This window comes from Agromyces solani (assembly GCF_058349925.1).
Genome location: NZ_JBYRER010000001.1, coordinates 624833 through 738565, shown reverse-complemented (window position 1 = coordinate 738565; position 113733 = coordinate 624833). Strand labels below are relative to the sequence as shown.

The following is a 113733-nucleotide window of genomic DNA, read 5'->3' as shown; positions in this document are numbered from 1 at the left end:
ACCGCCTGGGCGACGCGCGCCGACAGCCGGATGTACGCCGCGATGAGGAAGGCCCCCACGAGGCCGGTCACGAGGTACGCGAGGCCGGCGAACGCCGCCGGCATCCAGTCCTGCGCCATGAGCGCCGGGATGCCCTGGTCGATGCCGTAGGCGATGATCGCGGGGCCCGCGACCTGCGCCGCCGACGAGACGACGACCGCCGCGGCGGTCAGCCAGAGCTTGCCCGTGAGCGGTCGCAGGAGCGACCCGAGCAGGCGCCGTGAACGGATGCGGATATGACGCGACTCGGCCTTCGAGTACTGGTCGCGCTCTTCACCCTGTACGCCGGTGACGCTCATGATGCGGCCTCCTCTCGTTCGAATTCGGATGCCTCGTCGGCATCGCCCCCGTCGGCCGGCCGGGATGCGGGCGAGGGGTGCGGACGCGATTCGAGGTCCCGCCGCTCCTCGTCCTCGAGGCTCGAGATGACGAAGCGGTAGTGCTCGCTCTCGCGGAGGAGTTCGGAGTGGGTGCCCACCGCCGTCACGCGGCCCGCCTCGAGCAGCGCGACCCGATCGGCGAGCATGACCGTCGACGGGCGGTGCGCGACGATGAGGGCCGTGGTGTCGGCGAGCACCGTGCGGAGCTCGGCCTCGACCCTCGCCTCGGTCGCGACGTCGAGCGCCGACAGCGGGTCGTCGAGCACGAGCACGGCGGGCTTGGCCGCGACCGCGCGCGCGAGCGCGAGCCGCTGGCGCTGGCCGCCCGAGAGGCTCATGCCCTCCTCGCCGACCTTCGTGTCGACGCCCTCGGGCAGGTCGTGGGCGAAGCCGGCCTGGGCGATGCGCAGCGCCTCGTCGAGCACGCGCTCGGCCTCGGCCCGGGTCTCGGGATCGTCGCCCGCGAGCTCGGGCCGGCCGAGGAGCACGTTCTCGCGCACCGAGGCGCTGAACAGCGTCGCGTCCTCGAACGCCATCGCGATGTGCGTGCGCAGCTCCTCGCGCGAGAACGCTCGCACGTCGACGCCGTCGAGCGTCACGGCGCCTGCGGTCACGTCGTAGAGCCGCGTCGTGAGCGCCGTCATCGTCGTCTTGCCGCAACCCGTGAGTCCCACGAGCGCCATCGTCTCGCCGGGCTCGACCACGAGGTCGACGCCGTCGAGCAGGTCGCCGAAGCGCTCGGGCGAGTCCTGGTACCGGAAGTGCACGTCTGCGAAGGCGAGTTCACCGCGCGGCCGTTCGAGGTGCTTCGGGTCGGCCGGGTCGACGATCGTGTTCTCGCTGTCGATGATGTCGAAGAACCGGTCGGTCGCGGTGCGCGCGTCGAGCGCGAACGCGAGCATGAAGCCGATCGACTCGATCGGCCACGCGAGCACCGTCGCGGTCGCGAAGAACGCGACGAGTTCGCCGACCGAGAGCTGGCCGTTCGCGGCGAGCCAGATGCCGATCACGAGGCAGAGCGCGAGGGCCACGGTCGGCACGACCATGATCCACACCCAGATGTTCGCGTCGAGGCGGGCCTTCTCGATCTCGGTCGAGCGCAGCGACTCGGCCTGCGCGCGGAAGCTCGACAGCGCGTACTTGCCGCGGCCGAACGCCTTGAGCACGCGGATGCCGTGCACCGACTCCTCGACGGCCGTCGCGAGGTCGCCCTGCTGGTCCTGGCTGAGGCGCGACTTCTCGGAATAGCGGCCCTCGAACCGCCAGCCGGCCCACCAGAGCGGCAGCATGCAGACGAAGAAGACGAGTCCCAGCATCCAGTTCATCGACATGAGGATGCCGACGCCGACGACGATGATGACGATGTTGGCCCCGGTGAGCACGAGCCCGAAGCTCAGCCAGCGCCGGATGAGGCCGAGGTCGCTCACGGCGCGCGAGAGCAGCTGGCCGCTCGGCCAGCGGTCGTGGAAGCTGACCGGCAGGTCCTGCAGCTTCGCGTAGAGCGCGTTGCGCATGCGAGCCTCGACCTTGGTGCCCGGCCCGACCACGAGCCAGCGGCGCAGGGCGTAGAGCAGCGACTCGGCGGCGCCGAGCCCGAAGACGAGCAGCGCGAGCGGCACGATCGCATCCGCATCGCCGTCGGCGAGCGGGCCGTCGACGATCTGCTCGAGCACCTGCGGGATGCTCAACGCGATGAGCTGCGCGACGAGGGCGGTCGCCATGCTCGCCAGGAAGGCGGGCATCGCGGGCCCGGCGTACTCGCGCAGGCGCCAGAGCGCGCGGACGGTGCCCATTCGGTTCTGGTCAGCGCCGTCGGGTGTGGGCTGTTCGGACAAAGCCGGGTCCTCTCGAGAGGGGTGGCCGCGGGCTCGGTCGACCGAGCCTCGGCGGCGGAGATCTGAAGGTCTGCGACGCACTCGGCGTCGATGCGCGGACGTGCCGCGGGGTTGCGCAGGCGATGCCTGCGGGCGTGTGGAGCGCGCTACCCGGCGTACTCGCCGCCGGGCGTGCGCCCAGCGGCGGCCTCGACGAGCGGGGATCGGGTGCGGGCAGCACCACCGGCCGCGGTGCGGGCGTGGATGTCTGTCTGCATGGTGTCCTCCTGCGTCGTCGTCTTCGAAACCCTCGTGGCCGCGCAGTAGGGCGGCGTCGGCCAGCCTTACAGACTAGGGGCATTTCGCGGTGGCACGCAAGACCACCTGCGGGAGTAGGCTGTGCGGATTCGTCGTCACGCGGGTTCGCGTGCAACCGCTCTCCCGTTCGGTCGCGCGCCCGGCCCTGCACCGCCCGCGTGCTCGGACCCGATTCGATGAGGAGCACGCGTGGGAGCAGCACGGACGGCGTTCGCCCGCGCGAACGCCCGACGCGGCGTGCTGGCCGGCGTCGCCGCCGTGGTGCTGCTCCTCGCGGGACTCGGCACGACCGTCGTCGACGCGCTGACGGGCTCCGCGACGAGCGGGCTTCGAGCCGGCCTCGCCGCGGCCGACGGCGCGAGCGGCGCGATGCGCTGGCAGATCAGGGTCGCGAGCGACGCCGAGGCGCAGGCGAACGAGGCCGCCCACGTGCTCGACCGTCTGATCGTGCCCCACGGCGCCGCCTGGGAGCGCAGCGTGCAGACGACGCCGGTCGCCGCCGACGCCGACGGCACGACGTTCGGGGCGGTGCTGACCGCCGACCCCGGTCTCGCCGAGCGGGCGGAGCTCGTCGCGGGCGAATGGCCCGACGACGCCTCGCCCGACGGCGACGCCGTGCCGACGGCCGTCAACGCCGCGGCCGCCGACGCACTCGGACTCGAGACGGGCTCGGTCGTGGAGCTCGACGGCGGGATCGAGCTCGTCGTGGTCGGCGTGTGGCGCCCCGACGACACCCGCGATCCGCGCTGGTTCGGCGAGCCCGTCGTGTCGACCGGCTCCGTCGCCGACGGCGCCGGGCCGTTCCTCGTCGCCGAGGCGACGACCGCCGACGTTCCGGCCGCGGCGTTCGTCCGGTGGACGGCCACCGTCGACCCGGCGGCGATGACGATCGAGGATGCGTCGGCGCTCCGCGCCGAGATCCCCGACGTCGAGCCGGCCCTCCGCGACCAGCCCGACATGGGAGAGAGCGGGCTCGGTGCCGCCGGCGGCCTCTCCGAGACGCTCACCCGCCTGCTCGCCGGCATCGGCGCCGTGCGGGCCCTCGCCCCCGTGCCCGTGCTGCTGCTGGCCATCACCGGCTTCGCGACGCTCTGGCGCCTCGCCGCCCTCCTCGGCGCCGCCCGGCGTTCGGAGACGCTGCTGCTCCGGGCCCGCGGCGCCTCGGCGACGCGGCTCGCCCGCGACAGCGCGATCGAGGTGCTCGCGGTCGGCGTGCCGGCCGCCGCGGTCGGCGCCCTGGCGGCCGAGACGGCCCTGGCGCTGGTGCGCCCCGACGACGCCCGCGACCCGCTGACGGCACTGCTCATCGCCGCGACGGCCGTCGCCGCCGCGGTCGTCCTCGTGTCCGGCCGCGCGTTCGTCGATGCGACGCGACCCGTGCAGCGAGGCTCCGGCGACGAGGTCGGTCGCGTGCCGCGCACCGCGGTCGCGGGCGGGGTGCTCCTCGTCATCGTGATCGCCGCGCTCTCGCTCTGGCAGTTCACCCTCTACGGTTCACCGCTCGTCACGAGCGCTTCGGGCACCGTCGAGGTCGATCCGCTCGCCGTGCTCGCCCCCGTGCTCGTGCTGTTCGCCCTCGCTCTCGTCGGGCTCGGGCTCGCGCGGCCCATCGGCGCCCTGCTCGAGCGCATCGCCGCCGCCCGTCCGGCCCTCGTACCGGCCCTCCCCATGCGGCAGCTCGCCCGTCGCAGCTCCCTGTTCGCATCGGCCTCGCTCGTCACGATGCTCGCGATCGGCGGCCTCACCCTGGCCGCGGCCTTCGAGGGCGCCTGGCAGGCGGTCGATGCGAAGGCCGCGGCCCTCTCGAACGGCGCCGAGCTGCGCGTCGCCCTGCCGGGGCGCGACATCGTGACCGAACCCGATCCCCTCGCCTTCGACGACACGTTCGCCGCCGTTCCCGGCGTCACCGTCGATGCGCCCGTGTTCCGCGGCGAGGTGCGGCTCGGGTCGGACCCGGCGACGCTCGTGGCGGCACCGGCGGACGGGCTCGGGGAGATCGCCCCGGGAACCGGTCTCTCGAGCGCCGGCGCAGCCCTCGCCGCCTCGGGCGAGGACGCGGGCGTCGCGCTGCCCGACGGCGCCGCGACGCTCCACGTCGAGGTCGGCGTCCGCGCGCCCGGCGGCACGCCCGGCGAGATCGCCGTCACCGCCTGGCTCCTGTCCGCGGGCGGTGCGGCGTCACCGCTGCCCGCCGCCGGGATCGCGATCGCCGACGGCGGCGGCACGGTCTCGCTCGACCTCCCCGATGCCCCGAACCTGCGCCTGCTCGGCCTGCAGGCCGGCCTCGTCGACGCACCGGGTGCTCGCGGCGTGCAGGTCTCGTTCGGCGGCATCGGCATCGACGACGAGACGCCGACCGACGAGCTCGCCGGTCGGTTCGACGCCGTCGAGCTCTCGTCGACGGCGCCGACGGCCCGGGCCTCGCTGCCCGGCGACGACGAGCGGCTTCCCGTCGTCATCGGCTCGGCCCTCGCCGCACAGGTCGACGCCGAGGTCGGCGACCCCCTGGACTTCCGCACGATCGTCGCCGGCGTCGAGGTCGAGGCCGTCGTCGCCGGCATCGTGCCCGCCGTGCCGACGGCGGGCTCGACCTCGCTGCTCGCCGACCTCGGCGCGCTCGAGCGCGTCGCCTTCGACTCGGGCAGCGACGTTCCGCAGTTCGACGAGCGATGGCTCGCGGCATCCGACCCCGATGCGGCCGCCGCCGAGATCGAGCGCGACCAGAGCGTCGCGAACGTCTCGACGACGCGAGGCGACTGGTCGACGGCGCCGCTCATCTCACCGGCCGTCGCGGCGCTGTGGGCCGGCGCCGCCGGCGCCGTCCTCTTCGCCCTCATCGCGCTCGTCGCGCTCACGAGCGCGCTCTCGACGAGCCGGTTCGGCGAGATCGTCGTGCTGCGCGTGCTCGGCGTCGGCCCGCGCGTCCAGGCCCGTGCGCGCTTCGCCGAGCTCGCGGCGACGATCGCCGGGGCCGTCGTCGTCGGCGCGGCCGTCGGCGCCGTCACGGCGTGGTTCACCGCGCGCGAGCTCGCGCGGGCCACGATCGCCGACGCCCCGTCGTCGCTGCACGCCCCGCTCGCGCTCGACTGGTGGCCCTGGCTCATCGGCGTGGTCGGCTTCATGACGGCCGCCGCCCTCGTCGCCGGCCTCGCCGCCCGGGCGGTGCGCCGCACGGCCTCGCGACCCGGACTCCGTGAGGAGGAACGATGAGCGCCCGCCGCCACCACTCGCGCCTGTCGACGACGGGGCTGCTCCGGCGCCAGTTCTTCGCCGCGCCCGTCGCCTCGATCATGCTGGCCCTGCTCGTCGCCGGCGGCGCGTTCCTCGCGACGGCGGTGCCGCGCGCCGTCGCCGCCCAGCACACCGCGGCGCTCGACGAGCATCTCGCCCAGTTCCCGGCGCGCGAGCTCGACGTGTCGTCGCCGAACCGGTCCACCCTCCCGATGCTCGGGCCGTCGACCGGCGGCACGACGCTGCCCGACGACATCGACGCGATGTGGGGCGCCCAGGAGGAGGCACTGCTCGACATCCGCGAGCAGATGCCCGACGAACTGCACCGGGTGACCGACGGCCCGCTCGCGACCGTGGTCGCCGGGCCGAACTCCGCGCTGCCCGAGGGCGCCGCGCCGGGCTCGACCGACTACGTGCTGTACGCGGCGTTCGATCCGCGCCTCGCCGAGCACATCGAACTCACGAGCGGCGAATGGCCGACCGCGCTCGAACCCGCCCCCGAGTCGCCGCCCGACCCCGACCAGCCCGAGGGCATCATCGTGCCGACCTCGGTCGTGACCGACGAGCCGCTCGAGTTCGTCGGCTCGGAGGCGTTCGCCGAGAAGATGGACTGGGACCTCGGTGAGGTGCGCACGATCGCGGTCGGCACCGAGGAGCAACCCGTCGAGCTCGTCGGCACCTTCGACGCGATCGATCCCGACGACGGCTTCTGGACCCACGTGCCGGTGCCGCTCGAGCCGTCGGTCGGCTTCACGCCCGACGGCACGCTGCGCATCACCGGCCTGGGCCTGACCCACCCGAACTCCTGGAAGGCGCTCGAACGCGCCCAGCTGCCGTCGACGCTCGAGCTCTGGTACCCCGTCGACACCGACCGCATCCGGGCCGACCGCTCGGCGGAGCTGCGCACCGACCTCGACGAGTTCATGAGCATCGCCTACCCCGTCGGATCGGGCGAGTTCAGCTACTACTTCGCGACGATCGGCGTCGCCGGGTTCTCGAGCGGCCTCGGCGACGCGCTGGCCGATGCGGCGATCGCCGCCGGCGCGAGCGACGCCGTGCTCGCGACCGTGGCCTCGGGACCGATCGGGGTCATGGTCGCGGTGCTCGTGCTCGGCGCCCGGGTGGTGTTCGAACGGCGCCGCACGGGCCTCGAGCTCGCCGCCGCTCGCGGCGCCTCGAACGGGCAGCTCCAGGGCGCCCTCGCGATCGAGGGCGTGTTGATCGGGCTGCCGGCGGCGATCGTCGGCGCCGTCGCCGGCACGATCGCCGTCCCCGCGGAGGGCGGCACGTTCGGATGGCTCATCGCCGCGCTCTTCGCCGTCACCCCCGCCGTGCTGCTCATCGCGTCGGCGCCCTCGCTCAGCCCGCTGCGGCGCGCGCGAGCAGATTTCGCGCCGAGCGGCGGCGGCCGGTTCCGGTGGATCCTCGAGGCGCTCGTCGCGCTCGTCGCCGTCGCCGCCGTCGTGCTGCTGCTGCGACGCGGGCTCGCGACGCAGGCGGCCGAGGTCGGGGTCGACCCGTTGCTGGCGGCCGTCCCGCTGCTGCTCGCCCTGCTCGTGTGCCTGATCGTGCTGCGGCTCTACCCGTTCCCGCTCGCGGCCATCGTGCGCAGCGCGGCGAAGGGCCGGGGCCTCGTCGCCTTCCTCGGCTCGGCGCGGGCGCTCCGCGACCCGTCGGCCGGCGTCGTCCCGGTGCTGACCGTCGTCGTGGGCGTCTCGATCGCGATGTTCTCGGCGGTCCTCCTCGGCACCGTGCAGACCGGCGTCGAACGCGCCGCCGACGCGAGGGTCGGCGCCGACGCCGCGATCGTCGGCGGCCCGTTCACGGGCGAGCAGCAGGAGGCGTTCGCCGAGGTCGACGGTGTCGAGGCGACCGCGCCGGTGTACTCGACCTCGTCGATCCAGGTCGACATCGACGGACGGCTCAGGACGACGACGCTCATCGTCGTCGACTCCGGCGAGATGCGCGAGGTCCAGGCCGGCGTGACCGGAGCGACCCCGCTGCCCGACGGCCTGGCCGAGACGGGCGGCGACGCCGTGCCCGTCGTCGTCTCCCAGGTCATCGCGGACTCGATCGAGGGCGCCGAGGAGGTCGAGCTCGACCACCATCCGTGGGAGGTGCTCGGTGTCGTCGACGGCCGAACGGCGTATCTCCCGCGCGCGAGCTGGGTGCTCATGGACAAGGCGAACGCCGAGAGCTATACGAGCACGTTCGTCCCCGAACGCGTGCTCGTGCGCTTCGAGCCCGGCGCCGACGTCGACGCGGTCACCGGCGAGCTCGCCGACATCGCCGGCGACGACTCGATCGTGACGACGCCCGAGATGGTCCGCGCCGAGCTGGGCGCGACGGCCGCGACCCGAGGGCTCGTCGTCTCGCTCGTGGGCGCGATCGTGCTGTCGTCGCTGCTCACGGCGCTCGCGATCGTGCTCACGCTCGTGGTCGGGCGTCCGGCGCGCGAACGGCTGCTGCCGCTCATGACGACGCTCGGCCTGCGCCGCCGCAGCGAGCGCGCGCTCGTCGCCTGGGAGATCGGACCGGTCGTGGTCGCGGCCCTCGTGGCCGGCGCCGCGCTCGGCGCCGCGCTGCCGTTCGTCGTGCTGCAGGGCATCGACCTGAGACCGTTCACGGGCGAGGACCAGCAGCCCGTCGTCGTGTTCGACCCCTGGCTGGTCTCCGCCGTGCTCGTCGGCGCGGTGGTGGTCGCGGGAATCGCCGTGCTGCTGGCCGCCCGGGTCGGCGGCGAGGCGAGCGCGGCGCGCGCGATGCGCAAAGAGGAGGAGGGCTGAATCATGGCCGAGACGACGAATGCCGAGAGCGGGGTCGTCGATCGCACGACCGCGACGACGGCGCACGGCTCCCCTCCGGGCGAACCGCACATCCTGTGCACCGACCTCGTGCGCATCTTCACCGCCGACGGCGTGGAGGTGCAGGCCCTGCAAGGGCTCAACCTCCGCGTGGACGCGGGCGAGATGGTCGCCGTGGTCGGCGCATCGGGCTCCGGCAAGTCGACGTTGCTCACCATCCTCTCCGGACTCGACACCGCCACGGCGGGCGTCGCCAGGGTCGCCGGGCACGACCTGCTCACGATGGGTGCCCGCGAGCGCGTCGCCTACCGCCGCCGGACGGTCGGATTCGTCTGGCAGCAGACCTCGCGCAACCTCCTCCCCTACCTCACGGCGGCCGAGAACGTGGCCCTCGCGATGAACGTCGCGCGCACGCGCCGCGGGGCCGAGCGGGCACGGCGCGTCGACGAGCTGCTCGACCTGCTCGAGGTCGGCGGCGAGCGCGACCGCCGTCCGGGCGAGCTCTCCGGAGGGCAGCAGCAGCGAGTCGCGATCGCCGTCGCCCTCGCGAACGATCCGCTCGTGCTCCTCGCCGACGAACCGACCGGCGAGCTCGACGAGGCCATGTCGTCGGCGGTGCTCGACGCGATGCGGGGCGTCAACGACGAGCTCGGCGTCACGACGCTCATCGTCACCCACGACCCGGCGGTGTCGGGTCACGTCCGTCGCACCGTTCAGATCCGCGACGGCCGCACGTCGACCGAGGTGCTGCGCTCGACCAGGGTCGACGAGCACGGCGAGGAGCAGCACGTCGCGGAGGAGTTCGCGGTACTCGACCGGGTCGGTCGCCTGCAGCTCCCGCACGACTTCATGCAGAGCCTCGAACTGCGCGACCGCGTGCGGCTCGCCCTCGAGAGCGACCACGTCGGCGTCTGGCCCGGCCACGAACCCCGGGCGGATGCCTCGGCGACGGCACCGACCGACGGCCGCGCCGATGCGGCCGACGCCGACGGCGCGGAACCGGCCGACGCCGACGCCGGGCCTCGCCCGGCGCCCCCGCGCCACGGGCGCCATGCCGCCGGAGGGCACGACGCCGAAGCATCCGAGGAGGAACGATGACCACGCTGCGCGCCGATTCGGTCAGCCGCGTCTTCGAGGGCCGCGGCGGTGCCGTGCACGCCGTCGACGGCGTCTCGCTCGAGGTCTCCCCTGGCGAGCTCGTCGTCGTCACCGGGCGTTCGGGCGCCGGCAAGACGACGCTGCTCAACCTGCTGGGCGGGCTCGACCGGCCGACGTCGGGGCGGGTGCTGCTCGGCGACGACGACCTCTCCGCGCTGGGCGAGGAGGCCCTCGCCGCGGTGCGCCGCGATCGGGTCGGCTACGTCTTCCAGTCCTTCGGGCTCGTCCCGGTGCTGTCGGCCGCCGAGAACGTCGAGGTGCCGCTGCGACTCCAGCTCACCGACCCGCGCGAGCGCGCCGTCCGCGTGGCCGAGGCGCTCGAGCTCGTGGGGCTCGGCGCTCACGCCGCGCAGCGGCCCTACGAGCTCTCGGGCGGGCAGCAGCAGCGCGTCGGCATCGCACGCGCGCTCGCGGCGCGTCCGCAGGTGCTCCTCGCCGACGAGCCGACCGGCCAGCTCGACAGCGGCACGGCGGCGACCGTCATGGACCTCATCGGCGATCTCGTCCACGCACGCGGCGTCGCCGCCGTCGTGACCACCCATGATGCGGCGCTCGTGAGCCGTGCCGACCGGGTGATCGAGCTGCACGACGGGCGCGCGCGCGAGCCGCTCGAGGCGTCGCACGCCGGCTGAGCCGCCGAGCGCGCCCGGGCCGCGGTGCCCGGCGCCGCGCGCGCGTCAGCGCACGCGCACCGACAGGCAGGTCACGCAGCCCTCGAGCTTCTCGAACTCGGAGATGTCGACGGTGACCACGCGATAGCCGAGGCCCGCGAGCATCTCCGCGGTGCGCGGGGCCGCCGCCGACATGAGCAGCGACGTCTCGGACACCTCGACGACGGCGACGCCCTCGGGCTCGGGCACCGGCAGGAATCGGTCGAACACCGTCGCGGCGTCGAGCAGCCCGGGATCGCCGATGACCGTGCCGTCGGGCAGCGCGGTCGCGGCGCTCTTCAGGTGGAGCGCCTTCGTCATCGGCACGCCGACGACCCGGTACCCGTGCGGCGCGAGCAGTTCGCGCAACTGCCGGATGCCCTCGCCGTTCGTGCGCGTGGACGCCCCGACGTACACCACGTCGCCGACCTTCAGCACGTCGCCGCCGTCGAGGGTGCCCGGCTCCGCGATGCGCTCGACGGTCAGCCCCGAGATCGAGCGGACCGCCCGCTCGACGCCGTCGACCTCGCCGCGCCGCGACTCCGCCCCGGGGCGGGTCAGGACGGCCAGGTCGCCGAACATGACGACCGCGTCCTCGACGAAGACCGAGTCGGCCATCTCGGGGGCGGCGTCGACCTCGACGGTCTCCCAGCCCTCGGCGACGAGCGCGGCGCAGTAGTTGTCCCATTGCTCGTCGGCGCGGGCCTGGTCGACCGGGCGACGTTCGAGGTGGGTGAGCTCGGCCTCGTCGAGGTTCGAGGCGGGAATGCGCACGAGCGCGAGCCGTCGGGGCGCGCGCTCGGCGCGGTGGTTGAGGATGCCGTGCATCACGCGCGGGGCGAGGAACACCTCGGCGAGCACGACCGCGACGACGAAGATGAGGTTGAGGCTCACGAGCGAGCCGATCACGAACAGGAGCGCGGGGCCGAACGGCGAGCGGGCGGCGGCCACGACCATCACGGTGGTCGCGATGAGCGCGGCGAGGCAGGCCGAGGTCAGCCCGGTGATGAGCGCGAGGAACCAGGCCCGCGTGGCGCCGAGCGCGTTCGCGATCGAGAGGAGCGCCCACGCGAAGAACGCGGCGAGCGCGAAGTGGCCGAACACCTGCGTGAAGACGGCGGGCGACTGCCCGTTGCCGATGAAGAACGCGAGGGTCGAGGCGCACATCGCGACGACGGCGACGACCGCCGCGGAGACGAGGACCGCCGCCACGCGCCGCCCCCGGCTCGCGGCGGGCGTGAACCTCGCCGTCGGTCGTGCGGGCGCGGTCGAAGACGGTGAGGCGGGGGACGTCATGGAGACGAGCCTACTGGCCGGTCGGAGGCCCGGCGGTCGGGCCTGCGACCGCCGCACGGCAGCCCTCTCCCGCGCTCCTCATCGATCGAGTGGGCGATGGTGGTCCAGTTCCGGGCCGGTATCGGACAACCACCGCCCACTCGATACGCGTGGGGTCGATCCCCGCAGATCGAGCGGGGCGACGCCGGGACTAGCGCCCGGCGTCGAGGCGGGCGCGGGCGAGGCGCTCGGCGGCGTCGAGCGTCGTCGTGCCCGTCGCCTCGGCGTCCTGCAGCACGGCGGCGACCACGTCGCCGATGCCGGCGATGCGCGCGTCGAGCGCGGCCTGGTCGGCGCCGGGCTGACCGGCCACGTCGAGGTAGATCACGCCGCCCGCGTTGACCACGAAGTCGGGCGCCCAGACGATGCCGCGGTCGCGCAGCAGCTCGGCGACGTCGCGCGAGGCCAGCTGGTTGTTCGCAGCGCCGACGACGGCGGCGACCCGCAGCTCGGCGACGACCTCGGGCGTGAGCACGCCGCCGAGCCCGCACGGCACGAAGACGTCGGCCTCGACGCGGTGGGCGTCGGCCGGCTCCACCCAGGCGGCGCCGAGCTCGTCGGCGAGCGCGCGCTTCGACTCGGCGACGTCCGTCACGGTGAGTCGGGCGCCCGCGGCGGCGAGGCTGCGCGCGAGGCGACCGCCCACCTGGCCGAGGCCCGAGATGACCAAGTGGCGACCCGCGGCGTCGCGCGAGCCGAAGACCTGGCCGAGCGTGGCGAGGATCGAGGCGTGCACGCCGGCGGCGGTCGCATCGGCGGGCTCGCCGACGCCGCCCTGCTCGGGCGGCAGGCCGCAGACGTGCTCGGTGCGTTCGTGGACGACGGCCATGAGCTCGGCGCTCGTGCCCACGTCTTCGGCCGTCATGTAGGCGCCGCCGAGCGACTCGACGGCGTCGCCGAGGTCGAGCATCGCGTCGCGCTTCTGCGCCTCGTCGAGCACGACGCCCGACGGCACGACGACGACCGACTTGCCGCCGCCGCGCATGAGGCCGGCGGCCGCGTTCTTCATGGTCATCGCCTGCGAGAGGCGCAGCGCGTCGGCGAGGCCGTCGGTCCAGTGCCCGTAGTTCCAGACGCGGGCACCGCCGAGCGCCTGGCCGAGCCGCGTGGAATGCACGGCGACGATGACGGTGAGGCCGGAGCGGGGACCGCGGGTGATGAGCACCCGCTCGTGGTCGGGGGCGTCGCTCGGCAGGGTGGCGCTGACCTCGGCGGCGCGCGCCGGGGCGTGGGTGATCGACATCGATCGTTCTCCTCGAATCATCCGCTTCGTGGGCGGAACCTGGCCCGCGCGTGGTGTGCGCAGGGTCGATTCAAGGGTACCGCCGAGCGGATGCTCCGGGGCGCATGCGGCCAGCCGTGACACCCGCCGTCGCCCCGGTCGGGAGGAGTTCGCACGATCGGGAGGAGCGTTCGCGAGATCGGGCCCTCCCGATCGTGCGATCTCCTCCCGATCGAGCGAGTGGACCGGGCGGCCTCGTGCAGACGGCCTAGTGGAAGAAGTGGCGCTCGCCCGTGAAGTACATGGTCACCCCGGCCGCCTTCGCCGCCTCGATCACCTCTTCGTCGCGCACCGAACCGCCGGGCTGCACGACGGCCTTCACACCGCCGTCGAGGAGGATCTGCAGGCCGTCGGCGAAGGGGAAGAACGCGTCGGATGCCGCGACCGAACCGGTCGCGCGGTCGCCGGCCCGCTCGACGGCGAGCTTGCACGAGTCGACGCGGTTGACCTGGCCCATGCCGACGCCGACCGAAGCGCCGCCCGAGGCGAGCAGGATCGCGTTCGACTTCACGGCGCGGCACGCGCGCCACGCGAACTCGAGGTCGGCGAGGGTCGCCTCGTCGGCGGGCTCGCCCGCGGCGAGCGTCCACTCGGCGGCGGGCGCGAAGTGGCGGTCGGCCTGCTGCAGGAGCATGCCGCCCGAGACCTGCTTGAGCTCGACTGCGGTCGGCGCGAACCCCTCGGGCAGGGTGAGCAGGCGGATGTTCTTCTTCTGCGTGAGCAGCTCGACCGCCTCGGCCTCGAACGCGGGCGCGACGAGAACCTCGGTGAAGATGCCCGAGACCGTCTCGGCCATCTCGCGCGTGACGATGCGGTTCGCGGCGATGACGCCGCCGAACGCCGACACCGGGTCGCACTCGTGCGCCCGGCGATGCGCGTCGGCGATGGGGTCGGCAGCGCCGGGCGCGGCGACGGCGATGCCGCACGGGTTCGCGTGCTTGATGATCGCCACGGCGGGCTCGTCGAAGTCGAACGCGGCCCGCACCGCGGCATCCACGTCGACGTAGTTGTTGTAGCTCATCTCCTTGCCGTGCAGCTGCACGGCCTGGGCGATGCCCGGGCGACCGCCCTGCGAGGCGTAGATCGCCGCCCGCTGGTGCGAGTTCTCGCCGTAGCGCAGGTCGGCGTCCTTCAGCCAGGTGCCGCCCACCCAGGCCGGGAACGGCGACACGTCGACCGGCTGGTCGGGGGCGACGACGCTGCCGATCCAGCTCGCGACCGCGACGTCGTAGGAGGCGGTGTGCCGGAACGCCTCGCGCGCGAGCTCGCGTCGCTGCGCGAGCGTCGTGCCGCCCGCGGCGACCGCCGCGACGAGCTCGTCGTAGCGGTCGGGCGAGACGACCACGGCGACGTTCGCGTGGTTCTTCGCCGAGGCGCGCACCATCGCGGGTCCGCCGATGTCGATCTGCTCGACGACCGCGTCGGGCTCGGCGCCCGAGGCGACCGTCTCGACGAAGGGGTAGAGGTTCACGACGACGAGCTCGTACGGCGCGATGCCGAGGCCGGCGAGCTCCTGCTCGTGCGACTCGAGACGCAGGTCGGCGAGGAGCCCCGAGTGCACGGCGGGGTGCAGCGTGCGCACGCGGCCGTCGAGGTGCTCGGGGTAGCCCGTGACCTCGGCGATCTGGGTCACCGGCAGGCCGGCGTCGGCGATCGCCTTCGAGGTGCCGCCCGTCGAGACGATCTCGACGCCCGCGCCCACGAGCGCGGTCGCGAGTTCGACGAGGCCGCGCTTGTCGCTCACGGCGATGAGCGCCCGCCGCACGGGTACGACGTCGCGTTCGCGGTAGAGGCTGGGGTCGATGGCGTGGCCGCTCATGATCGTGCGAGGTCCTTCAGGTCGAGGTGCGAATTGGCGATGTCGAGCACGGCCTGGATGAGCAGGCGACGCTCGACGGGCTTGATGCGGTCGTGGAGGCTCGACTCGGTGTCGCCCGGCAGCACCGGGATGCGCTCCTGCGCGATGATCGGGCCGCCGTCGACCGAGTTGTCGACGACGATGAGGCTCGCCCCCGTCTGCGCGACGCCCGCGGCGAGCGCGTCGCGCACGCCGTGCGCGCCCGGGAACTCGGGCAGGTACGCCGGGTGCGTGTTGATGAGCTGCGGCGAGAACGCGTCGACGACCGCGGGCGGCACGAGGCGCATGAGCCCGGAGAGCACGACGAGGTCGGGCTCCCAGGCGCGCACCTGCTCGATGAGCGCGTCGCCCCAGGCGTCGCGGTCGTCGTACGCGGTGAACGGCACCGTGAAGGTCGGCACGCCGAACTCCTCGCCGAGCACGAGACCGGATGCCTCGCGGTCGGCGCCGATCGCCACGACGCGCGCGGGGAACTCGGCGTCTTCGGCGGCTTCGAGCAGGGCCCGGAGGTTGGAGCCTCCACCTGAGATCAGGACGACGAGCTTGAGCACCCCTCGAGCCTACCGGCCGGGATCGGGCCGTGACGTCGCGGGCTCGACCCCGATGCCGGTCCGTTGCTGCAGGCGTGCGGCGATGCCGCCCGCGATCGCGCCCACGCCGACGGTCGCGCCGGCGACGAGGGCGACGGCGAAGCCGTCGGGACCGACGACCGCGAGCCGTCCCGGCCCGACCGCGCCGCCCGACCACCACGCGAGCAGCCCGAGCACCGTCGCCGCGACGACGGCGGCTCCCGCCCCCACCGCGAGCGGCCGCCACCACGCGTCGTCGCGGTCGTCCGCCGGGATGCGGTCGCGACCCACGAGCCACGCGCCGGCGAATCCGAGCACCACGGGCACCAGGAGCCACAGCGCGGCGAGCGCGGGCGCCTCGCCCGGCAGCGCGCCGAGCAGCGGGATGCCGGGGATCTGGCCCAGCACGGTGCCGCCCGGGGCGACCGTGGTGCCCGCGCCGATCGCGAAGCCGGGGCCGAGCAGCCAGGCGGCGACCCAGACGACGAAGTTCGGCAGGAAGGCGAGCTCGGCGACGAAGAGCAGCAGTCCACCGTCGACGCCGGTGCCGAGCGCCTGCGAGAGACCCGCGATCGTGGCGTAGTCGAGCGCGATGAGCACGGCGACGAGGACGCCCGCGACGGCGAGCACGCCGAACGCGGCGCCGGCACCGATGCGCACCGCCTGCCGAACCGCACCCACGAGGTCGCTCGGCAGCGCCGCGACGCGGTCGCGCAGCCACCCGCCGCCGAGGTCGTCGGTGTTCGCCGCTCGCATCGTCTCGAGCACTGCGCCGATCACCACGCCGATCGCCATCACGAACGGGGGCAGCAGGAGCGCCTGCCAGAACGACACGCGCGCGGCGTCGGTGGTCGCGGCCAGGCCGAGCACCGCCCCGACGAGCGCGGCGACGGCGACCGCCGCGATCGATCCCGTGATCGAATGCCCGCCGATGGCCGAACGACGACCGATGCGGCGCCCGGCGACGACCGTGAGGAGCGCGAACCCGAGCAAGGCGATCGTGATGGGGAACGGGTCGCCCGCCCCGGGCACGCCCGTGCGGGCCGCGGTCACCTCGTCGAGGCGCACGACGACGTCGACGCCGTGACCGAGCAGCCAGGCGTCGGCCGCCGCGCGGAAGAACGCCGAAGCGTCGACGGCGAGCCCGAAGTGCACCGCCCACACGACGAGCAGCGGGACGAGCGCGATACCGAGCCCGATGAGGGCGGCGACAGCGGCTTCGAGGGCGGCGAGCAGGGCGATCGTCGTGCGACTCATGACGCCGTCGAGCCTACCGCCGCGGGCGGGGTTCGCCCGCCGCCGCGGCGGCGCGGTCGATCACGCGCGCGGCGACGTGTCCAGCGGCTCCGTCTCCTGTCGGTCCACGTCGAGCACGGCCGTGTCGGCGTCGCCGTCGGGCTCGTCGCCCTCGACGTCGCCGTCGAGAGCGACCCGGTCGGCGTCGGCGGCCGGCGCCGAGGCATCCGCCTCGATCTCGTCGGCCGGGCGGCGCAGGAGCTCGACGAGCAGCACGGCGATGAGCGCGACGATGACGGTGCCCCAGATGGCGCCCGTCGTGACCGGCCGGTTGAACATGAGCACGGCCGCGGCGATGAGCGCGATCGCGCCGTAGACGAATCCGCGCGCGCGGTCGAGCGCGATGCCGAAGCCGCCGGTCGTGATGCCGTGAGCGGCCGCCGTGCGGCGGAGCGATGCGAAGCCGGAGCCGGCGAACCCGCGGACCGCGCGAGCGGGGCGCCACGGCCCGGCGAACCAGGCGATGATCGTGACGAGGAGGCCGAGCACCACGACCGCCGCGGTCGTCGACGCCATCGCCTCGGTGACGTAGCCGTAGATCGCGGTCGCCGCCCCCGCGGGGATGATCGTCGGGCTGACCGCCCCGAGGAAGACGAGCCTGCCGACGTCGAACCCCGCGGCGAGGAGCGCCATGATGAGGGTCAGCCCGCCCGCCGTCCAGAAGAGCGCGACCGGCCGCCGCTTGGCGACGAAGATCCCCGCGACGAGGAAGAGGACGGCGATCCAGGGCAGCCACGTGCCGACGGCCACCGCGAGCGCGTAGACGGTGCTCACGAAGACGAACGCGTCGTCCTGCGCGATCACGATGCTCTTCTCGATGACCGGGATCTGCTCGGCGAAGCCGACCCCGTTCTCGACCAGGCGCTGCTTCACCGCCTCGATGATCGGCCCGAGCTGCACCGACAGCGAGCCGTCGTCACCGATCTCGAGGGCGGCGTTCGGGTCGTTCTGCATCGCCGCGACGAACTGCTTGTGCGTGACCCGCAGCGCGTTCGCCCAGATGTCGGCGAACGCCTCGCTCGTCACGATGCGGTCGACGACCCCCGCGACGAGCGATTGCAGGCCCTGGACGGCCGGCGCCTCGAGGAGGCCGAGCGCCTGTTCGGCCCGCGGCGGCAGGTCGAGCGAGCGGATTCCGTCGAACACGTCGGAGGTCAGCTGCGGAATGTCGACCTCATTCTCGATGGCCGTCGTGACCTGGTCGGCGACGTAGCTCTGCACCGCGGGATCCTCGGCGAGCGGTGCGACCGTCGCGACGAACTGGTCGGTGTCGACGAGTTCTGCGCGCGCCCAGCTCGTGACCACCGCAACCGGCGCGAGCAGGAGGCCGATCACGACGAGGACGACCGCGGCCGCGGTGCGGCCGCGACCGCGACCCCGCTTCGCCCGCGGAGCGCCCGACTCATCGGCACGCGCCGCCGATTCGGCCGCCACCGCGGCCTCAGTGGCCGCGGCCGATGCAGCGTCGGCCAGCTCGCGCAGTCGCTCGTTCTCGCCCTCGAGTTGTGCGATCCGAGCCTGCAGCTCGGCATTGGTCATCTTCGGCATCATGCCCCCTTTGGCATGACGATAGCGGTTCGGGGGCCGCGGTTCATCACGCAGATCAGTGGATGATCGCCTTGAGCAGGATCATGACGATGCCGAACGCGGCGGTGCCGAGGGCCCCGAGGAGCTGCAGGTGGAGCGGCGCCCCCCGGCGCCGGTAGGCGACGAACCCGAGCACGGCGAGCACGACCACGCCGGCCCACAGCGCGATCCAGATCGTGAGCAGGTCGGGCACGACCTTCAGCGCGCCCAGCAGCAGGATCGCCGAGGGGATGAGCGCCGAGAAGAGGAGGCCCAGCGAACGCCGGAACGACTCGGCGAACGCGTCGCGCAGACCCATCACGTGCCCGACCGCGAGGCCGTGCCGCGCGACCGTGCCCGCGTAGACGTGCGCCGCCCAGAAGACGAGCACCGTGATCACGACGGTCCAGAAGACCTGCCACGAGCTCGACCCGTGCGAGCCGGCCACGACGATCATGCCCGAGACGAGCAGCACGCCGTATATCGACTCCTCGGTGACGAACGCCGTGCGCACGAGGCTCTCGCGCGGCTCGGTCGGCACTTTCCGGCGGGAGCCCCCGCGCGAGGCATCCCCCTCATCGATGTCCATGTCCGCAACTCTCTCACAGCGACCGGGGTACCCCCTGTTCCGGGACATGAGGCCCACCCGATCGCGTGATCGTCGCGGTTCGGGGTCTCGAGCCTTCCGGGTACCCCCCGTTCTGGGTTATTGAGGATTGCTCAAATGCTCTTCTCCCGCCGTCGAAGTCGGAGTACCGTCGCTCCTGAGCCCTGAGACTCCCCCTCGGTCCGATGACTCCCGCCGTCGATTACCCGCGACGACGGGCCCGACGACTCTCACCCGCACGCCCTGCCACGCCCGCGCCTGCCGCCTCGCAACCCATCGCCTCCGCGGAGGACCGTCCGGTCCGCCCGGATCGGATGACGATGCGCAACTCCGGAGGCGACGATGCCACTGCGCAACCAACCCGAGAACTGTCCCACTCCCCTCGAGCGCAGGCGACGCCGGCGCTCCCCGATCCTGGCCGTGGCCGCCGCCGCCGGACTCGTCCTGTCCGGCCTCGCGATGGCACCGGCCTTCGCGAGCCACCCCGAGGTGAGCCTCTCCGGCTCGAACTTCGAGATCGACACCGACGCGAACCTCAAGGTCGATGACGCCGCCCCCTCGCTCGACTGGGCGAACGTCGCGGACAACCGCAAGGCCGACAACCCCAGCGGCCAGAACGACAACTCGTTCGGTCAGGGCACGAAGGAAGACGACGCCGTGCCCTCGGTCGTCTCGGGCAGCATCCCTCCCCAGAAGAGCGATCTGCTGAACTTCGGCGTGTACCTCGAGGAGAACGTCGACACCGATCCCACCCCGACCGTGAAGTCGGACGACCTGCTCCACCTGTTCTGGCATCGGGTGCAGGAGCCGAACGGCACCACCAACATGGACTTCGAGTTCAACCAGAGCAAGACCCTCTCGAGCAACGGCGTGACACCCGTTCGAACCGCGGGCGACGTGCTGATCCAGTACGACCTCTCGCAGGGCGGCGTCAACCCCGTGCTGTGGGTCTCCCGCTGGGTCACCACCGGCTCGAGCAGCCAGTGCGAGGCGTCGAACAGCGTGCCGTGCTGGAGCGACAAGAGCAGCCTGACGGCTGCGGGCTTCGCGACGGGGTCGATCAACACGAGTGCGATCCCGGCGGCGCAGTCCGACGGTCTGGCCACCGGTCAGAACTCGGTCTCGCCACGCACCTTCGGTGAAGCCACGGTCAACTTCTCGGCGATCCTCGGTGACACGTGCATCTCGTTCGGCAGCGCATACCTGAAGAGCCGGTCCTCCGACTCGTTCACGTCGGCGCTGAAGGACTTCATCGCACCCCTCCCGACGCCGGAGCTGTCGAACTGCGCGAAGGTCATCATCCGCAAGGTCACGGTCCCCGCGGGCGAACCCGATGAGTTCGCCTACACGTCGGTCCTCAACCGCGTCGGAACAGCGAACGACAACCCGTCGTTCTCGCTGAGCCACGGCGAGGACCAGACCTACTCGGACGTCCTCCTGGGGAACGACCAGAGCGTGACCGAGACGCAGCCGCTGGCCACCGGGTGGGCGCTGACCTCCATCGACTGCACGGCGAGTACGGGGGTCACGGTCGCGGCCGGCGACATCAACCTCGCGACCGGGACGGTGACGTTCGATCTCGACAGTTCGAACGACGTCCTCGACTGCACGTACACGAACACGCTGCAGACGGGCTCGCTGCTCATCGTGAAGGACCGCAAACACGCGGCCTCGAACGATGACGACCCACTCACGACCGGTGAGACCCACCCGCATGCGGGTGTGGACTTCACGGTCTCGGGTGGTGACCTGTCGGCCGACATCGAGGTGACGACCGGGGCGGACGGCACGGTGTGCATTCCGGACCTGATCATCTCGTCGATCGCGGGAGCCTACACGGTGACCGAGGACGTGCCGGCTGGCTACGTGTCCGACGACGCGTCGAAGGACGTCAACGTGCTGCTGGGCGACGGCTGCGACGGCACGGACGACTCGACCACGGTCAACTTCGTGAACACGCCGCTGACCGATCTCACCGTGAGCGTCGACTCGCTGGTGCCGGGCGGCACGTTCTCGAGTATCGTCTGCACGGACTCGGCGGCCCCGCCCAATGAGATCGGCTCGAAGGACGGGATCACCGACAAGGTCGACGACCCGAGCGTCACCGTCGAGGACCTCGAGCCTGGCACCTACGTGTGCACGGTCGTCATCGATCCGTGATCGGAGGCGCTGAACCCGAGATGAGGTAAGGACCCGGCGGGCACCCCCGATTTCGCCCGCCGTACGCAGAACCCCGCAGACCATGGTCTGCGGGGTTCTGTCGATTCAGCCGAGGATGCCTCGGCGCGCGGCTTACTCGCCGAGCGCGGCGTACACCTCGCGGAGGAGCTTCGCCGTCTCGCTCGGGGTCTTGCCGACCTTGACGCCGGCGGCCTCGAGCGCCTCCTTCTTGGCCTGCGCGGTGCCCGCCGAGCCCGACACGATCGCGCCGGCGTGGCCCATCGTCTTGCCCTCGGGGGCGGTGAAGCCCGCGACGTAGCCGACGACCGGCTTCGTGACGTTGGCCTTGATGAAGTCGGCCGCACGCTCTTCGGCGTCGCCGCCGATCTCGCCGATCATGACGATCGCCTTGGTCTCGGGGTCGGCCTCGAACGCGGCGAGCGCGTCGATGTGCGTCGTGCCGATGATCGGGTCGCCGCCGATGCCGATCGCCGTCGAGAAGCCGAGGTCGCGCAGCTCGTACATCATCTGGTACGTCAGCGTGCCCGACTTCGAGACGAGGCCGATCGGGCCCTTGCCCGTGATGTTCGCCGGGGTGATGCCGACGAGCGACTCACCGGGGCTGATGATGCCGGGGCAGTTCGGCCCGATGATGCGGGTCTTGCCGCCCTTCTCCTTGGCGTAGGCCCAGAACTCGGCCGAGTCCTGCACGGGCACGCCCTCGGTGATGATGACGAGGAGCGGGATCTCGGCGTCGATGGCCTCGACGACGGCGTCCTTCGTGAAGGCCGGGGGCACGAACGCGATCGAGACGTCGGCGCCGGTCTGCGCCATGGCCTCGGCCACGGACGCGAAGACGGGGAGCTCGACGGGGTTGCCCGAGGCATCCGTGTGCAGCACCGTGGTGCCGGCCTTGCGGGCGTTCACGCCGCCGACCACCTGCGTGCCGGCCGCGAGCATGCGCGCGGTGTGCTTCGAGCCCTCGCCGCCGGTGATGCCCTGGACGATGACCTTGCTGTCCTTGTCAAGAAAGATCGTCATGATTACTTCTACGCCCCTTACGCGTTCGCCAGCTCGGCGGCCTTGTCGGCGCCCTGGTCCATGTTCTCGGCGAGCGTCACCAGCGGGTGCGCGGCCTCTTCGAGGATGCGGCGGCCCTCGACGACGTTGTTGCCGTCGAGGCGCACGACGAGCGGCTTGTTCGCGGCCGAGCCGAGCTCGGCGAGCGCGCCCACGATGCCCTTGGCGACCTGGTCGCACGCGGTGATGCCGCCGAAGACGTTGACGAACACGCTCTTGACCTGCGGGTCGCCGAGGATGATGCCGAGGCCGTTGGCCATGACCTCGGCCGAGGCGCCGCCGCCGATGTCGAGGAAGTTCGCGGGCTTCACGTTGCCGTGGTTCTCACCCGCGTAGGCGACGACGTCGAGCGTCGACATGACGAGGCCCGCGCCGTTGCCGATGATGCCGACCTCGCCGTCGAGCTTGACGTAGTTGAGGTCGAGGGCCTTCGCAGCGGCCTCGAGCGGGTCGGCCGCCGCCTTGTCCTCGAGCAGAGCGTGGTTCTGGTGACGGAACTCGGCGTTCTCGTCGAGCGAGACCTTGCCGTCGAGGGCGATGATGTTGCCGTCCTCGTCGAGGATGAGCGGGTTGACCTCGACGAGCGTCGCGTCCTCGCCCTTGTAGACCTCGTAGAGCTTCACGAAGACGTCGGCGACCTTGTCGACGAGCTTGGCCGGGAAGTTCGCGGCGACCGCGATCTCGCGGGCCTTGGCCGCGTCGACCCCGGCGATCGGGTCGACCTCGATGCGCGCGAGCGCCTCGGGCTTCTCGACGGCGAGCTGCTCGATCTCCATGCCGCCCTCGACGCTCGTGAGCGAGAGGTACGAGCGGTTGGCGCGGTCGAGCAGCACCGAGAAGTAGAACTCCTGCGCGATGCGGGCGCCGCCGGCGACCATGACGCGCTTGACGACGTGGCCCTTGATGTCGAGGCCGAGGATCGCCTTCGCGGCCTCGTACGCCTCGTCGGGGGTCTTCGCGACCTTGACGCCGCCGGCCTTGCCGCGGCCGCCCGTCTTCACCTGGGCCTTGACCACGACGACGCCGCCGAGCTTCTCGGCCGCCGCGCGCACCTCGTCGGGGGTGTCGGCGACGATGCCCGGAAGGACCGGGACCCCGTACTGCTCGAACAGGTCTCTGGCCTGGTACTCGTAAAGATCCACGCTCTACTTCCAATCGGTCCGCACGCGCGATCGCGTACAGGGGCTGGTGGGTTTCGGCCCGGAGGGCGACGAAAAACATCTCGACGTCAAGACAAGTGGGCCGTCTACTATGCTACTCCCCGCCTCGACGGGCCGAGAATCGGGCGGGATGCCTCGGTGTCTCGCCGACCGGACGGCAACCCCCTTGGCGCCCCGGGTCCTGTTCGGAAGACTTGCCGGATGGCACAGGCGGCCGCGCGAACGCGTCGCCCGGAGGTTCGGATCGGCATCTCGGGGTGGGTGTACCCGCGCTGGCGCCGCGAGTTCTACCCGGCGGGGCTCCGACAGGCCGACGAGCTCGCGTACGCGGCGGACCGGATGACGGCGATCGAGCTCAACGGCTCCTTCTACGCGCTGCAGCGGCCGGCCAGCTGGGCGCGGTGGCGCGACACCGTCTCCGACGGTTTCATCTTCGCCGTGAAGGCGCCGCGATTCATCACGCACATCAAGCGGCTTCGCGAGGCCGACGCGCCGCTCGCGAACTTCTTCGCCTCGGGCGTGCTCGACCTCGAGGCGAAACTCGGGCCGATCCTCTGGCAGCTGCCGCCCACGCTCCCCTACGAGCGGGGGCTGCTCGACCGCTTCCTCGGCAAGCTGCCGCACACTCGCGCCGAGGCGGCGCGCCTCGCCGCCCGGCACGACGACCGGATGAGCGGACGAAGCTCGTACCGGGTCGGCGAGGACGCACCGATCCGGCACGCGGTCGAGGTGCGGCATCCCTCGTTCGAAGCCGCAGCCGACGAGTGGGCCGCCCTGCTCGACCGGCATCGCGTCGCGAGCGTCGTCGCCGACACCGCCGGACGGTACCCCCGGATCGACCGGGTGACCGCCGACTTCGCCTACGCCCGCCTGCACGGCGAGGAGGAGCTCTACGCCTCCGGGTACGACGACGAGGCACTCGACCGCTGGGCCCGCTGGGCGGGCGAGCAGCTCGCCGCCGGCCGCGACGCCTACCTCTTCTTCGACAACGACGTGAAGGTGCGCGCGCCGTTCGACGCGATGGCGTTCATCGGGCGATTCCCCCGCCCCGGCTGAGGCGAGCCTCGCCATGCTGGCGGTGAGCGACGCCCGCTGCAAGACTTCGCGCATGACGGATGCCTCGACCGAACCGCAGCACGGCGCCGACCCGCACGACGCGAAGGTGCACGAGAAGCTGAACTGGCTGCGCGCGGGCGTGCTCGGCGCGAACGACGGCATCATCTCGGTGGCCGCGCTCGTCGTCGGCGTCGCGGCCGCCACGACGGACGTGGGCGCGATCCTCGTGGCCGGTGTCGCCTCGGTCGTCGCGGGGGCGATCTCGATGGGTCTCGGCGAGTACGTGTCGGTGTCGACGCAGCGCGACACCGAGCACGCGCTCATCGCGAAGGAGACGCGCGAGCTCGCGGAGATGCCCGACCAGGAGCTCGCCGAGCTCGCCGGCATCTACCGCGCGAAGGGCCTCTCGGCCGAGACCGCCGACCGGGTCGCACGCGAGCTCACCGAGCACGACGCGCTCGCCGCCCATCTCGAGGCGGAGCTCCACATCGCTGCGGACGATGTCGTGAACCCGTGGCACGCGGCCGGGGCATCCGCGCTGTCGTTCCTCGTCGGCGCCGTGCTGCCGATGCTCGCGATCCTGCTGCCGCCCCCCGAATGGCGGATCGCCACGACCTTCGTCGCGGTCGTCGTCGCGCTCGCGATCACCGGGTGGCTCTCGGCCTGGATCGGCGGGGCGCCGCGCGGACGTGCCGTGCTGCGCGTCGTCATCGGCGGAGCGCTCGCGCTCGTCGTGACGTGGGTCATCGGCGGGCTGCTCGGCGGGGTCGTCTGACGGGCGTCGCCCTCCGAACTGGGGCCGTGTGGGCGCACCGGGCCGCGCGTAGAGTGCGCCTCGACGGCCCGCGGGGACGGGCGGACGGCGAGGTGCACGATGTCCGGAGTCGGCCAGGCCTTCTCGAGGCGCACGTTCCTGCAGGGGTCGGCGGCCGTCGCCGGAATCAGTCTCCTCGGGCTGCCCGAGCTGCTGCAGGCGCCGCCCGGCGCGATCGCCGCACCGACCTCGACGGCGCTGCCCTCGGGGTACGCCGCGCCGACGACGCCGACCGGGGTCGCCCTCCCGATGCTGAGCGACGCACTGAACTTCAGCCGGCCCGAATGCTACGAGACGATCCAGGCCGGCCGACGGCCGAACAACCGCATGCACCAGACGGCCGACATCGACGGCGACGGGCAGGACGAGCTCATCGCCCGGGGCTCCGGCGGCATCCTCGCCTACCGCTTCGACCCGGGCACCGGCCAGTGGTGGAGCCTGCGCAACGGACCGGCATGGAGCGACAACCGAGGTTGGGCGCGCAACAACCACTTCGCGACGATCCAGACGGCCGACCTCGACGGCGACGGTCGCGCCGAGCTCATCGGGTGGGGGCCTGCGGGCATCGAGGTCTACCGGTACGTCTCCGATGCGGAGGGCTGGAGCGACCTCGATGTGGCGAACCCGATCACCCAGAAGAACTTCGAGGCCCCCTTCTACTCCGGCACGATGCAGTGCGCCGACATCGACGGCGACGGTCGCGACGAGCTCCTCGTCCGCTTCAGCGATGGCCTCCACGTGTGGAAGCTGGACGGCACGGCCTGGACGAAGATGCCGACGCTCACCGTCATGTCGGATACGAACGGCTGGGACCTGATGAGCCGGTTCCCGACGATCCAGTGCGCCGATCTCGACCTCACGGGCGTGGCGTGGGTGCTCGGCCGCGACGCCGCGGGCCTCCATGCCTGGAAGTACGCGAACGGCGGCTGGACGGAACCTCATCCGGTGCTCGCCGATCTGAAGGAGGACGACACCTCCCTCGGCGACGTGCTCTACGACGACTGCATCCAGTGCGCCGACCTCACGGGTTTCGGCAGCCTGAACCTCCTCGCGCGCGTCGGCCAGCAGCTCAGGGTGTGGCAGCACCGGCTCTCCGGGTGGGAGGAACTGGCGCCGGGCGCCGGCCCGATGCTCACCGACGCGAACGGGTGGAGCGAACCGCAGTACACGATGACGATCCAGACCGCGCGACTGGCGGGCGGACACGCCATGGTCTTCGCCCGGGCATGGGCCGGCATCGTCGTCTGGGAGTTCACCGGAGCGGAATGGATCGAGTTCGAGGCCGGTCACCCCGCCTGGTCGGACGACAACGGCTGGGACCGCGTCCAGTACTACAGCACGATCCAGACCGCCCGAGTGCGCACGAGCGACAACGAGTCGAACCCGCATGTGCCCGCCAACCAGTCGGGCACGGTCGACGTGCTGATCGGTCGCTCGGCGCTCGCGATCGAGACCTACTGCCTGCAGAGCGACGGCGACTGGGCGGAGACGAGCGCGCCGTGGCCCACGCTCGACGCCGGCGCCTACGCGGCGGCGGCGATCGCGCTCGGTCTCACCGACGGACGGCAGGTGCGCGACCTCTACGAGCTCGACCGCGATCTCGACAAGGACGCGTCGAAGCTCGACAGTCCGGTGCCGCCGCCGCCCGCCGAGTACACGGGTTCGCTCGGCACCTGGACGGCCACGTGCACCCAGCTCGCCGTCGAGCTGCGACGGGCCGGTGGCGTCAACGGCTGGTACACGAACGTGAACCATCTGATCACGCAGACCTCCATCGGCGACGACCTCTCGCTCCAGGCGGTCGCCGCAAGCCTCCAGCTCAAGGACACCTCGAAGACCTCGCTGGCCCTGTCGATCATCTCGACCCTCGCGAACGCCGCCGCGTCGGCACTCACCCTCGGCGACTTCGACGTGGCGTCGTGCGCCGCCGGGTTCGTCAGCTCCGCCTTCGGCGCCGGTGCCGCGGCGACGGGCGGCGCGAGCGACGCCGCGCAGAACACGATCGCCAACCTCGACGAAGAGCTCAGCACCCGATACCGAGCCGCACTCGACGAGAGCGCCGACCAGTCGGCCCGCGCGACGAAGGACTACGGGCTCATGACGGCGATCGCCGAGCAGATCGCGAGCGCGAACCTCGCCTGGTCGTGGAGCGGGCCCGCGCAGAACGCTATGTCCGACGCGAGCCAGCGATCGTTCAACGTCTCGGCCTGCCAGGCCCTGGTGATCCCGGTCGGCTGGAAGTGGTCGGTGTGGGGTCTCGACGTCGATGTCCCCCGCACGCCGTACGAGAAGTACCTGACGAACGGCTGGCTCTGGGCGACCGTGCCCGACGACGACCCCGAATCGTACTACTGCGGCCTCTACATGCTCGTGCAGGGCACCTACACGCTGATCGACGACAACCCGCTCTCCCTTGTGGTCGGGCCGTCGAACGCCACGATCACGTCGTACTCCGTTCCCGTCGAGGACATCATCGCCGCGCGTCACGGGTGGCCACGCCTCGGCAGCGCGGCGACCGAGCGCATCTACACGGGGTGCTCCGACGTCGCCGCCCCATGGACGTTCGGCCCCGATGCCGACACCACCGGCACCGCCGTGAGCGCCCTCGGCGCAGGCACCCTCGCGGCGGGCACCGCCGGAGCCGTCTCGCCGACCGTCGGCAGCACGTTCGCCACGACCGCAGCCGCATCGGGCAAGGCCACCGCCCGCGGCAGCAAGGGAACCCCGCAGAAGCCCGACAAGCCGAACCCGCCACGGCCGCTCGGCGTCGACCTCGCCCTGCGGGTGCGCCTCGAGCGCGACGCGATCGGCGAGATCGTCGCACGCATCGACGTCGCCAACTACGGGCTCAGCCCGGCCGAGGAGGCCGAGATCAACGTCGCGACCCTCGGCGGGCGGGCGCCGCGCGCGCACTCCCTGCCCACTCGCCCACGGGTCATCGACGACGGCGAGGAGCTGCGGGCGCACCTGCGCTATTCGGGCGTGCGCGGCAAGCCGGGCAAGCAGGTGCCCCTCAAGGTGACCGTGCGGTATCGCGGGGGCGAGTTCAGCGACACGCTGCTGCTGCAACTGCCCTGACGCCGGCGCCTCGCCCGCGCGCTCAGCCCACCCGACCGAGCGCGAGCGCCGCGTACATGAGCGCCGCGACCGTCTCGCCGTCGGAGATCTCGCCCTCGCGCACCATGCGCATGACGTCGGCCCACGGCACGGCGCGCACGGCCGATATCCCCTCTTCGAGCCGGGTCTCGCGCGAGGCATCCGCGTCACTCGCCCGCCTGAGGCCCGTCGCGAGATAGACGTGCTCGACCGCCCGGGCGATGCCGTTGAGCGCGGTCATACGGCCGATCTCACGCCATTCGGATGCCTCGTACCCGGTCTCCTCCGCGAGTTCGCGCTGAGCGGCGACGAGCGGGTCTTCTCCGTCGGTTCCGCCGGCCGGCACCTCGACGCTCGCCCCGACGGTGTGCCGGTCGACCGTGACGAGGAGCACCTCATCGTCGTCGGTGAGCGCGACCACGAAGGCGGCCGGGTGCGCCATCTCGACGACGCCGTAGATGCCGGCGTCGCCGTCGGGTCGCTCGACCTCGTCTTCGATCACCCGGATCCACCGGTTCTCGTAGACGGTGCGTGATGAGCGCGTCGGCCAGGCCATTCGACCCGGACTCAGATCTTCTCGATCGGGGCGATCTTGATGAGCAGCTTCTTCTGGCCGGCGCGATCGAACGAGACGTGCGCGATCTTCTTCGTGCCCTCGCCCGTGACCTGGGTGACCTTGCCCTCGCCGAAGTCGGTGTGTCGGATGCGGTCGCCGGCCTCGAGCGTGAGGTCGCCGTTGTCGCGCACCGTGCCCGTGACCTTGTTCGCCCACTCGGTCTTCGGCTTCGCGCTGCGGGTGACGCTGAACCGCTCGAGATCGCGGTCGCGGGTGCCCCACGCGCCGCCGTCGCGGCGGGCGTTGAGCGCGCGGGGTTGCGTGCCGCCGCGACTCGTCGCCATGCCGGGCGACTGCCGCCAGTCGATGAGCCCCTCGGGGATCTCCTGGAGGTAGCGGCTCGGCATCGCGACCGCGACCTCGCCGAACTGGGCCCGGCTCATCGCGAGCGAGAGGTAGAGGCGCTTGCGGGCGCGCGTGATGCCGACGTAGAAGAGGCGTCGCTCTTCGGCCGGTCCGCCGGGCTCGGACGCCGACATCTGGTGCGGCAGCAGCCCCTCTTCGATGCCCGTGAGGAACACGGCGTGGTACTCGAGCCCCTTCGCGGTGTGCAGCGTCATGAGCGAGACCGTGCCCGACGCGTCGTCGAGCTCGTCGGCCGCGGCGACGAGCGAGACCTGGGTGAGGAAGTCGACGAGCGTCGCACCCGGGTTCTCACGGTCGAAGTCGCGGGTCTGCGCGACGAGCTCTTCGACGTTCTCGGCACGCGTCTCATCTTGCGGGTCGCGGCTGTTGCGGAGCGCGTCGAGCAGGCCCGACCGCTCGAGCAGGAAGACGAGCACGTCGGAGACCTTCGTGCCCGAGACGCCCGTCGCCGCGCCCGCCGAGGCGCCGGCGGTCGGGTTGCCCTCGGCGTCGGTCGAGCCGCCCGCCGTCGCCAGCATCGCCGCCGCCTCGTCGAGCACGTCGGCGAGTGCGAGGATCGCACCGGTCACCTTCGGGCCGAGCCCGAGCCCACCCGCTGCGCGCATCGCCTCGCGGAAGCTCACCTCGTTCTGCTCGGCGAACGTCGCGATCGCCGTCTCGGTCGCCGGGCCGATGCCACGCTTCGGCGTGTTGAGGATGCGCCGCAGCGCGAGCTCGTCGAGCGGGTTCGCGACCGAGATGAGGTACGCCATCGCGTCCTTGATCTCGGCGCGCTCGTAGAACTTCGTGCCGCCGACGACGCGGTACGGCAGTGCCGAGCGCACGAAGATCTCCTCCAGCGCACGGGTCTGCGCGTTCGTGCGGTAGAACACGGCGACGTCGCGGTAGGCGATGCCGTCGCGGTGCAGTGCCTCGATCTCGTCGGCGATGAACTGCGCCTCGTCGTGCGCCGTGTAGCCGGTGTAGCCGACGATCTGATCGCCGTCTCCGTCGGCCGTCCAGAGTTTCTTGTCCTTGCGGTCGAAGTTGTTCGAGATGACCGCGTTCGCCGCGGACAGGATGTTCTGCGTCGACCGGTAGTTCTGCTCGAGCAGCACGACCCGCGCACCGGGGAAGTCGCGCTCGAACTCGACGATGTTGCGGATGTCGGCGCCGCGGAACGCGTAGATCGACTGGTCGGAGTCGCCGACCACCGTCAGCGAGGCGCCCGGGATCGACCCCGAGGCATCCACGAGCCCGCGCACGAGGATGCCGTGCTCGTCGAGCTCGCGCACGACGGCCGGCTCGATCGGCCGGGTGAGCTCTCGGATGAGCGCGTACTGCGCGTGGTTCGTGTCCTGGTATTCGTCGACGAGGATGTGCCGGAACCGGCGCTGATACAGCGCCGCCACCTTCGGGAAGGCGCGGAACAGGTAGACCGTCTCGGCGATCAGGTCGTCGAAGTCGAGGGCGGATGCCTCGCGCAGGCGCCGCGTGTACTGCCGGAAGATCTCCAGGAACATGACCTCTTGCGGGTCGTTCGTGTTCGCGTTGCGCGCGTACGTCTCGACGTCGGCGAGCTCGTTCTTGAGCTTCGAGATCTTCGCCTGGGCGCTCGCGGGCGTGAAGCCCATCGTGTCGGCGTCGAGCTCTTTGATGATGCGCTTGAGGATCGTGCGCTGGTCGGCGGAGTCGTAGATCGTGAACGTCGACGAGAGCCCGAGCGACTCGGCCTCGCGGCGCAGGATGCGCACGCACGCCGAGTGGAACGTCGAGATCCACATGCCGGACGCGCTGTCGCCGAGGAGCGCCTGCACGCGCTCGCGCATCTCGGCGGCGGCCTTGTTCGTGAAGGTGATCGCGAGGATCTGGCTCGGCCAGGCCTCGCGCGTCTCGATGAGATGGGCGATGCGGTGCGTGAGCACCCGGGTCTTGCCCGAGCCCGCGCCCGCGACGATGAGCAGCGCCGGGCCGCGGTACTCGACGGCCTCTTTCTGCTGCGGGTTGAGGCCGTCGGTGAGGCGGGAACCGGGGCCGGATGCGTCGGCGGAACGTGCGGGCGGCGCCTCGCGCCAGCCGGCCGGGTCGTCGGGGTCGAGGATCAGCGTCATGTCGCCTTCAAGTCTAGGCGCGGCCGCCGACACCACGTCCGCCGCCACCCGTCGGTCGAGCAGGCGCGCAGCGCCGTGTCGAGACCACGCCGCGGAGGCGGACCCGATACGCTCCTCGTCGCTACTCGGCCGACCTCGCGAAGTCCGCCCGCGCCTCGACGCCGAGATCGGGATGGTCGACGAAGACCCCGTCGACCCCCGTCGCGAGCACCTCCGCGAACTCCGTCGCCCAGTCACCGTAACCGGCCCGGGCGGAACCCCTCCGGTTCGCGGCGACGAGGAACCGGTTCTCGGGCCGCAGCGTCCACGTGTAGACCTCGAGACCGACCGCGTGCGCCGCGGCGACGAGCGCCGCTCCGCGCAGGGGCGGCGCCGAGGCATCCCTCACCGGCTTCGGGGGCGGCCCGACGAGGCGGCCCTTGCCGACGCTCACGCCGTCGAAGCGGCCGGCCAGGTCGCGCAGGCCGTCGGCGGTGACGAACGAGTCGTACCGCGGCGCCCGCCGCCCGTGTTCGAGCACGAGGTCCCACGGCGCGCCGTGCTCCTCGACGAGGGCGATGCGCTTGCCACGGATGCCTCGTGCCGCGAGCCGATCGAGCAGCGTCGGTTCGAACGCCTCCATGATCAGCCGCTCGTCGCCCGCGCCCCAGCCGGCGGCGTCGAGCTCGGCGGCGAACAGCTCGTCGAGCGGCAGGCCGAGGGCGTCGAAATGGGCGGCGTGCTTGAACTCGGCGACCATGCGGATCATACGGCGCTGCTCGTCGGCGGCCGTTTCGATGAGGTCGAACAGGTCGCGCAGCCGGATGATCGGGTAGCGGCCGTCGAAGCTCGCGCTCGCCGGCCGCAGCGACCCGAGCCGTTCGCGGGCGCGCAGCGTCGAGAGCTCGGCCCACGTGAAGTCCTCGGTGAACCAGCCGGTGAGCGGGGCGCCGTCGATCTCCCGCGTGGTGCGCCGACCCGCGAACTCGGGTCTCGCCGCGACATCCGTGGTGCCCGAGATCTCATTCTCGTGCCGCAGCACGAGCACCCCGTCGCGCGTCGAGACGATGTCGGGCTCGACCGCGTCGGCGCCGAGCGCGAAGGCGAGCTCGTAGGCCGACCGGGTGTGCTCGGGGCGGTAGCCCGGCGCGCCGCGGTGTCCGATGACGAGCGGACTCGAGGCCAGGTCGGGCTGCATCTGCCCAGCGTAGCCAGCGGCCCAGGGGCCGGTCGTCGGCCGCCCCGGAATTCCGCGAGAACTCACGGCGTTGTCACGAAGAAGTCGGGTAGGTTTGTTACCTGGCACGGATGCCGCATCCGGTCGCCGATCCCCCGCATCCGACGACAGCCGAAAGCAGAGGAATCCATGGCTCTCGACAACCCCGCATTCTCGCGGAACTCCGCCTTCTCTTCGCAGGGAGCCGTGGCCGCAGCGCAAGACCTCTCGGCCCAGCAGCTGCAGGAGATGTACAACCAGCCGTCGACGCCGCCCGCCGGCGAGACGATGACGGTCGAGACGACGCTCGCCAAGTCGGTCGCCGGCTTCGGCCTGCTGCTCGTCGGTGCCGCGATCGGCTGGATGACGGTCGAGAGCGTGCCGTTCCTCTGGATCAGCGCCGGCATCGTCGGCTTCGTGCTCGCACTCGTCAACACCTTCAAGCGCGAGCCGTCGGCCGGCCTCATCCTCGCCTACGCGGGCGTGCAGGGCCTCTTCGTCGGCGGCATCTCGGCCTGGTACGAGATGGCCTTCGGCGGCGGCATCGTCGCACAGGCCGTGATCGCGACGCTCGTCGTCTTCGGCGTGACGCTCGCCCTCTTCGCCTCGGGCAAGATCCGCGCCTCGAAGCGCGCGACCAAGGTCTTCCTCATCGCGATGGTCGGCTACCTCGTGTTCTCGCTCGTCACCTGGGGCCTGCAGCTCTTCGGCGTGATCGGCGACGTGCGCTCGCAGCCGAGCCCGTTCTTCGGCATCGAGTGGGGCCTCATCATCGGCGTGCTCGTCGTGCTCATGGCGGCGTACTCGCTCGTGCTCGACTTCGACTTCATCCAGCAGGGCGTGCGCAACCGCGCCCCGAAGAAGTACGAGTGGACCGGTGTCTTCGGCATCATGGTCACCGTCATCTGGCTCTACCTCGAGATCCTGCGCATGCTCGCGATCGCGCGCGACTAGTCGCTCCGCCGGTCGAGTAGGCGCGCAGCGCCGTATCGAGACCCGAACGGCCGCCCCTTCGCTTGTCGAGGAGGCGGCCGTTCGGCGTTTTTCGGGCGCACCCGGCGCTGAGCGAATCAGGAGTCTTCCCAGTGGGTCGCGAGTGTGATGGAATCGCTCGAGGCATCCCGCGGCATTGCGCAGGCGGTACGCCCGTCCCCTGCGACCCGAACGCCCCGGAGACCCGATTGATCCGCCCCGCTTCACCTCACTTACGTGCCCGTCGAACGGGTCGATCGTTCTCGCTCGCTGTCGTCGCGCTTCTTGCCATTGCCTCGGCGGCACCGGTAGCAACGGCCGCCTCCGCGGCGCCCGCCGTCCTTTCCCGTGCCGACGGAATCAGCGCCACCTCGATCGGAACCGCCTCGATCTCGGGCAAGGTCACGCTGAGCGACGGCAGTCCACTGGCAGAGGGCTCGGTCAGTGCAACCGGCCCAGGAGACGGATCCGCGCGGACCGCCGCTGACGGGACCTACCGCATCGATGGGTTACCGCCGGGCAAGTACACCTTGCTGTTCAACCCCCGGCGCGAAGACCTGGCGGACTACGTTCCCGAATACTGGAACAACAAGTACGTCTTCCAAGACCCGACGTACTTCGACCTCACGGCCGGCCAGAGTCGCACCGGCATGAATGCGACGCTCGGGCGCGGTGCAACGATCTCAGGAAGGGTCGACCTCGCCGGGGGCGTTCCGTTCGGAGTCGGTTTGGTCAACGTGGTGAATGCCGACGGGTTCTCCGCGGTGCGGGGCAACTCGGGCGAGCTGTCGGCGGACGGCACGTTCTCGATCCGTGCGGTCCCTCCCGGCACATGGACACTCGAGTACTGGTGCCACGATACTTACGGCAGGCACTACATGCCCGAGTACTGGGGCAACAAGCCCTACCGTTCGCAGGCAACATACTTCACTGTTGCCGCGGGCGGTGTTCGCACGAACATGAACGCCGAACTCATTCGCGGCGGGTCGATCTCGGGCCGGCTGACCGGCCCCGCGGGCGAGCCGCTCGCCGACGTTTCGGTCATGCTCGACAGTGCCCACAGCTGGGCCACCGGGGTCGACCGGCAGGAGCTGACGCTCGGTGCGACGACCGATGCGAACGGCTCATACACCGTGCACGGTGTCGCGCCCGGCCTATGGACGCTGTACACCTATCCGCCGGAGGGTTCCGGGCTCCGCCATGAATGGTGGAGCGACCGACGCATCGGAAACGGCGACCCGATCCGCCTGCTCGCGAACCAAGACCTGTACGGCAGGAACCTACAACTCACGTACGAATCGAAGACACACCCGTGGGGCGCGGTCTCCCGCATCGCCGGGAGTGATCGCTACGCCACCGCAGCCCGAGTCTCAGCCGCGCAATTCTCACCAGGCGTACCAGTGGCGTACCTCGCCAGCGGGGTGACGTTTCCCGACGCGCTCTCTGCCGCACCGGTCGCCGCTGCAAATCGTGGACCAGTGCTACTGACGGCGCCGACGAGGCTTCCCGGTGTCGTCTCCGACGAACTCCGACGGCTACAGCCGAAGCGCATCGTCGTTCTTGGCGGCGTCGGATCGGTGAACGCTTCGATCGAACGCGAGCTCGCTTCGTTGACGTCGGGAAGTGTGACGCGGATCGGCGGCGTTGATCGGTATGCCACTTCGGCCGCGCTCTCGAAAGCTCAATTCGTGCCGGGTGTGCCGGTCGCCTACATCACGAGCGGATCGAAGTTCCCGGACGCGCTTTCGGCTGCCCCACAGGCGGCCCTGAGCGACGGACCGATCCTCCTGACTGATGGTCGTGGCCAACTCCCGGCCGCCATCGTCGCCGAATTGAAGCGCCTGAAGCCCGAGGAAGTCAGGATCATCGGGGGTGGCACCGTCGGCCCGTACTCCTATACACAACTCGACTCGCTCTCGGCGGCGGACGGCTCGGAGATCATCAGCGGCCGCGATCGATATGAAACGTCGGCACTTCTGTCGACGCGGTTCGATTACGGCGTCTCGGTCGCATATGTAGCAAACGGCATGGAGTTCCCCGATGCCTTGGCCGGCGGCCCGGTCGCCGGCATCAGGAGTGGATCCGTCCTCTTGACCTCACGAGACAGCCTGCCCAAGTCCGTCGCAGATGAGCTCAAGCGCCTGCGCCCCGACAAGATCGTCATCCTCGGCGGCACCGGCGCGGTGTCATCCAAGGTCGAAGCCCAGCTCAATGCCATCTCCGGCTGATCGGGTTGCTCCGTCTCAGTACCCGAATGCCGCGGCGGCGGCCCTGATCGCCTCGGCGGATGCCGCGAGCTGCGCCCGCTCGCGATCGGAGAACGGGGTGCCGACGATCGGTCGCGCACCCTCGCCGTCGACAACGCTCGGCAGCGACAGCGCGACGCCCTCGAGTTCGGGGAACCCGAGGCCGTGCACCGTGCTCACCGGCAGCACGGCGTGCTCGTCTCGGAGCACCGCCTCCACGATGCGGGCGCCCGTGAGCCCGATGGCGTAGTTCGTCGCGCCCTTGCCGCGGATTACGGTGTATGCCGCCTCCCGCACCTCGCGGGCGATACCATCGAGTTCCTCGACCGTGAACCGCTCACCGCCCGCCCAGTCGAGGATCGGCACCGGACCGATGCGCGCCTCCGACCACAGCGGGAACTCGGTGTCGCCGTGCTCGCCGACGATGTTCGCGTGCACGCTCGACGTCGCCACCCCCGCCCGTTCGGCGAGCCGCCACCGCAGGCGTGACGTGTCGAGCACCGTGCCCGAACCGAAGACGCGCTCGGGCGGCAGCCCCGTGATGCGCTGGGCGACGAGCGTCAGCACGTCGACGGGATTGGTGACGAGGACGAACACGGCACCCGGCGCCCGCTCGAGGAGCAAGGGCAGCAACCGTTCGAGAATGCCGACGTTCGTGCCGGCGAGGTCCATGCGCGTCTGGCCGGGAGCCTGCTTCGCCCCGGCTGTGACGACGATCGCGTGCGAGCCCTCGACGACGCCGAGATCCGAACCGCCGGTGACCCGCGCACGAGTGAATTGGGTCCCGTGCGCGAGGTCGAGCACCTCGGCCTCGACCTTCTCGGCGGCGATGTCGTAGAGCACGATCTCCGCGGCAGAATCCCTGATAAGCGCGGCATAGGCCAGGCTCGATCCCACCGCTCCGGCCCCGACGACGGTCAGCTTGCTGTTCTCGACGACTCCCATGCGGCCAGTCTGCCGCACTCGAATCTTCCCAACGGGGTCTCCCGTGTGCTGAAATCTCTGGAGGCATCCCGCGGCCTCGCGCATGGCGGCAGCCCGTCCCCTGCGACCCGAACACACTGGAGACCGATTGCCCCGCCTGACCGCCAACCACGGCGCACGATCCACACGCCTGTTGTCCGCCTTGTCGCTTGCGGCGACGGTCGCGGTCCTGATGACCATTTCGGTCGCGCAGCCGGCGATCGCGGGACCGACGGCGTCAACCGATGCCACCACCGCGAGCGTTGCTGCTTCGACCGACGGAACTGCCTCGATCTCCGGGCGGGTGACGCTCGAGGGGGGAACGCCCGCCAACGGAGCGTGGATCTCGGCCACCACAGACGACGACCAAACCTTCACCACCCGTTCGTCTTCGACCGGCGACTATCGCCTCGTCGATCTTCCACGCGGCCGCTACCTCCTGACCTTCAGCGCCGGACTCGACTACGTCGAAGAGTTCTGGGGGGACACTCCATTCGAGTACAAGGCGGTCCCGATCGAGCTGGCGGAAGGCCAGCAACTCAGCGGGCGCAATGCCAGCCTTCAGAAGAGCGGAGCGATCTCGGGCGTCGTCACGTCGTACGACGGCAAACCGCTTCCGAACATCAGCGTCAATCTCAGGCTCGGCCCCTACTTCGATTCACGGGGATACGCCCAGACGGCGGATTGGGCTTGGGCGACGACCGACGCCGATGGAAGGTACCTCGTACGAGGCCTCGCTCCGGGGAACTGGCTTGTCGAGTTTCAGCCTTTGACAGACAGCCCCTACCGAGCCGAATCCTGGAGCGACAAGGAAACCTTTTGGTCTGCGGACGGGGTCCAAGTGCTGAGCGGCCATCACGTCGCCGGGAGGAACGCCCGACTCACACTCGAGTCGCTCAAGGCCCCATGGGGCGCAGTCGGTCGAATCTCCGGTGCTGACCGCTTCTCCACGGCCGCGGCCGTCTCGAAGTCGCAGTTCGCTCCAGGGGTGTCAGTCGCCTACGTCGCGAGTGGCCGAGCCTTCCCGGACGCGCTCGCCGCGGGGCCCGTCGCGACCAAGAATGCGGGTCCGGTTCTGCTCACGGAGCCCGGCCAGCTTCCCTCAGCGGTACGGGAGGAGTTGAGACGACTTCGCCCCGCACGGATCGTGGTGCTCGGCGGGACCGGCTCAGTCTCCGCCGGAGTCGCCCGAGAACTCTCGTCGCTGACGAGCGGCGGCGTGACGCGCCTCGCGGGCGCCGATCGATACCTGACTTCCGTCGCGATCTCGAAAGCGAACTACTCGCCGGGCGTACCCGCGGTGTATCTAGCCAGCGGGGCCGACTTCCCCGACGCCCTCGCCGGAGCGCCCGCCTCGGGAGTCGCTGGCGGGCCGATTCTCCTCACCGGGAGAACCTCGCTCCCGGCGTCGGTGCTCGCTGAGCTCAACCGGCTTCGCCCGGAACGCATCGAAATACTCGGCGGAGCTGGTGCGATCGATTGGCCAATCGAGAACACGTTGCGCGCGAAATTCGACGACATGGTCTTCCGAACCGACGGCGCCGATCGATACGAGACCGCGGTTGGAGTGTCCGCAGAGCTCCTACCGGGTGTCGAAGTGGCGTACATCGCGAACAGCGCTTCGTATCCCGACGCACTCGCCGCTGCTCCCATCGCCGGACTCCGCAGCGGATCGATTCTCCTCTCTCCCAGAGACCGGCTGCCGAGCTCCGTCGTCGCCGAGTTGAAGCGACTTCGCCCACAGCGGATCGTCGTCCTTGGCGGCATCGGCGCCGTTTCGACCAAGGTCGAGGGGCAGCTCAAGGCGCTCACAGGCTGACCTCCGAGTGCGCAGACCCCCTGCCGCAACGCCGAAGGGCGCCGGCCTCACGGCCGGCGCCCTTCGCGCACTCCCCTTCACACAACGCGAGGGGGCGGGGAGCGGTCACTCCCACTCGATGGTCCCCGGCGGCTTCGACGTGACATCGAGCACGACCCGATTGACCTCGCGCACCTCGTTCGTGATGCGGTTCGAGATCTTCGCGAGCACGTCGTACGGCAGGCGGGTCCAGTCGGCGGTCATCGCGTCCTCCGACGAGACGGGGCGCAGCACGATCGGGTGACCGTAGGTCCGGCCGTCGCCCTGCACGCCCACCGAGCGCACGTCGGCCAGCAGCACGACCGGGCACTGCCAGATCTCGCCATCGAGGCCGGCCTTGCTCAGCTCCTCGCGGGCGATCGCGTCGGCGTCGCGAAGCAGTTCGAGCCGGTCGTGGGTGACCTCGCCGACGATGCGGATGCCGAGGCCGGGGCCGGGGAACGGCTGGCGGCCGACGATCGCCTCGGGCAGGCCCAGCTCGCGGCCGATCGCGCGCACCTCGTCCTTGAAGAGGGTGCGCAGCGGCTCGACGAGCTCGAACTGCAGGTCTTCGGGGAGGCCGCCGACGTTGTGGTGGCTCTTGATGTTCGCGGTGCCCGAACCACCGCCCGACTCGACGACATCGGGATACAGCGTGCCCTGTACGAGGAACTTGATCGGCTTGCCGTCGGCGGCGGCCTCGGCGATGAGGTCGCGCTCCGCGGCCTCGAACGCGCGGATGAACTCGCGGCCGATGATCTTGCGCTTCTCCTCGGGGTCGGTGACCCCGGCGAGGGCGTTCAGGAACGTCTCCTCGGCGTCGATCGTGACGAGGCGAACGCCCGTCGCGGCGACGTAGTCGTTCTGCACCTGCTCGCGCTCGCCCTTGCGCAGCAGCCCGTGGTCGACGAAGACCGCGGTCAGCTGGTCGCCGACGGCGCGCTGCACGAGTGCGGTGGAGACGGCCGAGTCGACGCCGCCCGAGAGCGCCGAGATGACGCGGGCGTCGCCGACCTGCTCGCGGATGCGAGCGACCTGCTCGGCGATGACGTTGCCCGAGTTCCACTCGGCGGGGATGCCGGCGGCGCGGTGCAGGAAGTTCTCGATGATGCCCTGGCCGAACGGCGAGTGCTTCACCTCGGGGTGCCACTGCACGCCGTAGAGCTTGCGCTCGTCGTTCGCGAACGCGGCGACCGGGGTCGACTCGGTCGACGCGAGCACCTCGAAGCCCTCGGGCGCCCGGGCGACCGAGTCGCCGTGGCTCATCCAGACGGTCTGCGAAGCGGGCTGGTCGACGAGGAGCGCGTTGCCCGAGGCATCCGTGACCGTGGCGTCGGTCGCGCCGTACTCGCGCGCGCCGGTCTCGGCGACCTCGCCGCCGAAGTGGCGCGCCATCACCTGGAAGCCGTAGCAGATGCCGAGCGTCGGAACGCCGAGCTCGAGGATCTCCTCGTCGAGCTGCGGGGCGCCCTGCTCGTACACCGAGCTCGGCCCGCCCGACAGCACGATGCCGATCGGGTTCTTCGCGCGCACCTCGTCGGCCGAGATCGTGTGCGGCACGATCTCGGAGTAGACGGATGCCTCGCGCACGCGCCGCGCGATCAGCTGCGCGTACTGCGCGCCGAAGTCGACGACGAGGACCGGGCGCTGCTCGGTCTGCTGATCGGTCACTGCTGTGCCTCCACGGAGTCGGGGGTTGGGTCGGATGCCTCGGGCGCGGCGGCACCCGCGACGGCGACGTCATCGCCGGCGGTCGCCGCATCGGCTTCGCGCCGGTCGAGGTACGCACGCACCTCGCGCCCGATGCGCGCCTCGAGGAAGAACGAGAGGAACGGGATGATGCCGCCGAGGGCGATGACGATGAACCGCGTGAACGGCCAGCGCATGAGGCTCCACAGGCGGAAGTCGCTGAACAGGTAGACGACGTAGAACCAGCCGTGGGCGATGAGGATGCCGGTCGAGAGGTTCACGCCCTGACCCGTCGACTCGAGGCCCGAGGCCGTCTCGAGCACGGGCTCGAGGCTCACGAGCCCGTTCGGGCCGAACGCGAAGAGCTCGTAGTGCCAGACGTACTTCAGGAGCATCTCGGCGCAGAGCAGGAGCAGCATCACGCCCGTGATGACCGAGGCCACCTGGTAGAACTTCAGCGCCCCGCGAATGCGCGGCAGATCGGCGAGTTTGGGCTCGAGGGGCATGCGTACAGTCTACGTGGCGTCGCTGGGCGTTCGATCAGCGGAGCCCGCGGCCGCCGCCGCCTCGGCCGCGTCGCGCTCGCGCTCGACCGCGTCGCGCACCAGCCGGTACCAGAGGTAGATCGCGAAGCCCGCGAACACGACCCACTCGACCGCGTAGAAGACGTTGAGCCAGTTCAGCTCGGTGGCCTGCTCGGGCGGCGGCGACGAGATCGCGTCGAGCCCCGCGACCGGGTCGGCCGCCGTGACGTACCCGAAGTAGACAGGGCGGTCGTCGTAGTCCGCCCACAGGTTGATGAGCTGCGCGACGGCGACGGTGTTCATCGTGAACGGGTCGGCATCGGTGTCGGGCGGCACCGGCGCCTCGGTCGGCAGGAACCGGCCGACGATGCTGACCTGCTCGGTGCCGTCGAGCCCCGCCTCGAACTCGTCGATCGCCGCCTGCACAGACGCCCCGTCGGGCGCCCAGCCCAGGGCGATGGGGATGCCTCCGGCCGGGGCATCCGCGACCTCGAGGTGGGCGACCGCCCAGTAGCCCTCGACGCCGTCGTTCACGCGCCCCTCGATCACGACCGTGTCGCCCGGCACGTAGGTGCCCGTGACCTCGACGCGCTGTGCGGTGACGACCTGGCGGGTCGGTGCGTCGGGCTCGGCGATGCCGTCGAAGGGCAGCACCTCCTCGGTCGGGCGCTCGATCACGACCGCCTGCTCGACGGCGCGCTCGATCTGCCACTGGCCGAGGAGCGCGAAGCCCGCGGCGACGGCGAGCGCGAGCACGAGCGCCGCGATCCAGCGGGGGCGCAGCATCATGCGCACGACGGCGCGGCGTGAGTCGGCGGACACGATGGACAAGCCTACCCGCGCACGGCTGGGAGGTCGGCCGAGTAGGCGCGCAGCGCCGCCGGTCGGTCGAGTAGGCGCGCAGCGCCGCCGCCGGCCGGTCGAGTAGGCGCGCAGCGCCGCCGCCGGCCGGTCGAGTAGGCGCGCAGCGCCGTATCGAGACCACCGGCCCCCGCCGGATCAGTCGACCTTCACGATGTCGGGTGCCTCGAGGCGCACGCGGTCGGCGGACTCGTCGTCGGGCTGCTCCTGCGACGCCCGCTCGGCGGCGACGCGCTGCAGGTAGCGTTCGACCTCGAGGGTCTCGCGGGCCTCGTCCCAGCCGAGTACGCGCCCCATGAGCCTCGCCGCGACGGGTGCGGCCGAGACGCCGCGGTCCCACGCCTCGATCGAGATGCGGGTTCGGCGCGCGAGCACGTCGTCGAGATGCAGCGCGCCCTCGTGCGAGGCCGCGTAGACGACCTCTGCGGCGAGGTAGTCGTCGGCGCCCGGCAGCGGCTCGCCGAGCTCGGGGTCGGCGCGGATGAGGTCGAGCAGTTCGTCGGTCAGGGTGCCGTAGCGGTTCAGCAGGTGCTCGATGCGCACCTTGTGCACGCCGAACGCGCGCGCGATCTTCCCGCGCTTGTTCCACGCCGCCTGGTAACCCTCGGCGCCGAGGAGCGGGATGTCCTGCGTGGTGGATGCCGGAACCTTGCCGTCGAGCGCGTCGACGGCGGCGTCGATCGCGTCCTTCGCCATGACCCGGTACGTCGTCCACTTGCCGCCCGCGATGACGACGAGCCCGGGCACGGTGTGCGCGACGAGGTGCTCGCGCGAGAGCTTCGACGTCTGGTCGCTCTCGCCCGCGAGCAGCGGCCGCAGGCCGGCGTAGACGCCCTCGACGTCTTCACGGGTCAGCGGGATCGAGAGCACCCGGTTCACGTGCTCGAGCAGGTAGTCGATGTCGGCCGCGGTCGCGGCGGGGTGCGCCTTGTCGAGGTTCCAGTCGGTGTCGGTCGTGCCGATGAGCCAGTGCCGGCCCCACGGGATCACGAACAGCACGCTCTTCTCGGTGCGGAAGATCATGCCCATGGCCGACTGGATGCGGTCGCGCGGCACCACGAGGTGGATGCCCTTCGACGCCCGCACCTTGAACGTGCCGCGCTCGCCCACCATGCGCTGGGTGTCGTCGGTCCAGACGCCCGTCGCGTTCACGACCTGCTTCGCGCGGATCTCGAAGTGCTCGTCGGACTGCAGGTCGTGGGCCTTGACGCCGACGACCCGTTCGCCGACCTTGATGAAGCCCTCGACCTTCACACGGCTCGCGACGTGGGCGCCGTAGAAGCTCGCCGTGCGGGCGAGCGAGGCGACATAGCGGGCGTCGTCGACCTGGGCGTCGTAGTAGGTGAGGCCGCCGACGAGCGCGTCCTTCGAGAGCGACGGGATGGCCCGCATCACCTGGCGCTTCGACAGGTGCCGGTGGTGCGGCACCCCCGGCGGACGGCCGCCCGTGTAGCTGAAGATGTCGTAGAGCATCATGCCGGCGCCGACGTAGAAGCGCTCGAAGAATCGGCGCTTCAGCGGGTAGAGGAACCGCACGGGCTTCACGAGATGCGGGGCGATGCGCTGGAGGAGCAGGCCCCGCTCGATGAGCGCCTCGCGGACGAGCCGGAAGTCGAGCTGCTCGAGGTAGCGGATGCCGCCGTGCACGAGCTTGGACGAGCGGCTCGAGGTGCCCGAGGCCCAGTCGCGCGCCTCGAGGAGGCCCGTGGAGAGCCCTCGGGTCACGGCGTCGAGCGCCGCTCCGGTGCCGACGATGCCGCCGCCGACGACGAGGATGTCGAGCTCTTTCTCTTTGAGGCGGGCGATCGCCGCCTCGCGCTCCTCAGGTCCGAGCTTCTGCGAACGCGTCACCGACTTGAGCTTCGCCATCGTCCCACCCCGTCCCCGCGGCGTCGAGGCCCGGCCGCGTGATCGATTTCCACGCTACCCGAACACCGTCGCCGTGAGGAGGGGCTGCCGCCGGGTTACGAACCCAGGTACGGTTCGACGATGACCTCGACCCGCTGGAACTCCTTGAGGTCGGAGTACCCGGTCGTCGCCATCGACTTCTTGAGCGCGCCGACGAGGTTCGCCGTGCCGTCGGCCGCGGGGGCCGGGCCGTAGAGCACCTCTTCGAGCGGGGCGACCTGGCCGACCTGCACGCGACGGCCGCGGGGAAGCTTCGGGTGGTGCGCCTCGGCGCCCCAGTGGTAGCCGGCGCCGGGCGCGTCGGTCGCGCGCGCGAGGGCCGCGCCGAGCATGACCGCGTCGGCGCCGCACGCGATCGCCTTCACGATGTCGCCCGCGGTGCCGACGCCGCCGTCGGCGATGACGTGCACGTAGCGGCCGCCGGACTCGTCGAGGTAGTCGCGGCGTGCGCCCGCGACATCCGCCACGGCCGTCGCCATCGGGGCGTGGATGCCGAGCGTCGCGCGCGTCGTCGAGGCGGCGCCGCCGCCGAAGCCGACGAGCACGCCGGCCGCGCCGGTGCGCATGAGGTGGAGCGCCGCGGTGTACGTCGCCGCGCCGCCGACGATGACGGGAACGTCGAGCTCGTAGATGAACTTCTTGAGGTTCAGCGGCTCCTGGTTCTTGGACACGTGCTCGGCCGAGACGGTCGTGCCGCGGATCACGAAGAGGTCGACGCCCGCCGCGACGACGGTCTCGTAGAGCTCCTGCGTGCGCTGCGGCGAGAGGGCGCCGGCGACGGTCACGCCCGCGGCGCGCACCTCGGCGAGTCGCGCGGCGACGAGCTCGGGCTTGATCGGGGCGGCGTAGAGCTGCTGCATGCGCTCGGTCGCCCGGTCGGACGGCAGGTTGCGGATCTCGGCGAGCACGGGCTCGGGGTCGTCGTACCGGGTCCAGAGGCCCTCGAGGTCGAGCACGCCGAGGCCGCCGAGCTTGCCCATCGTGATCGCCGTCTGCGGCGAGACGACCGAGTCCATCGGCGCCGCGAGGAACGGGATGTCGAACTGGTAGGCGTCGATCGACCACGCGACCGAGACGTCTTCGGGGTCGCGCGTGCGCCTGCTCGGCACGATCGCGATGTCGTCGAACGCGTACACTCGGCGGCCCCGCTTGGAGCGGCCGATCTCGATCTCCTGGCTCACCGTTCCACCCTACCGGTCGGCCCGGGCGCGGGCCCGGTCCCCCGCCGGGCGGACGCCCCGACCGTCCTCAGCGGAACAGCCGCGACGCGACGGCGCGCGCGAGGTCGTCGGGCGCGGCTCCCGCGGGCGCCTCGATCGCGCCCGCGTTCCAGAGGGTGGCGAAGCCGTGCACGAGCGACCACGCGGCGAGGGTGTTCGCGCGCGCATCTCCGGCCGCCGCGCTCGCGCCGGCGCGCAGCAGGTCGCCGGCGCGATCGCGCGCCTCGACGAGCGCGGGGTCGTCCTCGCGCACCAGCTCGGGCCGGAACATGACGGCGAAGCGGCCCGGCTCGGAGGTCGCGAACCGCACGTAGGCGACGCCCGCCTCGGCGAAGTCGTCGCCGGATGCCTCGAGCTCGCGCACGAGCCGGGCGAAGCCGTCGGCGGCGATGGCGGTGAACAGGCCCGTGCGGTCGCCGAAGTGGTGGGCGGGCGCGGCGTGCGAGACGCCGACGCGGCGCGCGAGGTCGCGAAGGCTCAGCCGGTCGACGCCGTCGGCTTCGATCGCTTCGACGGCGGCTTCGATGAGGGCCGCGCGCAGGTCGCCGTGGTGGTAGGCCATGCGACGACCCTACGCGAGTGATCTAGTCATTGACAAGATCGGTCGTGAGGTGCAATCTAGACACTGACAAGTTGCTCTGGAAGGAGCCGCGCATGACCACCTCTCCCACGACCGCGGCCGACGCCTCGCGCCGACCGACCGACCGCAACCCCTGGGCGCAGACGTTCCTCTCGCCCGTGCCGATCGCCTTCGTCGTCGGCGCGGTCGGCACCGCCCTCGTCGGCGTCGTCCTCTCCGCACTCGACGTCACCGAGCTCGCCTCGACCTGGCAGGCCTGGCTCACCGGCGGGCTCGCCGCGATGTTCCTCATCGCGGCGTCCGGCCGCCTGCAGCCGAAGCTCCGCGCCGGCCTCGCCATGATGGTGCCGCCCGTGTTCCCGCGCCCCGAGCTCATCGTCGCCGCGACGGGCGTGCTCGAAGCCGCGGGGGCGATCGGGCTGCTGATTCCCGCGACCCACGATCTCGCCGCGATCTGCCTCGCACTCCTGCTCGTCGCGGTGTTCCCCGCCAACGTGCGCGCGGCCCGCCTCGGCGAGCGCGTGGGCAGCCTCGGCTCGCCCCTCGTGCCGCGCACGATCGAGCAGATCCTGTGGATCACCGCCTGCCTCGCGGTCGCGTTCGGCTGAACGTTCCGGCCGCTCAGCGCACCCGGGCGACCCGGCGCTCGTCCCACACGGGCGCGTCGGTCTCGACGACGTCGCCCGACTCGGCGAACACGACGAATCGGTCGAAGCTGCGCGTGAACCACCGGTCGTGCGTGACCGCGAGCACCGTGCCGTCGAACCGCTCGAGCGCCTGTTCGAGCGCCTCGGCCGACACGAGGTCGAGGTTGTCGGTCGGCTCGTCGAGCAGCAGCAGGGTGGCCCCCGAGAGCTCGAGCAGCAGGATCTGCAGGCGGGCCTGCTGCCCGCCCGACAGCTGCTCGAAGTTCTGCAGCGCGGCGCCCGCGAGCCCGTAGCGGTCGAGTGCCGAGCTCGCCGCCTCGCGGGCCATGCCGTCGCGGTTCGCGTCGCCGCGGTGCAGGATGTCGAGCAGCGTCCGACCGCGGAACTCCGGATGCTCGTGGTTCTGCGCGAACCAGCCCGGCACGACCCGTGCGCCGAGCACCGCGCGCCCCTCGTGCGGCACGCGCGCGAGCGTCTCGCCCACGCTCGTCACGTGCCCGAGGGTGCGGTCGGGGTCGGTGCCGCCGCCCGCGAGCAGCCGCAGGAAGTGCGACTTGCCCGAGCCGTTCGAGCCGAGGACCGCTACGCGGTCGCCGTACCAGACCTCGAGGTCGAACGGGCGCATGAGCCCCGTGAGCTCGAGACCCTCGCACACGATCGCGCGCTTGCCCGTGCGGGAGCCGCGCAGTCGCATCGAGACCGCCTGCGCGGGCGGGCGCTCCTCGGGCGGCCCGGCCTCCTCGAACTTCCGCAACCGGGTCACGGCCGCCTGGTACCGCGAGGCCATGCCGTCGTTGTACGTCGCCTTCACCTTGAGGGTGCTCACGAGCGCCTTCAACGCCGCGTGCTGCTCGTCCCAGCGACGGCGGAGCTCGTCGAGCCGCTCGAATCGCGCGTCGCGCGCCTCGTGGTAGCCCTCGAAGCTCCCGCCGTGCACCCACGCGGTGTTGCCGGCGGCGCCGAGCTCGATCGTGACGATCCGGTCGGCGGCACGCGCGAGCAGCTCGCGGTCGTGCGAGACGAGCAGTACGGTCTTCGACGTCTCCCGCAGCCGCTCCTCGAGCCATCGCTTGCCGGGCACGTCGAGCGAGTTGTCCGGCTCGTCGAGCAGCAGCACCTGCTCGGGTCCGCGCAGCAGCGCCTCGAGGGCGAGCCGCTTCTGCTCGCCGCCCGAGAGCGTCGAGAGCTCGCGCCACTTCGCACGCTCGTAGGGGATGCCGAGCGCCGCCTGCGTGCAGTGGTCCCAGACGACCTCCTGCTCGTACCCGCCCGCCTCGGCGTACTCGGCGAGCGCGGTCGCGTATCGCATCTGGGCGTCGGTGTCGTCGTGTTCGATGAGGGCGTTCTCGGATGCCTCGAGCTCGAGCGCGGCCTCCCTGATGCGGCTCGGCGCGACCGAGACGAGGAGGCCCCCGACGGAGGCATCCGCACCCTCGACCGTGCGCCCCGTGCCGACGAACTGGTCCATCACGCCCAGCCCGCCGTCGACCTGCACGCTGCCCTCGTCGGGCCTGAGGTCGCCGCGGATGATGCGCAGCAGTGTCGACTTGCCGGCGCCGTTGGCGCCGATGAGCGCGGTCGTCGCACCCTCGGTGACGCGGAAGGCGAGGTGCGCGAGCAGCGGCCGGCCGTCGGGGAGCGAGAACGAGACGCCGTTGACGTCGATGAAGCCCATGGTGCGTGTTCCGATCGGTCTGCGACCGGAATCGGGACGCCCGCGGTCGCGCCGCCAGGTGACGAGCAGAGCTGGGCAGCCGACCAGACTACAACCACGCGCGCCACCCCTGCCAGTCCCGGCCGTTCTGCGGCAAGCTGGACGCATGCACCGCATCGCCGCTGAGCCCCTCGACGTCCTCCGCACCCGAACGAGCGAGAAGTGGCGCCACTACGACGCCGACGTGCTGCCGCTGCCCGTCGCCGAGATGGACTACCCGCTCGCCGAGCCGATCGCCGCGGCCCTGCACGCCGCGATCGACCGCTCCGACACCGGGTACGCCGCCGGCAGCCGCCCCGTCGCCGAGGCCTTCGCGCCGTTCGCCGCCGAACGATTCGGCTGGGACGTCGACCCCGCGCGCGTGACGTGCACCGCCGACGTCGCGATGGGACTCGTCGAAGTCCTGCGGCAGGTGACCGAGCCGGGCGACCCGGTCGTCGTCACCCCGCCGATCTATCCCCCGTTCTTCGAAATCGTCACCGAGGCATCCGCCCGGGTCGTCGACGTGCCGATGCGCGGCGGCATCGACGAGGGCTGGTCGCTCGACCTCGACGGCATCGACGCCGCGTTCGCGGCCGGGGCGAAGGCCATGCTGCTGTGCAACCCGCACAACCCGATCGGGCGCGTCCCCGAGCGCGACGAGCTCGCGGCCCTCGCGGAGATCGCGGCCCGCCACGGGGTCACGATCGTGTCCGACGAGGTGCACGGGCCGCTGTCGCAGCCCGGCACCGTCTACACGCCCTTCCTCACCGTCTCCGACGCCGCACGCGAGCACGGGGTCACCGTCACCGCCGCGTCGAAGGCGTTCAACCTCGCCGGCCTCAAGGCGGCGATGATCGTCACGGCCTCCGACCGGGGCGACGCCGTGCGCCGCGCCATGCCCTACGAGGTCGAATGGCGCATGAGCCAGTTCGGGTCGATCGCGTCGGTCGCCGCGTTCCGCGAGGGCGGGCACTGGCTCGACGGCGTGCTCGCGAGCCTCGACGACAACCGGCGACTCCTCGCCGACCTGCTCGCCGACGAGCTGCCCGGCGTGCGGTACCGCATCCCCGACGCGACCTACCTCGCCTGGCTCGACCTCGGTGCCCTCGGCTGGGGCGACGACCCCGCCGGCTACGCGCTCGAGCACGCGCGGGTCGCGCTCGGCATCGGCACGATGTTCGGCAAGGACGTCGGTCGCGGCCACGTGCGGCTGAACTTCGCCTGCACGCCCGAGGTCCTGGGCGAGGCGATCACGAGGCTCGCCGACGCGGCCGGGCGCACGCCCTCGTCGTAGACGCGCGGTCCGGCGTCGACGACGAACCGATCGATTCAGGACATCGGCGCCGCATCAGGACGGAATCGCCGATATCGTCCTGACGCGCCTCCGAAATCCTGAATCGAGGAGGGAGCACGATGACCCGCGCAGACCCCGCCCGAGGCATCCGCCTCGCCGGCCCCGACGACGCCGCGACCGCGGCGCGCCTGCAGGTCGAGTTCGCCGTCGAGTTCGACTCGCCGACCCCGAGCCGCGAGGTGCTCGAGCCCCGCTTCCGCCGGCTGATCGCCGACCCCGACGGCTTCGTGCTGTTCGCGGGCGACGACGACGAACCGACCGGCTACGCCGTGGTGACGCTGCGTCCGACGGTCTACTGCGAGGGCCCGCTCGCCGTGCTCGACGAGCTCTACGTCGTGCCCGACCTGCGCGGCGCGGGCATCGGTACCGCCCTCCTCGCGTACGCCATCGCGGAGGTGCGGCGGCGCGGCGGCGGCGAGATGCACATCAACGTCGACGAGATCGACACCGACGCCCGCCGCTTCTACGAGCGGCACGGCTTCGTGAACATCGAGCCGGGCACCGACTACCGCATGCTCTGCTACATCCGCGAGCTGTGATCGGCCCGGAGTGGCTCACGCGCCGTGCGGCCGGCAACCGAGCGGGGCGCGTCGCGAACTCGTCGCGACGCGCCCCGAGCGATCGTCGTGCCCCTAGCGCGTGTAGTTCGGCGCCTCGACGACGATCTGCACGTCGTGCGGGTGCGACTCCTTGAGGCCCGCCGGCGTGATGCGCACGAAGCGGCCCTTGGTCTTGAGCTCGGCGATCGTGCGCGCGCCGACGTAGAACATCGACTGGCGCAGGCCCCCGATGAGCTGGTACGCGACGGCCGACAGCGGGCCGCGGTACGGCACCTGGCCCTCGATGCCCTCGGGGATCAGCTTGTCGTCGCTCGGCACGTCGGCCTGGAAGTAGCGGTCCTTCGAGTACGAGGTCTTCTTGCCGCGAGTCTGCAGGGCGCCGAGGGAGCCCATGCCGCGGTAGGCCTTGAACTGCTTGCCGTTCTGGAAGACGAGCTCGCCCGGGCTCTCGGCGGTGCCCGCGAGCAGCGAGCCGAGCATGACGGTGTCGGCGCCGGCGACGAGCGCCTTCGCGATGTCGCCCGAGTACTGCAGGCCGCCGTCGGCGATGAGCGGCACACCGGCCGGCTTGGTCGCCTTGGATGCCTCGTACACGGCCGTGATCTGGGGCACGCCCACACCGGCGACGACGCGGGTCGTGCAGATCGAGCCGGGGCCGACGCCCACCTTCACGGCGTCGGCGCCCGCCTCGACGAGCGCCTTCGCGCCCTCGTAGGTCGCGACGTTGCCGCCGATGACGTCGATGTGGGCGAAGCTCGGGTCGGCCTTCAGCCGGCGGATGATGTCGAGCACGCCGGCGGACTCGCCGTTCGCGGTGTCGACGACGAGCACGTCGACCCCCGCGTCGCGCAGCGCCTCGGCGCGCTCCCAGGCGTCGCCGAAGAAGCCCATCGCCGCACCGACGCGGAGGCGGCCCTCGTCGTCCTTGGTGGCGTAGGGGTACTGCTCGCTCTTGTCGAAGTCCTTCACCGTGATGAGCCCGGTGAGGTGGCCCTCGTCGTCGACGAGGGGCAGCTTCTCGACCTTGTGCTTCGCGAAGATCGCGAGCGCCTCGTCGGGGTTCATGCCGACCCGCCCGGTGATGAGCGGCATCTTCGTCATGACCTCGGAGACCTTCGTCGAGGGCTTCTCGAAGTCGGCGACGAAGCGCATGTCGCGGTTGGAGATGATGCCGACGAGCTTGCCGTCCTCGTCGACCACCGGAAGACCGCTCACGCGGTACATCGCGCAGAGCGCGTCGACGTCGGCGACCGAGGCATCCGGCGTCGTCGTCACGGGGTTGGAGACCATGCCCGACTCGCTGCGCTTGACCCGGTCGACCATGTCGGCCTGGTCTTCGATCGACAGGTTGCGGTGCAGGATGCCGATGCCGCCCTGTCGCGCCATGGCGATCGCCATGCGCGCCTCGGTGACGGTGTCCATCGCGGCCGACAGGAGCGGCGTCGCGACGGTGATGCGGCGGGTGAGGCGCGAGGCCGTGTCGGCCTCGGAGGGGATCACGTCGGTGTGACCAGGAAGGAGGAGGACGTCGTCGTACGTGAGTCCCGTGAATCCGAACGGATCTGCCTGATCCATGACTTCCCTTCGTATCGAACAGCCGACGCGAGGGCGTCGTCAGGTGGGGGTGGCGGTGCATCAATGTTAAGCGAGTTTGCACCGCGGGCATTCCCCGGATAACAATCGAGGGCCGTTTGTGCCCGTGCCTGAAACACATGGGACATAATCGGCACGTACCGTCGACGATGTCGTCGGCGGGAAAGGACCGGTCCCGGAGGTCCCACAAAGCCTTCGGTGACCCCTTGGAGGTGCAGTGGAACCCACGCGATCAGTCCAGACTCGCTCTCGCGGGAGGTGGCTCCTTCTCCTCGGAATACTCCTGTCCGCACTCACTCTGTCCGGCATCGCAGCGTCCCCTGCGGTGGCGGAGGATGGGAGTGCGGCCTCGGCTTCCGACGAGTACGAGTACCACTTCTCGGGCAATGTGCAGTACAACGACGAACCGCTCGAAGGCGTCAAGATCACGGTCGAGGGCGGCGGATTCTCCGCCGAGACCGAGACCGACGCCGACGGCAGGTGGACGGTCGGCGTGCCCGAGAAGGCCGAGTACACCGTCGAGCTCGACGAGGACACGCTGCCCGAGGGCGTCGTCGTCGCCGACGGCGACAACCCCCGCACGGCGGAGTTCGGGCTGACCAACAGCAAGTCGGTGAACTTCTTCCTCGGCGAGGGCACGCGGGTGACCGTGTCGTTCTTCGACCAGCTCATCAACCGCGTGGTCAACGGCCTGAACTTCGGCCTCCTGCTCGCCCTCGCGGCCATCGGGCTCTCGCTGATCTACGGCACCACGGGCCTCAGCAACTTCGCGCACTCCGAGATGATCACGTTCGGCGCGCTCATGACGCTGACGTTCGCCTCCGACGTCGGGCTGCCGATCGCGCTCGCCATCCTCGTCGCGATCGTCCTGAGCGCCGGCCTCGGATGGACGCTCGACGCGGCACTCTGGAAGCCGCTGCGCAAGAAGGGCGTCGGGGTCATCCAGCTGATGATCGTGAGCATCGGCCTCGCGCTCGCGATGCGCTACACCTTCCAGTTCTTCTACGGAGGCCAGACCCGGCAGCTGCCGGGCGCGGCGCCCGCGGAGTTCCACCTCGGGCCGCTCTCGCTCTCCTGGATCGACGTGGCGAGCATGGGCACCAGCATCGTCGTGCTGCTCGCGGTCGCGTGGTTCCTGCTGCGCACCCGCATCGGCAAGGCGACCCGCGCGGTCTCCGACAACCCGAGCCTCGCGTCGGCGAGCGGCATCGACGTCGACGGCACCATCCGCATCGTGTGGGTGCTCGGCGCCGCACTCGCGGGCCTCAGCGGCATCCTCTGGGCGTACTACCGTCCGGGCGTGAGCTGGGACATGGGCTTCCAGATCCTGCTGCTCGTCTTCGCCGCCGTCACGCTCGGCGGGCTCGGCACGGCGTTCGGCGCCCTCGTCGGCTCGCTCATCGTCGGACTGTTCGTCGAGCTCTCGACGCTCTGGATTCCGGCAGACATGAAGTTCGTCGCGGCACTGGTGATCCTCATCCTCGTGCTGCTGTTCCGTCCGCAGGGCATCCTCGGGCGCCGAGAGCGGATCGGCTAGGAGGCCCGAAATGATCGACTGGGGAGCAATCTTCTCGAACGCCGCCGTCGAGGTGCTGAGCCCGACCACCGCCGCGTACGCCCTCGCGGCCCTCGGCCTCGCGGTGCACTTCGGCTACACCGGCCTCCTGAACTTCGGCCAGGCCGGCTTCATGGCGCTCGGCGCGTACGGGTACGCGATCTCGACCCTGACCTTCGGCTTCCCCGTGTGGGCTGCCGTGCTCGTCGGCGTCGGCGCATCCGTCGTGTTCGCCCTCATCCTCGGCATCCCGACGCTGCGACTGCGCGCCGACTACCTCGCGATCGTGACCATCGCGGCCGCCGAGATCCTTCGTCTGCTGTTCACGACGAACACGTTCCGCGACGTGACCGGCTCGGCGAACGGCCTGAGCGAGTACAAGGCCGGATTCCGCGCCCTGAACCCGTTCAGCTTCGAGGGCAAGGCGGGCTTCGGCCCGTGGATGTTCAGCGCGAACGACTGGTGGACCATCGTCGTCGCGTGGTCCGTCGTCGCCCTCGCGTGCGTGTTCACCTGGCTCGTCATGCGGAGTCCGTGGGGCCGGGTCCTCAAGGGCATCCGCGAAGACGAGGACGCGGTGCGCTCGCTCGGCAAGAACGTGTACTCGTACAAGATGCAGAGCCTCATCCTCGGTGGCGTGTTCGGCACGTTCGCCGGCATGATCTTCATCCTGCCGCGCGCGGTCGTCCCGTCGAACTACGCGACGTCGCTCACCTTCTTCACGTGGGCGATCCTGCTGCTCGGCGGCGCGGCGACCGTGCTCGGTCCCGTGCTCGGCTCGATCGTGTTCTGGGTGGTGCTCTCGTTCTTCTCGGGATTCGTCGCCCGTGCGGTCGAGGCCGGGTGGCTGCCGATCTCCGAGGTGCAGTCGGGCCAGCTCCGGTTCATCCTCGTCGGCGTGGCGATCATGCTGATGGTCGTGTTCAGGCCACAGGGCATGCTCGGAAACAAGAAGGAGATGTCCTTTGTCAAGTGACGCCGTTCCCACGAAGAAGCCGGTCAAGAGCGTCGGCCTGCACGTCGGCGACGCCGTACCGGGCTGCAAGAAGACCGACCCGATCCTCATCGCCGACGGCGTCAAGCGCACGTTCGGCGGTCTCACCGCGGTCGACGTCGCGCACGTCGAGATCCCGCGCGGCGCCATCACGGCCCTCATCGGGCCCAACGGCGCCGGCAAGACGACGTTCTTCAACCTGCTGACCGGGTTCGACAAGCCCGACACCGGCACCTGGAGCTTCGACGGCAAGTCGCTCGCCCACGTGCCGGCGTTCAAGGTGGCGCGCCTGGGGCTGATCCGCACGTTCCAGCTGACCAAGGCGCTCGGGCTCCTCACCGTCATGGACAACATGAAGCTCGGTGCCACCGGCCAGCGCGGCGAGAACGTCTTCCGCGCCCTGCTGCCGTTCCTCTGGCGCAAGCAGGACGACGAGATCGAGCAGAAGGCGCTCGAACTCCTCACGCGGTTCAAGCTCGACGCGAAGAAGGACGACTACGCCGCGAGCCTGTCGGGCGGCCAGCGGAAGCTCCTCGAGATGGCGCGGGCGCTCATGAGCGACCCGAAGCTCGTCATGCTCGACGAGCCGATGGCCGGCGTGAACCCGGCGCTCACGCAGTCGCTGCTCGACCACATCCTCGACCTGAAGACCCAGGGCATGACGGTGCTCTTCGTCGAGCACGACATGCACATGGTGCGCCACATCGCCGACTGGGTGGTCGTGATGGCCGAGGGCAGGGTCGTCGCCGAGGGCGACCCGCACACGGTCATGCAGGACCAGGCCGTGATCGATGCGTATCTCGGCCAGCACCACGACCAGGATCTCGGCGCGGCCGACACCGGTCACGTCGAAGCGCTGAAGGAGCTCATCGATGACGAACAGTAGCCCCGCCCCCACCGTGGAGCAGCCGCCTGCCGGCGACCTGGTCGTCGAGGTGCGCGACGTCACCGCCGGCTACCTGCCGGGGGTGAACATCCTCAACGGGTGCTCCCTGACGGCCGCCCCCGGCGAGCTCATCGGCATCATCGGCCCGAACGGCGCCGGCAAGTCGACGCTGCTCAAGTCGATCTTCGGGCTCGTGAAGGTGCGCGGCGGCGGCATCTTCCTGAACGGCGAGGAGATCACGAACCTCAAGGCGAACAAGCTCGTCGCCAAGGGCGTCGGCTTCGTGCCGCAGACGAACAACGTGTTCCCGTCGCTCACCATCCGCGAGAACCTCGAGATGGGCATCTACCTCCGCCCGAAGGGGATCACCGAGCGGCTCGAGTTCGTCACGGCGATCTTCCCCGAGCTCGGCAAGCGCCTGAGCCAGCGGGCGGGTTCGCTCTCGGGCGGTGAGCGGCAGATGGTCGCGATGTCGCGCGCGCTCATGATGGGCCCGCACGTGCTGCTGCTCGACGAGCCGAGCGCCGGCCTCTCGCCGGTGCGCCAGGACGAGGCGTTCCTCCGCGTGAAGGAGATCAACAAGGCCGGCGTGACCACGATCATGGTCGAGCAGAACGCGCGCCGCTGCCTGCAGATCTGCGACCGCGGCTACGTGCTCGACCAGGGGCGCGACGCCTACACCGGCACGGGCCGCGAGCTGCTCCACGACCCCAAGGTCATCGGGCTCTACCTCGGCACGCTCGGCCAGGACGACGACTGAGCCGGTCCTGAACCACGACGTACGGGCGGATGCTTGGGCCCACGCGCCCGAGGCTCCGCACATCGCGAAGCGATGTGCGGAGTGGCGTGGGGAGGCATCCGCCCGTTCGTCGTTCCGGGCGGCGCGCGGCGGCGCGCCCGCCCGTCTGTCGACCAGTGCCGACCCTCCAGCCGTCGAGTGGGCACTCGTCGCCCGCAAACCCACTCCCGGAGGGCGACCATTGCCCATTCGATGGGCGGGCGCTGCGCGGCGGACGGTGCGGAGCGCACCGCGGCGCACGCGAAACGGCCCCGGCGCTCTCGCGCCGGGGCCGCCCCGTGAGTCGTGCCGGGCGCTTAGTTGACGCGCTCCGAGACGTTCTCGTCGTTGTACTCGTAGATGCCGATCGTGGCGCCCGTCGGGTCGCCGTTCTCGTCGAAGGTGATCGGGCCCGACAGACCGTCGTAGTCGATCTGCTGACCCTCGGTGAGCAGCGCCGCGGCCGACTCGAAGTCGGTGACCTTCTCGCCGTCGCCGGTGGCACCGGAGACCTGCGTGAGGTAGTCGGCGATCGACTGGCCGCTCGTGTCGTTGGCCGCGTAGGCCGCGAGGGCGAACAGCACGATGTTGTCGTACGACTCCGCCGCGTAGGTGAAGTCGGTCAGGGTCGGGTCGACCTCGAGCAGGCGCTCGGTGAAGTCGCCGAGCGAGGCGAGGTCGAGACCGGGCGTGGTCGCCTTCGAGCCGGCGATGAGACCGGGCGCGAAGTCGGCGCTGTAGTCGAGACGGTTGCCGTCGGTGAGGTAGATCTTGTCACCGGGGAAGCCGCCGCCGACCAGGTCGGGGATGATGACCTTCGCCTCGTTGAACGAGATGATCACGATCGCGTCGGGGTTCTGCGCCGTGACGTCGCCGATCTGGGTCGAGAAGTTCGTGTCGCCCGTGTTGAACGACGACTCGGCCACGACCTCGCCACCGGCTGCCTCGAACGCGTTCTTCGTCGCCTCGGCGAAGCCCGTGCCGTAGGCGTCGTTCTGGTAGATGATGCCGAGCGTCGAGTTGCCGTCTTCGGCGGCCAGGTTGCCGAGCACCTCGCCCTGCAGCAGGTCGGAGGGGGCGGTGCGCCAGTAGAGCCCGTTGTCGTCGATCGTCGACAGGTCGAGACCCGTGTTCGACGGCGACATGAGCACGACGCCGGCGCTCGTGACCTGCTCGTAGATGTTGCGGGTCGTCGCCGAGGCCGCAGCGCCCGAGATGGCCGAGACGCCCTGCGAGAGCAGGTCGGTGACCGAGCCGGTGGCGACGTCCACCGTGCTGTCGCCCTCGTCGCGGAGGGTCAGCTCGAGCTGGATGCCGAGGTCGGCGGCGTTGATGTCGTTGACCGCGAGCTGTGCTGCCGCGATCTGGGGCGGGCCGAGCACGGCGAGGGTGCCGCTCTGGGGCGCGAGCTGGCCGACCTTCAGGGTCAGGTCGCGCTCGCCGGCCTCGATCTCCAGCGCGTCGCCGGCGTCGGCGGGCGCCTCGCTCTCGGTGGACGACGGGGTTCCGCCTGAGGTGCACGCGGTGAGCAGGAGGGTGCTGACGCCGACGATGGCGAGACCCGTCCAGGCAGCGCGCGCGGAACGCTTGGCCGAAGCCTTCGCGAAGACGCTCATGTTGCTCCTTGGGACTGAAGGAATTCGTTACACAATCCAGCGTCGGGACGACGCCGTTTGGATTGACAGTATTGCGGGGCTCCGACGGAAACAAGTCACCCCGGTCACAACCCGGTAACACCGGCCGGATCGTTACCGGGTCGACACCTCGACGGGGTTTCACGCACGGAATCCGCGTCATACGCCGTCATCCGCTGCGGATTCCGCCACCGCGGCGCCTGCCCGCCGCGCCGTCCGACGAGGCTCCGATCAGAGCCCGCTCCGGCCCGGGACGCCGGCCCCCGACCGACTCAGACGGGCTCGGCGACGATCCGCCTCGCGGCGCGACCGCGCCGCACGAGGTCGACCGTGAGGACCGCGAGCGCGACCCAGACGAGCGCGAACCCGATCCATCGTTCGGGCGGCATCGGTTCGCCCAGCACGGCGACGCCGACGATGAACTGGATGAACGGCGCGAAGTACTGGATGAAGCCCATGTAGATGAGCGGCAGCCGTCGCGACGCCGCGGCGAAGAGCAGCAGCGGCACGGCCGTGACGACGCCGGCGAGCGAGAGCAGCACCGCGTGCCAGGCGCCGTACGCGCCCATCGTGAGCCCCTCGGCCGCCGCGATCCACCACAGCTGCGCGGCGGCGACGGGTGCGAGCCAGAGCGTCTCGAGCGTGAGGCCCGACACGGCGTCGACCCTCGGGCCGACCCGCTTCTTGATGAGCCCGTAGAACCCGAACGAGAAGGCGAGCAGCAGTGCGATCCACGGGAACCGCCCGTAGCCGAGGGCGAGCACGACCACCGCGACCATCGAGATGCCGACGGCGACCCACTGGGTGGGGTTGAGCCGCTCGCGCAGCACGAGCACGCCGAGCAGGATCGTCACGATCGGGTTGATGAAGTAGCCGAGGGATGCCTCGACGACCTGCCCGTTGACGGCCGCGTAGACGTACGTCTCCCAGTTGACGAAGATCAGCGCGCCGGCCGCGGCCATCGTGAAGAGCACGCGCCGGTTGCGCAGGAGCCCGATGAACTTCGCCCAGCCGCGGGTGACGGTGATGAGCAGCGCGCAGAAGACGAGCGAGAGCAGGATCCGCCAGGCCACGATCTCGACCGACCCCGTCGGCTCGAGCGCGATGAAGTAGATGGGCAGGATGCCCCAGAGCAGGTACGCGGAGACCGCGTAGCCGAGACCCGGTCGGCTGATCGCGCCGTGTTCGGCGTGGGCTGAGCGGGAATTCACCGATACAGCCTACGCCCGACGGGCGACGCGGCCGAATCGATTCGAGGCCGGATGCCCCGTGCCCGCGTGGGACGGCCGCATCGCCGCCGATACGGCGAACGGCCCGGATGCCGAAGCATCCGGGCCGTTCGAGAAGGTCTCGGGTCGCTCAGCGAACGACGACCGCGAGCACGTCGCGGGCCGAGAGGACGAGGAAGTCCTCGCCGCCGAACTTGACCTCGGTGCCACCGTACTTCGAGTAGATGACCTTGTCGCCGACCGCGACGTCGAGCGGAACGCGGTTGCCGTTGTCGTCGATGCGACCGGGGCCGACGGCGACGACCTCGCCCTCCTGCGGCTTCTCCTTCGCGGTGTCGGGGATGACGAGACCCGACGCCGTGGTCTGCTCGGCCTCGACCTGCTTGATGACGATGCGATCCTCGAGCGGCTTGATGGAAACCGACACGGTTGACCCCTTTTCTAGACGAATGCCGTCTTTGACGAAAGACTTGTTAGCAGCCTCGGAACGAGAGTGCTAAAGCGAGTCTAGGCGCGTTCTGGCACTCGTGCAACGTGAGTGCCAACGCCGTTCACGCGAGGCGAACGCGCGGCGAACCCGAGCGGCCGGCGCGCACGTCGTCGGCCGGGCCCGCGGTGCTAGCGTTGCCGGGTGGAACGCTCCGACCTCGTCGAACTGCTCTCCCCCGAGGGACTCCGGCTGCTCGATGCGCTGCCCGAATGGGACTCCAAGGCCGACATCGTGAAGACGGTCGCCGAACTGCGCCGCCAGGGCCACGAGGCCGGCCTCGTCGCGACCGTGCTGAGCCAGTCGAAACTGCGTGCGAAGGCCGCGTCGAAGTTCGGCCCGTTCGCCGCTCGCATGCTCTTCACCGAGGCCGGCCTCGAGCAGGCGACCCGGCTGCAGGTCGCAGCCCTGCACGCCGGCCGGTTCTCGCGCGCTGGGGTCCGGCACGTCGCCGACCTCGGCTGCGGCATCGGCGGCGACGCGCTCGCGATGGCGGCGATCGACCTCGAGGTCACCGCCGCCGACGCCGACGAGGTCACCGCCGCGATCGCGGCCTACAACCTCACGCCGTTCCCGCACGCGCGCGTCGTGCACTCGCGCGCCGAGGACGTCGCGCTCGGCGGAATCGACGGCGCCTGGCTCGATCCGGCGCGCCGCACGACGTCGGGCGGCACGACGACGCGCATCGCGGATGCCTCGGCCTATTCGCCGAGCCTCGACTTCGCGTTCGGGCTCGCCGAGCGGATGCCCGTCGGCGTGAAGCTCGGCCCCGGCACCGACCGGGACGTGATCCCGGCGGGTGCCGAGGCGCAGTGGGTCTCGGTCGACGGCGACGTCGTCGAGCTGGCCGTCTGGTCGGGTGCGCTCGCCCGACCGGCGATCGGTCGCGCCGCGCTCGTCATCCGCGGCGACGCCGCGCACGAGCTCACCGCGGCGAACGACAGCGAGGACGCCCCCGACGGACCGCTCGGCGACTACCTCTACGAGCCCGACGGCGCGGTCATCCGGGCACGGCTGATCGGCGACCTCGCTCGCGCCAACGGCGCGTGGATGCTGAGCCCGGGCATCGCCTATCTCACGGGCGACACGGCGTTCGACTCGCCGTTCGCCCGCGGATTCCGGGTGATCGAACGGCTTCCCGCCGATGAGCGGGGCCTGCGCCAGGCCCTGCAGGCGCGCGGCGTCGGCACGATCGAGATCAAGAAGCGCGGGGTCGACGTCGACCCGGCCGCGCTGCGGACCAGGCTCAAGCTGCGCGGCGCCGAACGGGCGACGATCGTGCTCACGCGGGAGCAGGGCCGCCACGTGGCGCTGCTCGTCGAGCGCCTCGAACCGGCCGGTTGAGGAGCGCCCGGCGCAGGGGCACGCGTCTCGAGACGCTCAGGCCGGAAGGGCGCCGAACACGATCGCGTAGTAGCCGATCCAGACCGCCGAGAACACGAGGCCGGCGAGCCCCGTGCCGATGCCCGTGAAGGCGAGCGCCCGCCCGTGCTCCTCGCGACGCAGGCCGAGCACGCCGAAGACGATGGCGGCGATCGACAGCGGCAGCATCCAGCCGACGAAGAGCGAGGCGACCGCGCCGATCACCCCGGTGACGGCGGCGACCCAGCTGTACGCCCGGCGCTGCTCCTCCTCCTCCTCGATCGCCTCGGCGGCCTCGTAGCCGGCCCGATGCACGATGAGCAGCTGACCCGTCGAGATGCGTCGCAGCTGATCGGTGTCCACCGGGACGTCGAACTCCCTGACATCGCCCTCGCGGACGACGGGGTCGGCGCGGAATGTGGGCTCCGCCGGACGGTAGGGGGCCAGCGGGTCGGCGGGCGTCGGCCGATCCGCCGGCGCGGGCTCGGCGGGCGCGGACTCGGCCGCAGCCGCCCGGTCGGCGCCCGGAGGCTCGACGTCGATCGCCGGTTCGCCCCCAACCCCGGGCCCGGCCGCAGCCGCCGGCCCAGCCGCCGGTTCTACCGGCGCTTCAGCCGCCGGTTCGACCGGCGCCGGGAAGCGGTCGGGGGCCTCGCCGTTCGGCGAAGCCCCCTCGCGTTCGGTCATCTCGTCGCTCAGTAGTCGTAGTCGAACGACGGGTCGTTGTAGTCGACCGCCGAGAAGACGACTCCCCACATCACGAACGACAGCAGTGCGATCGCGATGCCGGCGAAACCGAGGATGATGCCCGTGAGCCACATGCCCTTGGCCTCGGGCTCCTTGCCCTTGCCGATGAAGCCGAGCACCACGGCCGCGGCCGGGATGAACAGCTGCAGCACGCCGCCGACGAACGGCAGGAACACGACGGCGAAGCCGACGAGTCCGACGATGCCGGCGATCAGCGAGATGAGGCTGAACACCGGCGTCTTCTTCGCCGGGGCTGCGCCGTAGGCGGGCGCTGCGTACGCGGGTGCGCCGTACGTCGGGCCACCGGGCCCGCCGGGGGCGCCGTAGCCGGGCTGCGGCTGCGCACCCGGTGCGCCGTACGCGTTCGGAGCGGGCGGCGGCGGAGGCGTCGCCGCGCCGTACGCCGGCGGAGCCGCCGGCGCGGGTGCGCCGTACGCGGGCGGTGCCGGCGGCTCGGGCGCCTCGGGCGGCTCGGGCGCCGACGGGGGCTCGGGCGCCGACGGCGGCTCGGGTGCGCTCGGCACCTCGGGCCCCGATGCGGCGGCGTCGACCGGCACGACCGGCTCGGGCTCGCCGGGAATACCGGGCTCCGCCGGAGCGGGCGCGTCGGGCTCGGGCACGTTCGGCACCTCGGGCTCGACCGGTGCGCCGGGGACCTCGGGGGTCTCGGGCGTCTCGTCGGGATTCTTCGGGTCGGTCATTTCTTCCCCCATTCGGTGAGCGGGCGGGAACGGCTCAGTAGCTGCTGTAGCCCTGCGAGGCGGCGACGCCGGCCAGGACGACCGCGAAGATCACCCAGAGGATGCCGACGACGAGGCCGATGTAGCCGATGATGAGGCCGGCGATCGCGAGGCCGCGGCCCTGCTCGCCGGTCTTCTTGATCTGGCTCAGCGCGATGTGGCCCGTGATGATGGCGACGAGCGAGATGAAGAACGCCGAGACGAGCGACACGATCGCCAGCACGTTGGTCTTCGAGCTCGCCGGAGCCGAGTAGGCCGGTGCAGCGTAGGCCGGCGCGGCCGGCGCCGAGTAGGCGGGAGCCGCCGGCGGGGCGGGCTGAGCGCCGGGCTGCTGTGCGGGCTGCTCGGGAAGGTTCGGGTCGGTCACTGTGGTTCCCCTCGATGCTGTGATGGTGGTCGCACCGCCGGTGCGGCAGGTGCTCCGGGCGCGATCGATGTCCGCAGCCCGGTGGTTTCGCCCCCACACTATCGCGCGAGCCCCGTCGCGCACAGGATTCTTGCGTCAGTCGACCTGGATGTCGGTCACCGGCAGCGTCGAGTCGGCGCCGAACCCGAGGCTCGAGGGCGCGTGGCCCGCCATCACGAGCTGCGCGCCGAGCGCGGCGATCATCGCGCCGTTGTCGGTGCAGAGCGACAGCGGCGGGATGCGCAGCGCGATGCCCGAGGCATCCGCCCGTTCGCGTGCGACCTCGCGCAGCCTGGCGTTCGCGATGACGCCGCCGCCGAGCAGCAGCCGCGGCACGCCGAGCTCGTTGCACGCGTCGATCGCCTTCGAGACGAGCACGTCGACGACCGCCTCGCGGAAGCTCGCCGCCACGTCGGCCATGGGCACGGGTTCGCCGGCGGCCTCGCGCTGCTCGACCCACCGCGCGACGGCGGTCTTGAGCCCCGAGAAGCTGAAGTCCCAGCGATGCGCAACCAGGTCCTTCGGGCGGGTCAGCCCGCGCGGGAAGCGGATCGCGTCGGGGTCGCCGCCGGCGGCCGCGCGGTCGATCTCGGGGCCGCCGGGGTACGGCAGGCCGAGCACCCGGGCGACCTTGTCGAAGGCCTCCCCCGCGGCGTCGTCGATCGTCTCGCCGAGCAGTTCGACGTCGGAGACGAGATCGCGCACGAGCAGCAGCGAGGTGTGGCCGCCGGAGACGAGCAGCGCGACGGTCGGCGTCTCGAGCGGGTCGGCGGCGTCGAGGAGGTCGGCGCCGACGTGCCCGACGAGGTGGTTGACGGCGTAGATCGGCAGCCCCTTCGACAGGGCGAGCGCCTTCGCGGCGCCGACGCCCACCATGAGCGCGCCGGCGAGCCCGGGGCCGCTCGTCACGGCGACCGCGTCGAGGTCGTCGAGCCCCACGGATGCCTCGGCGAGCGCCTGCCGGATGGTCGGGCCCAGCGCCTCGAGGTGGGCGCGCGCCGCGACCTCGGGCACGACCCCGCCGTACCGGGCGTGCTCCTCCATCGACGAGGCGATCACGTTCGCGAGCAACGTCGAACCGCGCACGATGCCGACGCCGGTCTCGTCGCACGAGGTCTCGATGCCGAGGATGAGCGGGGCCGTCGTGTTCATCGGGGGCCTCCCGTCGGCCGTCCCCGGGTGCCCTCGTCGGGTCCGGAGGCGGGTCGCGTCACCGCGGCGGGCACGTCGAGCCGCATGAGCACGGCGTCGACGCCGTTGCGGTAGTACCGCGGCCGGACGCCGATCTGGACGAAACCGAGCGAGTCGTAGAGGGCGCGCGCGATCGGGTTGTCGGCGCGCACCTCGAGGAAGATCTGGGCGATGCCGCGCCGGCGCGACTCGGTGATGAGCGCGTGCATGAGTCCGCGGCCGAGCCCCATGCCGCGCGCGGCCGGATCGACGGCGATGGTCTGGATGTCGCCCTGGTCGCCGCCCCGCGGTGCGAGCAGGCCGGCGTAGCCGAGGAGGGGCGGCCACGAGGCATCCACATCGTCGTCGGTGTCGTCGCTCGCGTTTCCCGCGTCGTCGCCCGCCGCGGCCGCGCGCCCCGCGGCATCGTCGTCGATCGCCACGAGGTAGTACCCGTGGGGACTCTCGATCTCGCGGAGCATCGCCTCCTCGGGCCAGGCGTCGTCGGTGAACGTCGCCCGCTCGAGCCGCATGATCGCCTCGAGGTCGGCCGTCCTCGCCCGGCGCATGAACACGCTCACCGCAGCACCCGCTTTCCGGCGGAGGGCGACACGTCGGGCGCGCGCAGGTAGAGCGGCGCGTCGTCCGCGAGCGGCAGCCGCCCCGACGCGAACGCGAGCTCGGCGAGCATGCCGACGGCGGCGGCCGAGACGACCGCGGCCTCGTAGCGGAGCCCGCGGGGCTCTGGCACGGCGTCCCGGGGCGCGAGGCCCGGGCCGGTGAGGCGCACCGGGAGCCCGTCGGCGTCGAGCCCGTCGTACTCGGAGACGGCGAACTCCCGCCGCCTGGCGTCGGTGACGACCTGCAGCGGACCCGTGTCGCCGGCCGTGTACCGGCTCCACGCGATCGCGTCGTGGCTCGGCACGGGCACGAAGGGCCGGTCGATGCCGAGTGCGAAGGCGTGCGCCGCGGCGATGCCGACGCGCAGCCCCGTGAACGGGCCCGGGCCCATGCCGCCGGCGACGCCCGAGAGGCGCGCGGGCTCGACCCCGGCCGCGGCGAGCGCGTCGCGGATGAACCCGCCGATCACCTCGGCGTGGCGCATCGTGTCGTCGGTGCCGACCTCGGCGAGGCGATGGAGTTCGCCGGTGGCGCGGTCGCGATCCACGACCGCGACACTCGTTCCCGTCGACGTGTCGATCGCAAGCAGCATGATCTCCAGCCTAATTCGGGATGCGGGCGAGCAGGGGGCCGCTGAGGGTCACCGTGCGCGGCTCGTCGCCGTCGAGGTCGGATGCCTCGGGCTCGACGTCGCCCGTGGCGCTCGCGCCGGTCGGGCGCTCGATCACGACCTCGAGCCAGCCGTCGCCTGCCTCCTCGACGAGGCCGGCGCCCCACTCGACCACCACGACCGAGTGCGCGAAGTCGAGGTCGAGGTCCTCGACGAGCTCTGCGCTGCCGAGCCGGTAGGCGTCGACGTGCACGAGCGGTGGCCCGTCGCCGAGGCTGGGGTGGGTGCGGGCGAGGACGAACGTCGGGCTCTGCACGGGGCCCCGCACGCCGAGGCCGGCGCCGATGCCCCGGGTGAGGGTCGTCTTGCCGGCGCCGAGCGCGCCCGTGAGCACGACGAGGTCGCCCGCGCGCAGCACGGCGCCGAGTCGGCGGCCGAACGCCTCCATGGCGTCGGCGTCGGCCACCTCGAACGTGCGGCTCACAGGTCCTCCGCCTCGGGCCAGGGCACCGTGCGCGGGCCGCCCGTGTATCGCCTCGGGACCCTCGGGCCGATGCGCGTGACGATCTCGTAGCCGATCGTGCCGGCCGCGGCGCCCCACTCGTCGGCGGTCGGCGCGCCGGTCGCCGGGTCGCCGAAGACGACGACCTCGTCGCCGACCGCGATCTCGGCGTCGCCGGCGTCGACGATGAACTGGTCCATCGCGATCCGCCCCACGACGGGCCGGCGCACGCCGCCGAGCAGCACCTCGGCGCCCTGCCCCGACGCCTGCCGGGGAATCCCGTCGGCGTACCCGAGCGGCACGAGCGCGAGCGTCGTCTCCGCGTCGGCATGCCAGATGTGCCCGTAGGAGGCGCCCGCGCCGGCGGCGACGCGGCGCACCGCGGCGACCTTCGCGCGGAGGGTCATCGCGGGCGTGAGGCCGAGGTCGGCCGAGGTCGTGCCGTCGCCGAAGGGCGTGAGCCCGTAGAGGCCGATGCCGATGCGCACCGCGTCGTACCTGGAACTCGGGTCGCGCAGCGCCTGCTCGCTCGAGGCGATGTGCCGCAGGCGTCCGGTGAGGCCCGCCGCCTCGGCCACGGCGAGGGCGCGCTCGAACGCGGCGAGCTGGTCGGCGTCGACCTCTCGCGACGTGTTGGCGAAGTGGCTGAAGATGCCGACCACGCCGAGGCGCTCGGCGCGCTCGAGCTCGACCGCGCGGGCGACGACGGCGGGCCAGTCGGCCTCTGGCACGCCGTTGCGGCTGAGCCCCGTGTCGATCTTGAGGTGCACGCGCGCAGCCGCGTCGGGCGAGGCCGAGGCGGCCCGCTCGAGCTGGGCGAGGCTCGAGATGCCGATCTCCACGTCGGCGCGCACCGCGGCGGCGAAGTCCGCGTCGGCGTCGTGCAGCCAGGCGACGACGGGCGCGACGATGCCGGCGTCGCGCAGCTCGAGCGCCTCGTCGAGGTCGGCGACGCCGAGGCGCGTCGCGCCGCCGGCGAGCGCCGCGCGGGCGGACTCGACGGCCCCGTGCCCGTAGGCGTCGGCCTTGACCACGGCCACGACCTCGGCGGGGGCGACCCGGGCGGCGATCGTGCGGACGTTCTCCGCGATCACGTCGAGGTCGACGCGGGCCTCGCGGAAGCCCGCGGCCGAGGCATCCTGCCCGCTCATCGGGCCTCGACCGCCTCGAGCACGACGAAGGCGCTCGCGATGCCCGCGTCGTGGCTCATCGACAGGTGGACGCGGTCGATGCCGAGCGCCGCGACGTGCGCGGCGAGGGCGCCGGACAGCTCGAAATCGGGATTGCCCTCGGCGTCCTGGATGATGCGCATGTCGTGCCAGCGGATGACCGCGTGTCCGCCGAGCGCCTTGATGAGCGCCTCCTTCGCGGCGAAGCGTGCCGCGAGCGAGCGCGGCGGGCGAGCGCGTTCGCTCTCGGCGAACAGTCGCTCGACGAGCGCGGGGGTCCGGATGATCGAGCGCTCGAAACGCTCGATGTCCACGACGTCGATGCCGATGCCGGCGATCACTCGGCCCCCGCGCTCTCGGTCACTCGACCGTCACCGACTTGGCGAGGTTTCGCGGCTGGTCGACGTCGAGGCCCTTCGCCTGCGAGAGCTCCATGGCGAAGATCTGCAGGGGCACGACGGCGAGCATCGGCTCGAACAGGGGCGCCGCGAGCGGGATGCGCAGGACCTCGTCGGCGAACGGCAGCACGGCGGCGTCGCCGGCCTCCGCGATCGCGATGACGCGGGCGCCGCGGGCGCGGATCTCCTGGATGTTCGACACGACCTTCGGGTGCAGGCTGCGGTCGTGGCGCGGGCTGGGCACCACGACGAAGACCGGCTGGCCCGGCTCGATGAGCGCAATGGGGCCGTGCTTGAGCTCGCCCGCGGCGAAGCCCTCGGCATGGATGTACGCGAGCTCCTTGAGCTTCAGCGCCCCCTCGAGCGCGATCGGGTAGCCGACGTGGCGACCGAGGAAGAGCACCGATCGGGTGTCCGCCATCCAGTGCGCGAGCTGCTCGACCTTCTCGGCCTCGCCGAGCACCTGCTCGATCTTCGCCGGCACCGCCGTCAGCTCCGCGAGCTGCGTCGCGAGCGCGGCGTCGTCGAGCGTGCCGCGAACGCGCGCGAGGTGCAGGCCGAAGAGGTAGAGCGCCGCGATCTGCGCGACGAACGCCTTCGTCGAGGCGACCGCGACCTCGGGACCTGCGTGCGTGTAGACGACCGCGTCGGACTCGCGCGGGATGGTCGCGCCCTGCGTGTTGCAGATCGAGATCGTCCGCGCGCCCTGCTCGCGGGCGTACTTGACGGCCATGAGCGTGTCCATCGTCTCGCCCGACTGGCTGATCGAGACGACGAGCGTGTCGGCGTCGAGCACGGGCTCGCGGTAGCGGAACTCGTGGCTGAGCTCGACCTCGACGGGCACGCGCGCCCACTGCTCGATCGCGTACTTGGCGACCATTCCGGCGTACGACGCCGTGCCGCACGCGATCACGGTGATGCGACGGATGCCGCGGAGCTCCTCGTCGCCGAACGACTCGAGCTCGGGGATCACGACCGTGCCGTCGACGATGCGTCCGCGCAGCGTGTTGGCGACGGCCTCGGGCTGCTCCGAGACCTCCTTGCGCATGAACGACGACCAACCGCCCTTCTCGGCGGCCGAGGCATCCCAGGCGACCTCGAAGGCGTCGACCTCGACGGGGGCGCCGTCGAAGTCGGTCACGACGACCTCGTCGGCCGTGATCGCCACGATCTGGTCCTGCCCGACGGCGACGGCCTGCTTCGTGTACTCGACGAAGGCGGCCACGTCGGACCCGAGGAAGTTCTCGCCCTCGCCGAGCCCGATCACGAGCGGCGAGTTGCGGCGGGCGCCGACGACGAGGCCCGGCTCGGCGCGGTGCACGGCGAGCAGGGTGAACGCGCCCTCCAGGCGCGAGGCGGTGTTGCGGAAGGCCGTGCGGAGGTCGCCGGCCTCGCGGTATTCGCGACCGAGCAGCACGGCCGCGACCTCGGTGTCGGTCTCGGACTCGAACGCGTAGCCGGCGGCGAGCAGCTCGTCCTTCAGCTCGGAGAAGTTCTCGATGATGCCGTTGTGGATGAGCGCGAGCCGGCCCTCGTCGCCGAGGTGGGGGTGCGCGTTGCGGTCGGTGGGGCCGCCGTGCGTCGCCCAGCGGGTGTGTCCGATGCCCGTGCCGCCCTCGTGCAGCGGGTTGCGCTCGAGCTCGTCGGCGAGGACCTTGAGCTTGCCGGCCCGCTTCGCGGTCTCGATGGCCCCGTCGTCGTCGACGACGGCCACCCCCGCCGAGTCGTAGCCGCGGTATTCGAGACGACGCAGGCCGCCCATGAGGACGTCGAGGCTGTTGCGCTCTCCGACGTATCCGACGATTCCACACATGGGGGCGATTCTACTGGCGCGCGGCTGCGTGAATTCCCGGAGCGGCGGGCCGGGAGTCCCCCGCGCGGGCACGGCACTACACTGGCACGGTGCCGGATCCGCAGAGCTCGTCGTCGCATGCTGCGCAGATCTCGCCGTTCATCGAACTCGACCGGTCGGATTGGGCGGCGCTCGCCCCCTCGATGCCCTCGCCGCTGCGCGAGACCGAGCTCGTGCAGCTGCGCGGGCTCGGCGAGCCGCTCGACCCGACCGAGGTGGCCGAGGTCTACCTGCCGCTCAGCCGACTGCTCAACCTCTACGTCGGCGGCACGAAGTCGCTGCACAAGGTCACGAGCGAGTTCCTGCGCGAGCGGTTCGAGGCGACGCCCTTCGTGATCGGCGTCGCCGGATCCGTCGCGGTCGGCAAGTCGACGATCGCCCGCCTCCTGCGCGAGCTCCTCGCCCGGTGGGAGCACACGCCGCGCGTCGAACTCGTGACGACCGACGGCTTCCTCTTCCCGAACGCCGAGCTCGAACGCCGGGGCCTGATGGCCCGCAAGGGCTTCCCCGAGTCGTACGACCGGCGCGCCCTGCTGCGCTTCGTCAGCGAGGTGAAGGCGGGAGCCGCCGAAGTGCGCGCGCCGTTCTACTCGCACCTGGCCTACGACATCGTGCCCGACGCCCAGGTCACCGTCCGCCGGCCCGACGTGCTCATCGTCGAGGGGCTCAACGTGCTGCAGCCGCCGGGGCCGGGGCACCGCCTCGCCGTGAGCGACCTGTTCGACTTCACGATCTACGTCGACGCGCGCACGAGCGACATCGCGCGCTGGTACGAGGAGCGGTTCCTGAAGCTCCAGCGCGGCGCGTTCGCGAATCCGCGCTCGTACTTCCACCGGTTCGCGTCGCTCACCGAGGACGAGGCCCGCCACCGGTCGCGCGAGATCTGGCACTCCATCAACGAGCCCAACCTGCTGCAGAACATCCGGCCGACGCGTTCGCGCGCGACGCTCGTGCTGCGCAAGAGCGCCGACCACACCGTGTCGAGCGTGCTGCTGCGCAAGCTCTGAGTCTCCTCCGGCCGCCGATTCGGTCACCCCGCCACGCGTTCGCGAGTCGCAGGGGCATCCACCCGTCCTGCCCCGCAACCGGCCCGATCGACCCGTTCTGCTCCTGCGACTCGGCTCGCGCCGCACGGAGAGCGGCCCGCGGAACGCGAATCGCCCGCCTCCGGGCGGAGACGGGCGATTCACGAGCGCGGCGGGCTAGTGCGCGAGCTCGGCCTGGACGATCTCGGCGAGGGCCGCCGCGTGGCGGTCGGCCTCGGCCTGGTCGGAGGCCTCGACCATGACGCGCACCATCGGCTCGGTGCCCGACGGGCGCAGCAGCACGCGGCCGGAGTCGCCGAGCTCGGCCTCGGCCGCGGAGACGGCCTCGGCGATGCGGGCGTTGGCCGCGAGACCGTGGTGGTCGACCCCGCGCACGTTCACGAGCACCTGCGGGTAGACCGTCATGACCGAGGCGAGCTCGGCGAGCGACTTGCCCGTGCGCGCCATCTCGGCCACCAGGTGGAGGCCCGTCAGCACGCCGTCGCCCGTCGTCGCGTACTCGCTCATGATCACGTGGCCCGACTGCTCGCCGCCGAGCGAGAGCCCGTGCGCCGCGAGGGCCTCGAGCACGTACCGGTCGCCGACCTTCGTCTCGACGATGCGGATGCCGTGCTCGGCCATCGCCCGCTTGAGCCCGAGATTCGACATGACCGTGACGACCAGGGTGTCGTCGGTGAGCTTGCCGCGCTCCTTCATCGAGAGGGCGAGGATCGCCATGATGCGGTCGCCGTCGACCACGTTGCCGTCGGCGTCGACGGCGAGGCAGCGGTCGGCGTCGCCGTCGTGCGCGATGCCGACGTCGGCGCCGTGCTCGAGCACGGCCGCCTGCAGTTGGTCGAGGTGCGTCGAGCCGACGCCGTCGTTGATGTTGATGCCGTCGGGGTCGGCGCCGATGACGACGACCTCGGCACCGGCGTCCTTGAAGGTCTCGGGCGAGACGCCCGCCGCTGCGCCGTGGGCGCAGTCGAGCACGACCTTGATGCCGTCGAGCCGGTTCGGCAGCGTGCCGAGCAGGTGCACGACGTACCGGTCCTCGGCGTCCGCGAAGCGGCGGATGCGGCCGACGCCGTCGCCGACCGGCGCCAGCTTCTGCTTGCCGAGGTACGACTCGATGCGGTCTTCGACCTCGTCGGGCAGCTTCGTGCCGCCGAACGAGAAGAACTTGATGCCGTTGTCGGGCGCCGGGTTGTGCGACGCCGAGATCATCACGCCGAAGTCGGCCTTGATCGAGTCGATGAGGAAGGCGGTCGCGGGCGTCGGGATGACTCCGGCGTCGAGCACGTCGACGCCGGAGCTCGCGAGGCCGGCCGCGACCGCGGCGGTGAGGAACTCACCGGACACGCGGGGGTCGCGCGCGACGACGGCGACGGGGCGCTTGCCCGCGGCGCGGTTCTCGTCGGCGTGACGCCCCTGCGTGAGGACGGCCGCAGCCGCCTGGGAGAGGCCCAGGGCCAGGTCAGCCGTGAGTTCACGGTTGGCCAGGCCCCGGACCCCGTCGGTTCCGAAAAGCCGAGGCATGTACGGAGTACCGGAGGCGCGGTTTAGCGCTTCGAGAACTGCGGAGCCTTGCGGGCCTTCTTGAGACCGGCCTTCTTGCGCTCGATGACGCGGGCGTCGCGCGTGAGGAAGCCGGCCTTCTTCAGGGTCGGACGGTTGTTCTCGCGGTCGATCTCGTTGAGCGCACGCGCGATCGCGAGGCGCAGCGCGCCGGCCTGGCCCGAGGGGCCGCCGCCGGTGATGCGGGCGATCACGTCGTACGAGCCCGAGAGCTCGAGCACGGTGAACGGGTCGGTGATGAGCTGCTGGTGGAGCTTGTTCGGGAAGTAGTCCGCGAACTCGCGGCCGTTCACCGTGATGGTGCCGGCGCCCGGGACGACGCGCACGCGGGCGATGGCCTGCTTGCGGCGGCCGACGGCCGCACCCGAGACGTTGAGGACGGGGCGGGGGGTGGCCGGAGCCGCCGCCGGGGCGCTCTCGGTCGTGTAGCTCTCAGGAGCCTGGTCGATCTGGTCTGCGATCTTCGCCATGGTGGTTGTGAATCCTTAGTTCGAGAAGGTCGAGTGCGCCGGGCTTACTGGGCGACCTGGGTGAGGGTGTACGGCTTCGGCTGCTGGGCCGCGTGCGGGTGCTCCGGGCCGGCGTAGACCTTCAGCTTCTTGAGCTGCTGGCGGCCGAGCGAGTTCTTCGGGAGCATGCCGCGGATCGCCTTCTCGACGGCGCGGACGGGGTTCTTCTCGAGGAGCTCGGCGTAGCCGACGGCCTTGAGGCCGCCCGGGTAGCCCGAGTGGCGGTACGCCTTCTTCTGCTCGAGCTTCTGGCCGGTGAGGGCCACCTTGTCGGCGTTCACGATGATGACGAAGTCGCCGGTGTCGACGTGGTTCGCGAAGATCGGCTTGTGCTTGCCGCGCAGCAGGGCTGCGGAGTGGCTCGCGAGGCGACCGAGGACGATGTCGGTCGCGTCGATGACGACCCAGTCGCGCTGGATCTCGTTCGACTTCGGGGTGTAGGTGCGCGTCACGGAAGTGCTGCTTTCTGATCGAGTGAGGGGTTCGTGAATCCCACTCCGTGGGGTGTTCGGGCGCGATGCGCGCGAACGCCTCGGTGGAGGGCTCAACATCGGGCGCCGACGCAGAGTACGGCACCAAAGGGAGAGCCTACCAGCTTCGGCCCCCGATTCAGAATCGGCCGCTCACTCGACGAGGTCGGGGATGCCGCTCACGTGCAGTTCCCGACGGGCCCGGGTCTGCACGGCCCTGGCCTCGAGCTCCTGGTCGTCGGGGTAGCCGACCTCGGTGAGCACGAGGCCCTTCGCGGGCATGACCTTGAAGGCGCTCGTCCGCTCCGCCGCGGCCAGCAGTCGCTCGGGATCGTCGTCGGCGAGCTTGCCCTCCCCCACCGCGACGCACGCGCCGACGAGCGCGCGCACCATCGAGTGGCAGAACGCATCGGCCTGCAGCGTCGCGACGAGCACGCCGCCCTCGCCCCGGCGCCAGCCGTAGGCCTGCAGCGTGCGGATGGTCGTCGCCTCCTCGCGCGGCTTGCAGAAGGCGGCGAAGTCGTGGAGGCCGAGCAGGCGCTTCGCCGCGCGGTCCATCGCCTCGACGTCGAGCGCGCGGGGGTACCAGACGGTACGGCGGCGTGCGAGCGGGTCGTGCAGCGCCACCGCGTCGGCGACGCGGTACTCGTATCGGCGCCAGACCGCCGAGAACCGTGCGTCGAATCCGGCGGGCGCCGTCTCTGCGTGCGTGATCACCACGTCGGCGTCGGCGGTGCCGAGGATCCCGGTGAGGCGGCGGCGCAGCACCGCCGCCGGGTCGTCGGCGGGGCCGCTCGAGACGTCGCCGCGCCGGGGCCTCGTGACGGCGGCGAGCGCCGCGGCGGGCACGTCGAGGTGCGCCGCCTGGCCGAGCGCGTGCACCCCCGCGTCGGTGCGGCCCGCCACCGTCAGCCGGGGCGCGATCCGCTCGCGGCGGAAGAGCGTCGCGAGCGCGGCCTCGAGCGTGCCCTGCACCGTCCGCAACCGGGGTTGCGCGGCCCAGCCCTTGAAGTCGGTGCCGTCGTACGCGATGCCGAGCCGGATGCGGACGAGCTCGTCGGCTCCCCCGGCCGAGCCGTTCGAGGATGCCGCGGCGACGGCGCCGATGGAGGCCGCTGCCGTCTCGGGCGACGACCCGTTCGCTGCGGCGGGCGTCGTGCCCGCGGCATCCGCCTCGCTCGTGACCATACCGCCCAGCCTAGGCGCGCGCCGTCGCCGCGACCGCGTCGACCTCGCCGGCGCGCGGGCGCGGCGCCCTCGGCCCGGGCCCGCCGACGATGAGGGCGATCACCGCGAGCGTCACGAGCGACCAGCCCAGCACCCCGTTCGCCAACGGCACGTAGCCCATCGTGAGGAAGACGCCGACTCCGGCGACCGCGCAGATCGTCCACGTCACGACCGCCGCGAGCGGCGTACGCCGCTCAACCGGCGCGGGCCAGTGCGCCTCGAGCTTCGGCACGACCAGGCAGCAGGCCGCGATGACGACGGCGATCGCGAGGATCCACAGCGGCCGCGTCGCCCACCACGCAGGCGAGAGCACGGGCGGGAACGGCGCGCCGACCGCGAGGTGGCCCGCCGTCACGACCGCCATCGCGAACGTGTGCCAGAGGTAGATGACCATGCCGTACACCCCGAAGACGAACACGACGCCGAGCACCGCCCGGCGGGCGACGAATCGCCGGATCGCCGGTTGCAGCAGCGCGAACAGGCACGCCTGGCCGAGCGCGAGCGCCATGATCGCGAGGCTCGGCGGGTTCAGGTTGTCGAGCAGGTCGTGCGAGTAGCCGAAGACCGCGACGAGCATCGCGATGAATCCGTACGCGAGCACCGCGAGAGCGACGAGCACGAGGCCCTGGCGCCGGGCGAACCAGCCGTCGCGCAGCCCGAAGCCGAGCTGCTGGGCGAACAGCCAGACGAAGAGCCAGTTGAGGGCGCCGAGCGGCAGACCGAGGCCCCGGGCCAGCACGTCGACGAGCACGGCGCCGGCGGCGAGGCCGAAGTACGTCGGCCAGGGCGCGTGCCGGTGCAGCCACGACATCGCGGGCACGAGGGCGGTGCAGATGAGGTACACCGGGATGAACCAGAGCGGTTCGGCGAGCCGCACCGCGAAGCTCTGCACGAAACCGACGTCGACGCCCGCGAGCAGCATGCCGCCGAGCACGAGTCCCACCGCCGCCGTGACCGACACCACCGGTTGGGCGAGCCGCACGGCGCGCACCCGCAGGTAGTGCGCGCCGGTCTCGCCGTGGCCGCGAAGCCGGCGCCACTGCGTGATCGACGCGAAGCCGCCGCAGATGAAGAACACCGGCATGATCATGAGCGGCCACGTGGCCCACGCGAGCGGCTCGAAGCCGTCGAGCGCGTTGAACGCGCGCAGCGGGTCGCCGCCGATGCCCATCTGCAGCGCGTGCAGCAGCACGACGACCGGAAGGCAGAGCGCGCGGGCGAAGTCGATCGAGAGATCGCGATCCTCGGGGATCCGGACCGGTGCGCGCACAGCGCTCCTTTCGAGCCGGGCGGAGGGCGTCTCGAGCGTGCGCTCCGTCGTCGGGGCCGGCGCCCGACCGCGACGACGATTCTGGCACAGACGCGAACGGGCCCCCGTGCGCTGTGCACAGGGGCCCGTTCGGCGTGGACGCGAGGCTTACTTGGCCTCGGCGGCCTCCTCGGCGGGAGCCTCGGCCGACTCCTCCGACGCCTCGGCGCCGGCGGCCTCGTCGACCGTGGCCTCGGCCTCGGTCACGACCTCGTCGGCGGCGGTCTCGTCGGCGGCGGGCGCCTCGTCGGCGACCGGCGCGGCGGCGGCCGGCTTGGCGGCGCGCTGCTTCTTCACGACCGGCTCGAGCACGAGCTCGATGACCGCCATGGGCGCGTTGTCGCCCTTGCGGTTGCCGATCTTCGTGATGCGGGTGTAGCCGCCCTCACGGTCGGCGACCTGCGGCGCGATGACCGAGAACAGCTCGTGCACGACGGCCTTGTCGCCGATCACGGCGAGGGCGCGGCGACGGGCGTGCAGGTCGCCGCGCTTCGCGAAGGTGACGAGGCGCTCGGCGAGCGGGCGGAGCCGCTTGGCCTTCGTCTCGGTGGTGGTGATGCTCTTGTGCGTGAAGAGCGCAGCCGCGAGGTTCGCGAGCAGGAGTCGCTCGTGCGCGGGTCCGCCTCCGAGGCGGGGGCCCTTGGTGGGCTTCGGCATGGTTCGTTATCTCCAGGTAGTGAGGGGGTCGGGCAGCCGCAGGGGCTCAGTTCTCGTCGTCGAAGCCCGTGTAGAAGTGGGCACCGTCGAAGCCGGGCACCGAGTCCTTCAGCGACAGGCCCATCTCGGTGAGCTTGTCCTTGACCTCGTCGACCGACTTCTGGCCGAAGTTGCGGATGTTCATGAGCTGCGACTCGCTGAGGGCGACGAGCTCCGACACCGTGTTGATGCCCTCGCGCTTCAGGCAGTTGTAGCTGCGCACCGACAGGTCGAGGTCCTCGATCGGGATCGAGAGCTCGCTCGAGAGCACCGCGTCGACCGGCGCGGGGCCGATCTCGATGCCCTCGGCCGCCGTGTTCAGCTCGCGGGCGAGGCCGAACAGCTCGGTGAGGGTGCGACCGGCCGAGGCGATGGCGTCGCGCGGCGAGATCGCCGGCTTCGTCTCGACGTCGACCACGAGGCGGTCGAAGTCGGTGCGCTCACCGGCACGGGTGGCCTCGACGCGGTACGTGACCTTGAGCACCGGCGAGTAGATCGAGTCGACCGGGATCTGGCCGGCCTCCGAGTACTCGTTGCGGTTCTGCGAGGCCGAGACGTAGCCGCGGCCGCGCTCGATCGTGAGCTCGAGCTCGAACTTCGCCGAGTCGTTGAGCGTCGCGATGACGAGCTCGGGGTTGTGCACCTCGACACCGGCCGGAGCCGAGATGTCGGCGGCGGTGACCTCACCGGCGCCCTGCTTGCGCAGGTAGGCGGTGATGGGCTCGTCGTGCTCGCTGGAGACGACCAGGTTCTTGATGTTGAGGATGATCTCGGTGACATCCTCCTTCACGCCGGGCACCGTCGAGAACTCGTGCAGCACGCCGTCGATGCGGATGCTCGTCACGGCCGCGCCGGGGATCGAGGAGAGGAGGGTACGGCGAAGCGAGTTGCCGAGGGTGTAACCGAAGCCCGGCTCGAGGGGCTCGATCACGAAACGCGAACGGAACTCCGAGATGTTCTCTTCGGTGAGCGTCGGGCGCTGTGCGATCAGCACTGTTGATTCCTTTCGGCAGGGTGTCCGCTATATGACACCTGCGAGGTCGAGGATCTTGAGTTGTGAGAGAACGGATGCCGCGTGGTCGGCCGGAACGGTGTTCCGGCCGACCTCGCGGCGTGGAGAACTAGACGCGGCGGCGCTTCGGCGGGCGGCAGCCGTTGTGCGCCTGGGGCGTCACGTCGTTGATGCTGCCGACCTCGAGGCCTGCGGCCTGGAGCGAGCGGATCGCGGTCTCACGGCCCGAGCCGGGGCCCTTGACGAACACGTCGACCTTCTTCATGCCGTGCTCCTGCGCCTGGCGCGCGGCCGACTCGGCGGCGAGCTGCGCGGCGAACGGGGTCGACTTGCGCGAGCCCTTGAAGCCCACGCCGCCCGAGGAGGCCCAGCTGATCACGGCACCGGTGGTGTCGGTGATCGAGACGATCGTGTTGTTGAACGTCGACTTGATGTGGGCCTGGCCCACGGCGATGTTCTTCTTTTCCTTCTTGCGCGGCTTGCGAGTAGCCGCCTTGGGTGCTGCCATGTGTGAAATCTCCTAGAACTGGCGACGAGCGGTTACTTGCGGCCGGGCTTCTTCTTGCCGGCGACGGTGCGCTTCGGGCCCTTGCGGGTACGAGCGTTGGTCTTGGTGCGCTGACCGCGGACCGGGAGGCCGCGGCGGTGGCGCAGGCCCTCGTACGAGCCGATCTCGACCTTGCGGCGGATGTCGGCGGCCACCTCGCGGCGGAGGTCGCCCTCGACCTTGAAGTTGCCCTCGATGTAGTCGCGGAGGGCGACGAGCTGGTCGTCGGTGAGGTCCTTCACGCGGATGTTGCCGTCGATGCCGGTCTCCGCGAGGGTCGTCAGCGCGCGAGTGCGGCCGACGCCGTAGATGTACGTCAGTGCGATCTCCACGCGCTTCTCGCGCGGGATGTCGACTCCTGCCAGACGTGCCATGTGTTGGCTTCTCCTGTTTCGAAGTGGAGGTGTGGAGCACTGCCGGTGCCCGGGCCTCCGTCCCGAGGTGTCCCCCGCACGAGCGGGTTCTGGCAGTGCCGATTCGTATTCAGTTGTGTGCTTCGGGGCGCGCACGCGGCGCGCCCCGCGTCGTGCGACTAGCCCTGGCGCTGCTTGTGGCGCGGGTTCTCGCAGATGACCATCACGCGGCCGTGGCGGCGGATGACCTTGCACTTGTCGCAGATGCGCTTGACGCTGGGGTTGACCTTCACAGTGGTTCCTCTTGGATCGCTGTCCTCGTACCCGCGGGGTGCCGCGGGCCGTTACTTTCCGGCAGCCCTTACTTGTAGCGGTAGACGATGCGGCCGCGCGTCAGGTCGTACGGGCTCAGCTCCACGATCACGCGGTCCTCGGGGAGGATGCGGATGTAGTGCTGGCGCATCTTTCCTGAGATGTGCGCGAGGACCTTGTGACCGTTGGTCAACTCGACCCGGAACATCGCGTTCGGGAGAGCCTCGATGACCGAGCCTTCGATCTCGATGACGCCGTCTTTCTTGGCCATAGCCTCACTATCGCTTGGAGTGTTGGGATGCTGGTCGTGCGATGATGCTGCACGCGGCACCGCGGCCGACCCGTGTCGCCGGCCGTTGGACCGGTTCGTCGGGCACGCCGAGGCAGGCGGGCAGAACACCAAGGGTCAACTTTAGGACATTTCCGCCGATTTCGCCAGTCGAGACCGGTCCGGCCCCGACCTCGGTCCCACGGGCGAACGACCGGATGCCTCGGCCGAGCGTCACCCGCCCGTGAACGCGGCCTCGTCGGCCGCCGCGGCACGGGCCGTCGCGGCGTCTTCCGCGCGGAGCGCGGCGCGGGCGATGCGCCGCGCATCCGCCCCGGACACCCGGGCGAGAGCGGCGCGCACCCCCGCGAGCGCCGACGACGACATCGACAGGCTCGTCGCGCCGAGCCCCACGAGCACGACGGCGAGCAGCGGGTCGGCGGCCGCCTCGCCGCACACGCCGACGGGCCGCCCCAAGGCGGCCCCGGCCTCGCCGACCTCGCCGATGAGCCGGAGCACCGCGGGATGCCACGGGTCCTGCAGCTCCGCGGCGCCGGACAGCTCGCGGTCGGCGGCCATCGTGTACTGCGTGAGGTCGTTGGTGCCGATCGAGGCGAAGTCGACGGCGGCCAGCACCTGCCGGGCGGTGAGGGCGGCCGACGGCACCTCGATCATGACCCCCGCCGTCGGCAGGCCGGCCTCGCGCACCATCGCCGCGAAGTAGCGCGCCTCCTCCGCGGTCGCGACCATGGGCGCCATGACCTCGAGGCGCACCGGGTGCACGGCCGCGGCGGCGGCGAGGGCGGCCAACTGGTCCCGGAGCACGGGCTCGGCCCGTCGCAGCGCCCTGAGGCCGCGCACGCCGAGTGCCGGATTCTCCTCGTGCCGCGCTCCGAGGAAGGCCAGCGGCTTGTCGGCTCCGGCGTCGAGCACCCGCACCACGACGCGCCGGCCCTCGAACGCCGCGAAGAGCGTCTCGTACGCCGCCTGCTGCTCGTCCCGGGACGGCGCTCGCCCGGCGTCGAGGAAGAGGAACTCGGTGCGGAAGAGCCCGACGCCCTCGGCCCCGAGCCGCAACGCGTCCGCCGCGCCGGCGGGATCGCCGAGGTTCGCGAGGAGCGGCAGGGCCGTTCCGTCGGCCAGACGGCCGGGGGCGGCGGGAGCGGCCGCCTCGTCGGCGAGCCGCGCACGGCGCTCGGCTGCGGCGTCCAGGACCCGGGGATCGGGGTCGCGCACGACCCGGCCGCCGTCCGCGTCGACGACGACCGTCTCGCCCTCGACGAGCGACACCGCGGCGCCGGCGCCGACGACCGCGACGAGCCCCTTCTCCCGTGCCAGGATCGCCGTGTGCGAGGTCGCCCCGCCCTCGACGGTCACGATCGCGAGCACGCTGGCGAGGTCGAGCGTCGCGGTGTCGGCGGGCGCCAGCTCGCGCGCGACCAGCACGTACGGATGGCCCGGATCGGGTACGCCCGGCGCGGCTTCGCCGCTCAGCTCGGCGATGACCCGGTGCGCCAGGTCCTCGAGGTCGTTCGCCCGCTCGGCGAGGTAGCCGCCCATGCCCGCGAGCAGGTCGCGATAGCCGGCGAACGCATCGAACACCGCGCGCTCGGCCGTCGTCCCGGCCGCGAGCCGCTCGGCGACGCTCGCGTGCACCGCCGGATCCTCGAGGATGAGCGCCTGCGCTTCGAGCACGTCGTGGGCGGCCCCATCGGTCGCGGCAGAACGTCGTCGGAGCTCGGCGGCGACGGCCGCGGCCGCTGCTTCGGCGCGCACGAGCTCCGCGTCGCGACCGATCGCGCTCGGCGCCGACGAGGGTTCGGGCGGCGGCGGAGACATCCACGCGACCGGACCGACCGCGACGCCCCGACCGATGCCGGTCCCGATGATCTCCATCTGCGCAACCCCCGGTTCGAGTTGTCGGGGACCGCCGCGAGGTGCTCCCCCGTTCACCCTATCCCCGTGCACGGGAGGCCTCAGGCCGATCAGGCGAGCGGCGTGGGGACGACGCCGAACGGGGCGAGGCCCGCCGCACCGCCGTCCTCGGCGGTCAGCACCCAGATGCCCCCGGCGTGCACCGCGACGCTGTGCTCCCAGTGGGCGGCGTCGGCGCCGTCGGCGGTCGTCACCGTCCAGTCGTCGTCGCGTACGAACGTGTCGACCGCGCCGGCGACGAGCATCGGCTCGATCGCGACGACGAGGCCGGGCTTGATCGCGGGCCCCTTCCGATCGACCCGGTAGTTGAACACCGGCGGCTCCTCGTGCATCTGGCGGCCGATGCCGTGGCCGACGTAGTCGGTGAGGATGCCGTACTCGCCCTCGCCGCGGACGTAGTCCTCGATCGCGGCGCCGACCTCGTTGAGGTGCGACGCCCGGGCGAGCGTCGCGATGCCGTGCCAGAGCGCGGTCTCGGTCACCCGCGAGAGCTCCTCGCGCGCGGCGACGATCTCGGGCCGGGCCGGGTCGGGGATGACGACGCTGAACGCCGAATCGCCGTTCCATCCGCCCACGTCGGCGCCGCCGTCGACCGAGACGAGATCGCCCGGCCGGAACGGGCGGTCACCGGGGATGCCGTGCACCACGTCGTCGTTCACGGAGACGCACAGCGTGTGCCGGTAGCCCGGCACGAGCTTGAAGTTCGATCGACCGCCCGCCTCGACGATCACCCGTTCGGCGGCGGCGTCGAGCTCGAGCCCCGTCGCGCCGGGCACGACCCGTCGACGGGCCTCGTCGAGGGCCGTCGCCGTCGCGCGGCCGGCGGCGACCATCGCGCGGAGGTCGGCGGGCGACTTGTAGATCGACCGGCGGAACACGCGATCAGGCCGCGGCGCCGGGGTGGCGCGGAGCGAGCCCGCGAGCCGCGAGCGCCTCGAAGATGCGCGCCGTCACGTCGGCGAGGGCGCCGACGCCGTCGATCCGCACGACGAGCCCGCGAGCGCGGTACACGTCGAGGATCGGCGCGGTCTCGCGCTCGTAGATCGCCAGGCGGTTCGCGATGACCTCCTCCGTGTCGTCGGTGCGCCCCTGCTCGACCGCGCGCTGGTGGATGCGCGCGATCGACTCGTCGCGCGGCACCTCGAGCTCGATGACGGCGTCGATCGACTCGCCGCGGGCGCCGAGGAACGCGTCGAGGTCGTCGACCTGGCCCCGGTTGCGGGGGTAGCCGTCGAGGACGAACCCGTGCGAGGCATCCGCCTGCTGGAGACGGTCGCGCACGAGCTCGCTCGTCAGCGCGTCCGGCACCAGGTCGCCGGCCTCGATGATCGCCTGCACGCGCTTGCCGAGCTCGGTGCCGCCCGCGACGTTCGCGCGGAAGATGTCGCCCGTCGCGACCTGGGGCACCCCGTACGCCGCCGCGACGAGCACGCCCTGCGTCCCCTTGCCGGAGCCCTGCGGACCGACGATCAGGAAGCGGGCAGAGCTGGCGGCGGTGCCGTTCGAGGCGGCTGGCGTCATCGGAGAAGTCCTTCGTAGTGTCGCTGCTGGAGTTGGGCGTCGATCTGCTTGACCGTCTCGAGGCCGACGCCGACGATGATGAGGATCGAGGCGCCGCCGAACGGGAAGTTCTGGTTCGCCCCCACCGCCACGAACGCGATGAGCGGGATGAGCGCGATGAGGCCCAGGTAGATCGAGCCGGGCGCCGTGATGCGCGTGAGCACGTAGTCGAGGTACTCGGCGGTGGGGCGGCCCGCACGGATGCCGGGGATGAAGCCGCCGTACTTCTTCATGTTCTCCGACACCTCGTCGGGGTTGAAGGTGATCGCGACGTAGAAGTACGTGAACCCGACGATGAGCAGGAAGTACAGCAGCATGTAGAGCGGGTGGTCGCCCTTCGTCAGGTAGTTCGTGATCCACACGACCCAGGCCTGCGGCTCCTCGCCCTGCTGGGGCTGGTTGAACTGCGCGATGAGCGCGGGCAGGTAGAGCAGCGACGAGGCGAAGATGACGGGCACGACGCCGGCCATGTTGACCTTGATCGGGATGTACGTGTTGTTGCCGCCGTACGTGCGCCGGCCGACCATCCGCTTGGCGTACTGCACGGGGATGCGTCGCTGCGACTGCTCGACGAACACGACCGCGACGACGATCGCGAGGCCGATGAGGACCACGATCGCGAAGACGTCCCAGCCGCGCGCGATGCCGATCGCCCAGAGCGAGCCGGGGAACGTCGCGGCGATCGACGTGAAGATGAGCAGCGACATGCCGTTGCCGATGCCGCGCTCGGTGATGAGCTCGCCCATCCACATGATGAGGCCGGTGCCGGCGGTCATCGTGATGACCATGAGGAGGATGGCGTACCAGGCGTCGTTCGTGATCAGGGCCGAGCACGCGGGGTCGGCGGTCGGGAAGAGCGCACCGGAGCGGGCGACCGTGATGAGCGTCGTGGACTGGAGCACGCCGAGGGCGATCGTGAGGTAGCGGGTGTACTGCGTGAGCTTCGCCTGGCCCGCCTGGCCCTCCTTGTAGAGGGTCTCGAAGTGGGGGATCACGACGCGCAGCAGCTGCACGATGATCGACGCCGTGATGTACGGCATGATGCCGAGGGCGAAGACCGAGAGCTGCAGCAGGGCGCCGCCCGAGAACAGGTTCACGAGGTCGTAGAGCCCCGAGGCGCCGGCGGCCGCGTTGGCCGCGAGGCACTGCTGCACGTTGCCGAAGTCGACGAACGGCGCGGGGATGAAGGATCCGAGCCGGAACAGGGCCACGATGCCCAGCGTGAACCCGAGCTTGCGGCGAAGATCCGGCGTGCGGAAGATCCGCCCGATGGCGTTGAACACTCGTCCTCCTGTTGCTCCGCGCTGTGCGCCGGTGCGGCGCGCGGAGTTGAATGGTTATACGACTCGAGCCAGTCGAGACCCCGCTTATCCTACGCGAGGTCCCGACTGGCTCGAACCAATCGTGGTGCCGGCCTTACTTGACCGAGCCGCCGGCGGCGACGATCTTCTGCTCGGCCGAGCCGGAGACCTTGTCGACCGCCACGTTGAGCTTGACCTGCAGGTCGCCGTTGCCGAGCACCTTGACGCGCTCGTTCTTGCGCACGGCGCCCTTCTCGACGAGGTCGGCGACGGTGACGTCGCCGCCCTTCGGGTAGAGCTCGGCGAGCTTGTCCAGGTTCACCACCTGGTACTCGACGCGGAACGGGTTCTTGAAGCCGCGGAGCTTCGGCGCACGCATGTGGTACGGAAGCTGGCCGCCCTCGAAGCCGGGGCGCACCGTGTTGCGGGCCTTCGTGCCCTTGGTGCCGCGACCGGCGGTCTTGCCCTTCGAGCCCTCACCGCGACCGACGCGGGTCTTGTCCTTCTTGGCACCGGGCGCCGGGCGCAGGTGGTGCACCTTCAGGACCTGCTCGCGCTTCTCCGCGACGTCGGCCTTGGGGGCCGCCTTCTTCGCGGGAGCCTTCTTCGCAGGCGCCTTCTCGGCCTTCGCGTCGTCGGCCTTGGCGGCAGCGGCCTTCGCCGGAGCCTTCTTCGCAGGAGCCTTCTCGGCCGGAGCCTTGTCGGCGGCCGCCTTGGCGGGCGCCTTCTTGGCCGGAGCCTTCTTCGGGGTCTCCTCGGCGACGTTCTTCTCGTCAGCCATTAGTCAATCTCCTCAACCTTCACGAGGTGGGCGACGGTCTTGACGTAGCCGCGGTTCTGCGGGGTGTCGTCGCGGACGACCGAGTCGCCGATGCGCTTGAGACCGAGGCTGCGCAGCGTGTCGCGCTGGTACTGCTTCTCGCTCACCTTGGACTTGATCTGGGTCACCTTGAGCTGCTTGGCCATCAGGCACCTGCCTTCGCTGCTGCAGCGGCCTCGGCCGCCTGTGCCTCGGCACGGATGAGACGGGCCGGGGCGACCTCGTCGTAGTCGAGACCACGACGGGCGGCGACGGCACGGGGCTCCTCGAGCTGCTTCAGCGACTCGACCGTGGCGTGCACGATGTTGATCGTGTTCGACGAACCGAGCGACTTCGACAGCACGTCGTGGATACCCGCGCACTCGAGCACGGCGCGAACCGGACCACCGGCGATGACACCGGTACCGGGAGCGGCCGGACGCAGGAGCACGACACCGGCAGCGGCCTCGCCCTGCACGGGGTGCGGGATCGTGGTGCCGACGCGCGGGACGCGGAAGAAGTTCTTCTTCGCCTCCTCGACGCCCTTCGAGATCGCGGTCGGGACCTCGCGCGCCTTGCCGTAGCCGACGCCGACGAGACCGTTGCCGTCACCCACGACGACGAGCGCCGTGAAGCTGAAGCGACGGCCGCCCTTGACGACCTTCGACACGCGGTTGATGGTGACGACGCGCTCGAGGAACTGGCTCTTCTCGGCGTCACGGCCGCCGCGGTCGCGGCCGCCCTGGTTGCGGTCGCGGCCGCCACGGCGCGAGTCGCGCTCGTTGCGGGCCGGCTCCGAAGCCGCAGCCGTCTCGACGGGTGCCTCTGCGGTCACCTCGGTCTCCTTCACAGTGTTCTCGCTCACAGGCTCAGCCCTGCCTCTCGCGCTCCATCGGCGATCGCGGCGACGCGACCGGCGTACTTGTTGCCGCCGCGGTCGAACACGACCGCCTCGATGCCGGCCTGCTTGGCGCGCTCGGCGACGAGCTCGCCGACCTTCTTCGCCTTGGCGGTCTTGTCACCGTCGAACGTGCGGAGGTCGGCCTCCATGGTCGACGCCGACGCGACGGTGTGACCCTTGGCGTCGTCGACGATCTGCACGAAGACGTGGCGGGCCGAACGGGTGACGACGAGACGGGGGCGGACCTCCGTGCCGACGATCTTCTTGCGAAGGCGGGTGTGGCGACGCGAGCGCGCAGCCGTCTTGCTCTTCACGGCCATGATTACTTACCAGCCTTTCCGGCCTTGCGACGCACGACCTCGCCGGCGTAGCGGATGCCCTTGCCCTTGTACGGCTCGGGCTTCTTGATCTTGCGGATGTTCGCGGCGGTCTCGCCGACGGCCTGCTTCGAGATGCCCGCGACCGTGAGCTTGTTGTTGCCCTCGACGGTCAGGGTGATGCCGGCCGGCGCCTCGACGGTCACGGGGTGCGAGAAGCCGAGCGCGAACTCGACCGCGCTGCCCTTCTGCGCGACGCGGTAACCGGTGCCGACGATCTCGAGGCCCTTGGAGTAGCCCTGGGTCACGCCGATGATGTCGTTGGCGATGAGCGTGCGGGTGAGGCCGTGCAGCGAACGCGAGGCGCGCTCGTCGTCGGGACGGGTCACGACGACCTGGTTCTCCTCGACCTTGGCCACGATGGGGGCGGCGACGGTGAGCGCGAGCTCACCCTTCGGGCCCTTGACGGTCACATCCTGGCCGTCGATCGTCACGGTGACGCCGGCGGGGATGTCGATGGGAAGTCGTCCAATACGCGACATAGCTGATTACCACACGTAGGCGAGGACTTCCCCACCCACGCCCTTCTTCTCGGCCTGGCGGTCGGTGAGCAGACCGCTGGAAGTGGACAGGATCGCGACGCCGAGGCCGCCGAGCACCTTGGGCAGCTCGGTCGACTTCGCGTAGACGCGGAGGCCGGGCTTCGAGACGCGCTTGATACCGGCGATCGAGCGCTCGCGGTTCGGGCCGAACTTGAGCTTCAGCGTGAGGGTCTTGCCCACGCGAGCGTCCGCGACCTCGAAGTCGGCGATGTAGCCCTCGGTCTTGAGGATCTCAGCGATGTGCCCCTTGAGCTTCGAGTGGGGCATCGACACGGAGTCGTGGTGTGCGGAGTTCGCGTTCCGCAGACGGGTCAGCATGTCAGCGACCGGGTCGGTCATCGTCATGACGATTCGTTCCTTACGTTCACCAGGTTTCAGGACCCGTTACACGGGGACTGACCTGTGGTGGTGGTCTCAGCGGTTGCATGAGACCGGATGTCCCGGGCCGGCCGGCTCCCGATGGTTCGAGAGCCGGCGGGCGCGAGCACAAACTCGTAGATCCTACTACACGTAGGACTTACGCTGCGTCGACCTGCTTGAACGGGAAGCCGAGCGCCTTGAGCAGCGCACGACCCTCGTCGTCGGTCTTGGCGGTGGTCACCACGGTGATGTCCATGCCGCGGACGCGGTCGATCTTGTCCTGGTCGATCTCGTGGAAGACGCTCTGCTCCGTGAGGCCGAAGGTGTAGTTGCCGTGGCCGTCGAACTGCTGGTCGCTGAGGCCGCGGAAGTCGCGGATGCGGGGCAGTGCGAGCGAGAGCAGGCGGTCGAGGAACTCCCACATGCGGTCGCCGCGGAGCGTCACGTGCGCACCGATCGGCTGACCCTCGCGCAGCTTGAACTGCGCGATCGACTTGCGGGCCTTGGTCACCTGCGGCTTCTGGCCGGTGATCTTCGTGAGGTCGGCGATCGCGCCGTCGATGACCTTGCCATCGCGGGCGGCCTCGCCGACACCCATGTTCACGACGATCTTCACGAGGCCGGGCACCTGGTGCGGGTTCGAGTACTCGAACTGCTCGGTGAGGGCCTTGGCGATGTCGCCGCGGTACTTGGTCTTCAGTCGCGGCTGGATTTTGCCAGCCTGCGTTGCCGTGTCGGTCATTACAGGTCCTTACCTGACTTCTTGGCGTAGCGGACGCGGACGGTCTTCGTGACGCCGTCCTTCGTCACCTGCTCGGTGCGGAAGCCGACGCGGGTCGGCTTCTTCGTCTCGGGGTCGACGATCGCGACGTTCGACACGTGGATCGGCGCCTCCTGCGTCTCGATGCCGCCCGTCTTCGTGCCGCGCTGCGTCTGGCCGACGCGAACGTGCTTGGTGACGAAGTTGACGCCCTCGACGATGACGCGGTTCTCGGCGACGAGCACCTCGAGGACCTTGCCCTGCTTGCCGCGGTCGCCGCCGCGAGCCTGGCTGCGGCCCGAGATGACCTGGACGAGGTCGCCCTTCTTGATGTTGGCCATGACTTAGATAACCTCCGGTGCCAGCGAGATGATCTTCATGAACTTCTTGTCGCGAAGCTCGCGACCGACCGGGCCGAAGATACGGGTGCCGCGGGGGTCACCGTCGTTCTTCAGGATGACCGCGGCGTTCTCGTCGAACTTGATGTAGGAGCCGTCAGGACGACGGGTCTCCTTGACGGTGCGGACGATGACGGCCTTGACGACGTCGCCCTTCTTGACGTTGCCACCGGGGATCGCGTCCTTGACGGTCGCGACGATGACGTCACCGAGGCCGGCGTAGCGCCGCTTCGAGCCGCCGAGCACGCGAATGGTGAGCAGCTCCTTGGCGCCGGTGTTGTCGGCGACCTTGACTCGTGATTCCTGCTGAAGCACTTCGAACTCCTTCTATAAGCAAGCCCGAGGCTTACTTGGCCTTCTCGACGATCTCGACGAGACGCCAGCGCTTCGTGGCGGAAAGGGGACGGGTCTCGCTGATCACGACGAGGTCGCCGATGCCGGCGGTGTTCAGCTCGTCGTGCGCCTTGACCTTGGACGAGCGTCGCATGACCTTGCCGTAGAGCGGGTGCTTCACGCGGTCCTCGACCTCGACGACGATGGTCTTGTCCATCTTGTCGCTGACGACGTAGCCGCGGCGGACCTTGCGGTACGGGCGCTGCTCGGCGGTCTCGACCTCGGCGACCTCGGCCGCAGCCTTCTTGGTCTCAGCCATGATCAGGCCTCCTTCGTCTCAGCGGCCTCGGCCGAAGCATCCGCCTCGGCCTTGGCCTTCTTCGTCTTCTTCTCGGCCTTGGCGGGAGCCGCCTCGACCGGTGCGGGAGTGGCACGGATGCCGAGCTCGCGCTCACGGATGACCGTGTAGATGCGGGCGATGTCGCGCTTGACGGCCTTCAGGCGGCCGTGGCTCTCGAGCTGGCCGGTGGCCGACTGGAAGCGCAGGTTGAACAGCTCTTCCTTGGCCTTCTTCAGCTCGTCGACGAGTCGCTCGTCTTCAAAGGTGTCGAGCTCTGCGGGGCTGAGCTCCTTGGTTCCGACGGCCATTATGCGTCGCCCTCCTCGCGCTTGATGATGCGTGCCTTGAGGGGCAGCTTGTGGATGGCACGGGTCATCGCCTCGCGGGCGAGCTCCTCGGAGACGCCCGAGACCTCGAAGAGGACGCGACCCGGCTTGACGTTGGCGACCCACCACTCGGGCGAACCCTTACCGGAACCCATTCGGGTCTCGGCGGGCTTCTTCGTGAGCGGACGGTCGGGGTAGATGTTGATCCACACCTTGCCGCCACGCTTGATGTGACGCGTCATGGCGATACGAGCGGACTCGATCTGACGGTTGGTCACGTAAGCGGGCGTGAGCGCCTGGATGCCGAACTCACCGAACGACACCTTGGTGCCACCGGTGGCCTGGCCCGAGCGGCCGGGGTGGTGCTGCTTGCGGTACTTGACTCGACGGGGAATCAACATGGTTTACGCCTCAACTCCTGCGGTCGCCGGCTCGGCCTTGGGGGCACGGTCGCGGCGGGGACGGTCGCTGCGGTCGCGCGACGGCTTCTGGGCCGCCTGCTCGCGCGCGAGCTCCTTGTTGGTGATGTCGCCCTTGTAGATCCAGACCTTCACGCCGATGCGGCCGAAGGTGGTCTTGGCCTCGTAGAAGCCGTAGTCGATGTTCGCGCGGAGCGTGTGCAGGGGCACGCGGCCCTCGCGGTAGAACTCCGAGCGGCTCATCTCGGCGCCGCCGAGACGGCCCGACACCTGGATGCGGACACCCTTGGCGCCGGCGCGCTGCGCGCCCTGCAGGCCCTTGCGCATCGCGCGGCGGAACGCCACACGAGCCGAGAGCTGCTCGGCGATGCCCTGCGCGACGAGCTGGGCGTCGGCCTCGGGGTTCTTCACCTCGAGGATGTTGAGCTGGATCTGCTTGCCGGTGAGCTTCTCGAGGTCGGCGCGGATGCGCTCGGCCTCGGCGCCGCGGCGACCGATGACGATGCCGGGACGCGCCGTGTGGATGTCCACGCGGACGCGGTCGCGGGTGCGCTCGATCTCGATGCGCGAGACACCGGCGCGGTCGAGCGACGTCTGGAGCAGGCGACGGATCTTGACATCCTCGGCGAGGTAGTCGGCGTAGCGCTGACCGGGCTTCGTCGAGTCGGAGAACCACCGCGACACGTGGTCGGTGGTGATGCCGAGACGGAAGCCGTACGGGTTGACCTTCTGACCCATTACTTCGTACCCTCCTCGGGCGTGCCGAGCACGATGGTGATGTGGCTCGTGCGCTTGTTGATGCGGAAGGCACGGCCCTGCGCGCGCGGCTGGAATCGCTTGAGGGTCGTGCCCTCGTCGACGAATGCCGTCTTCACGTAGAGGTCCTGCTCGTCCAGGTAGGTGTTCGTGGCATCGGCCTTGACGCGAGCGTTCGCGATGGCCGAGGCGACGAGCTTGTACACGGGCTCGCTCGCACCCTGCGGGGCGAACTTCAGGATGGCGAGCGCCTCCTGAGCCTGCTTGCCGCGGATCAGGTTGACGACGCGGCGGGCCTTCATGGGGGTCACGCGGATGTGTCGCACGCGTGCGATCGACTCCACCATTTCTTTCCTCCTTCACACCACCGCTTTAGCGGCGGCGGCCCTTCTTGTCGTCCTTCACGTGTCCACGGAAGGTGCGGGTGGGGGCGAACTCGCCGAGCTTGTGGCCCACCATGGTCTCGGTGACGAACACCGGGATGTGCTTGCGGCCGTCGTGCACGGCGATCGTGTGACCCAGCATGGCGGGGACGATCATCGAGCGACGCGACCACGTTTTGATGACGTTCTTCGAACCGGCTTCGTTCTGCACGGCGACCTTGCGAAGCAGGTGCTCGTCGACGAAGGGGCCCTTCTTGAGACTGCGCGGCATCTTCTTCTACTCCTACTTGCGCTTCTTGCCGACGGTGCGACGACGGACGATGAGCTTGTCGCTCTCCTTGTTGGGGCGACGGGTGCGACCCTCGGCCTGACCCCACGGGCTGACCGGGTGGCGACCACCGGAGGTCTTGCCCTCACCACCACCGTGCGGGTGGTCGATCGGGTTCATCGCGACACCGCGGACGGTCGGGCGGACGCCCTTCCAGCGCTTGCGGCCGGCCTTGCCCCAGTTGATGTTCGACTGCTCGGCGTTGCCGACCTCGCCGATCGTCGCGCGGCAGCGCGCGTCGACGTTGCGGATCTCGCCCGAGGGCAGACGGAGCTGCGCGTAGGGGCCGTCCTTGGCGACGAGACGCACCGAGGCGCCGGCCGAGCGGGCCATCTTCGCGCCGCCGCCGGGGCGGAGCTCGATGGCGTGCACGACGGTACCGGTCGGGATGTTGCGCAGCGGCAGGTTGTTGCCCGGCTTGATGTCGGCGTTGGGGCCGGCCTCGATCGGGTCGCCCTGCTTGAGCTTGTTCGGCGCGATGATGTAGCGCTTCGTGCCGTCGATGTAGTGGATCAGCGCGATGCGGGCGGTGCGGTTCGGGTCGTACTCGATGTGAGCGACCTTGGCGGGCACGCCGTCCTTGTCGTTGCGACGGAAGTCGATCACGCGGTACTGGCGCTTGTGGCCACCACCGATGTGACGGGTCGTGATGCGGCCCTGGTTGTTGCGACCACCGGTCTTCGACAGCGGCTTGAGCAGCGACTTCTCGGGCGTCGAGCGCGTGATCTCCGCGAAGTCGGCGACCGACGAACCGCGACGACCCGGGGTCGTGGGCTTGTACTTACGAATAGCCATAGTTCTTCCTCTGCTCCTTAGCCGACAGCCGTGAAGATGTCGATCGAGCCGGACTTGAGGGTGACGATCGCGCGCTTGGTGTCCTTGCGCTTGCCGATGCCGAAGCGGGTGCGGCGGGTCTTGCCCTGACGGTTCAGGGTGTTGATCGACGCCACCTGGACGTTGAAGATCTTCTCGATCGCGAGCTTGATCTCGGTCTTGTTCGAGCGGGGGTCCACGATGAACGTGTACTTGCCCTCGTCGATCAGGCCGTAGCTCTTCTCCGAGACGACCGGCGCGATGATGATGTCGCGCGGGTCCTTGTTCTGTGCGGCGCTCATGCCGAGACCTCTTCCTTCTTCGCCGACTTCGCGGCCACGAAGGCCTCGAGCGCGGCGGTGCTGAAGACGATGTCGTCGGAGACGACCACGTCGTAGGCGTTCAGCTGGTCGACCGGCAGCACGTGCACGGTCTCGATGTTGCGGACCGCACGCTCGCTGAGCTCCTCGCCACGGGCGAGGACCACGAGGTGACGACCGGCCGGCGCGATCTTGCCGAGGAGCGCGACCGCGTCCTTCGTCTTCGCGACGTCACCGGCGACGAAACCCTCGACGGCGTGGATGCGCGAGCCGCGGGCACGGTCGCTGAGCGCACCGAGGAGCGCAGCGGCGATCATCTTCTTGGGGGTGCGCTGCGAGTAGTCGCGCGGCTGCGGGCCGTGGACCGTGCCACCGCCCTTGTGCTCGGGAGCGCGGACCGAACCCTGGCGCGAACGGCCGGTACCCTTCTGCTTGAAGGGCTTGCGGCCCGAACCCGAGACCTCGCCGCGGGTCTTGGTCTTGTGCGTGCCCTGGCGCGCGGCGGCGAGCTGGGCGACGACGACCTGGTGGATGAGCGGGACGTTCGTCTGAACGTCGAAGAGCTCGGCGGGCAGCTCGACCGTGCCGGACTTCTTGCCGGTCGCGTCGAGCACGTCGATGGTGTTGGCGGTAGCCATGGACTACGCCCCCTTCACTGCGTTGCGGACGAAAACGAGACGGCCGCGAGCACCGGGAACCGCGCCCTTGACGAGCATGAGGCCCTTCTCGGCGTCGACGGCGTGCACGCGGAGGTTCAGCACGGTCACGCGCTCGCCACCCATGCGACCGGCCATGCGCATGCCCTTGAAGACACGGCTGGGGGTCGACGAAGCACCGATCGAACCGGGCTTGCGGTGGTTGCGGTGGGCACCGTGCGAAGCGGAGACGCCCTTGAAGTTGTGGCGCTTCATGACACCGGCGAAGCCCTTGCCCTTCGAGGTGCCGACGACGTCGACCAGCTGGCCGGCCTCGAAGGTGCCCTCGACGGTCAGCTCCTGGCCGGCCGAGTAGCTGGCCGCGTCGGCCGTGCGGATCTCGGTCACGTGGCGACGGGGCGTGGTGCCGGCCGTCTTCTCGAAGTGGCCCTTGAGCGGCTGCGAGACCTTGCGCGGGTCGATGGCGCCGGCGGCGATCTGGACGGCCTCGTAGCCGTCCTTCTCGGCGGTGCGGATCTGCGTGACCACGTTGGGGGCGATCTCGATGACCGTCACCGGGACGAGCTTGTTGTTCTCATCCCACACCTGGGTCATGCCGAGCTTGGTGCCGAGCAGACCCTTCACGTTCTTGGTAGCGGAAGACATCTGTTACCTCAGAGCTTGATCTCGATGTTGACGTCGGCCGGAAGGTCGAGACGCATGAGCGAGTCGACGGCCTTGGGCGTCGGGTCCACGATGTCGATGAGACGCTTGTGGGTGCGCATCTCGAAGTGCTCGCGGCTGTCCTTGTACTTGTGGGGCGAGCGGATGACGCACACCACGTTCTTCTCCGTCGGAAGCGGCACGGGGCCGACGACCGTGGCGCCCGCGCGGGTCACCGTGTCGACGATCTTGCGCGCCGAGGTGTCGATGACCTCGTGGTCGTACGACTTCAGTCGAATGCGGATCTTCTGTCCCGCCATTGCTGACTCTCTCTCTGTCAAGGCGTCTTACCCCTTCCGAGGGCATCGGACGCCGCGTAGTCACTCCGTGTGAAGCACCACTGTTCTTCTGTCAAAGGCCGGTGATCGAGCCTGTCGAAACCACCCGTCCGGTCGCCCGGGGCGGTGGTCTCGACACGCTCGACCTTCGAGCCCCAACCGGCGCGCACGCGCACGGGTCGCCCCGGGCGCGTGGTTGTCGGTTGTGTGTTCTGCTGCCTGCGGCCTAACCTGACCCCGGCTGCGCTCCATGGGAACGGCGGGTGGCTATGCACTGCCTGACAGTGATTCGAACGCGCGCACGAGGGCCCGCGTTCGAAATGTTGAACTCAACGAGTTTGCCACATTCGACAGGTCCGTGCAACCCGGGCGTGTCGCGCCCGCCCGACTCCCAGCGAGCCCGCAGTTTCGCGGCTCCGTCCGGCGGGTTCCGCGTCGAACCGGATGCCTCGTCCGCGCGCTCCGCCATGATGGAGGGAGACGCGCGAGACCGAGGAGACGCCGATGTCCGAGACCATGCCGCAGCCGAGTTCGAACGAGGGTCCGGGCAGCGTCTCGGCGACCCGCATCGGCACGCGCCGCTACGTCGGCCGCAACGCCCGCGGCGCGACCGTCGCGATCGGCGGCCTCGACATCGAGGGCGAGCACTTCTCCCCCGGCGAGCTCCTGAAGCTCGCCCTCGCCGGCTGCGTCGGCCTCTCGGTCGACCGGCCCATGTCGCGCCGCCTCGGCGACGACGCCGAGCTCACGGTGTGGGCGCACGGGCAGTCGGAGGAGGCATCCAACCGGTACGAGCGCATCGGCGAGGAGCTGCTGCTCGACCTCTCGGACCTCGAGCCGGCCGAGCGCGACAAGCTCCTCGACATCATGGTGCGGTCGATCGAGCGCGCGTGCACCGTCGGCCGGAGCGTCGAGGGCGCGATCGACGTGCACACCGTCATCGACGGCACCGAGCTGCGCTGAGCGGATCCCGCCCGGGCCCCGTCACTCCCGCTCGCACGCGGCCGGCCGCTCGGCGGCCATGCCCGGGGCGACGATGCCCGCCCCGACGATCACGACGACGAGCCCCGCGAGGCCCGACAGCAGGAACACGGGGCGCAGCCGCAGCCCGTGGCGGCCGTGCCGGAACGGGTCCTCGATGTAGCGCTTCGAGAGCCCCGCGACCACGAACGAGAGCACGACGAGCATCGCCATGAGCCACGGCGGGCTCGGCATGCCGGTCAGGTACGGCACGAACATGAAGATCGGCCAGTGCCAGAGGTAGAGCGAGTACGACACGTCGCCCATCCACTGCACGGGCCGCAGGCCGGCGACGCGCGCGGGCGACCAGGCGACCTCGGGCATGCCCGCCCAGATGACCGCGAGGGTGCCGGCGACCGGCAGCAGCACCACGAACCCCGGGAACACCTCGGGCGACCGGAAGGTCACGATCGGCACGGCGATGAGCACGAGGCCCGCCCACGACACGGCAGCCCGGAGACGGGGCAGGCTCTCGAGCGGTGCCCGGCTCGCGATGGCGAGGATGCCGCCGATGCCGAACTCCCACGTCCGCGCGAACGTGGAGAAGTAGGCGAGGTTCGGATCCTGCGCGGTCAGCGCGATCGAGTGCACGAACGACGCGACGGTCACCGCACCGAGGAGGGTGAGCACCACCGTCACGGATGCCGCCCGCCGTCGGGCGGCGAACCACAGCGCCACGATGAGCAGCAGCGGCCAGAACAGGTAGAACTGCTCCTCCACCGAGAGCGACCAGAAGTGCTGCACCGGCGTCGACTCGAGGTCGGCGCGCTGCGGGATCTGGGAATCGACGGCGAGCTGCCAGTTCTCGTAGTAGAGCGCCGAGGCGACGATCTCGCGGAACCATTGGCGCCACTCGCGTTGCGGGACGACGAGCAGGGTGAGCGCCGACACGACGGCGAGCGTCGCCATCGCCGCCGGCAGGATGCGTCGCGCACGGCGCAGGTAGAAGTCGCGCAGCGAGATGCGGCCGACCCGTTCGGCCTCGCGCATGAGGAGGCCCGTGATGAGGAAGCCCGAGACGACGAAGAAGACGTCGACCCCCATGTAGCCGGCCGGGGCGACCGCGGGCCAGCCGTGGTGGAGCACGACCGAGCCGACGGCCACCGCCCGCAGAGCCTGGATCTCGGGGCGTACCGCTGATCGTGCGAGGAGGGTGGGGGAACCGCCCATTCCCCACAGCGTACGACGACGGGGGCCGGGCCTCCAGCCCTGGGCGTCCGATGCCGTCGCGCCGCCGTCCGCGTACGACGAAGGGGCCGGGCCTCCGAATGGAAGCCCGACCCCTCAGGTCGCGATCGCGAAGATTACTTGATGATCTTCGTGACGGTACCGGCGCCGACGGTGCGGCCACCCTCGCGGATGGCGAAGCCGAGGCCCTCCTCCATGGCGATCGGCTGGATGAGCTCGACCGTCATGTCGGTGGTGTCGCCGGGCATGACCATCTCGGTGCCCTCGGGCAGCGTGATGACGCCGGTGACGTCGGTGGTGCGGAAGTAGAACTGCGGACGGTAGTTCGCGTAGAACGGGTTGTGACGGCCGCCCTCGTCCTTCGAGAGGATGTAGGCAGTGCCCTCGAAGTTGGTGTGGGGGGTGACCGAGCCCGGCTGCACGACGACCTGGCCGCGCTCGACGTCCTCGCGCTTGGTGCCGCGGAGCAGGAGACCGCAGTTCTCGCCGGCCCATGCCTCGTCGAGCTGCTTGTGGAACATCTCGATACCGGTGACCGTGGTCTTCTGCGTCGGGCGGATGCCGACGATCTCGACCTCGGAGTTGATCTTCAGCGTGCCGCGCTCGGCGCGACCCGTGACGACCGTGCCACGGCCGGTGATGGTGAAGACGTCCTCGATCGGCATGAGGAACGGCTTGTCCTTGTCACGCACGGGGTCGGGGATGTTGTTGTCGACGGCCTCCATGAGGTCGAGGATCGACTGGACCCACTTCTCGTCGCCCTCGAGCGCCTTGAGGCCCGAGACGCGCACGACCGGAGCGTCCTCGGCGAAGCCCTGGCTGGCGAGCAGCTCCGAGACCTCGAGCTCGACGAGCTCCAGGATCTCCTCGTCCTCGACCATGTCGGCCTTGTTGAGGGCGACGAGCAGGTACGGAACGCCGACCTGCTTGGCGAGCAGGACGTGCTCGCGGGTCTGGGCCATCGGGCCGTCGGTCGCCGCGACCACGAGGATCGCGCCGTCCATCTGAGCCGCACCGGTGATCATGTTCTTGATGTAGTCGGCGTGACCCGGGGCGTCGACGTGCGCGTAGTGGCGCTTCGGCGTCTCGTACTCGACGTGCGAGATGTTGATCGTGATGCCGCGCTGACGCTCTTCGGGAGCCGAGTCGATCGACGCGAAGTCGCGCTGCACGTTGGTGGCCGACGGGTACTTGTCGGCGAGCACCTTCGAGATCGCGGCGGTGAGCGTCGTCTTGCCGTGGTCGACGTGACCGATCGTACCGATGTTGACGTGCGGCTTGGTCCGCTCGAACTTGGCCTTAGCCACTGTGGGTCCTCCTCAGGACTCGTGTAGGAACTCCGGGCGCTGGATTGCGACCGGCGTGCTACGGGGGTTGTGTTGTTATGTTACGCGAACCGGAAGGTTCGTGCGGGCAGTGGGCCAAGGCCCCCGCCGGGGAGGGTCATTCGCCCTTGTTCTTCTGGACGATCTCGTCGGCGACAGCCTTCGGGACCTCCGCGTAGCTCTCGAACTCCATCGAGTACACGGCGCGGCCCGAGGTCTTCGACCGCAGGTCGCCGATGTACCCGAACATCTCCGAGAGCGGGACGTGCGCACGCACGACCTTCACACCGGCGGCGTCCTCCATGGACTGGATCTGGCCGCGGCGCGAGTTCAGGTCGCCGATGACGTCGCCCATGTACTCCTCGGGAGTACGGACCTCGACGCTCATCAGCGGTTCGAGCAGAACGGGGTTCGCCTTGCGAGCGGCCTCCTTGAAGCCCATCGAACCGGCGATCTTGAACGCCATCTCCGAGGAGTCGACGTCGTGGGCGGCACCGTCGATGAGACGGGCCTTGACGCCCACCATCGGGAAGCCGGCGAGGATGCCGTACTGCATGGCGTCCTGGAAGCCCGCGTCGACCGAGGGGATGTACTCACGGGGGATGCGACCGCCCGTGACCTCGTTCGAGAACTCGTAGATCTTGTCGCCCTCGACCTCGAGCGGCTCGAGCGCGAACTGGATCTTCGCGAACTGGCCGGAGCCACCCGTCTGCTTCTTGTGGGTGTAGTCGTGGCGCTCGACCGCGCGACGGATCGTCTCGCGGTAGGCGACCTGCGGCTTGCCGACGTTCGCCTCGACCTTGAACTCGCGCTTCATGCGGTCCACGAGGATGTCGAGGTGCAACTCGCCCATGCCCTTGATGACGGTCTGGCCGGTCTCCTGGTTGAGCTCGGTGCGGAACGTCGGGTCTTCCTCGGCGAGCTTCTGGATCGCGGTGCCCAGCTTCTCCTGGTCGGCCTTGGTCTTCGGCTCGATGGCGACCTCGATGACGGGCTCGGGGAAGGTCATCGACTCGAGCACGACCTGGTTGTCGGGGTCGCACAGGGTGTCACCCGTGGTCGTGTCCTTGAGGCCGATGACCGCGTAGATGTTGCCCGCGGTGACCGAGTCGACCGGGTTCTCCTTGTTGGCGTGCATCTGGAAGATCTTGCCGATGCGCTCCTTCTTGCCCTTGGTCGAGTTGACGACCTGGGCACCCGACTCGAGGTGACCCGAGTAGACGCGCACGTAGGTGAGGCGACCGAAGAAGGGGTGCACCGCGACCTTGAACGCGAGCGCGGCGAAGGGGTCGTTGGCGTCGGGGTGACGCTCGATGATCTCTTCCTCGTTGCGCGGGTTGCGGCCCTCGATGGCGGGCACGTCGAGCGGCGACGGGAGGTAGTCGATGACCGCGTCGAGCATCGGCTGCACGCCGCGGTTCTTGAACGCCGAGCCGCAGAGCACGGGGTAGATCTCCGAGTTGACGACCATCTTGCGGATGGCGCCCTTGATCTCGGCGACCGTGAGCTCCTCGCCGCCGAAGTACTTCTCGAGCAGCGCGTCGTCGGACTCGGCGACGGTCTCGAGCAGCGTGTGGCGGTACTCGTCGGCCTTCTCCTTGAGGTCGGCCGGGATCTCCTGGACCTCGTACTTCGCACCCATGGTCACGTCGCCCTTGGCGTCGCCGGGCCACACGAGGGCGCGCATCTCGATCAGGTCGACGACACCGATGAAGTCGTTCTCGGCGCCGATCGGGAGCTGCAGCACGAGCGGCTTCGCGCCGAGGCGCGAGACGATCGTGTCGACCGTGAAGTAGAAGTCGGCACCGAGCTTGTCCATCTTGTTGACGAAGCAGATGCGCGGGACGTTGTACTTGTCGGCCTGGCGCCACACCGTCTCGGACTGGGGCTCGACGCCCTCCTTGCCGTCGAAGACGGCGACGGCGCCGTCGAGCACGCGGAGCGAGCGCTCGACCTCGACCGTGAAGTCGACGTGGCCGGGGGTGTCGATGATGTTGATCTGGTTCTTGTTCCAGAAGCAGGTCACGGCGGCAGACGTGATCGTGATGCCGCGCTCCTTCTCCTGCTCCATCCAGTCGGTCGTCGAGGCACCGTCGTGCGTCTCGCCGAGCTTGTGGTTGACGCCCGTGTAGAACAGGATGCGCTCGGTGGTGGTGGTCTTGCCGGCATCGATGTGCGCCATGATGCCGATGTTGCGGACCTTGCTCAGGTCGGTGAGCACGTCTTGTGCCACGGGGGTTCCTCCGGAAGGTTCAGGAACGGAAGTGTGAGGGAGGGCGGATGCCGCGACTCGCGCCGCGGCATCCACCCGGCCCGACTACCAGCGGTAGTGGGCGAACGCGCGGTTCGACTCGGCCATCTTGTGCGTGTCTTCGCGGCGCTTGACCGCGGCACCGAGGCCGTTCGAGGCGTCGAGGATCTCGTTGGTGAGACGCTCGGTCATGGTCTTCTCGCGGCGAGCCTTGGCGTAGCTGGTGAGCCAGCGGAGCGCCAGGGTGTTCGCGCGGTGGGGCTTGACCTCGACGGGGACCTGGTAGGTCGAGCCGCCGACGCGGCGCGAGCGCACCTCGAGGGTGGGGCGCACGTTGTCGAGCGCCTTCTTGAGGGTGGCGACCGCGTCCTGGCCCGACTTGGCGGCGACGTTCTCGAGCGCCTCGTAGACGATGCGCTGGGCGAGGTCCTTCTTGCCGTCGATCAGGATCTTGTTGACGAGCTGGCTGACGACCGGCGAGCCGTACACCGGGTCGGCGACGACGGGGCGCTTCGGAGCGGGACCCTTGCGAGGCATTACTTCTTCTCCATCTTCGCGCCGTAGCGGCTACGAGCCTGCTTGCGGTTCTTCACGGCCTGCGTGTCGAGGGCGCCGCGGATGATCTTGTAGCGGACACCCGGGAGGTCCTTCACACGACCGCCGCGGACGAGCACCATCGAGTGCTCCTGCAGGTTGTGGCCCTCACCGGGGATGTAGGCCGTCACCTCGGTGCCGTTCGAGAGCTTCACACGGGCGACCTTGCGGAGCGCCGAGTTCGGCTTCTTCGGGGTGGTGGTGTACACACGCGTGCACACGCCGCGCTGCTGGGGGTTGGCCTTCAGGGCGGGAGCCTTGGTCTTGGTGACCTTCGGCGAGCGACCCTTGCGGACCAACTGCTGAATGGTTGGCACTGCTTCTCCTTGTTGTGCTGCACGGTGACAGCGATGATGGATTTCACATCAGACCCACCGGCACCGCAGAACTGCGGAACCTTCGGTGGTGGGTATGCCGTGGGGGTGAGCCGCGGAACTCCGCGGGCACCCGAATGTGCACGCGTGAACGCGCACACCCGATCAATGGTAATGCCGCGTAACCTCGCGGTCAAATGAGGCTCGACCGGCGCTCATGCGCACCGCGCCCCGCGCCCGCGGGCGCTCACCCGCCCCAGCCGGGCGCATCGAGCTCGCGATCGAGATCGGCCAGCATGTCGGCGACCTGCGGCTCGACGAGGCGCTCGACGGCGTTGCCGATCCGGTAGCGGTGCTGCGCGAGCTCGACGCAGATGCGGCGGCCGAGCTGCTTGGCGAACTCGTCGGCCAGGCGCACCTCTTCTCGGAGCGCCTCCTTCTCCTCAGGAGTGAACGGCCGCGGTGCGGGCTCGTTCGCCTCGGCGGCGGTGTCGGCCTCGAGGCCGCCGAGGGTGAACAGGAACGGCTGGTCGGGCACCGGCTCGGGATCGAGCTCGAGACCGAGGTACTCGGGGTCGAGCCCCTCGCCCGCCCGGTACGGACGGCGCGCCTTGCGCTCCTCCGCGAGGCGGATCTCCCGGTGCAGCATCGGCAGGTTGCGCGCCGTGTAGTCGTCGACCGCGTCGTCGATGATGCCCTTCATGCGCATCGAGAAGGCGTGCTGCACGGGGTGCGGCACGTCGACATCGAGCCCGGCCGCCGCGATGATCGGCGAGCCGAAGCAGCGCTGGCAGAGTCGCACCCGGGCGCGATGGGTACCCGGCCGCCACCGCGGCAGCCATTGCAGCCAGCGGTCGACCTCGTGGCTCACGCGCGCCTCGACCGAACCCTCCATCGGGTTCACGATACTGCGCAGAGCACGGGCGCCGGGCGTTCGGCCGGGAACCCGGCGCGCCGCAGCGCCGCCGCGGCATCCCGCTCGACTACTCGTCGTCGCGCTCCCACGGCCAGCGCGGCCGCTCCATGCCGCCCTGGCGGCCGCGCGCCACGAGCACGGCGAGCCCGGCCGTGACGAACGCGCAGGCCGGGACGAGCAGGCCGAACCAGCCGAGTCCGAGCAGGAGGCCGAAGCCGAGGCTCTCGCCCGCGGCATCCGCCGAGCCCAGCAGCCGCCCGGCGGCGGCCACCACGACGAACGCGAGCCAGGCCGCCGCTGCGGCGACCAGCACGGTGACCGCCGTCCGCTCGGGATGCCTCAGGCGGACGCCGAGCGTGACGAACACGGCCGCAACGGATGCGGCGACCGCGGCCGGTACGACGAGGGTGCCGACCGCGGGATCGCCGACCACCTCGAGGTCGAGCAGCAGGCTGACGAAGCCGAATCCGCAGACGACGAGCGCGAGATCGAGCGCCGCGGCGAAGCTCGCAACGACCCAGGCGTTGCGGGTGCGGAGCTCATCATCGGCCATCTCTCGAGGCTACGCCTGGTCGCCGTGCGCCTCGCGGGGTTGCCGACCCGCGTTCAGTCGGCGAGGCGGAACGAGCGCACGATCCGGTCGAGCGACGGCGCCGCATGGGCGACGAGCTCTTCGGGGGCCGGGCTCACCATGACGCGAATGGTCGCACGGTCGCCCTGCAGGAGGTACGCGAGGCCTGCAGCCGGCCGCAGGCCGGGCTGCGGCGCGAACCGGCAGCGCACCACGATGCCCGATCCGAGACCGTCGACGTCGATCGGGTCGACCGCCGGGCGACCTTCGAGCTCGGCGTCGCCGAGGACGGCGCGCACGAGCGAGCCCTCGATCTTCTGCGGGTCCGAGACGCCGACGTTCACGATGAGCGCCGCGGAGCCCGGGCCGGGCAGGTACAGCAGGCCGATCGACGCGCCCGGCAGCAGCCGCGACGGCGCCTGCGCGGCGATGGCGCGCACGGCATCGAGCCGCTCGGCCGTGGTGTCGGGGTGACGGCGCAGGAAGCCGGCGACCACGTCGTCGGCCCAGGTCGCGGCATCGTCGCCGTCGGGAGCCGGCACGCGCACCCACGAGGCGTTCGGCGCATCGAGTTCGAGTCTCATGCCGTCCAGCATCGCATGCGCCGGGCGCCACGGCCGACTGCGGACCCCGCGGACCCCGCGGCGGCCGATCCGCCGCCTCGCGCCGGAATGCCGAAGGCCGCACCGGCACTCCCGGATGGAAGCGGCGGCACGGCCTTCGGATACGCGCGGTGCGACTAGTTGCCGGCGAGGGCCTGGTCGGTGTCCTTGATCGCCTGCATCATCTTGCGGAGGGACTCGCCCATGTCGCTGATGCCCTCGATCGCCTTCTCCAGGCCCGTCGTCAGCTCGGTGTACCCCTCGCCGAACTTGCCCGACGCGTGCTGCGTCTTGAAGTCGTCGCCCAGGAGACGGTCGACATCGTCCTTCAGGCGACGCAGCACGTCGCCGATCTCCTCACGACCCGTGTCGAGACGGCCCGCCATCGACTCCATCTCACCGTACGACGCCTTGAAATCAGCCATCATCAACCCCAATCGTTGAAACCCTCGCCACCCCGAACCGGGGCGACCTCCACGAGACTAACCGCTCCCCGAAACCCGGTGAATGGGGAGCACTCCCCATACCCGGACCCGATCGGGAGTCGCGGATCAGGTCCAGTCGGACCGGTCGCGAACGCGCTGCTCGGCGCCGCGACGCTCGTCGGACGTGACCGAACCTCGGGCCTCGAGGAGCCGCAGCGCCTCGAGCTCGGCCGCGAGGAGCGCCGCGCGCTCCTCGCCGGTGCTCGTCCGGTACACCGACCTGCGCCAGCTCTCGAGCCGGCCCTCGACCCCGGCGACGAACTCGGGGTCGGCCGCGACCTCGGCGGGCACGCCGCCTCGCACGGCCCGCCCCGCGGCCCAGTCGGGCCGTTCCTTGTCGTGGTGGAACGCCGCGACGGCGAGCACGAGGCATCCGACCGTCGATGCGACCTGCAGCACCAGCCCGACGACCGCCGGCCCCGAGGCGAGGACGTCGTCGGACTCGCCGAGCACCATGACGATGCCGACCGCCCAGATCACCGGGATGAAGACGAACATGCGGGCCCCGAAGTTGCCCCCGTGGTAGAGCGGATTCGCGGTGCGACGCGGCTCGAGCCATACGAACAGGGCGAGGGCCGCGGCCATGCACAACCCCGACGGCAGCGCGCCCGACACCGGGTCCAGCGCGGCGCTGCCCGTGCGCCCCACGAGGATCAGGGCCGGACCCGCGAGCGCGAGCACCACGGCGACGACGCTCAGCCAGACGTCGTTCCTCGCGGGCTTCGGCGCCGTCTCGGATACGGGCCCGACGCGCTCGAGCTCGGCACGTTCGGCCGTCTGCACGACGATCGGGTAGGCGGCCGCGGCGTCGGCATGGGTCGCGAGCAAGGCGAGCCGGGGAACCGCCCGCAACGCCTCATCGCCGCGGACGTCGCTCGGGAGCGCCTCGACCGCGGTGACGACCGCCGCCTCGGCGTCGGGGGTCAGACCGGCGTCGGTCATGCGTTCGACTCCGGAAGCGCGGCGAGCACGGCGGGATCGATGCCGCCGAGCAGGTGGTCGATGTCGGGCAGCCGCAAGGTCATCACCCGCGGATCGGCGTCGACCGACACGAGATAGGCGACCCAGTCGCCGCCGACGGCGAGCCATTCGCCCTTCGCCATGATGCCGGAGCGGCCGGCGCCGAGCTCCGACTCCCCCAGCGGGATGAGCGAGAGCCGGCGCACCGCGCTGTCGAATCCGGTGCCGGCGATCTCGTCGACGACCGGTTCGATCAACGATCGCTCGACCGGGGGGAGGAGGGCCGCCGCATCGGAGCCGTCGGCGCCCCGGAGCTCCACGTAGAGGTCGACCCAGCCCGACGGCGCCCCGTCGATGGGATAGTGCCAGAACCGGGCGCTGACGTGCTCGGTCGGGAACTCGGCGACGGCGGCGGCCTCGTCGCGAATCGGTCCGGCGAGCACATCGGCGTGCTCCCGGTCGCGAGTGAGTTCTTCGGCGAGCCAGTCGGCCCATTCGGCGACGCCGCCCCACTGCTCGGTCGACCAGTCGGTCGGCACACGGATCCAGCGGTCGGCGTCGAAGGAGATCGGGAAGGTGCTCACGCTGCGGGAACCCATCTGAACGTCGACATGATCGCCTCGCCGATGACGAGGAGGCCCTTGGCCATCTCGGCCGAGTTCTCGTCGTCGACCGAGAGGACCGAGTACTGGAAGAGGAGCGCCTTGCGCCCGTCGCCACCGGGCACGGGGACGACGTAGGTGAGCTCGTCGGTCAGCACCGTCGCCGATTCGTCACGATAGTCGGAACGCCGCCGGATGAGGTGCATCTCGACCTCGGCCGGGGCCGGCTCGACCACGGCGTTCTTCGCGAGCCGGGCGAGCGCCGCGTCCCAGGTCACGCCGGCGGGAACCACGAACGGCGAGACCGCGAGCATCGCCGGCATGGGAGCCCCGGGTTCGCGCTCGGGGGCGACGTAGACCTCGAACACGCCCCGCTCGCGGAGACCCGCCTTGAGCCGGCTGAGCATCGTGCGGAACTCGAGGACGAGGTCGGGGCGCCCGGCGCCCTTCATCGTCTCGATCGCCGACGCCGTCGCCCGGTCGTCGATCAGGGCCGCCGGCGGCACCTTCGTCCAGCCGGGCGGGCAGAGCAGGGTGTAGGAGACCTTCGCGGTGCGTTCACCGGTCAGCTCCTCGCGCAGCGAGGCCACTCGTCATTCCTCCTGAATCGTTCGGCGCCGGCTACCAGCTCTTCACCCAGTCGATGGTTCCGCCGATGAAGTCGGGCATGTCGGGCAGGGGCACGCCGACGCCCTGCAGGCTCTGGTACCCGCCGAACCCAGTGTTCCAGAGATTGAGTCCCTGGCCCGCCAGCGACGGCAGGACGTTGTACTGGCTCGCCCACGCCGCTGCGCGCCCACCGGTGGGCATGACGCCGGCGCCGGGCCATGCCGAGGCGAGCCGCTGTGTGAGGGTGTACGCCTGGCCGTCGAGGATGGAGCCTCCGCCGCGCAGCGCGTTCCAGGCGTTCGCCGCCCAGCTGCCGCGGTTCGCCGCGAGGAACGCGTCGGCCAGTCCAGGTGCCGCCGCCTCGCGTGCCGCCCGGTTGCCGGCACCGCGGCCCGCGCCGACCACCGTCCGGAGGTCGCGGATGAGCGCGTTGCGGCCGACGTCGAGGAAGCCGCGGGTGGCGTTGCCGAACCCGAAGGCACCGCGGAAGGCACCCGCGAACCCCTGCCCCGCCTTGAGCGCCTTGCCGAAGGCACCGAGGAACGGGAGGATGCCGACGATGTCGAAGGCGATGTCCGTCCAGCTCACGCGTTTGGAGCCGCAGGCCATCATGATGCCGTGCGCGACGAGTGCGACGAGGCCAGCGACCGCGGCGATCGCCAGCCAGATCGGACCGCCGATGACGAGGGCGGCGATGACGGCGAGGGTCGCGACGATCGTCGCGAAGGTGGCGATGCCGTCGAGCAGGTCCTCCCACCAGGTGTCGTCGATGCCCGAGGCGTCGATGGCCTGCTCGATGCCGGTGACGGCGGCCTCGTAGGCCGTGTCCCAGGTCGAGAAGCCGCTGTCGAACGACTCCCAGAGACTGTCGAGCGTGTTGCCGGTCGTGGTCGCCGTGCCCGAGGCCTCCGAGAGGGCGTTCTTCGCCGCGGCCTTCTCGGCGTCGGTGGCTTCTTCCTCCCAGACCCACGTGGTGTTGTTGTCGTCGACCTTGTCCTGCGCGGCCTCCTTGGCCTCGAGGGCGTCCTCGTGGGCCTTGTGCGCCGCGATGATCTGCTCGACGAGCGGGTCGACGGTGGTGTTCCGCGCGGTGTGCAGCGCCTTGGCGTACGTCACGAGGACCGGGCCGGTCTTCTCGTAGCGCTCGCCCACCTTCCGGAGGTCGCCGTGCAGTTCGCGGGCGGACTCGCGCACCTTGTCGATGCTCTTCGCCTTGTACTTCTCGCTGTCGCCGAGCTTCTTCAGCTCGTCGGCGGTCTTCGAGAGCCGGGCGCCGATGTCGATGTAGTGCTTGCCGGCCTCCTCGATCTTCTCGGGCTTCCCGTCGAGCTCCCGGGCGGGCACGCCCTTCGGCGAGATCAGCCCGCCGCCGTAGCCGTATCCGTTTCCATAGGTCATGCGGTCTTCTCCTCGGACGGCTTGGCGAGCTTGGCGTCGGTGTCCTTGAAGCCGTCGACGATCGCCTTGAGATGGTCGTGGATGTTCGTCAGCCCCTCGAGGATGACCTCGCGATTGCCGTCCCAGCCGGACTCGAAGTCGCCGACCTTGCCCTTCAGCTCGGGGCGCCCGTGGGGGCGACCGACCGAGTCCTGCACGTCATCGGTCTTGTCGCCGATGTCCTCGAACTCCTTCACGAAGACGCCGAGGTCGGTCGTCATCGTCGTCAGGTCGTCGAAATCCAGGTCGATGTCCGGTTCTGCCATCGGTCACTCCTCCACGGTGCGGTCGGGTCGGGATGCCTCGGCGGCGGCGCGATGGTCCGCAGGTGCCGGGGCGCGGTGCGACTAGTTGCCGGCGAGGGCCTGGTCGGTGTCCTTGATCGCCTGCATCATCTTGCGGAGGGACTCGCCCATGTCGCTGATGCCCTCGATCGCCTTCTCCAGGCCCGTCGTCAGCTCGGTGTACCCCTCGCCGAACTTGCCCGACGCGTGCTGCGTCTTGAAGTCGTCGCCCAGGAGACGGTCGACATCGTCCTTCAGACGACGCAGCACGTCGCCGATCTCCTCACGACCCGTGTCGAGACGGCCCGCCATCGACTCCATCTCACCGTACGACGCCTTGAAATCAGCCATCATCAACCCCAATCGTTGAAACCCTCGCCACCCCGAACCGGGGCGACCTCCACGAGACTAACCGCTCCCCGAAACCCGGTGAATGGGGAGCACTCCCCATACCCGGACCGTCCGCTGCTCAGGCCTCGACGAGCGGCAGCTGCACCGTGACGAACCGGCCGTTCTCGACGAAGATGCCCCGGCCCGGCGGGAACTCGTGCCGGGCGACCTTCGGGAAGGGCACCTTGAACAGCGAGTCGCCGTCGTACGTCTCGGGCCGGAGCGCGATGCCGCGCCGGCCGGCCTTGAGCTCGCCGACGAGGCCGTAGCCGCTCGAGAGCTGCGAGACGTCCCCGTCGCCGACGAGGAAGTGCTCGCTGCGGTTGACCGCCTGGAACAGCTCCTTCAGGGGGCGCTCGGCGTCGGTGTCGCCGAACTCGGTGATGTTCTCGACGACGATCATGATGCGCTTCGTGATCGACTCGTCGACGACGAGCTCCTTGAGCTCCTTCGCGAGCGCCCGGGCGTCCTCGATCGACGAGGCCGTGCGGCGCCACTCGCGGAAGTCGCGCAGCACGGCACGACGGCCGCCGAAGTGGAAGAACTCGGTCTCGGCGTCGAACCGCGCGATCGTCGTGACGAGCGCCCGCAGCGCGTTCGACTTGCCGCTCTGCGGCGGCCCGGCGACGACGAAGGTGCCGATGGGCTCGAACCCCTTGGGGCCGAGCACGTCGTCGGCCACGCCGATGACGGGCTGGTCGCCGATGCGGTCGGGCAGCTCGCCGAGGCGCAGCTCGGTCGGCAGCGCCCCGATCTCGGGCGCCTGCACCGCGCCGCGCGCGCGCAGTTCGGCTGCGAACGCCTCCATCGCCTGGGTCTGCTCGGCGACGTTCGTCGTGCCCCCGAGCACCGCGATCTGCGTCTCGAAGCCGTCGACGATCGCGCGGCCCGGGGCGCTGCGCTCGTTGAGCACGTCCTTCGGGGCGCCGAGGATCGAGTACGACCCCTCGTCGGAGAGTCGCAGCACGACGCGCCGGGTCACGTTGGCGCTCACGGCGGTCGGCACGGCGCCGTACCGGTCGGCGGTCGCGACGGCGTGGATGCCGAGCGGCCGGCCCTCGCCGAGCATGCGCATGAAGACGGCGTAGTACGGCGCCCGGGCCGATGTGCCCTCCCACTCCTGCTTGAACGTGCCGAAGCCGTCGATGAGCACGAGCACGCGCGGCTCGTCCCGGCCCGTGATGGCCCGATACTCCGTGAGGTTCGCGGCGTTCACGTCGGAGAAGCGCTTCGCACGGTCGTCGAGCATGCCGCGGAGGGTGCGGAGGAGCCGCTGGACGCGCTCGGCGTCGTCGCCCGCGACGACGGAGCCGACCTGCGGCAGCGATTCGATCGATCGAAGCGACCCCGTGCCGAAGTCGAGGCCGTAGACGTGCACGCGACCGCGGTCGGGCCGGGCGCCCGCGGCGATCGCCATGCTGCGCAGCACGGTCGTCTTGCCCGCACCGCTCGTGCCGTAGACGAGCAGGTGCCCGTCGGTGTCGGGCTCGAAGTAGACGGCCTCCTGCAACTGCCGCTCGGGGATGTCTGCGAGGCCGAGCGGGATGCGCACGTCGCCCTCGAGCGGCAGCGCGGCGAGGTCGACCGTCGATGCGAGCTCGTCGAGCCACGGCCGGCGGGGCGCGGGGATCGCGCTGTCGCCCGCCGCCGAGACGAGCGTCGCGACGAGGCGCTTCTGGTCGTTGGGCCCGAGATCGTCGTCGTGCGTGTCGGAGTCCTGCTCGTTGTCGGACTCCCAGAGCGTGATCGAGCCGAAGCGGAGCTCGGCGACCTTGACCTGCGCCTGCTCGGGCACGTCGGTCGTCCAGCCGCCGGCGTAGCCCGACTGGAAGGGCACCAACCGCCCGGGGCCGGTCTTCGCGATGCCCCGGCCGGGGATCGACGGGTCGAACGTGCCCGCGACGGGGTCGCCGACGACGTCGTTCGAGTCGGACTCGTCGGCCATGCGCAGCGCGACGCGCAGGTTGGTGTTGGCGCGCAGGTTGTCCTTGATGACGCCGGCCGGGCGCTGGGTCGCCATGATGAGGTGGATGCCGAGCGAGCGGCCGCGCTGGGCGATGTCGACGACGCCGTCGACGAACTCGGGCACCTCGCCCGCGAGCGCGGCGAACTCGTCGATCACGAGCACGAGTGCGGGCGGCGTCTCGGGGTCCTGCCGCTTCTCGAGCTCGAGCAGGTCCTTCGCCTTCTTGCGGTTGAAGAGGTGTTCGCGGTGGTGCAGCTCGGCGCGCAGCGACGTGAGCGCCCGGCGCACGAGGTGCGGGCTGAGGTCGGTGACGAGGCCGACGCAGTGCGGCAGCTCGACGCAGTCGGCGAACGCCGACCCGCCCTTGTAGTCGACGAAGAGGAACGTCACCCGGTCGGGGCTGTACTCGGCCGCCATGCCGAGCACCCACGCCTGCAGGAACTCGCTCTTGCCCGAGCCGGTCGTGCCGCCGACGAGGGCGTGCGGGCCCTGGGTGCGCAGGTCGAGCGACATCGCGTCGGGGCTGCCCTGGCCGATGTACGCCTTGAGCGTGCCGGCCCGCTTCAGCCGGGGGCGCGGCCCGCGCGTGCGGTCGAGCACCGAGTTGTTCTGCCGCCAGCGTTCGACGACGGCCTGCGGCTGTGCGGCGAGCTCGGTTCCGATGAGCTTCAGGAACGACACGCTGCGCGGGAGGTCGGACGAGTCGGCCGTGACCGAGCTCGAGTCGGCGACCGGCGCGAGCCGCTTCGCGAACACCTCGGCGTACTGGTTCGACACGCCCTCGATCGCGACGTTCTCGTAGTGCTCGCCCGCGCGCACGTAGCCGACCTTCGCGCGGTCGAGGCCCTCGCTCGCGTCGATGTAGGTGCGGCACGCGGCCGGCAGCGACTCGACCGTCGGCGCGAGGAAGATCGTGTAGACGCCGACGTCGGCGCCCCGCTCGATGAGCTGCGTGAGCCGCGGGCGGTCGACTGGGGCGTCGTTCGAGGCGATCAGCACGAGCGCGAGGTCGGCGACGGCGGTGCGGTCGTTGCCGATCTCCTCGCCGACCTTCGAGCCGCGCTCCATCGAGGTGTCGGGCAGGCGCAGCGGCCCTCGGCGCCCGGGCGCCCCCGAGAGGCGGGAGAGGATCGACTCCTCGAGCCCGTTGAGGAGCGCCGTGCCGGCCGACTGGCTGTCGGCCAGGGCCATCTCCGCGAACGGCGACCGCGGGCTCGTCGTGTGGGGCAGCCACTTCATCCACTCGAGCTCCTTCGCCCACGCGGGGTCGACGATCGCCGTCGTGATGAGCTCGTTCGGCGCGTGCAGGCCGAACAGCTGCACGCCGAGGCCGCGCAGCACGTCGGCGGCGAGGTGGCGCGGGCCCGCGATGCCGATCGCACCCGAGCTCGGCAGCAGTTCGATGAGGGGCACGTCGTCGATGAGGGCGTGCCGCTCGCGCAGCACGTCGACCTGCTTCGCGTAGCGCGCGATGCCGCGCGCGTCGCCCGATTCGGCGATCGTGTTGCGGCTGCGGCCGCGGCCGACGCCGAGCCGCAGGCCGAGGAAGTTCCAGTGCTCGGGGCGCCGGGTCCAGAGGAGCGGCCCGAGTCGCATCGCCTGCTCGTAGACGCGAGCCACCGCGGGCGCCTCGTCGTGGCGGCGCTCGCGCTCGACCACCGTCTCGACGCGCAGCTTCTCCTCGAGGTCCTCGATCTGGGTCTCGAACGTCTCGATCTCGAGCCGCAGCTTCTTGCCCTGCTGCGTGCGCTGCCCGATGAAGTTGCCGAGCATCATGAGCGGCGCCATCACGACGATGATGAGCGACGTCGGCCGCTGGGTCATCGCGTACATCGCGAAGCCGAGCAGCACGGGGGCCATGATCATCGGCCACGGGAACAGCCGCGGCTCCGCCTCGGACGGGATCACCGGGTGCCGGTGCTCGGTGCCGGGGTAGCGCACCTCGACGCGCGGGGAGCGGTTGAACATGAGCGCGCCGCCGCGCTCCAGCACCGAGGCGTCGGGCGCGTCGGCCGCGCTCGTGCCGAGGTCGAACGACACGTCGGTGCCGCCGATCGTGATCATCTGCCCGGGGATCACGCGCACGCGCTGCACGAGCCCGCCGTCGACGAGCAGCCCGTTCGCCGAGTTGAGGTCGACGAGTTCGATCGAGTGGTCGACCTCGATGCGGGCGTGGCGCTTCGAGACGAGCGAGTCGGCGAGCACGAGGTCGGCGTCGACGGCGCGGCCGATGACGGTCGCCCCGCGCGGCAGACCGAACTCGCGCCCGGCGTCCGGCCCCGAGTGCACCCGCATGATCGCGACGGCCTCGGCCGCCGCGCCGCCCGGGCGGGGCGCGTGCGCGACGACGGCCGCGTTGAACCCCGAGCCGATCGGGGCGTCGCCGATGAGCACCTGGGGGTCGAGCACGACGGGCTCGGAGGAGGTCGGCGGCGCGACGGCGAGCGTCACCCCGGGGGCGGCCCCGATGAGCGGGGATGTCGGGTCGTTCGTCGCGATAGCCCGGGCGACGTCGCCGACCGTCGCCGTCGCATCGGCCGTGATGACCAGGTCGACGGGCGCGCCCTGCTGTCTACGGAGTCCGAGTTTGAGCTTCATGCCTTACCTTCCGGGCTCGCTCGTGATGGTGAAACTGCGCCCGCCGACGACGACGACCGAGCCGACCGGGAGCGGCGTGCGCACCCCTGCGGGCAGGTCTCGCGCGGCCTCGCCGGGCAGCCGCACCTCGGTGCCGTTCGTCGAACCGCGGTCGGCGATCCAGAACCCGTCGGCGTTCGTGCCGAACTCCGCGTGCACCTTCGAGATGCGCTTGGTCGGGTCCGCTACCGGTACGAGCTGGGCGGGGCTGCCCGCCGTGGCGGCGGGTGCGCGCCCCAGCAGGCCGAATTCGGATGCCTCGACGCCGGTGCCGTCGTCGAACCGGAGCACGATGCGGGCGGCGGACTGCGGCACGGCCTCGACTCGAGGCGGCGCGGCCGGCGGCGCCGACGGCAGCAGGCCCGGCGGCGGGCTCACGGGCGATCGCGGCGCGACCGGCGCCGCAGCCGGCGCGGGGATGGGTGCGGGCGGGGTCGCCGACGCCGCGGGAGCGGCAGGGGTCGCGGGGACCGGTGCGGGCGTGCCGATCGGCGGCGGCGTCCACTCCCCCGGACCGGGCGCACCGGGCGACACCACGCCCGAGCTCGACCGCTCCGCGGGGATGCGGAACTCCTCGCCCGGAGGTCGGTCGCTCGCGAGCGACGGCAGCCGCTCCGCCTCGGCCTCGGGCCCCGCGGCGGCTCGGCGGCGGGCGTAGCGCATCGCCTTCGCGTCGAAGGGGTCGAGTCCGCGTCGGGCGTCGACGGCGAAGCAGCGGCCGACCTTGTCGAGCCACGAGCGGTTGCGGTGCTCGGCGTCCCAGGTCGACGACGAGAACATGATCGCGGGACCGACGACGGGCAGCACGAGCCAACTCGCCCAGAGCACGAGCGCGCGCAGCACGACGCGCCAGAAGCCGGCCGGACCGAAGTCGCGCACGCTCACCGAGCGGATGCCGGCCGCGGCCTTGCCGACCGTCACGCCGAACCGACCGTGCAGCACGAGCTGCACGAGACCGAACACGGCCGTGAGCCCCTGTCCGACGGCGATCGCGATGAGCGGCCCGACGGTCGCGGCACCGGCCTTCGCCGGGTCGCCGCCCGCTCCGGCCACCGCGCCCGAGAGCAGCACCAGCCCGATGACCGTCGGCGTCGCGAGCAGCGCCCAGATGCCGGCGTCGAGGGCGAACGCCGCCGAGCGACGCCCGAGCGGTGCGGGCACGAGCCCGAGCGACGCCGCGTAGGCGGGGTCGGGGCGCCCGTCGGGTCCGAGCCCCGGGGTCGGCTCCTCGTCGATCTGCATCGTGACGCTCACGTCGCTCCTCGGGTCGGCAGGGTGGCAGGGCGGTCCAAGCTGCTACCCAACCCGATGGCGGGCGCGCTGTCGATGGGGAGGGGTCACCATCCCCGGTCTTCGAGCGTACCGGGCGACCGGCGCACGGCGCGGTCGTCGTGCACAGGCCGCGAACCGGGCCGTGTCAGTCGCGCGCCTGCGGACCGGCCGCGAGTTCGCGGTCGTACGCCTCCAGCGCCTGGCGGTTGCGCTCGGTGACCGTGCGACCGCGGGCGGCGATCCAGCCGCCGAGCCAGATCGGGATCTCGCGGGCGATCACGGCCGCGACGATCGCGAACGGGTCGAGCCAGCGCTGCGAGATGAACGACGTCGCCTCGTCGAACGTGAGCGTCCACGCCTCGACCGTCAGCAGCGCGCCGCCGATGTACGAGAAGTAGACGAGCACCCCCACGAGCACGCCGAAGACGACGAACGCCCACCAGCGCCCGCGGTTGACGATCGCGGCGAGCAGCGCGAAGCCGACGAAGAATGCGACGATCGGCACCCAGTAGACGGGCTTGGCGAGGAAGCGCTCGAGGTACACCTCGTTGACGGCGTCGACGTCCACCTGGGTCGTCATCAGCAGCAGGTACGCGGCACCGGCGTACAGCAGCGCGAAGAGCGCACTGCCGATGAGCGCGACGAGCACGCCGAACGCTCGGTTGCCCTTCGCCCGCGGGGGCTGCGGCGCCTGCACGTACACCGTCTGCGCCGGCGGCGCGAACACCTCGGCCGGCTCGGGGGCGAGGGTCGCCGCGCCGACGGCTCCCGCCGTCGCGGCGGCGGACGGCGGCACGTACGTCTCCCGCCGGACGGTGTCGGCCGGCACCGGCTGCGGCACGCCCTCGGCGTCGTCGACGCCGTCGAGCCCGGTGCCATCGGCGGCGGATGCCTCGTGGCCGGCGTTCGCGCGCTGCACCGCGGCGTCGAGCGCGCTCGTGTCGGCCGGGCCGATCGGCTCGGGCTCCTCGAGCGTCGACGCCGGCGAGGCATCCCTGCCCGTCGTGTCGGTCGCGTCGCCGGGAGCCGCCTCGCTCGCCTCGACCGCGTCGACGACGTCCGCGCCGCCCGGTGCGGGCGCGGCGGATGCGTCGACCTCGCCGGTGTCGGCGGAGGCCGTCGCGTCTGCGGAGGGCTCGGCGTCGGGCGATCCGGCGTCATCGGGCGAGGGCGTCGCGTCGGGGTCCACCGGCTCGGGCACGGCGTCGCCGTCGAGCGGTTCTGATCCGGGCGTCGTGCTGCTCATGATCGCGCTCCTTCCGGGCACCCTCGTACCCCGCGGTGCGCCCACTGTAACAATCGCCGGCCGCTCGACCGGGATGCCGCGCGGCGAGACCCGCACACGTTCTGAGGAGGCTCAGCCGCCGGACGACTCCTGTTCATGAGGCGTCGCGATGTCGATCTCCTCCGAGCTCGCGGTCGCCGTCGAGTAACCCGGCGCCGTCGCGACGACCTCGACGCGGTATCGCCCGTCCCGACCGCTGACGTCCACGATGGGGCCGAGGTCATCGGTGAGCACACCGTCGCGGTACCACCGGTACCCGAACGCCGGGGCCGGCTTCCACGTACCGGGATCAGCGGTGAGCGTCGTCCCGTTGAGCGACACCGTCGGAGTTCCGAGCGTGAAGGCCCCTGACGAGACCGGTGCGGTGGGCGCCGAGTCGACCGAGACCAGAGCGGCCCCCGTACCGGACCCCGTGACGCGAACGGTCAGCGTTCGTCCGAGCGCCTCGGCCGGGACGTCCAACTGCTGCCCGACGGCACCCTCGATCGCGATCCCGTCCGCGAGCCACTGGAACCTGAAGTCCGTCACTCCCGACCAGCTGCCGGGAGCGGCGACGAGCATCTCCCCGACGCGCGGCGCGCCCGAGATGCTCGGGGTCCCCGCAGCGACCACCGTGCCGGTGCGCGCTGACGAGAGGGTGACCGTCGGGTATCCCGCGAGTCGACCGGTCACCGCCACACCTACACCGAGACCGACGTCCGCCGCGCGAGGCGTGAAGCCTGTACCGGTCGCTCCGGACACCGCGACACCGTCCACGTACCACTGGTACGACAGCACCGTGCCCCTCGTCCACGAGCCCGGC

Annotated in this window: 110 protein-coding genes and 1 pseudogene (1 of these 111 running past the window's edge); 21 read left to right on the top strand and 90 right to left on the bottom strand. The window is 71.0% G+C overall.

All coding sequences use genetic code 11. The features are described 5' to 3' along the window. Both AC3RJ7_RS03430 and AC3RJ7_RS03425 read right to left on the bottom strand, forming a co-directional pair. Positions 1-338: the start of an ABC transporter ATP-binding protein gene (locus AC3RJ7_RS03430; protein WP_491454427.1), read on the bottom strand. Its footprint begins 1468 nt before the window's first position; 338 of the gene's 1806 nt are visible here — the first part of the coding sequence; its start codon is at positions 336-338; its stop codon lies beyond the left edge, outside the window. Continuing rightward, the gene (locus AC3RJ7_RS03425; protein ID WP_491454426.1) at positions 335-2212 is read right to left on the bottom strand and encodes an ABC transporter ATP-binding protein; all 1878 of its coding nucleotides are present in this window, start codon (positions 2210-2212) and stop codon (positions 335-337) included. The genes AC3RJ7_RS03430 and AC3RJ7_RS03425 overlap by 4 nt, the downstream gene beginning before the upstream one ends. 528 nt (positions 2213-2740) lie before the next feature. Between AC3RJ7_RS03425 and AC3RJ7_RS03420 the strand changes: the two genes are divergently transcribed. Genes AC3RJ7_RS03420 through AC3RJ7_RS03405 form a run of 4 tightly spaced genes read left to right on the top strand, consistent with a single transcriptional unit; the run spans position 2741 to position 10376 of the window. Continuing rightward, a complete protein-coding gene (locus AC3RJ7_RS03420; RefSeq protein WP_491454425.1) occupies positions 2741-5761 on the top strand; it encodes an FtsX-like permease family protein in 3021 nt (1006 codons plus the stop codon). Then, positions 5758-8568, top strand: coding sequence for an ABC transporter permease (locus AC3RJ7_RS03415; RefSeq protein WP_491454424.1), 2811 nt, complete (start codon positions 5758-5760; stop codon positions 8566-8568). The genes AC3RJ7_RS03420 and AC3RJ7_RS03415 overlap by 4 nt, the downstream gene beginning before the upstream one ends. Positions 8569-8571: 3 nt before the next feature. After that, complete coding sequence (locus AC3RJ7_RS03410) at positions 8572-9684, top strand: ABC transporter ATP-binding protein (protein WP_491454423.1); 1113 nt, start codon at positions 8572-8574, stop codon at positions 9682-9684. Continuing rightward, positions 9681-10376, top strand: coding sequence for an ABC transporter ATP-binding protein (locus AC3RJ7_RS03405; protein ID WP_491454422.1), 696 nt, complete (start codon positions 9681-9683; stop codon positions 10374-10376). The genes AC3RJ7_RS03410 and AC3RJ7_RS03405 overlap by 4 nt, the downstream gene beginning before the upstream one ends. A 45-nt stretch (positions 10377-10421) precedes the next feature. On the opposite strand, the gene ddaH is transcribed toward AC3RJ7_RS03405, so the two are convergent. From ddaH to AC3RJ7_RS03370, 7 genes are all read right to left on the bottom strand, one after another. Beyond that, positions 10422-11690, bottom strand: coding sequence for a dimethylargininase (gene ddaH / locus AC3RJ7_RS03400; protein WP_491454421.1), 1269 nt, complete (start codon positions 11688-11690; stop codon positions 10422-10424). A 190-nt stretch (positions 11691-11880) separates the two neighbouring features. Then, a complete protein-coding gene (locus AC3RJ7_RS03395) occupies positions 11881-12972 on the bottom strand; it encodes a Glu/Leu/Phe/Val dehydrogenase family protein (protein ID WP_491454420.1) in 1092 nt (363 codons plus the stop codon). A 247-nt stretch (positions 12973-13219) separates the two neighbouring features. Continuing rightward, on the bottom strand, positions 13220-14830 hold the full coding sequence (gene purH / locus AC3RJ7_RS03390) for a bifunctional phosphoribosylaminoimidazolecarboxamide formyltransferase/IMP cyclohydrolase (RefSeq protein WP_491454419.1): 1611 nt from the start codon (positions 14828-14830) through the stop codon (positions 13220-13222). Further along, positions 14827-15420 (bottom strand): phosphoribosylglycinamide formyltransferase, encoded by a 594-nt coding sequence (gene purN / locus AC3RJ7_RS03385; protein ID WP_491454418.1) that lies wholly within the window; start codon positions 15418-15420, stop codon positions 14827-14829. Before purN ends, purH begins: the two co-directional genes overlap by 4 nt. Before the next feature lie 9 nt (positions 15421-15429). Continuing rightward, entirely contained in the window at positions 15430-16695 is a 1266-nt protein-coding gene (locus AC3RJ7_RS03380; RefSeq protein ID WP_491454417.1) for a cell division protein PerM, read from the bottom strand. A gap of 60 nt (positions 16696-16755) precedes the next feature. Next, positions 16756-18273, bottom strand: coding sequence for a hypothetical protein (locus AC3RJ7_RS03375; protein WP_491454416.1), 1518 nt, complete (start codon positions 18271-18273; stop codon positions 16756-16758). Between the two features lie 64 nt (positions 18274-18337). Further along, on the bottom strand, positions 18338-18889 hold the full coding sequence (locus tag AC3RJ7_RS03370; protein WP_491454415.1) for a hypothetical protein: 552 nt from the start codon (positions 18887-18889) through the stop codon (positions 18338-18340). Positions 18890-19327: 438 nt separating this feature from the next. Between AC3RJ7_RS03370 and AC3RJ7_RS03365 the strand changes: the two genes are divergently transcribed. Continuing rightward, positions 19328-21067, top strand: coding sequence for a prealbumin-like fold domain-containing protein (locus AC3RJ7_RS03365; protein ID WP_491454414.1), 1740 nt, complete (start codon positions 19328-19330; stop codon positions 21065-21067). Positions 21068-21199: 132 nt separating this feature from the next. On the opposite strand, the gene sucD is transcribed toward AC3RJ7_RS03365, so the two are convergent. After that, on the bottom strand, positions 21200-22108 hold the full coding sequence (gene sucD, locus AC3RJ7_RS03360) for a succinate--CoA ligase subunit alpha (RefSeq protein ID WP_491454413.1): 909 nt from the start codon (positions 22106-22108) through the stop codon (positions 21200-21202). 17 nt (positions 22109-22125) lie between these two features. After that, complete coding sequence (gene sucC / locus AC3RJ7_RS03355; RefSeq protein ID WP_491454412.1) at positions 22126-23289, bottom strand: ADP-forming succinate--CoA ligase subunit beta; 1164 nt, start codon at positions 23287-23289, stop codon at positions 22126-22128. A 219-nt stretch (positions 23290-23508) separates the two neighbouring features. On the opposite strand from sucC, the gene AC3RJ7_RS03350 reads away from it, so the two are divergent. The 3 genes from AC3RJ7_RS03350 (at position 23509) to AC3RJ7_RS03340 (ending at position 28255) form a co-directional block, all read left to right on the top strand. After that, the gene (locus tag AC3RJ7_RS03350; protein ID WP_491454411.1) at positions 23509-24363 is read left to right on the top strand and encodes a DUF72 domain-containing protein; all 855 of its coding nucleotides are present in this window, start codon (positions 23509-23511) and stop codon (positions 24361-24363) included. Between the two features lie 52 nt (positions 24364-24415). Further along, on the top strand, positions 24416-25138 hold the full coding sequence (locus tag AC3RJ7_RS03345; RefSeq protein ID WP_491454410.1) for a VIT1/CCC1 transporter family protein: 723 nt from the start codon (positions 24416-24418) through the stop codon (positions 25136-25138). A gap of 99 nt (positions 25139-25237) precedes the next feature. Then, positions 25238-28255, top strand: coding sequence for an FG-GAP-like repeat-containing protein (locus tag AC3RJ7_RS03340; RefSeq protein WP_491454409.1), 3018 nt, complete (start codon positions 25238-25240; stop codon positions 28253-28255). Positions 28256-28277: 22 nt separating this feature from the next. Here the strand turns inward: AC3RJ7_RS03340 and AC3RJ7_RS03335 are convergent, their stop codons facing one another. From AC3RJ7_RS03335 to AC3RJ7_RS03325, 3 genes are all read right to left on the bottom strand, one after another. Next, complete coding sequence (locus AC3RJ7_RS03335; protein ID WP_491454408.1) at positions 28278-28829, bottom strand: NUDIX domain-containing protein; 552 nt, start codon at positions 28827-28829, stop codon at positions 28278-28280. An 11-nt stretch (positions 28830-28840) separates the two neighbouring features. Continuing rightward, a complete protein-coding gene (locus AC3RJ7_RS03330; protein WP_491454407.1) occupies positions 28841-31345 on the bottom strand; it encodes an ATP-dependent helicase in 2505 nt (834 codons plus the stop codon). A 121-nt stretch (positions 31346-31466) separates the two neighbouring features. Then, a complete protein-coding gene (locus AC3RJ7_RS03325; protein WP_491454406.1) occupies positions 31467-32522 on the bottom strand; it encodes a glycerophosphodiester phosphodiesterase family protein in 1056 nt (351 codons plus the stop codon). Between the two features lie 168 nt (positions 32523-32690). Between AC3RJ7_RS03325 and AC3RJ7_RS03320 the strand changes: the two genes are divergently transcribed. Beyond that, positions 32691-33494, top strand: a complete 804-nt coding sequence (locus AC3RJ7_RS03320) for a Bax inhibitor-1/YccA family protein (RefSeq protein ID WP_491454405.1) — start codon at positions 32691-32693, stop codon at positions 33492-33494. Between the two features lie 227 nt (positions 33495-33721). Then, positions 33722-35740 carry a cell wall-binding repeat-containing protein gene (locus tag AC3RJ7_RS03315; RefSeq protein ID WP_491454404.1) on the top strand — a complete coding sequence of 673 codons (2019 nt, stop codon included), beginning with the start codon at positions 33722-33724 and terminating at the stop codon, positions 35738-35740. A 15-nt stretch (positions 35741-35755) separates the two neighbouring features. Here AC3RJ7_RS03315 and AC3RJ7_RS03310 read toward each other — a convergent pair whose 3' ends face one another. Beyond that, positions 35756-36703: an L-lactate dehydrogenase gene (locus AC3RJ7_RS03310; protein ID WP_491454403.1), complete on the bottom strand. Its 948-nt coding sequence runs from the start codon at positions 36701-36703 to the stop codon at positions 35756-35758. A 211-nt stretch (positions 36704-36914) separates the two neighbouring features. Between AC3RJ7_RS03310 and AC3RJ7_RS03305 the strand changes: the two genes are divergently transcribed. Beyond that, positions 36915-38540: a cell wall-binding repeat-containing protein gene (locus AC3RJ7_RS03305; protein ID WP_491454402.1), complete on the top strand. Its 1626-nt coding sequence runs from the start codon at positions 36915-36917 to the stop codon at positions 38538-38540. Between the two features lie 105 nt (positions 38541-38645). On the opposite strand, the gene guaA is transcribed toward AC3RJ7_RS03305, so the two are convergent. The 6 genes from guaA to AC3RJ7_RS03275 all read right to left on the bottom strand — a co-directional run bounded on the left by guaA (position 38646) and on the right by AC3RJ7_RS03275 (position 45322). Further along, the gene (gene guaA / locus AC3RJ7_RS03300; RefSeq protein ID WP_491454401.1) at positions 38646-40229 is read right to left on the bottom strand and encodes a glutamine-hydrolyzing GMP synthase; all 1584 of its coding nucleotides are present in this window, start codon (positions 40227-40229) and stop codon (positions 38646-38648) included. Then, on the bottom strand, positions 40226-40753 hold the full coding sequence (locus AC3RJ7_RS03295; RefSeq protein ID WP_491454400.1) for a DUF3817 domain-containing protein: 528 nt from the start codon (positions 40751-40753) through the stop codon (positions 40226-40228). Before AC3RJ7_RS03295 ends, guaA begins: the two co-directional genes overlap by 4 nt. A 9-nt stretch (positions 40754-40762) precedes the next feature. Next, positions 40763-41593, bottom strand: a complete 831-nt coding sequence (locus AC3RJ7_RS03290) for an SURF1 family protein (RefSeq protein ID WP_491454399.1) — start codon at positions 41591-41593, stop codon at positions 40763-40765. Between the two features lie 177 nt (positions 41594-41770). After that, complete coding sequence (locus AC3RJ7_RS03285) at positions 41771-43501, bottom strand: glycerol-3-phosphate dehydrogenase/oxidase (RefSeq protein ID WP_491454398.1); 1731 nt, start codon at positions 43499-43501, stop codon at positions 41771-41773. Between the two features lie 95 nt (positions 43502-43596). After that, on the bottom strand, positions 43597-44721 hold the full coding sequence (locus AC3RJ7_RS03280) for a GuaB3 family IMP dehydrogenase-related protein (RefSeq protein WP_491454397.1): 1125 nt from the start codon (positions 44719-44721) through the stop codon (positions 43597-43599). Between the two features lie 67 nt (positions 44722-44788). Then, positions 44789-45322, bottom strand: a complete 534-nt coding sequence (locus AC3RJ7_RS03275) for a TetR/AcrR family transcriptional regulator (protein ID WP_491454396.1) — start codon at positions 45320-45322, stop codon at positions 44789-44791. 92 nt (positions 45323-45414) lie between these two features. Here AC3RJ7_RS03275 and AC3RJ7_RS03270 point away from each other — a divergent pair, with 92 nt between their 5' ends. Next, the gene (locus AC3RJ7_RS03270) at positions 45415-45948 is read left to right on the top strand and encodes a DoxX family protein (protein ID WP_491454395.1); all 534 of its coding nucleotides are present in this window, start codon (positions 45415-45417) and stop codon (positions 45946-45948) included. Positions 45949-45961: 13 nt separating this feature from the next. Here the strand turns inward: AC3RJ7_RS03270 and AC3RJ7_RS03265 are convergent, their stop codons facing one another. Continuing rightward, entirely contained in the window at positions 45962-47662 is a 1701-nt protein-coding gene (locus AC3RJ7_RS03265) for an ABC-F family ATP-binding cassette domain-containing protein (protein WP_491454394.1), read from the bottom strand. A gap of 145 nt (positions 47663-47807) precedes the next feature. On the opposite strand from AC3RJ7_RS03265, the gene AC3RJ7_RS03260 reads away from it, so the two are divergent. Then, entirely contained in the window at positions 47808-48977 is a 1170-nt protein-coding gene (locus AC3RJ7_RS03260; protein ID WP_491454393.1) for a MalY/PatB family protein, read from the top strand. Between the two features lie 119 nt (positions 48978-49096). Next, on the top strand, positions 49097-49576 hold the full coding sequence (locus tag AC3RJ7_RS03255) for a GNAT family N-acetyltransferase (protein WP_491454392.1): 480 nt from the start codon (positions 49097-49099) through the stop codon (positions 49574-49576). Between the two features lie 93 nt (positions 49577-49669). Here AC3RJ7_RS03255 and guaB read toward each other — a convergent pair whose 3' ends face one another. Beyond that, positions 49670-51172 carry an IMP dehydrogenase gene (guaB, locus tag AC3RJ7_RS03250; RefSeq protein WP_491454391.1) on the bottom strand — a complete coding sequence of 501 codons (1503 nt, stop codon included), beginning with the start codon at positions 51170-51172 and terminating at the stop codon, positions 49670-49672. A gap of 235 nt (positions 51173-51407) precedes the next feature. On the opposite strand from guaB, the gene AC3RJ7_RS03245 reads away from it, so the two are divergent. The 4 genes from AC3RJ7_RS03245 to AC3RJ7_RS03230 are packed head-to-tail and all read left to right on the top strand — an operon-like array spanning position 51408 to position 55385. Further along, on the top strand, positions 51408-52727 hold the full coding sequence (locus AC3RJ7_RS03245; RefSeq protein WP_491454390.1) for a branched-chain amino acid ABC transporter permease: 1320 nt from the start codon (positions 51408-51410) through the stop codon (positions 52725-52727). A gap of 13 nt (positions 52728-52740) precedes the next feature. After that, positions 52741-53721, top strand: a complete 981-nt coding sequence (locus AC3RJ7_RS03240) for a branched-chain amino acid ABC transporter permease (RefSeq protein WP_491455220.1) — start codon at positions 52741-52743, stop codon at positions 53719-53721. Continuing rightward, positions 53711-54625: an ABC transporter ATP-binding protein gene (locus AC3RJ7_RS03235; protein ID WP_491454389.1), complete on the top strand. Its 915-nt coding sequence runs from the start codon at positions 53711-53713 to the stop codon at positions 54623-54625. Before AC3RJ7_RS03240 ends, AC3RJ7_RS03235 begins: the two co-directional genes overlap by 11 nt. Next, positions 54612-55385, top strand: coding sequence for an ABC transporter ATP-binding protein (locus AC3RJ7_RS03230; RefSeq protein WP_491454388.1), 774 nt, complete (start codon positions 54612-54614; stop codon positions 55383-55385). Before AC3RJ7_RS03235 ends, AC3RJ7_RS03230 begins: the two co-directional genes overlap by 14 nt. A 335-nt stretch (positions 55386-55720) precedes the next feature. Here AC3RJ7_RS03230 and AC3RJ7_RS03225 read toward each other — a convergent pair whose 3' ends face one another. The 3 genes from AC3RJ7_RS03225 to groES all read right to left on the bottom strand — a co-directional run bounded on the left by AC3RJ7_RS03225 (position 55721) and on the right by groES (position 58693). After that, on the bottom strand, positions 55721-57019 hold the full coding sequence (locus AC3RJ7_RS03225) for an ABC transporter substrate-binding protein (protein WP_491454387.1): 1299 nt from the start codon (positions 57017-57019) through the stop codon (positions 55721-55723). Positions 57020-57309: 290 nt separating this feature from the next. Then, complete coding sequence (gene rarD / locus AC3RJ7_RS03220) at positions 57310-58248, bottom strand: EamA family transporter RarD (protein ID WP_491454386.1); 939 nt, start codon at positions 58246-58248, stop codon at positions 57310-57312. 148 nt (positions 58249-58396) lie between these two features. Further along, the gene (gene groES / locus AC3RJ7_RS03215; RefSeq protein ID WP_022889766.1) at positions 58397-58693 is read right to left on the bottom strand and encodes a co-chaperone GroES; all 297 of its coding nucleotides are present in this window, start codon (positions 58691-58693) and stop codon (positions 58397-58399) included. Positions 58694-58897: 204 nt separating this feature from the next. Between groES and AC3RJ7_RS03210 the strand changes: the two genes are divergently transcribed. After that, a complete protein-coding gene (locus AC3RJ7_RS03210) occupies positions 58898-60097 on the top strand; it encodes a class I SAM-dependent methyltransferase (RefSeq protein WP_491454385.1) in 1200 nt (399 codons plus the stop codon). A gap of 36 nt (positions 60098-60133) precedes the next feature. Here AC3RJ7_RS03210 and AC3RJ7_RS03205 read toward each other — a convergent pair whose 3' ends face one another. From AC3RJ7_RS03205 to glmS, 10 genes are all read right to left on the bottom strand, one after another. Next, positions 60134-60802, bottom strand: coding sequence for a DUF4190 domain-containing protein (locus AC3RJ7_RS03205; RefSeq protein ID WP_491454384.1), 669 nt, complete (start codon positions 60800-60802; stop codon positions 60134-60136). Between the two features lie 8 nt (positions 60803-60810). Beyond that, positions 60811-61563, bottom strand: coding sequence for a DUF4190 domain-containing protein (locus tag AC3RJ7_RS03200; protein WP_491454383.1), 753 nt, complete (start codon positions 61561-61563; stop codon positions 60811-60813). A gap of 34 nt (positions 61564-61597) precedes the next feature. Beyond that, positions 61598-61969: a DUF4190 domain-containing protein gene (locus tag AC3RJ7_RS03195; protein WP_491454382.1), complete on the bottom strand. Its 372-nt coding sequence runs from the start codon at positions 61967-61969 to the stop codon at positions 61598-61600. 135 nt (positions 61970-62104) lie between these two features. After that, positions 62105-63160, bottom strand: coding sequence for a tRNA (adenosine(37)-N6)-threonylcarbamoyltransferase complex transferase subunit TsaD (gene tsaD / locus AC3RJ7_RS03190; protein WP_491454381.1), 1056 nt, complete (start codon positions 63158-63160; stop codon positions 62105-62107). After that, on the bottom strand, positions 63157-63759 hold the full coding sequence (locus tag AC3RJ7_RS03185) for a GNAT family N-acetyltransferase (protein WP_491454380.1): 603 nt from the start codon (positions 63757-63759) through the stop codon (positions 63157-63159). Before AC3RJ7_RS03185 ends, tsaD begins: the two co-directional genes overlap by 4 nt. Continuing rightward, positions 63756-64391 carry a tRNA (adenosine(37)-N6)-threonylcarbamoyltransferase complex dimerization subunit type 1 TsaB gene (gene tsaB, locus AC3RJ7_RS03180; protein ID WP_491454379.1) on the bottom strand — a complete coding sequence of 212 codons (636 nt, stop codon included), beginning with the start codon at positions 64389-64391 and terminating at the stop codon, positions 63756-63758. The genes AC3RJ7_RS03185 and tsaB overlap by 4 nt, the downstream gene beginning before the upstream one ends. A 10-nt stretch (positions 64392-64401) precedes the next feature. Next, entirely contained in the window at positions 64402-64857 is a 456-nt protein-coding gene (gene tsaE / locus AC3RJ7_RS03175) for a tRNA (adenosine(37)-N6)-threonylcarbamoyltransferase complex ATPase subunit type 1 TsaE (RefSeq protein WP_491455219.1), read from the bottom strand. A 32-nt stretch (positions 64858-64889) separates the two neighbouring features. Beyond that, positions 64890-66062: an alanine racemase gene (alr, locus tag AC3RJ7_RS03170; protein ID WP_491454378.1), complete on the bottom strand. Its 1173-nt coding sequence runs from the start codon at positions 66060-66062 to the stop codon at positions 64890-64892. Beyond that, positions 66059-66421 (bottom strand): holo-ACP synthase, encoded by a 363-nt coding sequence (locus AC3RJ7_RS03165; RefSeq protein ID WP_491454377.1) that lies wholly within the window; start codon positions 66419-66421, stop codon positions 66059-66061. The genes alr and AC3RJ7_RS03165 overlap by 4 nt, the downstream gene beginning before the upstream one ends. A gap of 19 nt (positions 66422-66440) precedes the next feature. Then, on the bottom strand, positions 66441-68291 hold the full coding sequence (gene glmS / locus AC3RJ7_RS03160) for a glutamine--fructose-6-phosphate transaminase (isomerizing) (RefSeq protein ID WP_491454376.1): 1851 nt from the start codon (positions 68289-68291) through the stop codon (positions 66441-66443). Positions 68292-68380: 89 nt separating this feature from the next. Here glmS and coaA point away from each other — a divergent pair, with 89 nt between their 5' ends. Then, positions 68381-69337, top strand: coding sequence for a type I pantothenate kinase (coaA, locus tag AC3RJ7_RS03155; protein WP_491454375.1), 957 nt, complete (start codon positions 68381-68383; stop codon positions 69335-69337). 195 nt (positions 69338-69532) lie between these two features. On the opposite strand, the gene glmM is transcribed toward coaA, so the two are convergent. From glmM to rpsJ, 35 genes are all read right to left on the bottom strand, one after another. Further along, positions 69533-70894 carry a phosphoglucosamine mutase gene (gene glmM / locus AC3RJ7_RS03150; RefSeq protein WP_491454374.1) on the bottom strand — a complete coding sequence of 454 codons (1362 nt, stop codon included), beginning with the start codon at positions 70892-70894 and terminating at the stop codon, positions 69533-69535. Between the two features lie 23 nt (positions 70895-70917). Then, the gene (rpsI, locus tag AC3RJ7_RS03145) at positions 70918-71403 is read right to left on the bottom strand and encodes a 30S ribosomal protein S9 (protein ID WP_491454373.1); all 486 of its coding nucleotides are present in this window, start codon (positions 71401-71403) and stop codon (positions 70918-70920) included. Between the two features lie 44 nt (positions 71404-71447). Next, positions 71448-71894 carry a 50S ribosomal protein L13 gene (gene rplM, locus AC3RJ7_RS03140; protein WP_056734989.1) on the bottom strand — a complete coding sequence of 149 codons (447 nt, stop codon included), beginning with the start codon at positions 71892-71894 and terminating at the stop codon, positions 71448-71450. 171 nt (positions 71895-72065) lie between these two features. Next, positions 72066-73100, bottom strand: a complete 1035-nt coding sequence (truA, locus tag AC3RJ7_RS03135) for a tRNA pseudouridine(38-40) synthase TruA (protein ID WP_491454372.1) — start codon at positions 73098-73100, stop codon at positions 72066-72068. Positions 73101-73110: 10 nt separating this feature from the next. Continuing rightward, a complete protein-coding gene (locus AC3RJ7_RS03130) occupies positions 73111-74409 on the bottom strand; it encodes an acyltransferase family protein (RefSeq protein WP_491454371.1) in 1299 nt (432 codons plus the stop codon). Between the two features lie 147 nt (positions 74410-74556). Beyond that, complete coding sequence (gene rplQ / locus AC3RJ7_RS03125) at positions 74557-75105, bottom strand: 50S ribosomal protein L17 (protein ID WP_491454370.1); 549 nt, start codon at positions 75103-75105, stop codon at positions 74557-74559. Between the two features lie 46 nt (positions 75106-75151). Continuing rightward, complete coding sequence (locus AC3RJ7_RS03120) at positions 75152-76138, bottom strand: DNA-directed RNA polymerase subunit alpha (RefSeq protein ID WP_204395444.1); 987 nt, start codon at positions 76136-76138, stop codon at positions 75152-75154. A 127-nt stretch (positions 76139-76265) separates the two neighbouring features. Continuing rightward, complete coding sequence (gene rpsK / locus AC3RJ7_RS03115) at positions 76266-76664, bottom strand: 30S ribosomal protein S11 (protein WP_092668574.1); 399 nt, start codon at positions 76662-76664, stop codon at positions 76266-76268. Between the two features lie 32 nt (positions 76665-76696). After that, on the bottom strand, positions 76697-77077 hold the full coding sequence (rpsM, locus tag AC3RJ7_RS03110) for a 30S ribosomal protein S13 (RefSeq protein ID WP_231430112.1): 381 nt from the start codon (positions 77075-77077) through the stop codon (positions 76697-76699). A gap of 158 nt (positions 77078-77235) precedes the next feature. Continuing rightward, positions 77236-77349: a 50S ribosomal protein L36 gene (rpmJ, locus tag AC3RJ7_RS03105; protein ID WP_056734976.1), complete on the bottom strand. Its 114-nt coding sequence runs from the start codon at positions 77347-77349 to the stop codon at positions 77236-77238. Between the two features lie 68 nt (positions 77350-77417). Then, entirely contained in the window at positions 77418-77639 is a 222-nt protein-coding gene (infA, locus tag AC3RJ7_RS03100; RefSeq protein WP_011186713.1) for a translation initiation factor IF-1, read from the bottom strand. A 231-nt stretch (positions 77640-77870) separates the two neighbouring features. After that, complete coding sequence (gene ptsP, locus AC3RJ7_RS03095; RefSeq protein ID WP_491454369.1) at positions 77871-79532, bottom strand: phosphoenolpyruvate--protein phosphotransferase; 1662 nt, start codon at positions 79530-79532, stop codon at positions 77871-77873. Between the two features lie 89 nt (positions 79533-79621). Then, positions 79622-80449, bottom strand: a complete 828-nt coding sequence (gene map / locus AC3RJ7_RS03090; RefSeq protein ID WP_491454368.1) for a type I methionyl aminopeptidase — start codon at positions 80447-80449, stop codon at positions 79622-79624. A gap of 4 nt (positions 80450-80453) precedes the next feature. Beyond that, positions 80454-81092, bottom strand: a complete 639-nt coding sequence (locus AC3RJ7_RS03085) for an adenylate kinase (RefSeq protein ID WP_491454367.1) — start codon at positions 81090-81092, stop codon at positions 80454-80456. Next, entirely contained in the window at positions 81089-82414 is a 1326-nt protein-coding gene (gene secY, locus AC3RJ7_RS03080) for a preprotein translocase subunit SecY (RefSeq protein ID WP_491454366.1), read from the bottom strand. The genes AC3RJ7_RS03085 and secY overlap by 4 nt, the downstream gene beginning before the upstream one ends. A 133-nt stretch (positions 82415-82547) precedes the next feature. Beyond that, entirely contained in the window at positions 82548-83213 is a 666-nt protein-coding gene (gene rplO / locus AC3RJ7_RS03075; protein ID WP_491454365.1) for a 50S ribosomal protein L15, read from the bottom strand. Then, a complete protein-coding gene (gene rpmD, locus AC3RJ7_RS03070) occupies positions 83213-83398 on the bottom strand; it encodes a 50S ribosomal protein L30 (RefSeq protein WP_130353506.1) in 186 nt (61 codons plus the stop codon). The genes rplO and rpmD overlap by 1 nt, the downstream gene beginning before the upstream one ends. Continuing rightward, positions 83398-84096, bottom strand: a complete 699-nt coding sequence (gene rpsE / locus AC3RJ7_RS03065; protein ID WP_305038252.1) for a 30S ribosomal protein S5 — start codon at positions 84094-84096, stop codon at positions 83398-83400. The genes rpmD and rpsE overlap by 1 nt, the downstream gene beginning before the upstream one ends. After that, entirely contained in the window at positions 84093-84452 is a 360-nt protein-coding gene (gene rplR / locus AC3RJ7_RS03060) for a 50S ribosomal protein L18 (protein ID WP_491454364.1), read from the bottom strand. Before rplR ends, rpsE begins: the two co-directional genes overlap by 4 nt. A 2-nt stretch (positions 84453-84454) precedes the next feature. After that, positions 84455-84991 carry a 50S ribosomal protein L6 gene (gene rplF / locus AC3RJ7_RS03055; RefSeq protein ID WP_491426948.1) on the bottom strand — a complete coding sequence of 179 codons (537 nt, stop codon included), beginning with the start codon at positions 84989-84991 and terminating at the stop codon, positions 84455-84457. 6 nt (positions 84992-84997) lie between these two features. Next, positions 84998-85396 carry a 30S ribosomal protein S8 gene (gene rpsH, locus AC3RJ7_RS03050; RefSeq protein WP_231430105.1) on the bottom strand — a complete coding sequence of 133 codons (399 nt, stop codon included), beginning with the start codon at positions 85394-85396 and terminating at the stop codon, positions 84998-85000. 172 nt (positions 85397-85568) lie between these two features. Next, the gene (gene rplE / locus AC3RJ7_RS03045) at positions 85569-86153 is read right to left on the bottom strand and encodes a 50S ribosomal protein L5 (RefSeq protein ID WP_491454363.1); all 585 of its coding nucleotides are present in this window, start codon (positions 86151-86153) and stop codon (positions 85569-85571) included. Continuing rightward, entirely contained in the window at positions 86153-86512 is a 360-nt protein-coding gene (rplX, locus tag AC3RJ7_RS03040; protein WP_491454362.1) for a 50S ribosomal protein L24, read from the bottom strand. Before rplX ends, rplE begins: the two co-directional genes overlap by 1 nt. A gap of 3 nt (positions 86513-86515) precedes the next feature. Beyond that, the gene (gene rplN, locus AC3RJ7_RS03035) at positions 86516-86884 is read right to left on the bottom strand and encodes a 50S ribosomal protein L14 (RefSeq protein ID WP_156999952.1); all 369 of its coding nucleotides are present in this window, start codon (positions 86882-86884) and stop codon (positions 86516-86518) included. A 31-nt stretch (positions 86885-86915) separates the two neighbouring features. Beyond that, positions 86916-87221 (bottom strand): 30S ribosomal protein S17, encoded by a 306-nt coding sequence (rpsQ, locus tag AC3RJ7_RS03030; RefSeq protein WP_491454361.1) that lies wholly within the window; start codon positions 87219-87221, stop codon positions 86916-86918. Between the two features lie 2 nt (positions 87222-87223). Then, complete coding sequence (gene rpmC / locus AC3RJ7_RS03025; protein WP_491426944.1) at positions 87224-87550, bottom strand: 50S ribosomal protein L29; 327 nt, start codon at positions 87548-87550, stop codon at positions 87224-87226. Further along, entirely contained in the window at positions 87550-87969 is a 420-nt protein-coding gene (rplP, locus tag AC3RJ7_RS03020) for a 50S ribosomal protein L16 (protein WP_149161171.1), read from the bottom strand. Before rplP ends, rpmC begins: the two co-directional genes overlap by 1 nt. A 3-nt stretch (positions 87970-87972) precedes the next feature. Further along, a complete protein-coding gene (gene rpsC / locus AC3RJ7_RS03015) occupies positions 87973-88725 on the bottom strand; it encodes a 30S ribosomal protein S3 (RefSeq protein ID WP_244852819.1) in 753 nt (250 codons plus the stop codon). Continuing rightward, complete coding sequence (rplV, locus tag AC3RJ7_RS03010; RefSeq protein ID WP_092668524.1) at positions 88725-89090, bottom strand: 50S ribosomal protein L22; 366 nt, start codon at positions 89088-89090, stop codon at positions 88725-88727. Before rplV ends, rpsC begins: the two co-directional genes overlap by 1 nt. Before the next feature lie 25 nt (positions 89091-89115). After that, positions 89116-89397, bottom strand: coding sequence for a 30S ribosomal protein S19 (rpsS, locus tag AC3RJ7_RS03005; RefSeq protein WP_231430099.1), 282 nt, complete (start codon positions 89395-89397; stop codon positions 89116-89118). Between the two features lie 12 nt (positions 89398-89409). Further along, a complete protein-coding gene (gene rplB / locus AC3RJ7_RS03000; protein ID WP_491426943.1) occupies positions 89410-90249 on the bottom strand; it encodes a 50S ribosomal protein L2 in 840 nt (279 codons plus the stop codon). A gap of 17 nt (positions 90250-90266) precedes the next feature. After that, on the bottom strand, positions 90267-90569 hold the full coding sequence (rplW, locus tag AC3RJ7_RS02995; RefSeq protein ID WP_148733805.1) for a 50S ribosomal protein L23: 303 nt from the start codon (positions 90567-90569) through the stop codon (positions 90267-90269). Further along, entirely contained in the window at positions 90566-91225 is a 660-nt protein-coding gene (gene rplD / locus AC3RJ7_RS02990) for a 50S ribosomal protein L4 (protein ID WP_491454360.1), read from the bottom strand. The genes rplW and rplD overlap by 4 nt, the downstream gene beginning before the upstream one ends. Positions 91226-91228: 3 nt before the next feature. Beyond that, positions 91229-91888, bottom strand: a complete 660-nt coding sequence (rplC, locus tag AC3RJ7_RS02985; protein WP_491454359.1) for a 50S ribosomal protein L3 — start codon at positions 91886-91888, stop codon at positions 91229-91231. 8 nt (positions 91889-91896) lie between these two features. Next, positions 91897-92205 (bottom strand): 30S ribosomal protein S10, encoded by a 309-nt coding sequence (rpsJ, locus tag AC3RJ7_RS02980; protein WP_017201594.1) that lies wholly within the window; start codon positions 92203-92205, stop codon positions 91897-91899. Positions 92206-92727: 522 nt separating this feature from the next. On the opposite strand from rpsJ, the gene AC3RJ7_RS02975 reads away from it, so the two are divergent. Next, complete coding sequence (locus AC3RJ7_RS02975) at positions 92728-93186, top strand: OsmC family protein (protein WP_491454358.1); 459 nt, start codon at positions 92728-92730, stop codon at positions 93184-93186. A gap of 21 nt (positions 93187-93207) precedes the next feature. Here AC3RJ7_RS02975 and AC3RJ7_RS02970 read toward each other — a convergent pair whose 3' ends face one another. From AC3RJ7_RS02970 to AC3RJ7_RS02880, 19 genes and pseudogenes are all read right to left on the bottom strand, one after another. After that, positions 93208-94413 (bottom strand): acyltransferase family protein, encoded by a 1206-nt coding sequence (locus AC3RJ7_RS02970; protein ID WP_491454357.1) that lies wholly within the window; start codon positions 94411-94413, stop codon positions 93208-93210. A gap of 134 nt (positions 94414-94547) precedes the next feature. Continuing rightward, complete coding sequence (gene tuf / locus AC3RJ7_RS02965; RefSeq protein ID WP_491454356.1) at positions 94548-95738, bottom strand: elongation factor Tu; 1191 nt, start codon at positions 95736-95738, stop codon at positions 94548-94550. A gap of 136 nt (positions 95739-95874) precedes the next feature. Next, positions 95875-97989 (bottom strand): elongation factor G, encoded by a 2115-nt coding sequence (fusA, locus tag AC3RJ7_RS02960; protein WP_491454355.1) that lies wholly within the window; start codon positions 97987-97989, stop codon positions 95875-95877. 84 nt (positions 97990-98073) lie between these two features. Further along, positions 98074-98544, bottom strand: coding sequence for a 30S ribosomal protein S7 (gene rpsG / locus AC3RJ7_RS02955; RefSeq protein ID WP_136708465.1), 471 nt, complete (start codon positions 98542-98544; stop codon positions 98074-98076). Next, positions 98544-98918 (bottom strand): 30S ribosomal protein S12, encoded by a 375-nt coding sequence (gene rpsL / locus AC3RJ7_RS02950; RefSeq protein ID WP_022889720.1) that lies wholly within the window; start codon positions 98916-98918, stop codon positions 98544-98546. The genes rpsG and rpsL overlap by 1 nt, the downstream gene beginning before the upstream one ends. Before the next feature lie 244 nt (positions 98919-99162). Continuing rightward, a complete protein-coding gene (locus tag AC3RJ7_RS02945; protein ID WP_491454354.1) occupies positions 99163-99810 on the bottom strand; it encodes a spermidine/putrescine ABC transporter substrate-binding protein in 648 nt (215 codons plus the stop codon). A gap of 88 nt (positions 99811-99898) precedes the next feature. Beyond that, the gene (locus AC3RJ7_RS02940) at positions 99899-100384 is read right to left on the bottom strand and encodes a DUF6121 family protein (protein WP_491454353.1); all 486 of its coding nucleotides are present in this window, start codon (positions 100382-100384) and stop codon (positions 99899-99901) included. Positions 100385-100437: 53 nt separating this feature from the next. Then, on the bottom strand, positions 100438-100986 hold the full coding sequence (locus AC3RJ7_RS02935) for a hypothetical protein (RefSeq protein WP_491454352.1): 549 nt from the start codon (positions 100984-100986) through the stop codon (positions 100438-100440). Between the two features lie 155 nt (positions 100987-101141). Beyond that, on the bottom strand, positions 101142-101432 hold the full coding sequence (locus tag AC3RJ7_RS02930; protein ID WP_491424914.1) for a WXG100 family type VII secretion target: 291 nt from the start codon (positions 101430-101432) through the stop codon (positions 101142-101144). A gap of 123 nt (positions 101433-101555) precedes the next feature. Beyond that, positions 101556-102431 (bottom strand): hypothetical protein, encoded by an 876-nt coding sequence (locus tag AC3RJ7_RS02925; protein WP_491454351.1) that lies wholly within the window; start codon positions 102429-102431, stop codon positions 101556-101558. Next, positions 102428-103033, bottom strand: a complete 606-nt coding sequence (locus AC3RJ7_RS02920; RefSeq protein ID WP_491454350.1) for a hypothetical protein — start codon at positions 103031-103033, stop codon at positions 102428-102430. The genes AC3RJ7_RS02925 and AC3RJ7_RS02920 overlap by 4 nt, the downstream gene beginning before the upstream one ends. Beyond that, positions 103030-103641: a hypothetical protein gene (locus tag AC3RJ7_RS02915; RefSeq protein ID WP_491454349.1), complete on the bottom strand. Its 612-nt coding sequence runs from the start codon at positions 103639-103641 to the stop codon at positions 103030-103032. The genes AC3RJ7_RS02920 and AC3RJ7_RS02915 overlap by 4 nt, the downstream gene beginning before the upstream one ends. Before the next feature lie 31 nt (positions 103642-103672). After that, complete coding sequence (locus AC3RJ7_RS02910; RefSeq protein ID WP_491454348.1) at positions 103673-105058, bottom strand: hypothetical protein; 1386 nt, start codon at positions 105056-105058, stop codon at positions 103673-103675. Then, the gene (locus AC3RJ7_RS02905) at positions 105055-105363 is read right to left on the bottom strand and encodes a hypothetical protein (protein WP_491454347.1); all 309 of its coding nucleotides are present in this window, start codon (positions 105361-105363) and stop codon (positions 105055-105057) included. The genes AC3RJ7_RS02910 and AC3RJ7_RS02905 overlap by 4 nt, the downstream gene beginning before the upstream one ends. Positions 105364-105444: 81 nt before the next feature. Continuing rightward, complete coding sequence (locus tag AC3RJ7_RS02900) at positions 105445-105735, bottom strand: WXG100 family type VII secretion target (RefSeq protein WP_491424914.1); 291 nt, start codon at positions 105733-105735, stop codon at positions 105445-105447. A 115-nt stretch (positions 105736-105850) separates the two neighbouring features. After that, positions 105851-110335 carry a type VII secretion EssC family protein gene (locus tag AC3RJ7_RS02895; RefSeq protein WP_491454346.1) on the bottom strand — a complete coding sequence of 1495 codons (4485 nt, stop codon included), beginning with the start codon at positions 110333-110335 and terminating at the stop codon, positions 105851-105853. 3 nt (positions 110336-110338) lie between these two features. Further along, positions 110339-111628 carry an RDD family protein gene (locus AC3RJ7_RS02890; protein ID WP_491454345.1) on the bottom strand — a complete coding sequence of 430 codons (1290 nt, stop codon included), beginning with the start codon at positions 111626-111628 and terminating at the stop codon, positions 110339-110341. Positions 111629-111791: 163 nt separating this feature from the next. Next, positions 111792-112892, bottom strand: coding sequence for a hypothetical protein (locus AC3RJ7_RS02885; RefSeq protein WP_491454344.1), 1101 nt, complete (start codon positions 112890-112892; stop codon positions 111792-111794). A gap of 111 nt (positions 112893-113003) precedes the next feature. Beyond that, positions 113004-113733 (bottom strand): annotated as a pseudogene (locus AC3RJ7_RS02880) (hypothetical protein); the annotation flags it as partial.

Coding starts and splice junctions, on each gene's coding strand:
- AC3RJ7_RS03380 (WP_491454417.1), bottom strand. CDS start 16,695: ATGAGTCGCACGACGATCGCCCTGCTCGCCGCCCTCGAAGCCGCTGTC.
- rplE (WP_491454363.1), bottom strand. CDS start 86,153: ATGACCGACACGGCAACGCAGGCTGGCAAAATCCAGCCGCGACTGAAG.
- truA (WP_491454372.1), bottom strand. CDS start 73,100: ATGGTCACGAGCGAGGCGGATGCCGCGGGCACGACGCCCGCCGCAGCG.
- rplX (WP_491454362.1), bottom strand. CDS start 86,512: ATGGCCAACATCAAGAAGGGCGACCTCGTCCAGGTCATCTCGGGCCGC.
- AC3RJ7_RS03375 (WP_491454416.1), bottom strand. CDS start 18,273: ATGACCAATGCCGAGCTGCAGGCTCGGATCGCACAACTCGAGGGCGAG.
- AC3RJ7_RS03325 (WP_491454406.1), bottom strand. CDS start 32,522: ATGCAGCCCGACCTGGCCTCGAGTCCGCTCGTCATCGGACACCGCGGC.
- tsaB (WP_491454379.1), bottom strand. CDS start 64,391: ATGCTGCTTGCGATCGACACGTCGACGGGAACGAGTGTCGCGGTCGTG.
- alr (WP_491454378.1), bottom strand. CDS start 66,062: ATGAGCGGGCAGGATGCCTCGGCCGCGGGCTTCCGCGAGGCCCGCGTC.
- AC3RJ7_RS03260 (WP_491454393.1), top strand. CDS start 47,808: ATGCACCGCATCGCCGCTGAGCCCCTCGACGTCCTCCGCACCCGAACG.
- AC3RJ7_RS03395 (WP_491454420.1), bottom strand. CDS start 12,972: ATGTCGATCACCCACGCCCCGGCGCGCGCCGCCGAGGTCAGCGCCACC.
- glmS (WP_491454376.1), bottom strand. CDS start 68,291: ATGTGTGGAATCGTCGGATACGTCGGAGAGCGCAACAGCCTCGACGTC.
- AC3RJ7_RS02930 (WP_491424914.1), bottom strand. CDS start 101,432: ATGATGGCTGATTTCAAGGCGTCGTACGGTGAGATGGAGTCGATGGCG.
- tsaD (WP_491454381.1), bottom strand. CDS start 63,160: ATGAACACGACGGCCCCGCTCATCCTCGGCATCGAGACCTCGTGCGAC.
- AC3RJ7_RS02905 (WP_491454347.1), bottom strand. CDS start 105,363: ATGGCAGAACCGGACATCGACCTGGATTTCGACGACCTGACGACGATG.
- AC3RJ7_RS03350 (WP_491454411.1), top strand. CDS start 23,509: ATGGCACAGGCGGCCGCGCGAACGCGTCGCCCGGAGGTTCGGATCGGC.
- rplC (WP_491454359.1), bottom strand. CDS start 91,888: ATGTCTTCCGCTACCAAGAACGTGAAGGGTCTGCTCGGCACCAAGCTC.
- rplR (WP_491454364.1), bottom strand. CDS start 84,452: ATGGCCGTGAAGAGCAAGACGGCTGCGCGCTCGCGTCGCCACACCCGC.
- rplB (WP_491426943.1), bottom strand. CDS start 90,249: ATGGCTATTCGTAAGTACAAGCCCACGACCCCGGGTCGTCGCGGTTCG.
- infA (WP_011186713.1), bottom strand. CDS start 77,639: ATGGCCAAGAAAGACGGCGTCATCGAGATCGAAGGCTCGGTCATCGAG.
- AC3RJ7_RS03345 (WP_491454410.1), top strand. CDS start 24,416: ATGACGGATGCCTCGACCGAACCGCAGCACGGCGCCGACCCGCACGAC.
- AC3RJ7_RS03335 (WP_491454408.1), bottom strand. CDS start 28,829: ATGGCCTGGCCGACGCGCTCATCACGCACCGTCTACGAGAACCGGTGG.
- AC3RJ7_RS03285 (WP_491454398.1), bottom strand. CDS start 43,501: ATGGCGAAGCTCAAGTCGGTGACGCGTTCGCAGAAGCTCGGACCTGAG.
- rpsM (WP_231430112.1), bottom strand. CDS start 77,077: ATGGCACGTCTGGCAGGAGTCGACATCCCGCGCGAGAAGCGCGTGGAG.
- rplW (WP_148733805.1), bottom strand. CDS start 90,569: ATGAGCGCCGCACAGAACAAGGACCCGCGCGACATCATCATCGCGCCG.
- ptsP (WP_491454369.1), bottom strand. CDS start 79,532: ATGGAGATCATCGGGACCGGCATCGGTCGGGGCGTCGCGGTCGGTCCG.
- AC3RJ7_RS03330 (WP_491454407.1), bottom strand. CDS start 31,345: ATGACGCTGATCCTCGACCCCGACGACCCGGCCGGCTGGCGCGAGGCG.
- AC3RJ7_RS03270 (WP_491454395.1), top strand. CDS start 45,415: ATGACCACCTCTCCCACGACCGCGGCCGACGCCTCGCGCCGACCGACC.
- rplQ (WP_491454370.1), bottom strand. CDS start 75,105: ATGCCGAAGCCCACCAAGGGCCCCCGCCTCGGAGGCGGACCCGCGCAC.
- rpmC (WP_491426944.1), bottom strand. CDS start 87,550: ATGGCCGTCGGAACCAAGGAGCTCAGCCCCGCAGAGCTCGACACCTTT.
- AC3RJ7_RS03320 (WP_491454405.1), top strand. CDS start 32,691: ATGGCTCTCGACAACCCCGCATTCTCGCGGAACTCCGCCTTCTCTTCG.
- rpsC (WP_244852819.1), bottom strand. CDS start 88,725: ATGGGTCAGAAGGTCAACCCGTACGGCTTCCGTCTCGGCATCACCACC.
- AC3RJ7_RS03205 (WP_491454384.1), bottom strand. CDS start 60,802: ATGACCGAACGCGAGGGGGCTTCGCCGAACGGCGAGGCCCCCGACCGC.
- AC3RJ7_RS02945 (WP_491454354.1), bottom strand. CDS start 99,810: ATGGAGGGTTCGGTCGAGGCGCGCGTGAGCCACGAGGTCGACCGCTGG.
- rplV (WP_092668524.1), bottom strand. CDS start 89,090: ATGGTGGAGTCGATCGCACGCGTGCGACACATCCGCGTGACCCCCATG.
- rplP (WP_149161171.1), bottom strand. CDS start 87,969: ATGTTGATTCCCCGTCGAGTCAAGTACCGCAAGCAGCACCACCCCGGC.
- AC3RJ7_RS03415 (WP_491454424.1), top strand. CDS start 5,758: ATGAGCGCCCGCCGCCACCACTCGCGCCTGTCGACGACGGGGCTGCTC.
- AC3RJ7_RS03310 (WP_491454403.1), bottom strand. CDS start 36,703: ATGGGAGTCGTCGAGAACAGCAAGCTGACCGTCGTCGGGGCCGGAGCG.
- AC3RJ7_RS03085 (WP_491454367.1), bottom strand. CDS start 81,092: ATGACGCCAGCCGCCTCGAACGGCACCGCCGCCAGCTCTGCCCGCTTC.
- AC3RJ7_RS03265 (WP_491454394.1), bottom strand. CDS start 47,662: ATGGGCTTCATCGACGTCAACGGCGTCTCGTTCTCGCTCCCCGACGGC.
- rpsQ (WP_491454361.1), bottom strand. CDS start 87,221: ATGGCTGAGACCAAGAAGGCTGCGGCCGAGGTCGCCGAGGTCGAGACC.
- AC3RJ7_RS03410 (WP_491454423.1), top strand. CDS start 8,572: ATGGCCGAGACGACGAATGCCGAGAGCGGGGTCGTCGATCGCACGACC.
- rpsS (WP_231430099.1), bottom strand. CDS start 89,397: ATGCCGCGCAGTCTCAAGAAGGGCCCCTTCGTCGACGAGCACCTGCTT.
- rpsI (WP_491454373.1), bottom strand. CDS start 71,403: ATGGCGAAGATCGCAGACCAGATCGACCAGGCTCCTGAGAGCTACACG.
- rpmD (WP_130353506.1), bottom strand. CDS start 83,398: ATGGCCAAGCAGCTCAAGGTGACCCAGATCAAGTCCAAGGTGAGCGAG.
- rpsH (WP_231430105.1), bottom strand. CDS start 85,396: ATGACGATGACCGACCCGGTCGCTGACATGCTGACCCGTCTGCGGAAC.
- AC3RJ7_RS03425 (WP_491454426.1), bottom strand. CDS start 2,212: ATGGGCACCGTCCGCGCGCTCTGGCGCCTGCGCGAGTACGCCGGGCCC.
- AC3RJ7_RS03295 (WP_491454400.1), bottom strand. CDS start 40,753: ATGCCCCTCGAGCCCAAACTCGCCGATCTGCCGCGCATTCGCGGGGCG.
- AC3RJ7_RS03305 (WP_491454402.1), top strand. CDS start 36,915: ATGACCATTTCGGTCGCGCAGCCGGCGATCGCGGGACCGACGGCGTCA.
- AC3RJ7_RS02935 (WP_491454352.1), bottom strand. CDS start 100,986: ATGAGACTCGAACTCGATGCGCCGAACGCCTCGTGGGTGCGCGTGCCG.
- AC3RJ7_RS03370 (WP_491454415.1), bottom strand. CDS start 18,889: ATGGACATCGATGAGGGGGATGCCTCGCGCGGGGGCTCCCGCCGGAAA.
- AC3RJ7_RS03200 (WP_491454383.1), bottom strand. CDS start 61,563: ATGACCGACCCGAAGAATCCCGACGAGACGCCCGAGACCCCCGAGGTC.
- rplF (WP_491426948.1), bottom strand. CDS start 84,991: ATGTCGCGTATTGGACGACTTCCCATCGACATCCCCGCCGGCGTCACC.
- AC3RJ7_RS02910 (WP_491454348.1), bottom strand. CDS start 105,058: ATGACCTATGGAAACGGATACGGCTACGGCGGCGGGCTGATCTCGCCG.
- AC3RJ7_RS02925 (WP_491454351.1), bottom strand. CDS start 102,431: ATGACCGACGCCGGTCTGACCCCCGACGCCGAGGCGGCGGTCGTCACC.
- AC3RJ7_RS02940 (WP_491454353.1), bottom strand. CDS start 100,384: ATGGCCGATGATGAGCTCCGCACCCGCAACGCCTGGGTCGTTGCGAGC.
- rpsJ (WP_017201594.1), bottom strand. CDS start 92,205: ATGGCGGGACAGAAGATCCGCATTCGACTGAAGTCGTACGACCACGAG.
- purH (WP_491454419.1), bottom strand. CDS start 14,830: ATGAGCGGCCACGCCATCGACCCCAGCCTCTACCGCGAACGCGACGTC.
- glmM (WP_491454374.1), bottom strand. CDS start 70,894: ATGCCTCGGCTTTTCGGAACCGACGGGGTCCGGGGCCTGGCCAACCGT.
- AC3RJ7_RS02970 (WP_491454357.1), bottom strand. CDS start 94,413: ATGGGCGGTTCCCCCACCCTCCTCGCACGATCAGCGGTACGCCCCGAG.
- AC3RJ7_RS03340 (WP_491454409.1), top strand. CDS start 25,238: ATGTCCGGAGTCGGCCAGGCCTTCTCGAGGCGCACGTTCCTGCAGGGG.
- ddaH (WP_491454421.1), bottom strand. CDS start 11,690: ATGACGTCCCCCGCCTCACCGTCTTCGACCGCGCCCGCACGACCGACG.
- rpsK (WP_092668574.1), bottom strand. CDS start 76,664: ATGGCAGCACCCAAGGCGGCTACTCGCAAGCCGCGCAAGAAGGAAAAG.
- rplD (WP_491454360.1), bottom strand. CDS start 91,225: ATGGCTACCGCCAACACCATCGACGTGCTCGACGCGACCGGCAAGAAG.
- AC3RJ7_RS02885 (WP_491454344.1), bottom strand. CDS start 112,892: ATGAGCAGCACGACGCCCGGATCAGAACCGCTCGACGGCGACGCCGTG.
- AC3RJ7_RS02895 (WP_491454346.1), bottom strand. CDS start 110,335: ATGAAGCTCAAACTCGGACTCCGTAGACAGCAGGGCGCGCCCGTCGAC.
- AC3RJ7_RS03275 (WP_491454396.1), bottom strand. CDS start 45,322: ATGGCCTACCACCACGGCGACCTGCGCGCGGCCCTCATCGAAGCCGCC.
- tsaE (WP_491455219.1), bottom strand. CDS start 64,857: ATGGAGGCGTTCGGCCGCCGACTCGGCGCCGTGCTGCGCGCGGGCGAC.
- AC3RJ7_RS03225 (WP_491454387.1), bottom strand. CDS start 57,019: ATGAGCGTCTTCGCGAAGGCTTCGGCCAAGCGTTCCGCGCGCGCTGCC.
- AC3RJ7_RS03405 (WP_491454422.1), top strand. CDS start 9,681: ATGACCACGCTGCGCGCCGATTCGGTCAGCCGCGTCTTCGAGGGCCGC.
- AC3RJ7_RS02975 (WP_491454358.1), top strand. CDS start 92,728: ATGTCCGAGACCATGCCGCAGCCGAGTTCGAACGAGGGTCCGGGCAGC.
- AC3RJ7_RS03230 (WP_491454388.1), top strand. CDS start 54,612: ATGACGAACAGTAGCCCCGCCCCCACCGTGGAGCAGCCGCCTGCCGGC.
- sucD (WP_491454413.1), bottom strand. CDS start 22,108: ATGACGATCTTTCTTGACAAGGACAGCAAGGTCATCGTCCAGGGCATC.
- rpsG (WP_136708465.1), bottom strand. CDS start 98,544: ATGCCTCGCAAGGGTCCCGCTCCGAAGCGCCCCGTCGTCGCCGACCCG.
- guaB (WP_491454391.1), bottom strand. CDS start 51,172: ATGGATCAGGCAGATCCGTTCGGATTCACGGGACTCACGTACGACGAC.
- AC3RJ7_RS02900 (WP_491424914.1), bottom strand. CDS start 105,735: ATGATGGCTGATTTCAAGGCGTCGTACGGTGAGATGGAGTCGATGGCG.
- rplO (WP_491454365.1), bottom strand. CDS start 83,213: ATGGCTGACGAGAAGAACGTCGCCGAGGAGACCCCGAAGAAGGCTCCG.
- AC3RJ7_RS03255 (WP_491454392.1), top strand. CDS start 49,097: ATGACCCGCGCAGACCCCGCCCGAGGCATCCGCCTCGCCGGCCCCGAC.